Genomic DNA, 112184 nt, shown 5'->3' on the forward strand with positions numbered 1-112184 from the left:
CTCATGGATATTCATCACGTTGCGCAGGTGCCAGTAACATGCGGGACCAGTATCGTCGGTCTCGTTAGCCGAACCGAACTATTGGCAGCATTCATCCGCGCAGTCAGCGAGGATCAGATCTAGCGATCGATGAGCGCGGTGACGCCGGATACGCTCCCGTTAGACCATGCGGTCTGACTTATCTCGCGAGCTGACCTTGAATACATCGTAAAGCGGACAATAGGAGAGGGCTGCTGTGCCCACCAGCACCACTCCGAGCAGTCCGAGAAGTGGCCATCCTGGCATCAGCTGGCCATCCTTGACGACGTAAGCAAGCAGCGCCAAGCCAATAAAAATACGGATGAACTGATCGAGACGGCCGATATTGCGTTTCATTGTCCTTCTCCATGCGTTGTTATCGAAACGACAATGACTGCTTGGGCTGTGGCTTGCGTTGATCCTGCGCAAACCGTGTTCAACTCGTCTTCTAGCGCAGAGACGGAAAAGATCCTGTCCGGCAGAAAGCGCCAAACGCTTTGCGGCCTCCACTGCGATACATTTCTATCCAGAGTTCCGGGGGCGTTTCGGCAGGTACCGCGTGGCGATCAAGGCAATCAACCCGAGAGCCGACATGAATGCGACGGCGGTAGCCAAATACATCAGAATCGTAAGCGCGTACGCTCCTTGAAATCGCCAGGTCGATTGCGTTGCCTCGCCAGAGGCCAGCGGTAGTATGTCAGAAAAGTAGGTCTGGAATAGGATCAGCAGCAGCACAGCCAAGGCGGCGGATGCCACCGTTAACAGCGTCAGGCGAGGAATCATGGCCGTCTCCATCTTAGAGCCGATTATTCGCGATGGTCGGTGCTCCGTCTATTCAGGAGAAACACTTAGGTGGCTTCTCAAGAGAAGCGATCGAGCGCTTTGCGGGTCTTCCGCAACAGCTTGTTTCTGCGCTTCTTAAATGAGGGCATGCCGGTCGTGCCAATCTCGCGCCGAACCCGACGCATATCGCGCAGGTCGCCTAAGGCGCTTTGAATCTGGCGCGCAGCGTTAGCTTCTTTCTGGTATTTCCGGGAGTGGACGATGCCGAGGTCGGAAAGGGCCTCGATCATATACCGGAATCGCTTCGCCAAAATGCGGATGCGATGTTGGCGACCAGTCGCGGACACTTGTTTATTCCACCGCGCGAGCCGGTGGGACCACTGCTTCAGTCGATGCGAGGCATAACTTTCTAGCGAGGCCTGGCGCAATTTGCCGACGGCGGCCTCTTTGGAGGACCTCCATGGTCCACGACCGACCCAGTTCCTGAGTGCCGCGAGTAAACGTCGATAGCGCTTGGATACCAAGGCTCGCGCCACGCGGGCATGACCATCGGCTGCCTGTCTGGCGACATCGCGCTGCCTATCCTGATTGAGGGGAGTAGCGGACTGCATTCTGGCATAAGCGAGCGTTACGTCGCTGTTCCGTGCCGCGCCGAGGATTTTGTTGAGCCAGGAAATCTCCTGTTTGATATCGCTCCAGGCCTCATCCTCGACCATTGCCGAGAAAAAGTTTTGAGCGGCACGAAGTCTGGTGAGCGCCATACGCAGGCGGTGGATGCCTTCGGCATTACCTAAGCGTGCGGAATGGTGGTTTTTCCGGATGCTATCGAGGCATGCATACGCAATTCGTTGAAATCCGCGTTCGGAGTTCAGGGGGTGGCTCGCGTCTTGACCGGTCCCCATGGGTCAACCGTGCGGAGCGACGAGCGGAGTGAGATGAGGGGCCGCGTTCGCATGCGTTTCCTCGGGCGTACCACCCGCATCGATCAAGGGCCATTCGATGTGATCTGTGTCCAAATGCTCCTGCATGTGCGCAACAGCGGTTGACGCGTCGGAGGCGTCGTTGTGTCGCCCGGCGATACGGTTGAGGCGAACCGACAGGTCCGCGTGCAGGAACAGGCCGATATGGAGTACAGTCCGTGGTTCGGCCAGGGTGAACGCGCGCCGTTCCTCCTGCCGCAGGAACGCAGCGTCGAGCACGACGGCGTGGCCGTGCGAGGCAATGCGGCCGGCGGACGAGATCAGTTCATCATAAACCTGCTCAGTCACCTCCGCTGCATAGGCCGATCCGGGCAGGCGGCTATGTTCGTGGGCGCCGAACATCGCCTTGCGAATGACGTCGGAGCGAACAACCACGGCGCCCGGTGCAGGACCGAGGGACGGCGCAACCGCGCGTGCAAGAACGCTCTTGCCCGTGCCGGATAGTCCACCGATCGCGATCATTCCACCGGGCGGCGGCCTAATAAGCTGGATCGCCAGTTCGAAATACCGTTTGGCTTCTGCCGCAACCTGCTGATCCCCGCCGGATTGTTCCGCTCTTGTAAACAGCACGTGCGCCCTGATCGCGGCGCGAATGGATAGAAAAAGCGGGAATACGGCTAGTGCGGCAAGGTGCGAGGGATCGCCTTGTGTGAGATAGCGATTGAACAGGACGTTCGCGGCATTTCGTTGACCGTGGTGGATCAGATCCATGAGCACGAAGCCGAGATCGTACAATACATCGGTGGTTGCTATCGCAGGATCGAACTCTATGGCGTCGAACAGCACCGGTTTTCCGTCGATGAGCGTGATGTTTCCCAAATGCAGGTCGCCGTGGCAGCGTCGTACGAAGCCGGCATCGGCCCGGCGTTCCAGGTACGTTCTCTGGGCGTTGCTTGCAGCGTGGCTATCATGATTTGCACGGTTGTGCGCGTTTAGTATCGCGTCACTGATCTGTTCAGCCAGCTCGGGCGTGATGTCGGCCTTCGCCGCGATGCGATCCAAGCCTGCGGTCTCATCGAACCGCTTCATCTCCACCGCCCATTCCACGGGCGATCCCTCTCCGTCGATGGAGAACCCTTCCGAATGATGTGTGATAGGGATCACACGTCGGTAGAGGTCGGGCGCAAACGGCATATTGACTTCAAGTTCCGCCTGACAGGCGATCCGTCGCTTCGCAAGGGTTGAATAGTCGAGAAACGGTAGCCGAATGGCGCGCTTGATCTTCAGGACGCGTTCTTTACCGAGAAAAATGATTGATGCATGGGTGTCGACGCGTTTCATTCCGGCCTCGCTAAGACCAACAAATGCGAGTACCGCGTCCTGTTGGAAAGCCACCAGATCATTCTCCTTGGTTGGCACGGCAGCAGTCGGGAAACCGGAAAGCGGCCGTGGATCCAATTGCTCAGGTGCCGAAAACCGGCATTTCGAGCAAGTGGTCATTGACCAGAGTCACGCCGGGGTGCAGCTCTGCTGCAACGCGAATGGCATTGCGCTCCTCGTCAGATTCGACACCACCCCATATGTCGACGATGCCGTTGCTAACAGTGATGTTCAAGTGGTGCGGGTGAGCCCATGGCAGCGTCTTCAACTTGCCCATGAGTGCGTCTCGGATCGTTTCGTCGGTGAGCGTCACCTCGATCTCGGGCCGAGCGCCCGCGACCAGTTGGACGATATTCGAACGACTGACAATGCCGACGAGTGTACCCTCGGTATCCACGATCGGAACGCGCTTGATGTGGTTCTCCTCGAGCAGGCCGGCAATCTCGTAAACCTCGGTGTCCGGTGCTGCGGTTATGACATCGCGAGACATGATATCCTGAATCTTCACGCTGTGCGACTTGACGTAATCCCCTGCCACTGTGTGATTTCCAGCAAGCATATGGACCCACCACGAATAGTGGTTCTCGGTACCGGCTTCGACGCGGCGCAGCAGATCCCCTTCCGTCACGATTCCGGCCGGCTTGCCGGAACCGTCCACCACGGGTAACGAGCTGATCTGCTTTTCGACCAGAAGCTTCGCCACATCGCGAACCGTTGCTGTCAATCCGATCGTGATGACTGGAGAAATCATTAGATCGCGTGCCTTCATGGGACGTTCTCCTCTCGTGGAACTTCGCAAGATGATGACTGATGGGGTATTCGGGATCTCGGCATCCGCAAATGCATCGCTCATCTGGAACGCAGCCAGCATGGCAGTTCGCGGTGTACTATCTTTGATCTTCCTCAAAATCGTATTTGGGACGGAGGCAAGCTTATCCTTCGCGGTAAGGCATTGGCGTGAAGCCGGAACACCAAAAGGCAACGTAGGTCGCTTGTTTGACTTTGCGCAAAGTCGATCCTCGGAAGTTGGCTATGATCAGCACACCAGACAGACGCTGACAAAATTCAAACTGTTGATGGCGCGGTTCGATGCTCCATTCAGCAATGAACACGTGGGCTGCCCGGCGCGCTGCGGTGTCCCGTGTGACGCCAGACCAAACGCGGAGGAGCGAACAGATGTACGAGTTTCTGGAAGAGACAGTCGGGGCGGCCATGACAACGCCCTGCAAGCACGTTGCTCCGGAATTGACCGTCGGTGATCTGCACCGACTATTCGATGCAGATCACGTTGAGGCGTTTCCGGTCGTCCGGAATGGCCATGTCATCGGGATCGTGTCGAAGTTTGATGCTTTGCGACCGTTCGCTTTTGGTACGGCGGAGATTGTCCCGCATTATGACGACGTCATGGGAACAGTTGTGGAGGAGATCATGTCCCACAATGTGATCTCTGTGACCGCCGATGCGCGTCTCACGCGTGTCCTACAGACCATGGTGCAGCACAAGATCAAGAGTGTCCCGGTGCTCGATCACGAGAAAAGACTGGTTGGCATCGTCGCGCGAGAGGATGTTTTCCGCGCACTGCGAAGATGCACGAAGGGCGAGCAAGCATCGCAGCGCGCGGCGAGAGTAGTGGCATGTCAACATATCGACTGAACAAGCTGTTGGCCCCCGGGTCGATAGCGCTGGTCGGTGGCAGCACGCGCGCGAGTTCGTTGGGCACTGCCGTCATGCGTAACATTCGTGCGGCAGAGTTCGCTGGCGAATTTGCCGTCGTCAACCCCGTTCACCGTGAGATCGATGGCCATCAGACATACAATTCGATCGATGCGCTGCCGTTTATCCCGGATCTGGTCGTCGTCTCTGCGCCGGCCGCGGCAGTTCCCGGCATCATTGTCGAGGCTGCCGCGAGGGGTGTTGCGGGCGCGGTCATTCTCAGCGCGGGCCTCGGTCATGGTGAGCACTCCGTTGCCGCGGCAGCGCTTAGTGCTGCGCGGAAGGCGGGCTTGCGGTTGATCGGGCCGAACTGCTTCGGTCTGCTTTTGCCAGGCTGCCGCCTCAATGCGAGCTTCGCCGCCCATATGCCGCGGGACGGGTCATTGGCCCTCATTTCTCAGTCAGGCGCGATCGTAGCCGGAATGGTGGACTGGGCGGCGAAACGCTCCGTAGGATTCTCGGGTATTGTATCCGTCGGTGACCAGCTCGATGTCGATGTTGCCGATTGTCTCGATTTTTTCGCTGAGGATTCACAAACCCGCGCGATCCTGCTTTATTTAGAGGCCATCCCCGACGCACGAAAATTCATGTCAGCCGCACGCGCAGCTGCACGGGTGAAACCTGTCGTAGTGGTCAAGGCTGGCCGGATGGCACAGGGCGCAAAGGCGGCAGCGACGCATACTGGCGCGCTGGCCGGAGCGGATGCCGTTTATGACGCCGCCTTCCGCCGTGCGGGTCTGCTGCGCGTGTTCGACCTCCGGGAGCTTTTCGATTGCGCTGAGGTGCTTGCGGGGGGCAATGAGCCGCGCGGAAAGCGACTTGCCATTCTCACCAACGGAGGAGGGCTCGGTATTCTTGCCGTGGACCGGCTGGTGGAGCTCGGCGGCGTTGTTGCCGACGTAGGCAGTGCGGCCCTTGCTGCGCTAAATGATGGGCTACGCCGAGGGTGGTCGGGATCGAACCCGGTCGACATCGGCGGAGATGCGGATTCGGACGCCTATCGCGCCTCGCTAGGAGCGCTGCTCGATGATGCCGACAATGACGCCGTCCTGGTGATGAACGTCCAGACCGCGATAGCTGACCCCGTCGCCATCGCGAGGGCGGTTTCGGACGCAGTGGCCGTGCACCGCGAACGGTTCGAGCCGTCCTCCAAACCGGTGTTGGCCGCCTTCATCGGCGCCGATCCGAAGGTCACGGCACTTCTTGAGTCGGCAGCCATCCCCAATTTTTTGACCGAGGACGACGCAATACGCGCGTTTATGTATCGTGTGCATCATCATGACACGATGCAGGCATTGATGGCGACGCCACCCAGCGACATGGAGACCGTCAAGGCTGATCGTGTGACGGCGCAGCGCATTCTAGAAGATGCGATGAGGGACGGGCGGACATGGTTGGATCCATTGGAGATCGCGACTATCTTTGAGGCTTATACGATCCCGATTGTGCCGACCCGTAAAGCCTCGAACATGAATGAGGCCATCTCTCTAGCGGAAGGCTTCTTCCGACAGGGCTACGCAGTGGCCATGAAGATCCTGTCACCCGATATCGTGCACAAGTCAGATGTCGGCGGGGTGGCACTCGGTCTGCACGACGCAGACGCGGTGCGTCTCGCTTACGCGACGATGATGGAATCGGCGACAATCAAATGTCCACAGGCTCGGATCGCCGGCGTCATCCTGCAGCCGATGATCGTGCGCCCGCATGCGCGCGAGTTGATCGCGGGACTCGCTGACGATCCGACGTTCGGACCTGTGGTGGTCTTCGGACATGGTGGTACCGCGGTCGAAATCATCAACGACAAAGCATTGGCGCTGCCACCGCTGGATATGCAATTGGCGGAAGATCTGGTGCAACGCACCGCAATCGCTCGGCAATTAGCCGCTTATCGTGATGTTGCCGCTGTCAAGGTGGATGCCGTGCAACTGACGCTGGTCAAGCTTTCACAGATGGCTGTGGACCTGCCGCTTATCAGTGGGCTCGACATAAATCCGCTGCTCGCGGACGAGAATGGTGTGCTTGCGCTGGATGCCCGGATTGCCGTGGCGCCGCCGCACAGGATGTTTCCTGGTCAGACGCGTCTGGCCGTTCGGCCTTATCCCGCTGCATGGCAGCACGACGTCGTTCTTCGCGGCGGCGCGACGATCCTTTTACGTCCAGTGAAACCGGAGGACGAGGTCGGCATTCACCATCTCCTGACGCATACCGATGCCCGAGATCTTCATTCTCGGTTTCTCGGTACCATCAAGCAATTTCCGCACACCTTTGTCGCCCGCCTGACGCAACTCGACTACGCGCGAGCAATGGCCTTCGCAGCGGTCGCCCCCGAGAGCGGCGAAATTCTTGGAGTGGCTCGCCTACACTCCGATTCTATGTACAGGATGGCGGAGTATGCGGTTCTGGTGCGCTCCGATATGAAGGGACAGGGCCTCGGCTGGACCTTGATGACTGAACTGATCCGTTACGCCAGAAGCGAGGGCCTTATCGAATTGCACGGCGACGTACTGCAATCCAATGACGAGATGCTGCAAATGTGCCGGGCTTTGGGATTTCAAGTTTCGAGTGATCCGGAGGATCCAGCGATCGCTCTTGTCTCGCTGGATTTGAACGCGCCAACCGTTGCTTAGAGCGGCGTGACGGAAGCGACCCGGTAGGTGTGTGTCGCATTTGCTTCGCGCAACGACACGTATTCGCCCGGCCGGAAAGCTTCCGACTCAAAATGAAATCCGGCTTCGTCCGGTGCGGCTCCGGCGACATCGTAATGAAAGGCCCAGCTTCCACCCGGCCGATGCACGAGATGGCCGCGGATATCGTCTCCGCCTGGACGCAGGCGTGTGACGCGGCAGGCTTCGCGGTGCGACTTCCAAGCAGTGGCATCGATCCGTTCGCCGCTATCGAGAGGCGCGAGCAGCACATATCCGATCTCGGAACTTCCCTCCGGATGCTCGGTGTTACGGGCAAGTTCGAGGCGGATCCTGCGAAACATCGCAGGGAGATCGCTGTTGCGAATGGGTTGAAAAGTGCCGTTCTGCATGGCGTGTCCTTTGAATCCTGGTGATGTGAATGGTCAGAGTGGTTGGCGACGCATTTCGCTAGCCCTCGTGCGAGGCCTCGCGCGCAATGCCGCGCCGACAAGGATGCCGATCATGAGAGCGGAAACCAGTGTCGAGAATCCACGCTCGATCATCTCTCTTTCAAGAACGGAACGTTTGCGGGACAGCGCCCTGTCCAGCGCCGACCAACGATCTCCGATGCCTGAAGCGAGCCTGCAGCCTCCCGGCTTGAAATGGCGGTGCGTTCCAATGTGCTCCCACATCATGCTCTCCTAGAAGGGCAGATTATGCCGGCCCCACTCAAGCATCTTGATGCACATCAAAACCGGAAACGGATTCGAGAAGACGCCTCTTGAGATTGATCAAAGCAGACAGGTGTGGATCCTTCTACATGCGCATATGCGAAACGAGACGCACGCATCGGATCTGCTTCCGACTTTGACGACACAGGCACGTGACCCGCTTTCGCTTCGTGCGGGCGGTGCTTGGACCGTCGAGCATGCCGAGCTGATGGAACATCTCTGCCAAGACGTGACGCCGAATGTCCGCGGTGCGGTCGGCGCCGAACTCGATCTGGCTGCGGTCACTGCGCTGGATACGTCTGGCGCCTGGCTTCTCGAGAAGCTGTCGCGCGCGCCGATCCATGGCGACGGCATCAAGGTTCGTTATCCCTCGGACACGCTCGTTGGGCTGCTTACCCAAGCCCACAAGCTCAACAGGTGCGCATCGAGCCCCGAACCACGCAAGGCTTGGCCGCTCGCGCAGCTTGATCGAGCCACCGACTATATGGCGGGCGTATCCCATGATGCCGTCGCGTTCTTGCATCTGCTGGGGGCCGTCTGTACGAGCCTTGGACGCATCATTCTGCATCCTTCGCGACTGCGTTTGACCTCGACCGTGTACCAGCTGTTTCGCGTGGGTTGGCAGGCGATCCCGATCATGGTGCTCATCACGTTTTTGATCGGCGCGATCATCGCCCAGCAGGGCATCTTTCATTTCCGACGGTTTGGCGCTGAATCCTACGTGGTCGACATGGTCGGCATTCTGGTGATGCGCGAAATTGGCGTTCTGATCGTTGCCATCATGGTCGCTGGGCGTTCCGGGAGCGCCTATACAGCTGAAATCGGTGCCATGAAGATGCGGGAGGAAATCGACGCCCTAATCACGATGGAGCGCGATCCTATCGAGGTGCTGATCGTCCCGCGCGTGCTGGCGTTGGTATTGGCACTCCCGATCCTGGCGTTCCTTGGTTCACTGGCTGCGCTCTATGGCGGAGGCCTGATCGCCTGGCTGTATGGCGGCATGAGCCCCGCGATCTTCATCGCGCGTTTGCACGAAGCGGTTTCGGTGACCCATTTTGAGGTCGGCCTGATCAAGGCACCGTTCATGGCGCTTGTCATCGGAATTGTGGCCGCAATGGAAGGGCTGCGCGTGAAGGGAAGTGCCGAGTCGCTCGGCCGGCAAACCACAGCTTCGGTCGTAAAATCGATCTTTCTTGTCATCGTTATCGACGGTGTGTTTGCCGTGTTCTTCGCATCGATCGGGATGTAGGACATGGGCGAAAATAATGCGGCAATCCAGATCGACGATCTCGTTGTCGGCTTCGGCCGTCACGTCGTCATCGATCGGCTGTCGCTAACGGTGCGGCGCGGCGAGACGATGGGCCTCGTCGGCGCCTCGGGCGGCGGAAAATCGGTGCTGATGCGCGCGATGATAGGACTGCTGCCGAAGCGAGGCGGTGAGATACGCATCGATCCACAAATCGAGCGACGCGCGGTCAATCGCCTCGGCGTGCTGTTCCAGCAGGGCGCTCTGTTCTCATCCTTGAACGCGCGGCAAAATGTGCAGTTCCCGCTGCGCGAGAACATCAATATCTCGGATGAATTGCTGGACGAAATCGCCAACGCCAAACTGGAAATGGTGGGGTTGACGCCGGCAGATGGCGAGAAGTTTCCCTCGGAACTGTCGGGTGGAATGACTAAACGTGTCGCGCTGGCCCGCGCGCTGGCGCTGGACCCAGCCATTTTGTTTCTGGACGAACCGACCTCCGGGCTCGATCCGATTGCTGCCGGCGAATTCGATGCCCTTATCACTGTTTTGCAGAAGACGCTCGGCCTGACGGTGTTCATGGTTACGCATGACCTGAGCAGTCTCGCTTCGATCTGTAACCGCGTAGCCGCGCTTGCCGACGGAAAAATCGTTGCTCTCGGCTCCCTCGACGAAGTCCGCGCTTCGGATCATCCATGGGTCAGAAGTTACTTCCACGGCGTTCGCGCCAAGATGATCCACAGCCCCGGCCAGTAGGAGACGATTATGGAAACGCGCGCGCCCTTTGTAATCGTCGGAGCGTTTGTCCTTGCGGTGATCGTTGGCGTGTTCGGCTTCGTCTACTGGCTGAACAATGCGGGTGCCGTTGGCCGTCGCGCGACTTACCAGATCGCATTCGAGGGGTCTGTTCCAGGATTACTCACCGGGGCAGCGGTTCTTTTCAATGGAATCCGTGTCGGCGAGGTGACGTCCCTTCGTCTGGACTCCTCGCATCCCAAGGCGGTCGCTGCGACCGTTGCGGTCGCCATCGAGACACCCGTCCGGAAAGACACCAAGGTCGGGCTGGATTTCCAGGGGCTCACCGGAGTGCCGGTGGTCGCGCTCGAAGGCGGCAGCGGCACTGCGCTCGTGACTCCGGGTGATATCCTGCAGGCCGAACCGGGGGCAGGACAGAGCATGACGCAGGCCGCGCGCGACGCGCTTCGTCGGATGGATGCAGTCCTCTCGCAGAACGCAGATCCACTGCGAGACACCGTTGCAAACCTGAAGATATTTGCAGAAGGGCTTGCGCGCAATACGCCGCGCGTGGACAGCATCCTGGCTGGACTGGACCGGACCATGGGCGGCAGCCAGGCGCCGCAGGCCAAAGTGACCTATGACCTTGACGCCCCGTTATTTGAGCCCGGACAACCCAGGCTCAAGACACAGATCATTATCGGCGAACCCAGCGCGATTACGAGGTTGCAGACGCAGCGTTTTCTATTTCCGCCGGGAGAGGAGCGGCCCGGCTTTGCGGTCGCGCAATGGAGCGACAGCCTGCCGGCCCTGCTTCAGGCAAAGTTGCTGCAGAGCTTCGAGAATTACGACGTCGACCATCCGCCGCTGCGGCCCGACAATGCCGGGCAGTCCGGCGTCCGGGTGCTGCTGGATCTGCGAAGGTTCGAGATCGATCCCTCGGCCGATGCCAAGGCTGTGATTGTCATGTCAGCGAAAATCCTCGATGAGTCCAACAAGGTGATCGCCGCGCGGATATTCAGTGCGTCGCAACCGGTCAGCATTATGGATCCAGGCACCGCCGCTGCAGCCTCCAATACGGCGTTCCAGGCGCTCGCGCGTGAACTGGTGCAGTGGACCGCACAGCAATTATAGAGGAGCACTAAAGCGGCGCTGCAGCGCTAGAGTCCCGCGGTCAGCGCCAGCCGCATCAGCTCAGACATGCTCCGTGCACCTGTCTTCGCCATCAGGTTTGCCCGATAGACTTCGACCGTACGCGGGCTGATCCCAAGATCGTGCGCGATCACTTTGTTGATCTTGCCGGACACCAACCCCTGCAGCACGTCACGCTCGCGCGGCGACAATTCCGCAAGACGTTCATTCGCCTCAGCGCGACCTGCGTCCACCGCGTCAATCGACCTTGTTGCCAATGCCGACCGGATGGCGGAAAGCAGGACGTCGTCATCGAACGGCTTCTCGATGAAATCAGCTGCGCCCGCTTTCATGGCTTCGACGGCGAGTGCAACGTCACCATGACCAGTTATGGCGATAACGGGACAAGTGAGGCCGTCCGTCCTGAGCTTGCGCACCAGTTCGAGGCCACTCATGCCGGGCATGCGGATGTCGGAAATGACGCAATCCGGCGTCGCCTGTCGAATATGGTCCAGAAAGGCTTGTGCAGTTTCATGCGTTCGCACCTTGAATCCATTAACGTCCAGCAGGAACGCCAGCGAATCGCGCATGGCCGGATCGTCATCGACAATATCGATCTTAGGTCTATTGTTCATGTCGTGAGACCTGTTCCGCGAATGGTAAGGTAAACTGGAAGCGCGTACCGCCGTCAGTCATAGACTCGGCCCAGATGCGCCCGCCATGAGCCTCGATGATCGTTCGACAGATCGATAGGCCGACACCCATGCCGTCAGCTTTCGTGCCGACAAAAGGCTGAAAAAGACGATCTCGAACATCTTCTGCAATCCCGTGTCCGGTGTCCGATACCGCGAACAATGCGGTATCGTCGTTACGACGAACGGTGATGTTGAGCTCGCGTCGTTCCTGCGTCGACATTGATTCGATGGCATTGCGAATGAGATTCAGGGCAACTTGCTGGATTTGTATCTTATCGACGACGACGGAGGGCATGTCCGGTTCACTGCGCAAGATGACGTGGATGCCCAGATCCCGCGCACCGAACAATGCAAGTGCCGCAGCCTCCTCGAGCAATGTGCCGGGATTCTCCAACGTGGCCTGGGTCTCGCCTTTGGCGACAAACTCCCGCAAACGCGCAATGATATCACCGGCGCGCAGCGCTTGCTGGGCGGCACGGTTCAGCGCTTCCCCAATTCGCGTACGATCCGGCTCCGGTTGCTTCAGCAGAGTTGCGGCGCCTCGCATGTAACTCGTAATGGCAGACAACGGTTGATTAAGTTCGTGGGCGAGTGAGGATGCCATCTCGCCCATCGCGGTCAATCGCGAAACGTGAACGAGCTCGGACTGGAGCTCCTGCACGCGTCGCTCCTGCGTCCGCCGTTCGGTGAGGTCGCGGACGAAGCCGGTGAAGAAACGATCATCGCCGACCGTTGCTTCGCCAACGGCGAGCTCCATTGGAAACGTGGATCCATCCTTGCGCTCGCCGACGACGATTCGCCCGATCCCTATGATGCGGCGCTCGCCAGTCCGTTTGTAACGAGCAAGATAGCTGTCGTGCTCCGCGCGATACGGCGACGGCATGAGTGTGGACACGTTTTTCCCTACTGCCTCCTTGACGCTCCAGCCGAACAGCCTCACGGCCGCGGCGCTGAACGAGCGCATGATGCCCTGTTCATCAATGACGATCATGGCCTCGGGCACGGTATCGAGGATGGACTGGAGGTGAGCCTGCCGTTCGCGCGCGTGATCGGACTCCTGCAGCAGCCTGTCGCCCATGAGACCTAAGACCGGGCCGATGACTGAGAAGAAGGAAAGATCAATAAGGTTGGTAGGGTGCAACAGCGGCCCGATGCCGATGGTGGTCGCGCTGCCAATGATGCAAAGCGCAGTGGCAAAGATCGCAGGGCCGCGTCCGCCCACAAAAGCTGCGATGACCACGACGGGTACATAGATGAGCGTGAAAGTGCGATCCTCGAAATAATTGTCGAGTAGAATTCGTAGCAGAATAGCCGTCGCAGCCGCGAAAGCGGCCGTGCCGTAGGTGATCAGAATGCGCGCACGTGTGACCAAACGGTGATATCCTTCGTGGCGCATGCTCAACTGCGTCCGGCGCCGCCGTCAATGGGTATGTGGCAACATCGGATCTCGCAGCGGTGCCAAGGTCGAACTTTGCGCCCTTTCAGGGGAGCCGTCGTTGTGCAATGGTGGGTGCCATTCGCCGCAGGGAGATTGCGCCGTGGACAAGACCGTGGCCGACCTGAACATAGCTCACTTCAAGAGATTGCTGGAAGGCGAGAGCGACGCGGGCAAGAGAGAGATGCTGTTGCGTCTCCTCGCCGAGGAGGAGGCGAAACTGACGCTCCTGAAAGATATGCCGACGTTGGGCAAGCTCCCTGGAGACTAGTCGGGCTTTCGCCAGAAACGCCAATGGGTCGGGTCGACCCTGATGACGGCTTTCGTCTCGGCATGAATCCAGCCGCCAGATATTCTTTGGCACGGAAAGACGAGTGCATGCGGCATCGCGCCTTCAATGACCGCGAGCTCAAGATCGCAGTCTCCGGGAGCGGAATCGACGTTCTGCCATTGCTGTTCGATCGGCATCTGCGAGCTCCCGGTGGCGCCGCTTGAGTCGCTTGCGAAGCAAGATGACATCTGAAGACTAGACACCTTCGGTTGAGGCCGGCGGAGTAGGGACGTCGGTTTCCTTGGTATCGGCTGGTGTGAAGAACTTCATTTCAATCTGTCCCAACGCCCGTGCGCTCTCCAGAACATAGGTGGCGTCGTCCGCCGCCTTCTTCATCGCGCCTTCGATCCATTGCTCGCAGAGCTTGATCTTCTCGCCGACGGCGGGCGTTCCGCCAACCTTGAAGAGCATCTGCCAGGCGTCGTTGGAATCCTGCTGTATCCGTTGCAGCCAGTGCTGGTTGATCTCGCCCAGCTTTTTGCCGAGCGCAGACTGAACTGCCGTGGCCTGAATTGCGCCTTGTCTCAGCGCGGCTGCGATCGCAGGTGCACTCTGCGTAGCGCCATTCTGTTCAAGCATTGATGCCTCCATGATTGATCCAAAGGCGGATCGTCGATCAATGGGTCATCCTGCGGCAAGGGGCGGTGAATACTTTGACGTGCGTCAAAATAAACGGCAGTCATTGGAAAATTTGGCGAGTTCGTATCCGGGAGCGGTAGCAGCATGCTCAACTTGCCCCTGCATACAAGCGATGCCAATGGTGCGGAGGTATCCACACCGACCAGATCGTCTTTGTGTTAGCTCAAATGGGCCGCCGCGTTTCTTGGCTTCGTGAGAGTTATCGGCCTGTTCGGGTTGGTTAGAACCAAGCGGGGTTAGGAAGAAAAGTACGCTCTTAGCGGAGCGACGCCGTGCGCAGTACGAACGCTGTCGTCGCGAGTGATGCTGTAGCGGAACCGGTAAACCGGTCGCAAACCAGACCGAGTTGCGGATCATCCGAAAAACTCATCGCCACCACCGCCTGCGGCTTGACGAAGTGCGTGCGCAGGATGGTCATGTCGCCGTCGCCCATGACCGATGCAGACATGGATGTGGTTGCACTCGGCGCCAGGATCATCGCGCGCGTCCAGACATGGTTGTCGGGGATGGCTGCGGCGGTGAGGCGTGTCGCGACTGCAACGGTGCTGCTTTGGCCTTGAGCGCCCTTCGCAACCACGGTGGTGATATTGTTCACAGCCATCGGGTTCTTCGCTACAGAGGCCGGACGCACGCTGCGCGGGATCGGCGCACTAGCCGCAACGACATAGGCTCGATCGACCGGAGAGTTCGCTGGCGGCGCATAGGCCATCGCCTTGGCGAAGCTGGACTCGCTGCCGGCCGGCTGCGGATCGACCACATTGGCCAAGGCCTGCCGTGCGGTGATCGCGGCGACCTGCTGCGGCGTGGCCTGTTTCGGCGCCGGCATATCATCCCAGAAGCCGCGGGCATTGATAATATCGGCCGGCGTCTGCGGCCGGTTGTCGGTCTTGGCTGCGGGCGCCGGAATCGGTGCCTTCGGGCGCGGTACCGGAACGGTCTCGGTGTCAGCTGAGGCAAGCTGGTAGGTCGCGGCTGCGGCCGGTTTGGAGCGCGGCATCGGAACGGGGTCCGAAGACTTCGCCTCAGCCAGCTTCGTTTCAGCCTGCTTCGTATCGATCGGTTTAGCAGGCATCGCGGCGGCCATCATGCCGACAGGAGACGGCTTGGCGGGCGCGATCGCGGCTGCTGCGCTCTCGTCTTCGTCGTCATTCGACTTGCCACCACGGAACAGCGAGGCGAACAGGCCCGGCTTGCTCTTGGCAAAGGCTGCGCTGTCGCCGTCGCCGCGCTTCTCGATCTCAGCCATCGCCAGCTGATAGCCGGCCAACGGACGGCCATCGGTGGGGAGATGCACGGTGCGGCCGTCGGGGAAGACGCGTGCCAGCTGGTCATGCGTCATGCGCGGCCAGTGACGGATGCTGCCAGTGTCGAGATGCACGAACGGCGAGCCGGAGGTCGGATAGAAGCCGACGCCGCCGCGCTGCAGGCGCAAACCGGCAAAGCGGATCTTTTCCAGCGCCACCCCGGGAATGAAGAAGTCCATCGCGTGGCCGAGCATATGCTGGCTGGCGCGAGCGACGCCGGACGAGCGGCGGCGGAGCATGGCGTTGGTGGTGGGAGAGCGATAGGCGGAGATAATCTGGATCGGCGCCTTGCCGTCGACGTCGCGATAGACCTCCCAGAGGATGTCGAACAGGCGACGATCCATGTTGGTCTGGTCCTGGCTGCGCCAGTCGCGGAGGAAGTAGTTGATCTTCTTCATCGCGTCGTCGTCATAGCGGCCGTTGCGCTTGAACGTGACGGTGAGGTCTTCGCCTGAATGGGTGTGGTGGAACGAGAGGGTGCGGGTTTCGTCGAGAGCGGTGGCGTTATGGACAGAGCTGGCGCCTGCGATCAGCAGGACAGAAGCGAGGCCGGCATGAAAGCCAGCGCGCGATGTCCGCAATCTCGTTTTGCGTGCGAAACCGCTCAGCACGTATGAACCCACCCAAGTCGACAACTCTCTCGCTACCCCATGCGGCGACAGAGAGTGAACGTACTCTTAAAACGGGAGGGTTAACCGAGATTTACAACCCATCCCCCAAGCGGGCTTTTCAGCCAGCCATTAAACTTAACCCATTGAGTATGGCGAAAAATAGCCCACTGCCGTGTTCCAGATGGACGATGGTTAACCTGGACGAAGGGCGGAACATGAAAAAGGGCTCCACCGGAAGGTGAAGCCCTTGATAAGTCTTTCGAATTTTGAGGACTGGCGTCGCGCTTAGCGGGTCACCGTCCGGCGTGGTTTCTGACCGGGCGCAACTGGCTGTGGTGCCGGGGTACCGCCGCCAAACAGGCGCTCGAAGAAGGACAGGCCGCCGTTGCTGGCCATGCGCGAGCCGTTGTCGTTGAAGGCCACGCCCTGCGGGATATCCGCGCGCGGGCGCGAATAGCTCGGCTGGGCCCGCGCAACGACCTGTTCGAGATCCTTGTTCTTGCCGCTGCGCAGCAGCTGCATCATCTGCGCATCGCGTCCGTAGATGTCGTTGCGCAGCTGCAGCTTGCCCGCGTCATCGACGAAGGCGGTCTGGTAGGTGATGTTCACCGGGATCGGCGTCGGGAATTTCAGGTCGATTTCACTGCGGCCATACATGCCGCGGACCTTCTCCGGCGTGTAGTGGTCGTTCGGCATCGTGATGTTAAGCAGCGTCGCGGCGTACTGATCCGGATTCTGCACGCGCATACAGCCATGGCTGAAAGCACGCGCGTCACGCGAGAACAGGTTCTTGTCCGGCGTGTCGTGCTGATAGACGAGGAACTTGTTCGGGAAGTTGAAGCGGATGCGACCGAGCGCATTGGCTTCACCGGGCGGCTGCGCAATGTGAATGCTACCGTCGGCGTTGCGCGTCAGCTTGAGGCCCATGCGGTCAAGCACCGTCGGGTCCTGCTGCAGGGCGGGCAGGTATTCATTGTAGATGATCGATGGCGGCACGTTCCAGGTCGGATTGACCGTGATGTACTTCATCGTCTCGGTCATCAGCGGCGTAGCGTGATTGCCCGGCTTGCCGACGACGACGCGTGTGGTCCAGACCTGCGCGCCGTTCTGCATCACTTTCAGCGTATAGTCCGGGATGTTCAGGATCACATAGGCATTGCCGACTGCGGACGCGCCGAGCTGGCGTGGCAGCCAGCGCCAACGCTCCATGTTGACCAGCACCGTATCGATGTGACGATCGCGCTTCGGCGAATTCATCGCGCGCACGGTGGCCTCGTCCAGCACGCCAGTGGCCTTCAGATCGTTGCTGGCCTGATACTTGCGAACAGCGTCGGCGACAGCAGCGTCGTATTTGGTCTCGGCGGGGTTCTCGACATTGAGGCGCGCGCGCAGCGCGGGCACGCGCGGGTCGTCCATCACGCTCGGGCTCGGATTTTTCTTCGTGGCCTTGGCGAAACGCAGAGCCGGGCCCTCGCCGATCGGCTGTACCGGCATTGCGGTTTCGCCGCGCAGTTCAGCGAGCTTCTTCTTCAGCTCCTGATAGCCCTTGTGCGGCGGGTTATAGGCGTCGAGGGCTGCCGAAGCGTTTTTCGCCGTCGAGATATTGGCGAGCACTTCCGCCGGATCGGTCGGATGCTCCGGATACATGATGTCGCCAGTCACCTGCGACCAATGCATGCGTCCGCTCTGTGCCTGGCGGGCATAGTCGAGCATGCTGGCGGTGAGCTTCAGCTCCGCTTCGGCGAGTGCATCGGGCGTATTCGCCGCGGTGAAATCCGGCACCGGATAGTCGGCAGAGTCGAGGCCGTCAGAAGCGGCGTCCTTGAGGCGCGCAATGACGCCTTTGGCGGCAGGGGTGGTTGCGCCACCCTGGGTCCAGATAGGTGCGAAGTCACGGGCGGTGTAGAACTTCTCGACCGCGGCGCGCTCACCCTTGCGGTCGAAATAACGGGGGGCCTTGGCGCCGAACATATCGCGCAATTTCTCGGCGACGGGCTGATCGCTGGACGCAACGGTGGTCGCGGGCTTGGCGATGTCCTTGGCGACATCCTTCGGCGGCTCGGCTGCGGGCGCGGGAGGTGCGACGGCAGTCGCGGCCGGCGGTGTCGTAGCGGCGGGCGCGGTTACAGCCTCGCTCGGCTTCACATCCGCAGGCGCTTGCGCGGCCTCGGTTGCCTTTGGCGTATCGGTCGAGGTCGAGCCGATGGTCTTCTCGGACGTCTTGGTTGCATCGGGCACGGACGCGGTGGTCTCGGCCTTCGGCGCCTCGGCCTTGAAGTCGGCAGCGGTCGGCGGGGCAACATTGGCGGGTTCGGGGCGCGGCACCGCCGCATCGATGGCGAGTTCGGAGACACTGTCGCGGGGCGCTGCGCTCTGGGCAGCAGCTGCGGCGCCAGCGGAAACCGTCAGGAATGTCGCGGCCACGGCCATCAGCACGCGGTCGAATCCCGAGCGGCCCTTGGAATAGTCTCGCATTCTCGCACCTCGTTAGGTGAGCTGTTCCGGCATGGAACAGTTCTAGTCTGACATCATCAGCTTCGGTTGAAGCAGTCGCGCTGTTTTGCCTGCGCGCTCCGATTCAGAGCGCTTCCTGTGCAGACGATACACGCGCCCGGCACAAGCGCTAGCGCTTGTCGGACAAGTCACAACAAACTGACCTCAACCTCGCCGGTTTGCAACGCATACCGAGGTTTCACCGATGCTTTTGACTTTGTGTGTCACCAGACCGCAACGGTTCAAGTTCCATAGCGATCGCAACAACATGTTCAATCGCGTGGGAGGCGAGAAGTTCAGTTCGACGGTGCGGAATCCGCAATCGATGAATCTTTCTCCGCTGCCTCATCGAGCTTGCGGTAGAGCGTCGACCGGCCGATTTTGAGGCGCCGTGCGACTTCCGACATCTGGCCGCGATAGTGCGCAATGGCAAAACGGATGATCTCGGATTCGAGCTCTTCCAGTGCCCTTACCTCGTTCTCGGCTGTCAGCATGGACAGGCTTCCGGCGGCTGGTGATATCGGGGCTGCGTCGATGCCCGGTACCATGGTCGGCGCCATCGTGTGGAAGACGGGTTCTACAATCAGCGGCGCGGCCACCGATGCCACGATCGATGGGGCGTGCGCGGTCGTTTGCGGGAAGTCGACCAGTCCGAGTTGATCGCCTTCGCTCATCACCACGGCGCGGTAGACGGCATTTTCCAGCTGCCTGATATTGCCCGGCCAGTCGAGCTGTGTGAGCATCGTCATGGCGTCGCCAGCGATGCTGGTAATCGGTTTGTTCTCCTCGGCGCAGAAACGCGCCAGGAAATGTCGCAGCAGATACGGAATGTCCTCGCGGCGCGCCCGGAGCGGCGGCACCGTGAGCGGCAGCACATGCAGGCGATAGAACAGGTCTTCGCGGAATTGCCCGGCTTTGACGAGATCGAGCAGCTTGCGGTTGGTGGCCGAAATGATGCGGACGTCGACCTTGACCGGCTTGCGCCCGCCAACGGCCTCGACCGAACCTTCCTGAAGCGCGCGCAGCAGCTTTACTTGTGCCGATAGCGGCAGCTCGCCGACTTCGTCGAGAAACAGCGTGCCGCCGTGAGCCTCGACAAACTTGCCGAGGTGTCGGTCGGTGGCGCCGGTAAAGGCGCCCTTCTCGTGGCCGAACAGGATCGACTCCACGAGGTTGTCGGGAATAGCGCCGCAATTCACGGCCACGAACGGCTTGCTGCTGCGTTCGCCCGAGCCGTGGATGGCGCGCGCGATCAATTCCTTGCCGACACCGGACTCGCCTTCGATCAGCACGGGGATCGTAGATGTCGCCGCCTTGCGTGCAGTGCGTAGCACGGCGTCCATGCCGGCATTGCGTGTGACGATGTCGGCAAAAGTGAGCTTGCCTTCGCGGCTGTGCCTGATGCGCTGCAATTCGCCTTTCAACGCGCTGGTATTGAGCGCATTGCGCAGGCTCACCTGCAGACGTTCGACGCCGACAGGTTTGACGACGAAATCATGTGCGCCGGCACGCATGGCGGACACAACATTCTCGATACCGCCATGGGCGGTCTGGACGATGACGGGGATGCTGAGGCCGTTATCGCGGATCTTGTCGAGCACGCCCATGCCGTCGAGGCCGGGCATCATCAGGTCGAGGACCAGAGCATCGATGGCAGGCGCGTCTGGGTCGGTCAGCCGGGCCACGGCGGCATCGCCGCTCTCGACGGTGATGGCCTCATAGCCGCAGCGTTGCACCATGTTTTCGAGGAGGCGGCGCTGGACGGCGTCGTCATCTGCGATGAGGATTCGTTCGGCCATGGCAACTCCAAAGCGGGTGTGTCCCGATTTGAGCCACCATGGCGATCAAAGCCTTAATGCTTTCATAACACCGGGGCGAGGTATGCCGTCGCATAGGGCCAGACTTCGCGGGCACCGCGATAGATCATGTCACCCGCCACATAGAGAATGATGGCGAGACCGACATAGGCGATCCAGCGGTGCTTTTGCAGCAGTTTGGCGATGAAGGAGGCGGCGAGACCCATCAGTGCGATCGACAGCACGAGACCAAACACGAGGATGCTCGGATGCTCGCGCGCGGCGCCGGCAACCGCGAGCACATTGTCCAGCGACATGGAGACGTCAGCGACGGTGATCTGCCAGATCGCCTGACCCAGCGTTTTGCGCGGGCCGGTAGACGAGCCGTCGGCATTGAGCTTTTCGAGTTCGTCGAGATCGTGCTCATGTCCGGCGCGCAATTCGCGCCACATCTTCCAGCACACCCATAGCAGCAGGACGCCGCCAGCCAGAAGCAGGCCGATAATCTGCAGCAGTTGAACGGTGATGCTGGCGAAGCCGATGCGCAGAATGGTGGCGGCGACGATACCGATCAGGATGGCCTTGCCGCGCTGTTCCTTGGGAAGGCCGGCGGCCGCAAGGCCGATCACGATGGCATTGTCGCCGGCGAGAACCAGGTCGATCATCACGACCTGGAAAAGTGCAGTCATAGCTTCAGCGGTGAAGAATTCTGTCATGTGGGCCACTCCGTATGAACGTCCAGTCCGACATCACAGTTCGGGTGAACTGCCAGAGGGGCCCGGGCCAGGACGTGCTTGTTAAAAGTCGTGCTTTGCAAAAGCATGCGGGTTTGATCCCGCGATTGATCCGATCCGTTACTCGGGTTGATCCGAGAGGGTGACGAGCCGAACCATCTGGTCGGGCTCGATGAGAATGGTGATGCCGACCCCGATGAAGGTCAGGACGCCGGCGATATCGAACCAGGTCGCGCGTCGCGCGAAGTTCCGCGGAATCAGCGCGCCCCCGGCCATCAATGCTGCAAATGCGAATAGCAGGGTGGCGACCATCGGCGCCAGCGCGTCGAGCGAGACAAATGCGCGCAAGGCCAGTGCGGCGGTCAAAGCCAGCAGCAGGCTTGCGGCAAACAGCTCCTTGACCCGGTGAGGGGCAGGGGGCGCATATTTGCGGGCGATGAAGCTTCGACCCGTGAACGCCATGATCGTCTCTTGCTGTTCCGTCCCGTGCCGTCTTGAGCGCTGGCGACGTTCCTGCAGGCGGTTGGTTGTGCTACGGTAAAGTCGTCAGCTTGAGAAATTTGAAATGGATAGTTTCGTAAAAATGAAACTTGGTCAAGATCAAGATGTTTCTGTGGAGCGGCGGCAGGGAAAGCCAGTGCCGGAAGCCCGGCAATTGCGGAAACAGGCGGGGGACTGGCTGAAGGCGCGCCGCGCGGACGCTGGCCTGTCGCAGGTCGATCTCGCGGCCCGGCTCGGTCTCAAATATTACACGTTCATTTCGCAGGTTGAGAACGGCTTCAGCCGGGTGCCGACCGAGACCATGGAAGCCTGGGCTATCCAGCTCGGTCTCGAACCGGCGGCCTTCGCCAAATATTTGCTGGTCTATTACGAGCCGGAATTGCACCGGCTGCTGTTCGGAGCATCCAAATGAACGTCGTCGCATTCCGGCGTAAGCCGCTGCAGGGCGCGTGGAGCGAGACCGAGCTCGCTACGCTTGCCGACACAATCAATATCGGACGTCGCGGCGAGGAATGGGAGACCGGCATCACCGAGAACGGTGATGCGCAGCTCTATCTGCTGGGACCGCTGCCGGAGCGAGCTTGCACGTTGTGCATCTCGCGAGTGGATGGTCGTTACATTCTGGAAGACGGCACCGGGCGGCTGCTGTTCGAGCATGGTAGCCTGCCGCTGGTGGCGGCGCACGCCCGCACTGCGCTGCGCGGGACGCGATGGTGGCTTGTCGCACGGATTGTCATGGTGTGGTGTACGATTCGTCATACGATTCATGACGAGATCGAACCCTTGATGATCGAGGGCGAAGAACTGCTTGTCCATTTCGCTCCGCAGCTCGCTGCTTTCGTGTGACGACTGCATCCAACCGAAAGTATTCATGACGAAATCTGCGATTGCCCGGACCGCCAAGCCTTCTCGAAAGCCCGCTTCCCGCAAAACTGTTTCGCGCAAATCCGCCCCCGCCAAAAAGGCGGCGCGCAAGGTGGCGTCGAAATCATCGGCCAAATCGCCGGGGGGCAAGCTGCCGGAATGGAATCTCGCGGATCTCTATACGGCGATTGATGCGCCGGAGATTGCCAGGGATCTGGACAAGATCGATGCCGAATGCGCGGTCTTCGAAGCGGATTACAAGGGCAAGCTCGCGGAAGAGACGGCCCGACCCGGCGGCGGTGTGTGGCTCGCGGAAGCTGTTCGCCGTTATGAGGCGATCGACGATCTTGCCGGCCGGCTCGGTTCCTATGCCGGCCTCGTCCATGCCGGCGACAGCGTCGATCCCGCGATTTCGAAATTCTACGGTGACGTGTCCGAGCGCATCACTGCAGCGTCGGTGCATCTGCTGTTCTTCGGTCTCGAGCTCAACCGTATCGATGACGCTGTGATCGAGCAGGCGATGCAGGCGCCCGAGCTTGGCCACTACCGGCCGTGGATCGAAGACAGCCGCAAGGACAAGCCCTACCAGCTCGAAGACCGCGTCGAGCAGCTGTTTCACGAGAAGTCCCAGACGGGTTATGGCGCCTTCAACCGGCTGTTCGACCAGACTATCGCGGGGCTTCGCTTTAAGCTCGGTGGCAAGGAGCTGGCGATCGAGCCAACGTTGACCATGCTGCAGGACCGCGCGCCGGCCAAGCGCAAGGCGGCCGGGCAGGCGCTGGCGAAGACCTTCAAGGCCAATGAGCGTACCTTTGCACTGATCACCAACACGCTGGCCAAGGACAAGGAAATCTCCGACCGCTGGCGCGGTTTCCAGGACATTGCGGATTCCCGCCATCTCAATAACCGCGTTGAGCGCGAAGTGGTCGATGCACTGGTGTCGTCAGTGCGCGCTGCCTATCCGCGGCTGTCGCATCGCTATTATCAGTTGAAGGCGCGCTGGTTCGGCAAAAAGAAGCTCGCCCATTGGGATCGCAACGCGCCGCTACCATTCGCACCGACCGGCACGATTCCATGGTCGGATGCGCAGGACATGGTGCTGACCGCCTATGGCGCGTTTTCACCCGACATGGCCAATATTGCCAAGCGCTTCTTCACCGATCGCTGGATCGATGCGCCGGTGCGCCCGGGCAAGGCGCCCGGCGCCTTCTCGCATCCGACCACGCCGTCGGCGCACCCCTATGTGCTGATGAACTATCAGGGCAAGCCACGCGACGTGATGACGCTCGCCCACGAACTCGGCCACGGCGTGCATCAGGTGCTCGCTGCCCGCAACGGTGCGCTGATGGCGCCGACACCGCTGACGCTGGCCGAAACCGCCAGCGTGTTCGGTGAAATGCTGACCTTCAAGCGGCTGCTGTCGCAGACCAAGAGTGCCAAGCAGCGCCAGGCATTGCTCGCGGGCAAGGTCGAGGACATGATCAACACGGTGGTGCGGCAGATCGCGTTCTATTCATTCGAGCGCGCTGTTCACACCGAGCGTCGTCACGGCGAACTCACCGCGCAACGGCTCGGCGAACTTTGGCTCAGCGTGCAGACAGAAAGCCTCGGGCCGGCGATCGAGATCAAGCCGGGTTACGAGAACTTCTGGATGTACATCCCGCACTTCATCCATTCGCCGTTCTACGTCTATGCCTATGCCTTCGGCGATTGCCTCGTGAACTCGCTTTACGCTGTCTACGAGAACGCCCAGGAAGGTTTCGCGGAACGCTACCTCGCGATGCTCGCCGCCGGTGGAACCAAGCACTATTCCGAACTGCTGAAGCCGTTCGGACTGGATGCCAAAGATCCGACCTTCTGGGATGGCGGCCTGTCGGTCATCTCGGGGATGATCGATGAATTGGAGGCGATGGGGTAGGCGCCCCCTCGCTTCAATTCGATAGGGCGAAAAATTAGGCAAGTGCAGTCATCCACCGGCCTGACGCACTGCGGTATGCAAAGATTGCCGTGGTATGCCACGAACCGTTGCTCTCCATATCCAATTGCGCTAATTCCGTGGCAACATACGAAATGCGAGGCGGGAGACCCTGATGTCCGATCACAGCGAAGTCGCTTACACCACGGCCGATGGCAACGATTATCCGGCCCATGAGCAAACCTATGAGGGCTTTCTCATGCTGGTGAAGTGGGGCACCATCGGCGTCGTCGCTATCGTGGCCCTGATGGGCATCTTCCTCACCTGATCTATCGCTGATTGCGCCGCCCGGCTCGGTTGGCGTCCTGTCCTATTTGCTCACGCGCGTGCCTTGCGCCGCCGGAGGCCCCATGAAAATTGCCGTTGCCAAGGAAATCGATCCGTCTGAACCGCGCGTGGCGATCTCGCCCGACACGGTGAAGAAGTTTAAGGCGCTCGGCGTCGATGTCGCCATCGAGCCCGGCGCCGGCATCAAGTCCGGCCTGCCGGATTCGGAATACACCGCTGTCGGCGCGACCATCGCTGCCGATGCGGTGAAGGACGCCGACATCGTCATCAAGGTGAAGCGTCCCGAGGTGTCCGAACTCGCCGGTTACAAGCGCGGTGCGCTGGTGATCGCGATCATGGACCCCTATGGCAACGACGCGGCGCTGAAGGCGATGGCCGATGCCGGCGTGTCAGCCTTTGCGATGGAGCTGATGCCGCGCATCACCCGCGCGCAGGTGATGGACGTGCTGTCGTCGCAGGCCAATCTCGCCGGCTACCGCGCCGTGATCGAAGCCGCCGAGAGCTTCGGTCGCGCCTTCCCGATGATGATGACCGCGGCGGGCACCATCCCGGCTGCCAAGGTGTTCGTGATGGGTGTCGGCGTCGCCGGGCTGCAGGCGATCGCGACCGCGCGCCGCCTCGGTGCGGTCGTTACCGCGACCGACGTGCGGCCGGCTACGAAAGAGCAGGTCGAAAGCCTCGGCGCGAAATTCCTGGCCGTGGAAGACGACGAGTTCAAGAACGCGCAGACCGCCGGCGGCTACGCCAAGGAAATGTCCAAGGAATATCAGGTCAAGCAGGCCGCGCTTACTGCCGAGCACATCAAGAAGCAGGACATCATTATCACCACCGCGCTGATCCCGGGCCGGCCTGCGCCGCGTCTGGTCACCGCCGAGATGGTCGCGTCGATGAAGCCCGGTTCGGTGCTGATCGATCTCGCTGTCGAACGCGGTGGCAATGTCGAAGGCGCCAAGCCTGGCGAAGTTGCTGACGTCAACGGCATCAAGATCGTTGGCTATACCAATGTCGCCGGTCGCGTCGCCGCCTCGGCATCGAGCCTCTATGCGCGCAATCTGTTCTCGTTCATCGAAACGCTGGTCAACAAAGAGACCAAGGCGCTCGCGGTGAATTGGGACGACGAACTGGTCAAGGCGACGGCTTTGACCAAGGACGGCGCCGTCATTCATCCGAATTTCCAGCCGAAGACCGCGTAAGGAGCACCACCATGGATCATGCCTCGCTGGTCAGCCCGTTCGTCTTTCAGCTTTCGATCTTCGTGCTCGCGGTTTTCGTGGGTTACTTCGTGGTGTGGTCGGTGACCCCCGCGCTGCATACGCCGCTGATGTCGGTGACCAATGCGATCTCTTCGGTGATCGTGGTCGGCGCACTGCTTGCGGTCGGCGTCGGCATGGTCGGCAGTGGCGGCGCCTTGGCGCGCGGCTTCGGCTTCGTCGCGCTGATTTTTGCATGCGTCAATATTTTCGGCGGCTTCCTAGTCACGCAGCGCATGCTTGCGATGTACCAGAAGAAAAAGAAGTAAGGGCAGCCCGATGAACGCCAATCTCGCCGCACTGCTCTATCTCGTCGCGGGCATCCTCTTCATCCTGTCGCTGCGCGGGCTGTCCAGCCCGGCATCCAGCCGGCAGGGCAATTTCCTCGGCATGGCCGGCATGGTCATCGCCGTGGGTACCACGCTCGCCGCGCATCCGCCGGCCGATGCGCTTGGCTGGATCCTGGTGATCCTTGGCATCGCCATCGGTGGCGGCATCGGCGCTGTTATCGCCAAGCGCGTGCCGATGACCTCGATGCCCGAACTGGTCGCCGCCTTCCACTCGCTGGTCGGTATGGCCGCGGTGCTGGTCGCCGCCGGCGCGTTCTATGCGCCGGAAGCCTTCGGCATTCTCGATCCGGTGACCAAGAAGATCGTGGGCGCGAGCCTCGTCGAAATGTCGCTCGGTGTCGCCATCGGCGCGCTGACCTTCACGGGCTCCGTCATTGCCTTCGCCAAACTCTCGGGCCGCATGAGCGGCTCTCCGATCATTCTGCCGGCGCGTCACATCATTAACATCGTGCTCGCACTGGCGCTGGTGTTCTTCATCTATGGCCTGGTGCATTCCGGTAGCGCGGTCGACTTCTGGATGATCACCATCCTCGCGCTGGTGCTAGGCGCCTTGCTGATCATTCCGATCGGCGGTGCCGACATGCCGGTTGTGATCTCGATGCTGAATTCGTATTCGGGTTGGGCCGCCGCCGGTATCGGCTTCACGCTGGGCAACTCGGCGCTGATCATCACTGGTGCGCTGGTCGGCTCGTCCGGTGCAATCCTGTCCTACATCATGTGCCACGCGATGAATCGTTCGTTCATCTCGGTCATCCTCGGCGGCTTTGGAGGCGAGACCGCGGCAGCCGGTGGTGGCGCCGGCGGCGAAGTGCGCCCGGTCAAGCTCGGTTCGGCCGACGACGCAGCTTTTATTTTGAAGAACGCGCAAAAGGTCATCATCGTGCCCGGCTACGGCATGGCGGTGGCGCAGGCACAGCATGCGCTGCGCGAAATGGCCGATACGCTGAAGAAGGAAGGCGTCGAGGTGAAATATGCCATTCATCCGGTCGCTGGTCGTATGCCCGGCCACATGAACGTGCTGCTGGCGGAAGCCAACGTGCCTTACGATGAGGTGTTCGAACTCGAGGACATCAATTCGGAATTCGCGCAGGCCGACATCGCCTTCGTGATCGGCGCGAATGACGTCACGAATCCGGCGGCGGAAGACGACAAGACCTCGCCGATCTATGGCATGCCGGTGCTGCAGGTGTGGAAGGCCGGCACCGTGATGTTCATCAAGCGCTCGCTAGCCTCCGGCTATGCCGGCATCGACAACCCGTTGTTCTATCGCGATAACACCATGATGCTGCTGGGTGACGCGAAGAAGGTCACCGAGAATATCGTCAAGGCGATGTGAGAGATCCTGGAACCTGAAACGAAAAATGCCCGGCGATGCGCCGGGCATTTTTATTGCTGGGTGGCCTGGACGCTCCTTAAGACGCCATCCGATGCATCGCGCAAAGCTTGTTACCGACGGGGTCGCGCAGATAAGCGAGATAGAGCTTCATGCCGCCCATGTCGCGTACGCCCGGGGGATCCTCACAGGTGGTGGCGCCATTGGCGACACCCATCGCGTGCCAGGCATCGACTTCTTCGGTGGATTTGGCATTGAAGCCGATCGTACCGCCATTGGCCGGCGTGGCGAAATTGCCGTCGATCGGCTTGGACACCGAGAAAGTACCGGTTTTGGTGCGATAGAAGATCCGGTGACGGTCGACCACGGCGGGTTGGACGCTCAGCGTGCCGAGCAGCTTGTCATAGAAATTTTTCGCGGCGTCCAAGTCGTTGGTGCCGATCATAACATGTGAAAACATCTCGCTTCCTCTCCCACTTTCTTGCAATCTCACCTTCGGGTGATACGCAATTATACGCATCATCCGCCGCTTGGCGAGGCGGCATCACGCATCTGCGCAACCGATAGCGCGGCTACGCATTGGTTCTATGTAGCCTCGCCTTGAGTCCCTTCACACCGCAGGACGCCGATCAGATGTCAGTACAGCCCGTGCCCAAATCGTCCTGGATTTTCCCGGCGCTCGCTGTTGCGTTTGTTGCAGCGACAACTGCGCTCAGCCTGAGCTTCACGCCGTCCGTGTCCGGACTGATGTTCGCCGCGGTCCTGCTGGTGATCCTGTTCGGCACGGTCTTCGCCGCAGTCCATCATGCCGAGGTGATCGCCCACAAGATCGGTGAGCCCTATGGCACGCTGCTGTTGACGCTGTCGGTCATCATCATCGAAGTGGCGGTGATTGCTACGATCATGATCGGCGACAAGTCTGCTCCGACGCTAGCGCGGGATACGGTATTCGCTGTCGTTATGATCGTCTGCAACGGCCTTGTCGGTCTCTGTATCCTGGCCGGCGGCTTGCGCTACACCGAGCAGGAATTCCAGGTCAGTGGCGCCAAGGTCTATCTCAGTGTGCTGATCGTGTTGTCGACCATCACGTTGATCCTGCCGAATTACACACTGACGACACCCGGGCCATTATACTCCGCCCTGCAGCTCGCCTTCGTCAGCGTCGTGACCATGATCCTCTACGGCCTGTTCCTCTACACGCAGACGGTGCTGCATCGGGATTACTTCATCAACGATGGTGCGGAAGATGATGACGGCCACCCACCGGCGCATTCGATCACGATGAACGGTGTGCTTCTCGTGGTCTCGCTGGTCGCGGTGGTTCTGTTGGCGAAATCATTCTCCGTGGTTGTCGATGCCGGCGGCGCCGCGATCGGCGCGCCGCCGGCCTTTACCGGTATTGTCGTGGCGCTGCTGGTGCTGTTGCCCGAAAGCGTTGCCGCGATCTCTGCGGCGCGTCACAACAAGTTGCAGAAGAGCATCAACTTGTCGCTTGGCTCCGCGCTGGCGACGATCAGCCTCACCATCCCCGCCGTTGCGCTCGCCGCCTATCTGCTGGGCAAACCGTTGCTGCTCGGCCTGCCGCAAAGTGAAATGGTGCTGCTGATCATGACATTCGCCATCAGCATGCTGACCTTCGCCACAGGCGTGACAAACATCCTGTTCGGGATGGTGCACATGTTAGTCTTTGCTGTATTCCTCTTGACGGTATTCGCACCGTAACGACCAGAGGAAATCAAAATGTTCGCTGCCCAATCCGACGTTCAGCAGGACACGCCCGAAGTTCGCGTCACCGAATGGCGTCTCGCGCCTGGCGCGGCGACTGGTCACCACACCCACGGCATGGACTATGTGATCGTTCCGATCACCACGAGCGTGATGACAATCGTTGCGCCGGACGGCACCCGCTCGCAGGCGCCGATCACGACCGGCAAGTCCTATTTCCGTAAGGCAGGCGTCGAGCATGACGTGCTGAATGAAACCGACAAGGAAATCGTGTTTCTCGAGGTCGAGGTTAAGAAAGCTTAACCTTATCGGCCTCCAGCGGTTGCCGGTTCATTGTGTAGCCGGCTGAGGATCGCCTGAAACAATTCAATGCGACGGGTTGGAACTTTGCCTTCGATCCGTCGCGATTGATCCCTGAATCAGCCTCAAATTCCCAGCATGAAGCAGGTCGGGGAAGAGGCCGGTCCATGCTGCAGAAATATCTCTCTAAGTTCACCATCGATATCTTGCCATCAATTCTGGCAACGATCGTGGGTGCCTATATCGTCAATCACTACATCATCCCGAAGGCGAACCCGGATCGGCCCGCTGCGGCTGTTGCATCGACGCCTGCGGAGCCGAAGTCTGACACCAAGGCAGCGACGGCGAAGCCCTCCGAGAACTCTGCCGACCTCGCCAATTTGCCCGAATCTGCCCCGGCCAAGGTCGGCGACAGGCCGGTGGTCGAGAAGGCCAGCATTGAAAAGCCTGAGACCGCCAGCGCACCTGAGCCGCGCCGCCATCAGCCGGCATTGCGGGAGAAGGCCATCGCCAAACCTGCGCCGACTCCAGCCGCGCCTGCGCCCGTGCTTGCCACCGTGGGGACTGCACCGGTGGCGAATGCCAGTGCCGATGAACGCCGCGATGCCAACGATCTTGCCCGTGCCGCCATTGAGCGTCTGAACCGCAGCGAGCCGCGTCCCCAGGAAGCTGCCCGTACGCCTGAGACCCCACGTGCGCCAGAGGCGCCGCGCGTACAGGACGCCGCACGGACTGTTGCCCCTCCGTCGATGCAGCAGTTGCCTCCGCCGATCATGGTGGCGACACCAAGCGTCGAGAAGTTCGATCCTATGTCTTCGCCGCAGTCTGAGCGTTCCGAGGCGCGGCACATGCGTCCGCCCGGTGAAATCCCCGCAGCGCAGCCCATGGATCTGCAGGCGAATGCTGCTGCAACGCCGCGACCCGAGCGCACCAATGTGGCCGAAGACGTGCTGTCTGCGGCGAAGTCAGTGTTCAATTCGGTGATCCCGCACCCGTTCGAGCGGTAATTCAAAACAGTGCGCTAACCTGCGCGTCCACCTGTTCGGGCGAGGCCGTTGCGTGCCGTATCGTCCCTCGGGCGTAGCGCGACAGCACGGCTGTAGGAGTCCGCAGCCTTGGTCCTGTCACCAAGCTTCTCATAGGTCGCGCCGCGGGTCAGCCAGACCTGTGCATTGCCCGGTGCCACCTGCGATGCCTCGTCGAGGTCCGCCGCGGCTTCCTGGTTCTTGCCAAGTGCGAGATAGCATTGCGCACGGCCGAGCAGGGGATCGGCCTGCTGCGGCGTCAGGCCATTGGCTGACGTAAAATCCGCGATGGCGAATTCGTACTTCTTCTCGGACTGATAGAGCATGCCGCGCTGGTAAAAGGTCTGCGCGCTGTGTGGATCGAGGTCGAGTGCCTGATTATAGGCCAGCAGCGCGTCGTCCGGTTTGCCAGACTGTGCGAGGGCCTGCGCGCGTGCAGCGTGGATCTGCGCATCCTGCGGATTGGTCTTGCCGGTATTCGCGGGCGACGGCGGCACCACGGCCGTTGTCTTCGGTTCGTCCCTGTCGGACCCCGGCGTGAGTGATGACAGGTTGAACGAGCAGCCGCCGCACAGACTCCCCGCAACAAGGGCCACCGCGGTAAGGCCGTGGGCGCCGAAACGGGACGGGGACTTGCGGACCGTGAATTCCATGCAGGCAAATCTCACGCAGCGACCGGTGACCATTGGTAGCGCGACATTGAGTGAAATGCATCCGGTCAAAAAATGCCGCGTGCGGTGGATAGCCCGCGCAAAAAGCGATTGCGCAAAAAAATAACGCGGGCTTTTGGCCCGCGTTATGGAACTCGTATGAGTAATCGCTTTTAGCGCGGTGCGCGCGGAGCAGCGCCTGCGCCGGGACGGCCGCCACGCTCAGCGCCAGGACCCGCGCCGAACACCGGCTTCGGCTTCATCGGCAGCAGGCCTTCACGCTGCAGCTTCTTGCGAGCCAGCTTGCGTGCGCGACGCACAGCCTCAGCCTTCTCGCGAGCCTTCTTCTCAGAGGGCTTCTCGTAGTGACCGCGGAGCTTCATCTCGCGGAAAATACCCTCGCGCTGCATCTTCTTCTTCAGCGCCTTGAGAGCCTGATCGACATTATTATCGCGAACGAGAACCTGCACGCGGCATCCTCTTTTCAATTGGTCGGATTTGAATTTCGGTAAAGTGAAGGGCCGACAAAGGCCATGCCCTTAACCTCAAGGGCGCCGATGTACCAGATGAAATGGCAAATGTCCACCTTGCGGCGTTGCCATTTTAACCTCCTGGGCCGAGAAAATAACGTGTTTTTCCGAATTTCATCGGGTGGGGATAGGGCAGGTTCCCTGTCTCGACAGGTATTGGAGCACGGAAGCATAATTCCCGCGGCGACTCAGCCGGGACGCCGATTACGACCGGAGAGCATCATGAACGGGAAAAAATACGCGGCCGAGCTGATCGGCACCTTTTGGCTCACATTTGCGGGTTGCGGCAGCGCCGTGATCGCGGCGGCATTTCCGCAGGTGGGTATCGGTCTCGTCGGCGTCTCGCTGGCCTTCGGCCTCAGCGTCGTAACCATGGCCTATGCCATCGGCCACATTTCGGGCTGCCATCTTAATCCTGCGGTCACCGTAGGGCTTGCAGCGGGCGGACGGTTCCCCGCCGGCCAGATTCTCCCTTACGTTATTGCGCAGGTGATCGGCGCTGTGGCGGCTGCGGCCTTGTTGTATGTCATCGCCAGCGGCGCTGCCGGTTTCGACTTGGCCAAGGGTTTTGCTTCGAACGGCTACGGCGATCATTCGCCCGGCAAATACAGCATGGTGGCAGGCTTCATCATGGAAGTAGTGATGACCATGATGTTCCTGTTCATCATCATGGGATCCACCCACGGCAAGGCGCCAGCGGGCTTCGCGCCGCTGGCGATCGGGCTTGCGCTGGTGATGATCCACCTCGTCAGCATTCCAGTTACCAATACGTCGGTGAATCCGGCGCGCAGCACCGGACCGGCATTGTTTGTTGGCGGCTGGGCACTGCAGCAGCTGTGGATGTTCTGGGTGGCGCCGCTGGTTGGCGGTGTTCTTGGCGGCGCGATCTATCGCTGGCTGAGTGACGAGCCGACTGGTGTAGTGGAAGGTAAGGCGACCACCTGACGAATGAGGCGATGAAGCCGGCGTCGTTACGTCGCCGGCTTCACCTCAACCACATGTCCCATCTTGCGGCCGGGCTTTGGCGCGCCCTTGCCGTAGAGATGTACGGTGGCGCCTGGGACGGTGAGCCACTTGCCATAGTCGAGAATGTCGTCGCCAATCAGGTTGGTCATGGTGACCTGACCATGGCGCACGGCTTTGGCCAGCGGCCAGCCCGCGATGGCGCGGATGTGTTGTTCGAACTGCGATACCGAGGCGCCATCGAGCGTCCAGTGGCCGGAATTATGCACGCGTGGCGCGATTTCATTGACGACCAGCGTCGCGCCGTCAATTGCGTCCTTTTGGCCCGGCACGACAAACAGTTCGACGGCAAAGACGCCGATATAGCCCAGCGCAGTGCCGATCTTCTCGGCGATCTCGCGTGCCTTCGCAGCAAGCGCGTCGGAGATGCGCGCGGGCGCATAGGAGAATTTCAGGATGTGATCGCGATGCTCGTTTTCGGTGACGTCGAAACATTCGACATGGCCGTCGGCGCCGCGTGCAGCGATGACCGAGACCTCGCGTTCGAACGGGACGAAGGCTTCGAGAATCGCGGAGTTGGTACCGAGATCATTCCAGACCTGATCGAGATCGTCACCCTCCCGGATGATCGCCTGGCCCTTGCCATCATAGCCGAAGCGCCGCGTCTTGATGACAGCGGGCAGGCCGATGGTCTTGATTGCAGCGCGCAGCTCGCCGGCATTCGCGACACCTGCGTAACCGGCCGTGCCGATGCCCAGCGACGTCACAAAATCCTTCTCGGCCAGACGATCCTGCGTGGTCTGCAGGATTGTCTGCGCAGGCAGAACCGGGCGCCGCGCGTTAAGGATCATCGCGGTGGCGGCAGGCACGTTCTCGAATTCGTAGGTGATGACGTCGCAATCACTGGCGAACAGTTCGAGCGCCTCGACATCGGCATATTCCGCGCAGGTCGCGTTCTGCACCACGTCGAAAGCCGGCGAATCCGGATCCGGTGAAAAAACCTGACAGCGGAGGCCGAGGCGTGCTGCGGACATCGCCAACATGCGACCGAGCTGGCCGCCACCAAGAATGCCGATCGTGTCGCCGGGCTTGAGAGCCTTCGTCACTACAGCGCTCACGCCGCACCTTCCGGCTTTTCAGCCACGGCATCGGTCTGCGCCTTACGCCAGGCAGCGAGCTTTGTTGCCAATGCCGTGTCGTGCAGCGCCAGCACGCTCGCCGCGAGCAGTGCCGCGTTGATCGCGCCGGGCTTGCCAATGGCCAGCGTCCCGACAGGCACCCCGCCCGGCATCTGTACGATCGAATAAAGCGAGTCGACGCCGGACAGCGCCTTGGATTCCACGGGCACGCCGAACACCGGGAGCTCCGTCAATGCCGCGGCCATGCCGGGCAAATGCGCAGCGCCGCCGGCACCGGCGATGATGATCTGGAAGCCCGCTGCCTTGGCGCCCTTGGCGAATGCGAACAGCCGGTCCGGCGTACGGTGGGCCGAGACGATGCAGGCCTCATGGGATACGCCGAGTGCAGCCAGCGTTTCGGCGGCATGGCGCATGGTTTCCCAGTCCGATTGGCTTCCCATAATAATGGCGACGGGCGCGGTCATTCCGTATTTTCTTTCGCGAATCCAGAAAGATAGGCTGGAAATACAATGTCGTCCCCTTGCGTGGCAAGGAGGGTGGCAAAGGTGATCTCGTCTTGGTGAAGACTGGCAAGCCTTGTAACAAATCCCATGCAAAAGAAAACCCGAACGCCTGCTGCAAAGTCGGTCAAACGTTCCATGAAGCCGGCATTTCGGGGTTCCAGGGCGCTGGCGTCGCTGCCGAAAAGCCGCGCGCCGGCGGTCGCGCTGACGATCCGGCGGCGGAGGCGTAACTTACAGAGGTGCAGGCGAAGGTTGCCGAATTGCGTGCTTCGGCGGGAACCGATGTCCTGCTCGACATTCTCAACCGCCGTGGCTTAGCCCGCGAGCTGATCCGCGCCGTGGCCTTCCTCGCCCGCCATAGCGAACGGGTGCACCGATTGTGCTCGATGTCGACCGCCTCAAGCCGATCAACGACGCCTTCGGTCACGCGGCCAGCGCAAGACCGCGCAATGTGCGGAAGTGTAGCTAGTCGATCGTCGGCCTTGGCGCCTTTACAATGCGCTGAGGTCGCTTGGCACTTCGCCGAAGGCGCGGATCACCTGGGCGTCGCCGAACTCGCCGGTCATCGGATCGCCGGTGCGGCTGAAGGCCAGTGCGCCGATCGAGCCCGGCACGCGTGACAATAGTTCGGCGCGGCGAATGGCGCCGGACGCGCTCTGGCACTCCTCGGCAGCACCAGCCGCTAGCGAACCGGAGTCATCCTGCAAGAAGGGCAGTGCGACGTAATAGGTGATGTCGGCCATAACGCGCTCGCGAGTCGATTGATCCCGTACAAGTTTGTTCTTATTTTGTTCTTTTTGTCAAGACGAGAGCGCCTATTAGCGATCTTCCGTCGCGTCCTCTAGATCCGGCGCGGCCGGCTTATGCAGCGCGAGTATCGCCGCCCACCATAAGCGTTAGGCGTAAAGCCGTACTGGTCGAGCAAAACGGCAAGCCCTGCAAGGCCCATAACCATAAGAAGTGCAGCAGCGGTGCCATATACAGAGGGTCAGAGGCGAATGATCGGCGTCTTGCACATGACCAGCGCACCTTCGCTGATTGTCTGCGTCTTCAATGCAACGGCCGGTCAGTCTATCAAGGCAAAGACGTTAGTGAATGATGCAAACAACAGGCGTGGAACGATGCGCAGCGGCACGGGCAAAATTTGACCACGTCACAATGCGATGCTGGCCAGGATTAAGTCCGGCTGCCTTGCCTGCGGTGCCGCGCGAAAAAACGGCGGCCGTCGCGAAGCAGGATTTTGATGATGGGCCAGTTCAACGCCCAGCCTGCTCCAGTCACTGCAAGGCAAAGCAAGCCGATCCATTAGATCATCGCGCGTTGAGTTCGCGGCCATGGCCGTTTTAACTCACAGCCACGGTGTGACGCGTTGTCTCAGGCAATAATATCGGGAGTGATCTGATCTTCGATGAAGGAAATCCGATCCTTCAGCTGAAGCTTGCGCTTTTTCAACCGCTGCAGCCGCAACAGATCGGGTGCGGGTGAATGTTGCAGGGCATCGATAGCGGCGTCGAGGTCGCGATGTTCCTGCTGCAATCTAGCGAGTTCTAACGGAAGTTCGCGATCTTCGTCGTCGTTCATGTTTCTAACTGACTGGATTCGCAAATCATTTGCGAGGAATTTCTCACATGACTATCGCCGGTGCAGACGTGCCGCGCAAGCCGTCCGGTTCCGGGTTTTTGCGGCGCAATCAGGTCACGATTCGTTTTGCACAATACCCGAAATCCAAAATACACTTTTCAAGACCCATCGACAGATGTCCACTGTCATGTAGAATTCACCGTCCAACCGAACGAATCCTGAGGTTCAATCCTACCGAGGAGTTTTCGAATGGCACTACAGGCGCATCTCGTCGAACTGGAACGCAAGCACAAGGTTCTCGAAAGCGAATTGCACGACGCGCTCGTGCACCTGTCTACCGACGATCTTCGCATCGTCGAACTTAAACGTCGAAAACTGATGGTCAGGGACGAAATCCAGCGTCTCAAAAACGGTACCAGCGACACGCTGCACTGATCAGCGGCTGCACTGATTAGCGAACGATAAATCACAGCATCAACATCGCGTTTACGTCGCTGCTTTCACGCAGGTGCGATGGTGTCTTGCGCTGATCGCACGATAGGTTTGCGACGAAGCATCCAGTTATTCGGTTGGCCTGGGTCGCTTCGCCTGCAACCTTCGCATTCAGTGTCCCGCCATTTCGGCTACGTAGTCCGCGATGGCCAGGGATGATGTCAGCCCTGGGGACTCGATGCCGAACAGGTTGATGAGGCCCGGCACGCCATGAGTCTGGGCGCCTTGGATCATGAAGTCCTGCACCGCGACTGCGGGCGGTACGATCTTCGGCCGCATTCCGGAATAGCTCGGCGTCAATGCACCGTCCGGCAGACTGGGCCAGTAGCGCCTGATGGCCGGATAGAATCTCTCTCCACGTGCCGGATCGACTGTGTAGTCGATGTGATCCACCCACTCGACATCAGGGCCGAAACGCGCCTGGCCGGCCAGATCGAGTGTGAGATGCACACCGAGGCCGCCCGGTTCCGGCACAGGATAGATCAGCCGCGAGAACGGTGCTTTCGCATTGCAGCTGAAGTAGCAACCTTTGGCCAGATAGGCGGGCGGTATAAGGTCGAGCGGCATGCCGTCAAGCATGCGTGCGATCGCGGTTGCGGACAGGCCGGCCGAATTGATCAGCATGTCGCAGGCTAGTGTCATCGGAGCTTCGCCGCCGACATCCACTTCGAAACCGTTGGCTGTAACCCGACCACGTTCCAGCGGTGCGAGGAATGCGAAGGCCGCGCCGGCGGCTTCCGCTTCACCGCGCAGCGCCAACATATAGCTGTGGCTGTCGACGATTCCGGTGGAGGGCGACAACAGTGCGGCTTCGCAAGCCAGCGCCGGCTCAAGTGCCCGTGCTTCTGTCCCGGATAATTGCTCGAGATCAGCGACGCCATTAGCTTCGGCATGCGCTTTGATCGCCGCCAGTTTGGCCATCTCCTCCTGACGTGTGGCGACGATCAGTTTCCCGGAGTTGCGATGTGGAATGCCGCGATCCCGGCAATAATCATAGAGAGCCTGTTTTCCGGCGACGCAGAACCGCGCCATCAGGCTGCCGGCAGGATAATAGATGCCGGCATGGATGACCTCGCTGTTACGCGACGAAGTCACGGTACCAATCGCGTCTGCAGCCTCCAGTACGATGACCTCGCGTCCCGCTTCCGCCAGTCGCCGGGCGATCGCAAGTCCCACGACGCCGGCGCCCACCACCACGCATTCAACCTTGTCCATGTCCTGTCCGATAGTTTGTTGCGCGGGTCATCTGCCGCGGGCCGACCTTGCGCATCTGGTGCTTTAGTAAAACATTAAGCATCACAGCCAATTACCACTAATTTTCGCGGCATTCCGCGGTCGCGACGCTACACATTTACCTGATCCACATACCTGTAACCAAACACTCGCCCTGCGAATACGCGGGTGTGTAATGACTGGCAAGATCGGGCGATCAGACAGCAAGGCGGCAGTGTCCGTCATCGCGGTCGTTTGCCTTGTCGGCAGCATTACCGGGGCCCGTGCCGAATCTCCGGCGGTTCATTATATCAGTGAACTCGACCCACAAATGATCTGGCAGATTCTCATCGGTGGGTTTGTCACGCTGGCATTTCTTGCCGCCATAGTGCTGTGGGTCGCTTCGGCGCTGCGCAATGTGCGTCGCGAGCAGCAGCGTCGCAATGCGTTTGTCGGTTCTGCCCTCAATCATCTCGGCCAAGGCATCGTGATGCTCGACGACCAGAAGCGGGTCGTGTTTTGCAATGATCGCTATCTTGAGATCTACGACCTCACGCGCGCCGACATCACCAAGGATATTACCGGTCCAGGATTGCGTGAATTACGCCGCCAGCGTGGCAAGCTCGATCTGGCCACCCAGAGCTTCTACGAGCAGACTGTTGCCGCGGGCGAGTACATTGCCGAAATGCCCGGTGGGCAATCCGTTCACGTCAAGTTCAGCCGGCTTCCCAATGGCGGCGCCATTGGCATTCATGAGGACTGCACCGAGCAGCGTTTCCTGCAGCGCGAGCTTGCGACCACCAAGCAGTTCCTCGAATCTGTGCTTGATCACGTCCCGATCTGCGTTGCGGCTAAGACCATTGACGATGGCCGCTATATCTTCGCCAACCGGGCTTTCGAAACCTTCTCTCGGCTTTCGCGCGATCAGATCGTCGGCAAACGACCGGATCAGATATTCTCCCCACAGTCTGCGAAAGCGATTGCCGAAGCCGATGCCCTGGCAGTGGAGACACACGGCCAGTGCCGCCGCGAATTCAACGTCGAGCGCGGCTCGGATATCCGCACGCTGGATAGCAATCGTGTGATTGCCTTCAACGAGCGCAACGAACCTGCCTTCCTCATTGCGTTGTTCGAGGATGTGACTGACCGGAAGTCGCTGTCCAAGGAACTGGAAAGCACCAAGAAGTTCCTCGAAACGGTGCTAGACAATATTCCTGTTTCGCTGATGGTGCAGCAAATCAACACCGGCCGCTATCTGTTCGCCAATCGCGGCGCAGAAGTGATTCTGGGTCGCAAGCGTGAAGACGCGATCGGCTTGACTGTCCCCGAGATGCTTCGTCCGGAAGAAGCAAAGCTGATCGTGAGCCGGGATCAGGCAGCTATCAAGAGCCGAACGCCAATTGCAGAAGAGCATCCGATCAGCACGCGCGACGGATTGCGGCTTTTCCTGACCCGGCGGGTCACCGTGCTCGATGAAGCAGGCGAGCCGCAATATCTAATCAAGACCCATGAGGATGTCACCGACCGCCGCCAGACCGAGGCGCGGATGGCGCATATGGCCTATCACGACGGCCTGACCGATCTGCCGAACCGCCCGGCCTTCTTGCAGGCTCTGTCACAGATGATTGATGCCTGCGGCGAGACCTCCGAGGAATTCGCAGTGCTGTCGATCGATCTCGACGGCCTGAAGGAGGTCAACGATGTCTTCGGTCACGCCATCGGTGACAAGCTGCTGATCGAAGTGTCGCGTCGTGTCGATGCAGCCGTGGGCGGCGGAGTTGTGGCGCGGCTCGGCGGTGACGAGTTCGGCGTGATCATCGACGGCGCGCAGCCTGCGGCCGGGCTGTTGATCGCAGAGCGGATCTCCGCGGCCCTTGCGGAGGAATTCCCGATCGACGGCAAATCGGTGCGTACAGGCGTCACCACGGGCATCTCGCTGTTCCCGCGCGACGGCCATGACCCGGCCGCGTTGCTGGCGAATTCCGGCGCGGCGCTGTTCCGTGCGAAGTCGCAGTCGCGCGGTTCGATCAGCATCTTCGAGCCGCAAATGGACCAGCAACTGCGCGATCGCCGCGTGCTGCATCAGGACCTCTCGGCCGCGATCCGCAATGGCGAATTGTCGCTGCACTACCAGCCCCAGGCACGCGCTGGCCAGACCGTCGTCGATGCCGACATTACGGGCTTCGAGGCGTTGGCGCGGTGGATTCATCCGACGCGCGGTTTCGTGCCGCCCGGAGACTTCATTCCGCTGGCCGAAGAAAGTGGCCTGATCGTCGAGATGGGTGAGTGGATCCTGCGCCAGGCCTGCCTTGAGGCCGCATCGTGGCCGGTACCGCTGCAGATCGCGGTCAACCTGTCGCCCGCGCAGTTCATGCACGGCGATCTCGTCGGCCTCGTGCATTCGATCCTGCTCGAAACCGGCCTACAGCCCGGTCGCCTTGAGCTGGAAATCACCGAGGGCGTGCTGATCGAGGATTTCGATCGTGGCGTAGCGTTGCTGCGGCGGTTGAAGGCACTCGGTGTGCGCATCTCGATGGACGACTTTGGCTCCGGCTATTCCTCGCTGACCTATCTGCAAGCATTCCCGTTTGACAAGATCAAGATTGACCGCGCTTTCGTGATCAATCTGGGGCTCAATCCGCAGTCCGCCGCCATCGTGCGCGCGGTCATCGGGCTTGGCCATGGCCTCGACGTCGCGATCGTTGCGGAAGGCGTCGAGACCCACGAGCAACTCTGCTTCCTCGCCAGCGAAGGCTGCGACGGCGTACAAGGTTACTTCATCGGGCGTCCTGCCCCGATTGCGCAATATGCTGCGCTGGTCGGACGGATTGCCGCCGCTACGCCCGCGGCACGCATGGTCGGTTGAGCGACAGACCGTTGCGAAGTGCTGATGCTGTTGAGCCCGCGGCGTTCCGCGGCTAGCTTGCGGTTATGACGAATCTCACTGCGACAGTCGCGGATCCGGCGGCCAGCGATGCGCCGGTCATCGCTTATCCCACGCCCTTGCTGCGGATAAACGGCGTCACCAAGGTATTCGGCGCGCATAGCGCAGTGAATGATCTCTCTTTGGACATCAAGGCCGGTGAATTCTTCGCGCTGCTTGGCCCGAGCGGCTGTGGCAAGACCACGTTACTGCGCATGCTGGCTGGTTTCGAAGCGCCGGACACAGGCAAGATCGAGTTGAACGGCGAGGATATCGCCGCGGTCTTGCCGCATCAGCGGCCCGTCAACATGATGTTTCAGAACTACGCGCTGTTTCCGCATCTCAACGTGCGCGACAATATCGGTTTCGGTCTCAAGAGCGCTGGCTTGACGCGTCTCGGCATCGATACGCGGGTTGCCGAGATGGTGGCGCTGGTCAAGCTCCAGGGACTGGAGAAACGCCGACCGGATCAATTATCGGGCGGCCAGAAACAACGCGTGGCGCTCGCCCGGGCGCTGGCGCGGCATCCGCAACTGTTGCTGCTCGATGAGCCGCTGGCAGCTCTCGACAAGAAACTGCGTGAGGAAACCCAGGTCGAACTGATGGCGCTGCAGCGCCAGCTCGGCACCACCTTCGTGATCGTCACCCACGATCAGGAGGAGGCGATGACCATGGCCGACCGGATTGGCGTCATGAATAGCGGCCGCCTGCAACAGGTAGCCACGCCGCGGCAACTGTATGAGGCGCCCGCATCGCGCTGGGTCGCGGAGTTCGTTGGCGACGTCAACATCGTCGAGGGTGGTATCACGCACCGGGACAGTCATCGACTGACCATTGCAGGCCGCGATGTCGGAACCCTGTTTGCGATCGAGCCGCGACAGCCTGTCGGCGATGCCGTCATCTGCGTTGCGATCCGCCCGGAGAAGATACGGTTGTCGCGGCGAGGGCCGGCGACGGACCTCGTCAACAGCGGCGCCATGAACAGCCTTGAGGGGGTCATCTCCGACGTCGGCTATCTCGGCGGTCGCTCGCTCTACAAGGTGAAGCTCGACCGTGGAGCCACATTGCGGGTCGCTCTCGCCAATACCGCGCGGCTCGATGTCGATGCCTATTCGATAGGGGAGCGCGTCGCGGCATGGTTTGCTCCCGATGATTGCGTGGTGCTGGTTCAATGAGCGCGCGTCGCATCTTCACGGCGCCGGCGCGGCTTGCTGCGATCCCGCCTTATGTCTGGATGGTGCTGTTCTTTCTGGTGCCGTTTGGCTTCGTGCTGAAGATCAGTCTGTCGCAGACAGCGATTGCGCAGCCGCCTTATCTGCCGGTGTTCGGACTGTCCGAGGGGATCGATGGACTGAAGGCCTCGTTTGCCGCGCTGTCGCTGGATAATTTCCGGCTGCTCGTTTCGGACAATCTCTATCTCGCATCCTATCTGCGCAGCGTCCTCGTCGCCGTCGTATCGACCCTGATCCTGCTCGCGGTCGGTTATCCCATCGCCTATGGTATGGCGCGTCTGCCGCGACGCTGGCAGGGCATCGCGATGATGCTGGTCATAGTGCCGTTCTGGACCTCGTTCCTGATCCGCATCTATGCCTGGATCAACATCCTGCAGCATGATGGCTTGCTCAATAAGGTCCTTCTTGCGTTGCACGTCGTATCGAAGCCAGTCGTGTGGCTGTCCACCGACAGTGCGATGTATCTTGGCATCGTCTATTCCTATCTGCCTTTCATGATCCTGCCGCTCTATGCCACGCTGGCGAAGCAGGACCCTTCGCTGATCGAGGCCGCGGCCGATCTCGGCGTCTCGCGCATCGACGCATTCTGGCTGGTGACAGTTCCGTTGTCCCTGCGCGGCGTCGGCGCCGGTGCGTTGCTGTGCTTCATTCCGATCATGGGCGAATTCGTCACTCCCGATCTGCTCGCCGGGTCGAATTCGTTGATGATCGGCCAGACGCTGTGGCTCGAGTTCTTCACGAACAAGGATTGGCCGGTCGCCTCTGCCACTGCCATCGTGTTGCTCGGGCTGCTGTTGATCCCGTTGCTGGTCTACGACCGGCTGCAGCGCAGGCAGTTGGAGGCGCGCTGATGTCCGTGCATCCACTTCGTTTGTCGCGCTTTAACATCACGTCGCTGGTGCTTGGCCTGGCGTTTCTCTATCTGCCGATCGTCATTCTCGTGATCTATTCGTTCAACGCCTCGCGGCTGGTGACGGTTTGGGGTGGTTGGTCGACACGCTGGTATACGGAATTCTTCAATGACCGCGCGATGCTCGACGCCGCCTGGATGAGCCTTCGCGTAGGTGTCGTGTCCGCGACGCTGGCAACGGTTCTCGGCACGTTGGCGGCTATCGCTTTGACGCGCGGCGCAGGCTTCCGCGGCCGCACGCTGATGTCCGGGATGCTTTACGCGCCGCTGGTGATGCCCGAGGTGATTACCGGACTGTCGCTGTTGCTACTGTTCGTGGCGCTTGATGCCGGGCGCGGCCTTGTCACGGTGACCATTGCACACACGACACTCACCATGTGCTTCGTCACTGTCGTGGTGCAGTCGCGCCTCGCGGGGATCGATCGCAGTCTCGAGGAAGCGGCGATGGATCTCGGCCGCGATCCGCTCCGCGCATTTATGGCCGTTACGTTGCCGCTGATTTGGCCGGCCATTGCCGCCGGTTGGATGCTGGCCTTCACGCTCTCGCTGGACGATCTCGTCATCGCGAGTTTTACGACCGGGCCGGGCTCGGCAACGCTGCCGATCAGGATTTATTCGGAGGTGCGCCTCGGCGTGAAGCCGGAGATCAACGCCATCTGTACGCTGATCGTCGGTTTCATCGCCGTCGTGATCGTGCTGGCCTCGCTGGTGTCGAAACTGTCGAGCGCCCGCGGCGAAAGCGCCGCGCCGCTGTAAGGTAAAAGTTAGTTCGCCTTTGGTGCCGTATCTGCGGGCGCGGCAGCTGCCGGCGTGTCAGCGGGCTTATCCGGCTCTGCAGCGGGCGCCTGCTTCGACCCGCCGGTAAAGCGTTCGATCACCGAACGTACGGCGTCGCGGGTCTTGCGATCCTTCACGGCATCCAGCAAAGGCGCCGCGCCCGGCGATCGGCGGATCAGGCTTTCCGGATCGGGAAAGATCAGCGGATCGTCCCACGGGCCCTGGATCACGAAAGGCAGCTCGAAGCCGCCGGTGCCGTTGGTTGCAGGATTGAGACTGGCGATGCCCTTGAAGTCGTATTCACGTGAGGGCACCGACGCAGTGCCGGTCAGCGTCAGTTTCGCGGCGGGACCATCGATACGGATATCCTGTGCGGTGGCGATGCCGTCATTGAATTTCACGGACATGTTCAGCGTGTTGAACGGAGTCGAACCCGAGCGGAAATTGCCGGCGCCGGACAGCGGACGTCGCTCCAGCCTTTTCAAAAGCTGTTCGACGTTGAAGCCGCTGATCGCCCCGTCATGGCCAGTCAACGTTGCGGTGCCGTCAAGCGATTGCGCGAGACCGAACGGCGATGAGCCCGAGGCCTCCAGCATCATGCTGAGATTGCCGCGTCCAGTGAGCTTGTTGACGCCGAACAGATCGCTGGCACAGGCCTGCAGGTCGACATCGCTGAACTGGAACTGGGCCTTCACGTCGGCCACGGCATCGGAATGGGCAACATTGAACGAACCACGGACGATGCCGCCGTACATCTGCGCTTCACCCACCGACAGCGCCAGTGTACCGCCGCGCAGATTGGCGCCGAGTGCGGTGCGGCCGAGCACTGAGGAGCCGACGGTGACCTTGGCGGCCGACAGGCGCATATCGAGATCGGTGGTGGATAGCGCGTTCAGGTCGAACAATTGCCGGTTCCAGTCGCGCGCGCCGGAGGCCAGAAGTCGTACCGTCGAAACATAGGGTGTGAAGTCGAGCGCACCGGCAGCCAGCGTCGCCTGCAGTGTTTGGCGGCCGGTGTTGCTGTAGGTCATGACGCCTTCGGCACTGTTGCCGTCGAGTTCGACATTGACGTTGGTAAGTGCAATCGACGGACCGACCAGGCTGGCACGTGCCTTCAGGGCAAAGCGGCCGAAACCGCCGGAGCCGGGCGGTGCCTGGCCGACCCAGCGCAAGGCGTTGCGCAGCGACATGCTGTCGGCAGTCAGCGTGCCTTCCATGACCAGGCTGGCCTTGTTGGCAACGGTGCCATCGAAAGCAAGCTTGATCGGCGCACCGGCGATGCGGGCCTTTACGCCGGAGCGCTCACCGGACAATGCGGCAATGAAGTCGCTGACGCTGAGGCTGCCGTCGATGCGTTCGCCGCGCCAGTCGAACTGGCCGGTTGCCGCGAATGAGCGCGAGATCGATGGCCAGGCGAGCGACAGGTCGATGTCGCCGAGACGCTCGGTGTTATGCGGGTCCTGATAGTGCAGCACGCCGTCCTGGATCCGGATCTCGGAGAACGACAGCGGCTGCTCGGCGCCGGGCTTCATGGTGCGGGCGATGGACTCGATGAATGGCGTCCAGTTGCTTTCGCCGGAGGCCTCGCGGATCACGCGGATGCGCGGCCGCAGCATCATCATGTCGGCGATTTCGAAACGCTGCAACAGCAGCGGCAGCAACCGCAGATTGGCCGTCAGCACGTCGACGGTCAGCGCGGGATCGATCGAGCCGCCGCCCTTCAGGCCGACATCGTGAAACGACACATAGCTGCCAGGAAACACCGACACATCCACCGCGCCGTTGACGACGAAATCCAGCCCGGTCACGGCACGAATCTGTGCCTCCACGGCATGACGCAGCGTATCGCGGTTGAGCAACCACGACATGGCGAACAGCCCTATCAGCGCGACGCCCAGGAGAGCCGCAATTGGCATCCCCAGGCGTCTTATTCCTTGGGCACTCGTCAATGAACTATCCGGGTTGGTTGGTGGTCACACATAGCGGGGCGGCAGCCATGTGCGCCCACGTCCAAGGTGCTCAATTTGAAGGGTTTTCTTGACGCTTTCAAGGCCATAGCGGGTGTGATGGGGTCGCAGTCCCCTGCGATTGACCTGCCGCGGAGTTTCCGCCTAATAATCCACGACATAGCCGCCCGCGCCCGCTGGGTTCTCAGCGCATTCCTGCATCAGGTCGATTCCCATGAACAAAGTCTACCCCGACGCCAAATCGGCACTCGATGGCATTCTTAAGGATGGCATGATGATCATGTCGGGTGGCTTCGGCCTCTGCGGCATTGCCGAGGACCTGTCGGACGCCTTGCGCGATTCCGGGGTCAAGGACCTCACCGTGGTGTCAAATAACGCCGGCGTCGACGGCATCGGCCTCAGCCGCCTGCTGGAAACCCGCCAGATCAAGAAGATGATTTCGTCCTATGTGGGCGAGAACAAGCTGTTCGCCCAGCAGTATCTGGCCGGCGAACTGGAACTCGAATTCTCCCCGCAGGGCACGCTGGCCGAGCGCATCCGTGCCGGCGGCGCCGGCATCCCGGGCTTCTACACCAAGACCGGCGTCGGCACGCTGATCTCGGAAGGCAAGCCGACCATGGAATTCAACGGCGAGACCTACATGCTGGAACGTGGTCTGTTCGCCGATATTGCTATCGTGCACGCTTGGAAGGGCGATACCGCGGGCAACCTCGTTTATCGCAAGACCGCCCGGAACTTTAACCCGATGATGGCGACTGCCGCCAAGATCACCATTGCCGAAGTCGAGCATCTGGTGCCGGCCGGCGAGATCGACCCGGATCACATTCACACCCCCGGCATTTTCGTGAAGCGTATTGTCGAGGTCGGTACCGGCAAGAAGCGGATCGAAAAAGTCACCTCGCGTCAGCGTCCCGCGTAACCGCCAAAAGCAAAAACAGGAGAGAACGATGGCTTGGACCCGTGATCAAATGGCAGCGCGCGCGGCGAAAGAACTGCGCGACGGATATTACGTCAATCTCGGCATCGGTATTCCGACGCTGGTGTCGAACTACATTCCCGAAGGTGTGGATGTTCAACTGCAGAGCGAGAACGGTATGCTCGGCATGGGCCCTTTCCCCTATGAGGGCGAGGAAGATCCGGACCTGATCAATGCCGGCAAGCAGACCGTCACCGAGCTGCCGACCACCAGCTATTTCTCGTCGGCCGACTCGTTCGGCATGGTCCGTGGTGGCCATATCGACCTGTCGATCCTCGGCGCCATGCAGGTTGCCCAGAATGGTGATCTCGCCAACTGGATGATCCCCGGCAAGATGGTGAAGGGCATGGGCGGCGCGATGGATCTCGTCGCTGGCGTCAAGCGCGTCGTCGTCGTGATGGAGCATTCCGCCAAGGATGGCGCCAAGCTGCTGAAGAGCTGCAACCTGCCGCTGACTGGCGAGCGCGTCGTCGACATGGTCGTGACCGATCTGGCGGTGTTCACCATCGACAAGCACGGTAATGACGGCATGGCCTTGATCGAACTCGCCGATGGCGTAACGCTCGATGAGGTGAAGGCCAATACCGAAGCTGAATTCCGGGTCGCGCTGACCAACACCTGAACGATTGCGCGCTCCGAGCGTTGATATGATGCCCGGCCTCGTGCCGGGCATTCGTGTTAATATCAACCCCGATTAGGAAGCCAATATGCGCGCCAGTCTCGAAGATCGTTTCTTCCTGCTGCTCATCGTCTTGGTGACGATAGCCTTCGGCTGGATAATGAGTTCGTTCTACAGCGCGATCCTGTGGGGCATCGTGATCGCGATCATGTTCGCGCCGATGCATCGCCGGCTGGAACGGCGGATGCCGAAACATCCGAATTCGGCCGCCCTGCTCACCGTGGGATTGATCGTGCTGATCGTGATCCTGCCGCTGACATTGGTTGGCGCATCGCTGGCGCAGGAAGCGGCTGTCGTCGTAGGCAAGATGAAATCTGGCCAATTCAATCTCGGCACATTTCTGCAGCAGATACTCGATGCCGTCCCGCAATGGGCGAAGGGACTGCTGGATCGCTTCGGCATCGCCAATCTCGGCGGCATGCAGGACAAGCTGACTGAAGGCCTCGTCAAAGGCAGTCAGTACTTTGCATCGCAGGCGCTGAACATCGGTCAGAGCACGTTCGACTTCATCATCAATCTCGGCATCATGCTCTATCTGCTGTTCTTCCTGTTCAAGGATGGCGAGGCGTTGTCGCAGCGTGTGAAGAATGCGATTCCGCTACGGCCGGAGTTGCGTGATGATCTGATGGAGAAGTTCACGGTGGTGATCCGCGCCACGGTGAAGGGTGGCATTCTGGTCGCGCTGGCGCAGGGCGCGCTGGGCGGGCTGATCTTCTGGATCCTCGATATCAATGCCGCGCTGCTCTGGGCCGTGCTGATGGCGTTCCTGTCGCTGTTGCCGGCGGTGGGCGCAGGTCTGGTCTGGATGCCGGTCGCGCTTTATCTGCTTGCGACGGGCTCCGTCGTTCAGGGTGTGATCCTGATCGCCTATGGATTTCTCGTCATTGGTCTGGTCGACAACATCCTGCGCCCGATGCTGGTCGGCAAGGACACCAAGCTGCCGGATTATCTGGTGCTGATCGCGACGCTTGGCGGCATCGATGCGCTGGGCCTCAACGGCTTTGTGGTCGGTCCCGTGATTGCTGCGATGTTTGTCGCGGGTTGGGCGATTTTCGCGGAGTCGCGAAAGGACGTGCCCGGCATGACGGCGTGACTCATACAGGTCCCTTTGGCACGTCGGCGAAGCGGGTCAGCCACACGACGGGGCCGATACTCGCAGCGACGATCAGCAGGGCGGCGAGTGCGCCTTCTTCGAAACTGCCGCGACTGGCATATTGATAGATCGATGTCGCGAGCGTTTCGACATTGAGCGGCCGCAGCAGCAACGTGGCCGGCAGCTCCTTCAGACAATCGACAAAGACCACGATGACGGCGCCGAACAATGCCGGACGCAATAGCGGCAGTTGAATCACGCGCAGTGTGGTGATTGCCGGCGCGCCGGCAGCGCGGGCGCTGTCGTCGTAATCGACGGGGATGTGCTCGAAGCCGGCCTTGATGAAACCCGTCGGTACCGCCAGGAACCGGATTACATAGGCGATCACCACGGCGGCGCCAGAGCCGATCATGACCAGCCCGGGCGATGCGAGACTGAGCCATCCGGCGAGCTTGCTGAATCCATTGTCGATGAACAGCACCGGCGTCAGCAGACCCAGCGCCAGCACCGTTCCGGGCAGCGCATAGCCGGTCCGGGCGACAGCGACCGACAGGTTGGTCAGCCGCGAAGCACGCCAGCGCCGAGCGACGATCACCACAAGCCCGAGAAGCAGCGCGGCTCCCGTGGCAATTGCGGCCAGTGCAATGGTGTGGCCGGCATCGCGCCAAACCGTTGTTTCCATCGACAGCAGACCGCGGCGCAGGCTTTCACGCAGCAGATAGAGCAAGGGTACGGCGAAGCCGAGCAGGGCAGGGAGGACGCAGGCGGTGAAAGCAAGCCATCCGCGTACGCCTGTCAAAGGCGTGCGCGGTGCCAGTCGCGGGTTCTCCGAAGAGAATTCCACGCTGCCTTCGCGGCGGCCGAAGCGCTCGATGGCGATCAGCACGGCGACGATGGCGAGCATGAACAACGAGAGTTGCGCAGCACCTGCAAGACTGCCGCGATTGAGCCAGGTCGTGAAAACCGAGACGGTGAGCGTACGAATGCCCAAATATTCGCTGGCGCCGATGTCATTCAGCGTTTCCAGCGATACCAGTGCAAGGCCCACAGCGAGGGCGGGGCGCGCCATCGGTAGCGAGACACGGCGGAACGTCGTCCAGCGATCGGCACCGAGTATCTTCGCGGCTTCAGCAAAGTCGGCGCTGCGATGCTGGAACATCGCGCGGGCAGAGAGATAGACGTAAGGATACAACACGATGCCGATCACGAAGATGGCGCCGGGCAATGAACGCAGGCTAGGTAGCCACCCGATGGCGCCGGGCAACGACATTGCCGTTGCCAGTGCGCGATGGACGAGACCCAGTGGCTCGAACAGGTCCACATAGACGTAAGCGGCGAGATAGGTCGGAATCGCAAGCGGCAGCGGCAAGAGCCAGAGCATGAGCGCGCGGCCGGGGAAATCGTGCGCCGAGACCAGCCATGCGGTGCCGGCACCGACCGTGAGCGTGACGATGCCGACGCCGATCAGGAGGGCTGCGGTGTCGCGTAGCGCCTGCGGCAATACATAGGCGATCAGATGCTGCCAAAGCTCGGGCTCCGGCTGCAGCGCCAGTAGCGCGATGCTGATCACGGGCGCTGCCACGAGGAGTGCGGTGGCAGCGGCGATGATGGTCGCGGTGAGTTCGGTGCGGGAGAGGGTCACACCTCTTCCGTCCTTCTCCCCAGTGTGAAGCAGAGCCTCACCAGGTGGGGGAAGGTGGTGCGGGTGCAGTCCGCGACGCATGAGTGAGGCGGCTGGATTCGGAGTTTGCGGCTACCCCTCACCCGTCCGCGCTCCGCGCGGCCACCCTCTCCCACAAGGGGAGAGGGGAGGGCGGAGTACTTGGCGCAAATCACGTTCAATTATCAAACCCGACCTTGTCCACCAACGTCGACGCGGCTTTGCGGTTGGCGACAATCTTGGCGATGGGCATCGGATCGGCATTGAGCTTGCCATAGCCCGCGATCGTCGGATTCACAGTGATGCCGGCACGCACGGGATATTCGTAGTTGGCGTCGGCATAGACCTGCTGGGCATGCTCGCCGGCAAGCCATTCGATCAGCTTCCTGGCGTTGGCTTTGTTCGGCGCATGCTTGGCCAGCAAAACGCCGGACAGGTTCACATGGGTGCCGCCGCCTTCGAAGGTCGGCAGGATTACCTTGGTGGCTTCGGCCCATGGCTTCTTGTCGGGATCGGCATTCATCATCAGCGCCCAGTAATAGGTGTTGCCGATGCCGAGATCGCATTTGCCGGCCGCGACGTCGCGGGCGGTCTCGCGGTCGCCGCCGGAGGGCTTCTGGGCGAGGTTCGCCTTCACGCCGTGCAGCCATTCCTCGGCCTTGGCCTCGCCATGCTTGGCGACATAGGCGGCGAACAGGCCGTTATTGTAGATGTGCTGGCCGGAGCGGATGCAGATCTTGCCCTTCCACTTCGGATCGGCCAGTTCCTCATAGGTGATGGCGTCCTGCTTGACGCGATCCTTCGACGCATAGACCACGCGGGCGCGCATCGAGATGCCGGCCCAGTGGCCGTCGGGATCGCGATATTGCGCCGGCACGACCTTCTCGATCACCTCGGATTTCATCGGCTGCGTCACGCCCGCCTGCACGGCCTCGTCGATGCGGCCGATATCTACCGTCAGCAGTACGTCCGCCGGGCTGTTGGCGCCTTCGGCCTTCATGCGTTGCTCAAGGCCTGAGCTGGCGGAGATCACATTGACTTTGACGCCGGTGTCCTTGGTGAAGGCCTCAAAAATCGGCGCCACCAGCTTGGTCTCACGATAGGTGTAGACATTGACCTCTTCGGCCGCGTGCAACGCGGACGCGCCGAGCGCGGCGAAAACGACGGCGGTAGCATAAGCGTGATGCTTGATCATGAACGGCTCCGGCACGGGGGACGATAGCAATGTGAAATGGAGTATCGCAGCTGCAGTCTGAATGTCAGTGACTGAACGTCGCGCAGGAGCTCTTTAGATAGATTCCAGAAAACGTCGAGCCGCAGATAAGCAAGGCTTACCCGCGGCCCGATGGCGTATCGTCTTAGGAGTTGGCCGTCACCCATGCGCGGAAGGTGCGAGGAGATCCGGGCGGGATGTTGCTGGCCGCATCGGCCGTGGCGTAGTAGCTGGTGTTGAACAGGTTCTCGATATTCAGCGCCTTCGCGTGGGTCGTGGTCCTTATCGGCTTTGCGGTCTCATTCGGCCCGCTGCTGATCGGCTATCGCAAACCGCGCCGTCCTGGCGCCGCCATGGCGCTCCGTCACTGAAATCGGTGACGGCCACTCAGGCCTTCATCGCCGCATTCGAAAACGCCACCTCGATCAGCGTGCCCGAGCTCGGCGCGGTCTTGATCTGGAAGCGCGCGTTGTTGGCTTCGACCAGCGCCTTGGTCAGCGACAGGCTGACACCCGAGCTCTCCGAAGAATCAGCCGGCGTCGAGCTCCGGAACGGCTCCATCGCTGCGGCAAGTTCGTTGTCGTTGAGGCCATGACCGGTGTCGCGGACGCGCAGCACGATCTCACCGAAATCCGACAATGCAGTGGAGACGATCACCTGTCCGCCGGCATTGGCAAGGTGGATCGAATTGCCGATCAGGTTCAGCGTGATCTGCCGTAGCGCGCGGGCGTCGGCAACGACAGTCGGTAGCAGATGCGCCAGCGAAGTGCGGATGATGATCCGGCCGCGATTGGCCTGCGGCTGCATCACCGCCACGCACTGCTCGACCATCTCGTTGAGGTTCTGCGTAGTGAAAGCGAGATCAATCTTGCCTGTCTCGATGCGCGACAGATCGAGCAGATCATTGACGATGGCAATGACGCGCTCGCCGGAGGCGCGGATGTCCTTCATGTATTCGATATAGCGCTCGTTGCCGAGCGGACCGAAACGCTGGTCGACCATCACTTCCGCAAATCCGATAATTGCATTGAGCGGGGTCCGGACCTCGTGGCTGATCCGCGCAAGCACATCCGCTTTCGCGGTCGCCGCACGGTCGGCCTGACGCCGCGCATTCAGTAGTTCGGTTTCGGTCTTTTTTGTCTGCGTGAGGTCGCGGAACACGGCAAAGAAATTCCACCCGTCCGAGCGCGTGCAGCCCATGGTCATCGACAGCGGTACAAGGCCGCCAGCGCGCACCTGGCCCAACGCTTCGCGTCCGTGATCCATCAGGCTGGCTACGCCGGACTCCTTGACGCTTTCAAGATAGTCCTGCACCACGCGGCGGCTTTCTGCTGCGAACAGATCAGTCACATTCCGTTGTGTCAGTAATTCGCCGCTATAGCCGAACAGCGCCTCGGCGCTGCGGTTGCAGGAATTGATATTGCCTTCGGCGTCGAACATGATGACGCCCTCGGCCGTGGTATCGAGGATCGTGGCCAGGTCTTCGGCATCGATATGGCCGGCGGGCAATAGCGTGTCCGCAACGGGCGCAGCGATCGTAACAGGGGCGGCGACAGGCTCTGCCTTGGGCGGAGAGAAAATCAGCGCATGCGCTGGCTCGTTGTCCCATGAAATCGTGTACAGGCGGGCTTCGGCGGGCACTGCGTTGCCGGACTGGTCACCGCCCGTAATCGTGACGGCGGTGCCGTCATCGGAGGTGCTGGCCGCAGTAGAGACATCAGCTCCGACATAAAGCGCATCGAGGCCACCCGCTTCTTCCAGCGCGTTCAGGCTCGGATAGTTCATCCGGGCGAGGAAGGCGGGATTGGCGAACAGCAGGCGATCGAGCCGATAGATCAGGACGCCGACCGGCATGAGGTCGAGCAGCATCTTGTCGCGCATCATCTCGCCGCGCGGTGCAGCCGGTGGCGTTGTCAACCAGGCAGCCTGTGACGCCGCCTCAGTTGGCTGAGACAAGGTCTGGGCAGCCATCGGTGCATCGTCCGGCTCGCTGTCCGCTTCGGGTGTGTTCGTGCTCGTGATCAGTCCCGTTTCCGACTCAAGCCGCGCCGACAATTGCCGCGCAAGCTCGTTGAAGGCGCTGTTCTCGACAGGCGTCAGTGCCGGCGATCTGGGATCGCCTGGTCGAAATGGCACGACGTTCTCGGGTGGTTGCACGGTGCTGTCCGGTGTGGTTGGCGGTGATGTCTGTTCTGGTATCGGGTTGAGGGCAATCGGTTCATCGAGACTGTCGCCGACAGGGCCGGCCTGCGCGACGTCGGCGGATAATGGTCGGGGCGGTGGATCGCCGATGTGATCATGTCGACGCTGCTCGGCGAGCCGCGTCATTCCATCGAGATCGCGGCAAACGCCGAAACCGCGATAGCCGGTGAAATTGCGCTCGCGATCGAACAGCGGCAGGCCAGAGAGTTCGACAGGCAGGCGGCCACCGCCATCCACCGGCCAGAGCAGCGTGATGCCACTCCATGTCTGCTGCGTGGCCATCGCCTTGACGACGTGGCTGTCGGGATCGAGGTTGAATTCGGCTGTGAGATCGTTCCACTTGTGGCCGAAGCTTGCCGCTGTGCGCGGGCCGATCAGGTGGATGAACTCGTCAGAGTTCAGTGTGAAGCGCTTCTCCGCATCGATCTGCCATACGAAACGGAGCGGCGTCGTGCGCGGCTCGATCTCTGGCAGCGCAACGGACGCAGGTTGGTCGGCAACGGCTTCGACGGCGGGCGACTGCGCATCAGTCTCAGTCGGTGCGTCGGCATGTGCGATGGTTTCGGCGATCATCTCTTCGAGATGTACGTCGCGATCGATCTCGGCTTTTTCCGGCTCGATCGGAGCGTCGATGTCGATGGCGTTTTCGCTCGGGTCTTTTGCCCCGGGGGCTTGGTCGAATTCGACGAAGAGGTCGCTCGGCTCTGCAAGGGCGCTCTGTAGTTCAACGCTGGCTTCGGGTTTTGTGGGAGCCTCGAGTTCTTCTTCGCTCGGCGCCGGATGCACAGCGCCCGGCGCGATCAGCGCCACCAGTCCGACGTCGGCGCCACTGCCCACGCGCTGCAGTACCATGCGGCCAAAACCGATAGGCGTTTCGATACGGCCGTCCTTTAGCGCGCCGTCGCGCGCATGATCGAGGCCGGCATCGGAGAGATTGCGAAAACCAAGCAGCGCCCGAGCCATTTCGTTGGCGCCGACGAACAGGCCGTCGCGTGCAAAGGCGGCGATCGGGGTGTCGATTCCCTCGACGAGATTTTGCAGCCGTTCGACCAGCGGCATGCCGCGGCCACCGAGTGGCTCGGCTGCGACAACGAGAATGCCGCTGCCGCCATCGGGAAATTCAAGCTGCGAGCAGGCGCACGTCATCAAGCTCCCCAGCGCCGCGCCGAAGCCGCGCAGGCGCTCCAGCCGCATCGCGCCACTGGTCGGCAGCCGGGAGCCGAGCTGGGCTATCTGGCGGCGATGGGTATCCGCGGGTCCGAAAGTCCTGGCAAACAGGTCCGCTGCGTTACGGGCGCCGAACAGTCGCGCGCCGACCGGATTGGCCCACAGCACACGGGTGCCGTCGCGCGACCACAGCCAGACCGGCTGGTTGCTGGTGGCGTGTACGGCCAGCCGTGCATCGCCAACGCCCCGCAACTGAAAATCCGCATTGTTCATCGGCACTTCATGACTGACTCGTTGGGCGTCCGTCCGGTATCCGCGTCACAGATTGCGGGCCAAACGATGACATCCTTAATAATTCGTTAGTATCGCCCGCGCAGGCGCGCAGGTCCACGTCCCCCAGCCATTCCAGCAGGCCAAAGCAGCAATAACGTTAATCCGGTCCGAGCGTTCGCTATCCTGCCGAACCAATGGGGCGGGCCATGCGTTGGCAGTTGCAAAACAAAAACAAAGGTCCACGATGGGATCGGACGAGGACGGGACGCCGCGTCACATCGGCGATGCCAAGCTCGGCTAGATTGCAGTGGGCGACACGGGAGACGGGGCCGTGGGCGGCTTCGTCAATGCAAAATGGAGCGGGACATGACCGACCAATTCGAAATTCCGAAGGAGATGCGCGCAATGGCCGAAGCCAGCTTCGACCAGGCCAAGCAGGCATTCGAGAAGTTTCTGGCCAGCGCCCAGAGCACGGCGTCGTCGATCGAAAACCGCGGTGAGACCGTGCGCGCCGGCGCCAAGGATGTCAGCACCAAGGCCATCGCTTATGCCGAGAAGAACGTCGCCGCGTCGCTGGATTATGCCCAGCAATTGCTGCACGCCAAGGATCTCGGCGACGTCATGCGGCTCCACAGCGAATACGTGCAGTCGCAGATGAAGTCGCTGGCAGAGCAGGCCAGCGAAATGGGCCAGATCATGAGCCGCGCTGCCATGGACGCCGCCAAGCCCAAGAGCTGATCGGCTTCCCGCGCTCTCCGCCCTGCAACCAGTGATTGATTTTTCGCAAGTTCCATGATGTGGGCGCGCATTCGATCCGGGTCTCATGCGATTCTGCGGTGCAATATTCTGTTGCGCCGCACAATTCCGACATGATATTGCGGTAAGCACAATGACGCATCGCTGATGGCGATGCCGCTCTGTTTCCCGCCAGCTGATGAAAGGCACCGGTGCCTTTCGCAGCCTCCACGGGTTTACTGATTTCACCCCCACCACGAAGGATGCACGCTATGGCCGAATCGACCGATCCGTTCTCATCTTCCGTTATCCCGTTCCAGGTGCCGGAGCAGGTCCGCGCGTTCGCCGAAAAGGGCGTCTCGCAGGCGCGCGAGGGTTATGCCAAGTTCAAGGACGCTGCCGAGACCCATAACAGCACGGTTGAAGCTGTGTTCGGCACGGCCACCAAGGGCGCTGCCGAATATTCGGCCAAGCTGCTCGACATTGCCAAGACCAACACCAATGCGGGTTTCGACTTCGCCCAGTCGCTGATCGGCGTGAAGTCGCCTTCGCAGGCGATGGAGCTGTGGACCGCTTTTGCGCGCAGCCAGGTTGAAACCTTCACCGGTCAGACCAAACAGCTGGCCGAACTCGGCCAGAAGATCGCCACCGAGACCGCCGAACCGATCAAGACCGGAGCTTCGAAACTGTTCCAGCCGGCCGCCTGAGCCGATCGCACCGCCAAATAATCGCAAGCCCGGGCCGCAAGCCCGGGCTTTTGTTTGCGCCAAAAATCATCATCGCGGCCTTGCCAAAGTGATGCGTTGCACCTAGTTTCCCGCCTGTTCGGGACCACCTGATTTTGGGGCCGGTCAGGATGCAGTTGTAGCTCAGTTGGTTAGAGCGCCTGTTTGTGGAGCAGGAGGTCGGTGGTTCGAGACCACCCAACTGTACCATACAAATCAATTATTTAGCCGATTCGAGCGTGGCCGCTGCTTTGGGCTGGGCCAATGTCTGACCGCTCGGGTCGGGCCGATAATGCCGGCGCGACGGTCATGTCATTCAGCGTGCCCACGATCTGTTCGAGGCGATCGGGATTGGGTACGAACAGCCCGCCTTCGGGCAACTGGACATCGTAAATACCCGCGTGCTTCCGCCAGGCCGGTCATGGAACTGGATTGCCATCGTTCCGTTGGCTTCCGACAAGGAGGCAATCATGATCGACGCTGACATCAGCAATACCGCTATTGCGGTGATGTGCGACATCGCGCGAGCCTCCGGGCTCGATCTCAATGCCAATAAACGCGCAGTGCTTGACGGGTTGATTGCCCAAGGCCTTGTCGAAGTGATCGATCAAGCCAAGCCGGCAGCGGGGCCAAAATTTGCGATCACGTTGAAAGGCCAGCAGCTGCTCGACAAGCGCGGCGTTGGCGTCAACGAGGCCTGACGTGGTTTCCTGCGTTGATCGCTCTCGCTGCTACTTGCCTTTGCAGAGGATCTCACTAACCCCTTCAAGAAGCGCCTTGGTCCAGATTGCATAGCCGGCATCATTCAGGTGAATGCCATCGTTTGTGTATTTCGCCGGCATGGACGGGATAGTGACAAGGCTCGCGCCAGCATCGCCGACGATGGTTGGCAGCAACGCGTTGTAGCCGTCGATCGTCTCATTGTTGATGCGCGGGCTATCGGCTTTGCCAGCTTCAACAGGCGTCACGGTCGCGATGGCCATTCGTGGAGTCGTGGATTTCAGCGTCGCGAGCAAAGCGAAATAGTTGGTCCTGTATAGGTCGGTGTTCAAAGGGATTGCAGCATCGTTGAGTCCGAGGGAGATGACGACCATGGCGGCTTGCTTTCCGCCAAGCGCTTTTGTCAGCATGGCGTCGAGACCGCTCGACGTCGTGGATCCGTCGATCCCGGCATTAATGATAGGTCGACCGCAGACAGCGCGTGGGAAGCTTGCCCTGCGGACGATGCTGTCACCGAGGATGACCACGGGATCGTCGACCTGTTTTAGGGCGGCCCTGATCAGCAGCGGCCGCGGCGGGGTCGCGTCATTGCCCTTGGGCCATGCCGCCCAGACGCACAATCCAACGAAGCCGACAATGCCGATACGGGTCCAGTTCATGGTGGTGAACCGGCCGAGTGGGTTTGAAGCGCCGCTTTTGTCTCACTATTCATGTTAGACCGTCTCTCGCATGAGGCCGCGACGGCGCAAAAGCGCCGCGATGTCCGCGAGAAACTACAGGGCCGGTGCGAAGGCAAGTCCGATCCATGCGGCGTTCTGCCTTGCCAAGCCTGCGATCGTCCCCGACATTCCCGGGGATAACGAGCAACCAGGGGGACTTATGCCGGTACGTCCAGGAATCTTGAGCGAGGGGCTTGCGCTGTCAGTTGTGATCGGCCTGTCGTTTCTGGCGACGCCGTCACAGGCCTATACTCAGGACCAGCAACAGCTCTGCACCGGCGATGCCTTCCGGCTCTGTAGTGCAGTTATCCCCGACGTCGATCGCGTGACGGCCTGCATGATTCAGAAGCGGACGCAATTGAGCCCGGGTTGCGCGCAATTCTTCCGTGAACCGGCAGCCCGGGCGACGCCGGTTGGCGCGCGCAGACCCGCTGCCAAATCGCGAAAGGCGAAGAGGCCGGCCAGCGCGCGCTGATCAATCATCGCTTTCGCTTCTGTGGATGTTCAGCAAGCAGGTCGCGGCGCGTGTAGCGGCGCAATCTTGATTTGTCGGAGCGCAGCACCATCGCCAATCGTGGCAAAAAAGTGAACCCGGGACAAACTGACACGTTGGGTATCACGGCACGAAGCAACATCTCTGGACGACAAGGAGCGTCATTTTGAGCAGTGAAACCAATATCGACTACAAGGCCGAGCTTAATCGGCACCTTGCTTGGTTTGAAACCAAACTTCCGCCCGGACCGGCTCGATTTGTAGGTTGGTTGCGCAAGCCCTCGTCGAAACTCGTTCGATTCCCGCTTGGCATTTTGCTCATTATCGGCGGGATTTTCAGCATTCTTCCTGTGCTGGGCCTCTGGATGTTGCCGCTCGGACTCATTCTTATCGCGCAGGATATTCCGCCCCTGGAAAAACCGGTGGCGCAATTTCTCGGTTGGCTTGAGCGTAAATGGATAGAGCGTCAGCGTGCGAAAGGCATTGTTATCAGCGGCCCGGACACAACACGTTCTAAAGACGCTGATAGCAAGATTTGAGCGTCCGATTTGATACCAAGGTGCGACAAAGTGGCGACAAGCGTACTACACCTGACTCATTTCGGGTCTGTTGCGCCGCACTGTGTGACTCAAAAACCAACATTCCAAACAAATCAGGCACATATCCTTGAATTGCGCGTAAATATGACTTTAACGAATCAGCAGACTGATTCATTTTCGCCTCCTGGGGTCAATCTGGAGGCCAACATATGAACGTCATAGTTTTCGCATCGCGTAAAGGCGGCTCGGGGAAGAGTACCCTCGCTGCACATCTTGCTGCTCAAGTTCATAAATCAACGAAGCCCTGCTTGCTCATCGACGCGGATCCGCAGGGTTCGTTGACGCTGTGGCACAAGCTGCGGGGAACAAATGAACCACCGCTGAAGATCGCAAATCGCAGCGTGACCGAAATGGTTGCCGCCGCGAAGCGTGACGGTTTTGAATGGGTGTTCATCGACACACCGCCGAATACATCGGCTGTGGTCGACGATGCCATCAAGAACGCAACAATGGTGATCATTCCTGCGCGTCCCGGCGTGTTCGACGTCGACGCTGTGCAGGCTACGATCCAGAGCTGCCGCTCGGCTCGCAAGCCCTATGCGGTTGTCATCAACGGTGCTCCGGCACGCCGTGACGAGTCGGAAAGCCGTATCGTGACGATCGCCCGCGAAGCGCTCGCCAAGTTCAAGGCTCCGGTGTGGTCCGGTCAGATCACCAACCGTGCAGATCTCCTGCTCGCGCTTGGCAACGGCGAAGGCGCCCGCGAATATCAGGCAGAAGGCCGCGCAGCCAGCGAGATCGGGAAACTGTGGGCGGCGATCGAACGTTCGATCAAGGCTATTCGCGGTAACGGATCGGCGACCGGCGCGATGCACAAGCAGGCGGCCTGATCGCCGTTCTGGTCTTTTGACTCCAGAAAAGCGCGCGAGACTCTCGCGCGTTTTTGTCGTTTGCGGCTATGCGGAAGCGGCGAAGTCTTCAACGAGCGCTGCCGTAGCTGTCATCGTTTTCTTGCCTTGGGTGATATTCAGGAAGTGCTCGATGTGGGCGGGTCGTCCGAGCAGGTAGCCCTGGACCTCGTCGCAACTCTCATCGCGCAAAAACTGAAGTTCGGCTTCGGTCTCGACACCTTCGGCCAGCACGGGAAGTCCCAGTCCGCGACCGAGGCCGAGCACCGCCCGCACGATCGCAGCTGCTTGGCTGTTGGTGTTGACCGATTTGATGAATGAGCCGTCGATCTTGATCTTGTCGAATGGAAAGGCACGCAGGTTCGACAATGACGAATAGCCGGTGCCGAAATCATCCATCGCGATGTGGACGCCGAGCGCCTTGATCTTGCGCAGGGTGGAGAGTGCGCGATCGAAGTCACGAATCAGGGCGGTCTCCGTGATCTCCAGTTCAAGCCGGCGCGCGGGTAAGCCCGTTTCCAGCAAGATCTCATGGACGGTCGCAATAAAGCTCTCGTGATAGATCTGCACTGCAGATACGTTGACGGCGATGGTGAGCGGCTGCTTCCAGTTCGCGGCTTCCTGGCAGGCGGTGCGCAGCACCCATTCGCCGATGTCAAGAATCGCGCCGGTCTCCTCGGCAACGGGAATAAAAATATCAGGCGGCACGTTGCCTCGCACTGGATGTGTCCACCGCAGCAGTGCCTCAAAACCAACTACCGTTCCGTTCTGAATGTCTTCTTGCGGTTGATAGGCCAGCTTCATCTGGTTGCCGGCGATGGCGTGACGCAAATCGTGCTCAAGCATTCGCCGATCGCGAACCGCTTCGCCCATTTTGGCCTCGAAGAAACGATAGGTGGCGCGGCCCTCGGTTTTGGCCCGGTAAAGCGCGGTGTCCGCATGGTTGAGAAGCGTCTCCTGATCCGTGGCGTCGTCGGGGCACAGCGCGATGCCGATACTGCCCGAGATGCCGTCGCTATCCGCGGCGCCGTCCTTGGCGAGCAGCGTTTGGAGGATTTCTTCGGCGAGACGTCCTGCGGCATCGGCATTTGGCAGACCCGGCAAAAGAATGGCGAATTCATCGCCCCCGAGGCGGGCAATCATCTGCCCTTTCTTGAGCATCGCCGTGATACGCAATGCGGCAGTCTGCAGCACCTTGTCGCCGGCGGCATGGCCGAACAGGTCGTTGACTTCCTTGAACCGGTCGAGATCGAGGTAGAGCACGGCGAGTTTCTTGCCGTCTGTCAGCGCCGCGATGTCCTGATCGATTCGTTCGTTGAAATGACTGCGGTTAGGCAGCGACGTTAGCGTGTCGTGTTGGGCGAGATAGCGGATGTGCTGTTCCGCTTTCTTGCGCGCGCGCAGGTCGCGAACGGCGATCACCTGATGTGGCCGTCCAGCGAAATCGATCGGCCGCAGGATCACCTCGACGGGAATCACCGAGCCATCGCGATGGCGCAAGCCGGCCTCGATCGGCTGGTTCGGGTGATCGAGCAATCTCTTGCGCGAGATGTCATCTGGAAAACAGGCTTCCAGCCCGGTGCCGATCAGCCGCGCAGTGGGTGAGCCGGCCAGCGTGGCGAAGCTGGTGTTGACGGTGACGATATCGCTGCCGTCACAGACCAGCAGGCCCTCGACGGCGGCATTGGCAAGGCCGAGCATACGATCGGCCTCAAGCTCTGAGCGCCGGTGGTCGCGGATGTCGAGCACGACGCCGGCCAGCGCCATTGCGATGATGGCAAAGCTTGCGATCGCGACACCGGCTGCGAGCCATCCGGCGGGCACGGCCAGTTGGGAAACTTCCACGGTGGGATCGGGGATGATCGAAACCGCGCCCATCGCGGTGAAATGATGGCTGCAGATCGCAAGCGTCAACAGCACGGCGCCACCGATCTTCCATTTTTCTTCGGTGCCATGGAGAGCCACGGGAAGAGTTGTCGCGCCAATTAGCGCGCCAAGCGCGATTGATACGATGACGAGCACCGGATCCCACAGGATGACTCCGGGGATTTCGAGTGCTGCCATGCCGATGTAGTGCATCGCGGCGATGCCGCCGGCGACGATGGCGCCGCCAAGCCATGGTCCGGGCCGCCAGTTTGGCAGCAACGACACCGCAAGTCCGGCGCCGGTCAGCAGGATCGCCACGACCAGCGACAGGATGGTCAGAAGGATGTTGTAGCCGCTCGGAATTCCTGGTGAGAAGGCTAGCATCGCGACGAAATGCGTTGCCCAAATCCCGAAGCCGGTGGAGATCGCGGACACCATCAGCCATATGCCGCGCATCTGGCCGCTCGATCCGCGAGCGTGGCGCAACAGGTTGACCGCTGCGAAGGATGCAAGCGCGCAGATGATGGCTGCGAGCACCACGAGTTTCAGATCGTGGGCCGTCACAATGCAATTATAGACCTTGAACATGAACTGATACCGCAATGGTGGAAATACCAAGATTGCGGGAAGCTACGAGGAATTGCGTAAGGAGACGTAAATACCAGATTGCGGCGGTCATGCCGGTATTCGTCTCACTGTTGAACATGCTTACGAAACTGCAAACTCAACCGAGGGGGCCTTTTCGCGCATCTCTATCCAACCACACGGCAGGTTGGCCGCGCTATATCTTACGGCGCGAAACGATAACCAATGATCAACCCTGTCGTGAACCACATGCCGCATCATTGATGTGAGGGTCAACGATCGACGCGACTGACCACGTCCATCAGCTCGGCGATCTTACGTCGCTGATCGGCCTTGTCGCCTGACGAGATCGCGTGCTCGACGCAATGCGCGATGTGATCGCGCAGGATCTCTTCCTCGACGCGCCGCAGCGCCGCGCGGGCTGCCGCGATCTGCGTCACCACATCGATGCAATAGCGATCGGCCTCGACCATGCCGGCGAGGCCGCGGACCTGGCCCTCGATCCGTTTGAGGCGTTTTAAACAGGATGTCTTGATCTCGTTGCGCATCAGGTCCATATACCCCCATAGGGTATAAGTTTCAAGAGGCGAGGTCACGGTGGCAGAAACAACTCACACGCATACGGGGCACGATGCCCATGCCGGTCACACGCACGGTGCATGCTGTTCGCATGGTCACCATCACGAGGCTGCGCCGGCCAAAGTGCTCGATCCGGTCTGCGGCATGACGGTCGATCCCGCGACCGCCAAGAACCGCTTGATCTATCAGGGCCATGAATACTTCTTCTGTGGTGGCCGATGCCGCGAGCGCTTCAACGCTGATCCCGAGAGCTTTCTGAAGCCGAAGGAGCCCGCCGCGCCGGCGCCGGCCGGCACCATCTATACCTGCCCGATGCACCCGGAGATCCGTCAGGAAGGACCGGGGAGCTGTCCGATCTGCGGCATGGCGCTGGAGCCGGAGCAGGTCTCGCTCGACGACAAGCCAGATCCCGAACTGATCGACATGACCCGGCGCTTCTGGATCGCATTGGCGCTGACCCTGCCGGTATTCGTGCTGGAGATGGGATCACATCTCGGCCTGATGCAGCTGGTATCGCAGACCACATCGAACTGGATCTCATTGGTGCTGGCGACGCCCGTGGTGCTGTGGGCCGGCGCGCCGTTCTTCGAACGTGGATGGCGCTCGGTGGTAACGCGCAATCTCAATATGTTCACGCTGATTGCCATGGGTACAGGTGTTGCGTGGGTCTACAGCGTTGTGGCCACCTTCGCGCCCGGCCTGTTTCCCGACGCGTTCCGTGATCATCACGGTGCTGTGGCGGTCTACTTCGAAGCCGCTGCGGTGATCACCGTCCTCGTCCTGCTGGGACAAGTGCTTGAACTACGCGCACGCAATCAGACATCGGGCGCTATCCGCGCGCTGCTCGGTCTTGCGCCGAAGACCGCGCGACGCATAGGCAAGAACGGTGATGAGGACGTCGCCCTTGATGCCATTGCCATCGGCGATTTGTTGCGTGTGCGGCCGGGCGAGAAAATTCCGGTCGACGGCGTCATCACCGAAGGGCATTCGTCGGTGGATGAATCCATGGTGACCGGCGAGTCAATGCCGGTGAGCAAGGCTGAAGGCGCGCGCGTCATCGGCGGCACCGTCAACCAGAGCGGCGGCCTCGTGCTGCGGGCCGACAAGGTCGGCCGCGATACAATGCTGTCGCGGATCGTCGACATGGTCGCCAAGGCGCAACGCTCGCGGGCGCCGATCCAGCGCCTCGCGGATCGTGTCGCCGGCTGGTTCGTGCCGGCCGTGCTCGCTGCAGCCGTCATCGCATTCATCGCTTGGGCGACATTCGGGCCGGAGCCGCGGCTCTCGTTTGCGCTTGTCGCCGCGGTCACGGTGCTGATTATCGCGTGCCCCTGTGCGCTTGGTCTCGCAACGCCCATGTCGATAATGGTTGGCGTCGGCCGAGGTGCCCATGCCGGCATTCTCGTGCGTGATGCGCAGGCGCTGGAGCGACTGGAGAGCATCGATACGATCGTGATCGACAAGACAGGTACGCTGACGGAAGGCAGGCCGAAGCTGGTGAGCATCTCACCAGCGGAAGGTTTCAACGAAAGCGACATTCTGCGACTTGCTGCAAGTATTGAACGTTCCAGCGAACATCCGCTGGCGCAGGCCATTGTCAATGAAGCAAAGCAACGCAACGTGGTGCTGAGCGATGCCAGTGACTTCGCTTCGCCATCCGGCAAGGGCGCGTCGGGTATCGTCAATGGCAAGCGCGTTGCGCTCGGCAATGCGATGCTGATGGACGAATTGAAAGTGGATACGACGCGCTCCGACGGCGTCGCCGAGCTGGCGCGGCAGAACGGTGCGACTGCCATCTTCGTTGCCATTGATGGCAGCGTCGCCGGCGTGATGGCGATTGCTGATCCCGTGAAGCCATCGGCGCAGGACGCGTTGAAGAAGCTCCGCGCCGATGGCCTGCGTATCGTCATGCTCACCGGCGACAACGCGACGACCGCGAAGGCTGTCGCGAAGACGCTGGGTATCGATGAAGTCGAGGCGGGCGTATTGCCGGAGCGCAAGAGTGACGTGGTCGCGCGTTTGCGCGGCGAAGGCCGCCGCGTTGCGATGGTTGGCGATGGCGTCAACGATGCGCCTGCGCTGGCTGCCGCTGATGTCGGCATCGCCATGGGTACCGGCACAGATGTGGCGATCGAGAGCGCCGGCGTGACGTTGCTCACCGGTGATCTGATGGGACTCGTGCGAGCACGCGAACTATCAAGGGCCGTGATGAGCAATATCCGGCAGAATCTGACCTTTGCGTTTATCTATAACGCGGCTGGCGTACCGATTGCTGCCGGTGTGCTTTATCCGATCTTCGGCATCCTGCTGTCGCCGATGATCGGCGCTGCCGCAATGGCGCTGTCCTCGGTAAGCGTGATCGGGAACGCGCTGCGGTTGGCGAAGGTGAAGCTGGATAGATGAAAGTGTAGGATGGGTAGAGCGCGTTCGCGAAACCCATCAATCACACGCGCTGTCGAGATGGGTTTCGGGCCGGTGCGAAGCGCGCCTACGCTCTACCCATCCTACAAAAGCGCAAAAAAAAGCCGGACTCAAACGAGCCCGGCTCTGAGGTATTGGCCCCGAGAGGCCGACACAATCACCTTCCAAGAGGGATTACTGAGACTTCGCGCCACTGGAGGAGGGGGACAAATGCGCAGCGCGAAATCTCAGCGTCTGAGAAGTATGAGCCCTGCAGGTGGCATGCAGCAACGCATCACTTGGCATGTCTGACATGCTGGAAGCGTGGGCATGGCTGCCCATTAGAATTGCGGGTTAGGACGGCCAGCGTTGTGCCTTGCTGACGATGAAGTCACGGAACACCTGCACGCGGGCGACCGTCTTCAACTCTTCAGGATAGACAAAATAAGTATCGAGTTGGATCGAATCCGACTCGCTGAAGAGCTGAACCAGACGATCGTTTTCTTCGACCAGATAGTCCGGCAATGCTGCAATGCCCAAGCCCTGCTGGCAGGCACGCATCAGGCCCAGGATATTGTTGACCTTGAAGTAGGGGTCGCGCGGGCCGGAGCCGTTGCGGCCTGCATCGATCAGCCAGCTGCGGTTCTGCAGGTGCGGCGACACCTGTGCATCGCTCAGCATGATGATGCGGTGGCCGTCGAGTTCGTCCAGGGTGCGCGGCGTACCGAAATGCTTGATATATTCCGGCGAGCAATAGGCATGGAACCCCATCGCGAACAGCTTGCGTTGGATCAGGTCGGGTTGTGTCGGCTTGCGGGTGCGGATGGCCACATCGGCCTCGCGCATCGACAGATCGAGTTCCTCGTCGGTGACGATCAGCGAGATGCGAATTTCCGGGTAAAGCGCGGTGAATTCGCCAAGGCGCGGGATCAGCCAGTTGATGCCAACGCCAGGGGTCGTGGTGACCTTGAGGTCGCCGCTCGGCCGCTCGCGGCTGTCGGTCAGCTTCGCGCGTGCCGCCTGCAGCTGCATAAACACGTCATGGGCGGTGCGGAACAGCAGGTCGCCCTGTTCGGTGAGGATCAGGCCGCGGGCGTGGCGGTGGAACAGCGAGACCGCAAGTTCCTGCTCCAGCGCGCTCACCTGTCGCGAGACTGCCGATTGCGACAGGCCCAGTTGCTCGCCTGCATGCGTGAAGCTCCCCGCTTCCGCTGCCGCGTGAAACACCTTCAGCTTGTCCCAGTCCATATCCGTAAATCCGCCGCGGGTTCGTGCCATGATTATTCAGCTGCCGCGCGGTCGTGAGCATGCGCGGCGAGATAGCGTTCGGCTTCTAGGGCGGCCATGCAGCCCATGCCGGCGGCGGTGACCGCCTGCCGATAGGTTTCGTCCGCCACGTCGCCTGCGGCGAACACGCCGGGCATCGAGGTTGCGGTGGAATTCGAGGCCACTTCGACATAGCCCGAGGGCTTCAGCTTGATCTGGCCCTTGATGAGTTCGGTCGCAGGTGCGTGGCCGATGGCGATGAAGACGCCGTCGGCCGGCACTTCGATGGTGGCGCCGGTCCTGACATTCTTCAGGCGAACATGCGTGACCTTGGCCGGTCCTTCGGTGCCGCAGATCTCGTCGAGCGCCGAGTCCCAGATTACCTTGATCTTCGGGTGCTTGAACAATCGCTCCTGCAGGATGCGTTCGGCGCGGAAATGGTCGCGGCGATGCACGATGGTGACCTGGGAGGCGAAATTGGTCAGAAACAAAGCTTCCTCGACGGCCGTGTTGCCGCCGCCGACCACGATCACTTCCTTGTTGCGATAGAAGAATCCGTCGCAGGTGGCGCAGGCGGATACGCCGCCGCCCTGGAATTTCTCTTCCGACGGAATGCCGAGCCAGCGCGCCTGCGCGCCGGTGGCCAGGATCACGGTCTCGGCGAGATAGACGTCGCCGCTGTCGCAGGTCAGGCGAAATGGGCGCTGGCTCAGGTCCATATCACTGACCAGATCGGTGACAATCTTGGTACCGACGTGATGCGCCTGCTTCTCCATCTGCTCCATCAGCCAGGGACCCTGGATGACGTCGGCGAAGCCCGGATAGTTTTCGACATCCGTGGTGATAGTGAGCTGGCCGCCGGGCTGAATCCCCTGGATCAGGACAGGTTCAAGCATCGCGCGTGCGGCGTAGATAGCGGCGGTATAGCCAGCCGGGCCTGAGCCGATGATGACGACTTTGGCATGGATGGGGGCGGCCATGGTCGAGTCCCTTTCTGAAGGGAAATTGGTCATTGCTGAGGCGAAATGTGCCGGCGAACACGTCGCTGCGGCGTCGAAAGTGTTGTCTGTTAGTCTAGAATATCTGGCGAGCCATGCAAGAATTGCAATTCGTCCCGCCAATTTTTCCCCCGGAGACGCTTAATTTCTGCGATGCACGCGCAATAAAATTGCGCAAGTTGTGGCTCCTGCGCTAAGAGAGTTCAAATGGTCACTTTAAATACCAGCCAGGACCCGCGCCGCGTGCCGAAAAGCCTAGACGAGATCGATCTCAAAATTCTCAGTGAAATCCAGGCCGATGGCCGAATCACCAATGTGGAGCTCGCCAAGCGCGTGGGCATCTCGCCGCCGCCTTGCCTGCGGCGCGTCCGAACCCTGGAAGAGGCCGGTTACATCCAGGGATACCGTGGATTGCTGGATCCCCGATTGCTCGGATTCGATGTCACAGTTTTTGCCTCAGTCCACCTGTCGAGCCAGGCCGATGCCGACCTCAAGGCATTCGAGGACTTCGTCCGCAAGGAGCCTTTGGTTCGGGAATGCTGGATGCTGTCGGGCGAGATCGACTTCATTCTGAAATGCGTGGCGCCGGACATGGCGACGTTTCAGGAATTCGTCGGCCAGCTCACGGCCGCGCCGCATGTTCGCAACGTCCGCACGTCCCTGGTTCTGCAGAATTCGAAATACGCAGCCGCCGTGCCGCTCGAGTTGAAGACCGCCGACTAGCAGCGAGCGCCAAAAGCGAAGGGCGCCCACCTCGCAGTGAGCGCCCTTTTATATTGTTGTGATTTCGAGCTCAGCTCTTCTTGCGCAGTATCGTGTCGAGGCTGATCGGGCCCCCGCCCGAGGTCGACAAATACAGGCAGGAGAAGCAGAACAGGATGGCAGCGGTGCCGCCGTTCAGCAGCGGCAGGAAAACCGGATCCGCGCCCTTGAACATGTGGCCCATGAAATACGCGAAAGCCATTTCACCGGCGAGGATGAAGGCGACTGGGCGCGTAAAAAGGCCGAGCAGCAGTAGCGCGCCGCCGACGAGTTCAAGTGTACCGGCGACGGTGATCAGCGGCGGGATGTTCGCGAAATAGGGCAGAACCGGAAATTTGAAGATCTTGGCGATGCCGTATTGCAGCAGCAGCAGGCCGGTGATGAAGCGGAAAAGGCTTAGTGCAATCGGCTGAAACTTGGCTAGCGTTTGGTCCATGTCATTAGTCCCCCTGTGATGACCATCGCTTCTAGCATTACTGCAATGCAAAATGCTGGTCACTCTCGTGTGAAAAACACGTGAGCTGTGGAATTATCACAGAAGTTTCGGTGGGTAGCGATGGTCCGATAGCGCATTTAGAAAAACAATAAAAAAGCCGCGCATCATGCGCGGCTGTTTTATTCGCAGTGATCGCTGTCGATCAGCGCCACTCGACCTTGGCGATCTCATAGGCCTTGGCACCGCCAGGCGCGACGACCTCGACCGACGTTCCCTTGCTCTTGCCGATCAATGCACGCGCCAGCGGCGAGGTGATCGAGATGCGCCCCTTCTTGGCATCGGCTTCGGGCTCGCCGACGATCTGCCAGACGGTCTTCTTCTCGGTGTCCTCATCGATCAGGGTGACGGTGGCGCCGAACTTGATGGTGTCGCCTGAGAGCTTCGAGATATCGATGATGTCGGCGCGTGCGAGCTTGTCCTCGATGTCGCTGATGCGACCCTCGTTGTGGGACTGCTCTTCCTTGGCGGCGTGATACTCGGCATTTTCCGAAAGATCGCCATGAGCGCGTGCTTCGGCAATCTGCTCGATGATACGCGGGCGATGGACCGACTGACGTTCCTTTAGCTCGACCTCCAGCGCGGCAAATCCACCGGCTGTCATCGGGACTTTCTCAACCATTCTCTTCGTCCTTTAACGTCATGCGGCACGCCAGAGCGCGCGCACGAAACCATTCATTCTGCAAGATGTCGGCTTGGTCGCGCTCGCGGCCAGTTTTTAGATGCCGGCAAGTGCGGAAATAAAACAAAGACGAGACCGGTGAGTTCCGGTCACGTCCTGTTTATCACCCGATCCCGCCGGACCTGCAGTCCGCCCGAGCTCAAGTCTCCGAAAAGTAACTCTGCAGTGTGCGGACCTCAAGGTCCCCGCCCAGATAGGCCCGGACGCCTTGCGCGGCCGCAACGGCGCCAGAAAGAGTGGTGTAATATGGCACTTTATGCAAGAGGGCAGCCCGCCGCAGCGAGCGGCTGTCTGCCAGCGCCTGCGGCCCGTCGGTGGTGTTCAGCACCAGCTGGATTTCGCCGTTGGTGATGGCATCGACGATATGCGGCCGGCCTTCCAGCACCTTGTTGACCTTCTCGGCTGGCACGCCGTTGTCGACCAGAAAACGCTGAGTGCCAGAGGTCGCGAGCACCTTGAAGCCGCTCGACGACAGCAGCTTCACGGCCTCGAGAATGCGCGTCTTGTCGCTTTCGCGGACAGACACGAACACGGTGCCCTTGCGCGGCACGTGGGTGCCGCCGCCGAGTTGGCTCTTGGCAAAGGCGATTTCAAACGATGAGTCGATGCCCATGACTTCGCCGGTTGAGCGCATCTCAGGACCGAGCACCGTATCGACGCCTGGGAAGCGCGCGAACGGAAAGACCGATTCCTTGACGCCGACATGGTTGAGCTTGCGCTTCTTCAGATTGAAGTCGGCAAGCTTCTCGCCGGCCATGATGCGTGCGGCGATCTTGGCCACCGGCATGCCCATCACCTTGGCGACGAAGGGCACGGTGCGCGAGGCGCGCGGATTGACTTCGAGCACATAGATTTCGCCATCCTTAATGGCGAATTGCACGTTCATCAGCCCGACCACGTCGAGACCGAGCGCCATGTCGCGGGTCTGCTGCTCCAGCCGCTCGATCATTGCGGCATCCAGCGAATGCGGCGGCAGCGAGCAGGCCGAGTCGCCGGAGTGAATGCCGGCTTCCTCGATGTGCTCCATGATGCCGACGACGAAGGTATCCTTGCCGTCGCACAGGCAGTCCACATCGACTTCGATGGCGTCCGACAGGTAGCGATCGAACAGCAGCGGATTGGTGCCGAGCACCGTGTTGATCTGGCCGGTCTTGTCGTTCGGATAGCGCGCCTTGACGTCGCCGGGCACCAGCTCCGGCAGTGTGCCGAGCAGGTAGTCACCGAGCTGGCTTTCTTCGCGGATGATCTGCATCGCGCGACCGCCGAGTACGTAGGACGGGCGAACCACCAGCGGCAGGCCGAGATCTGCGGCGACGAGGCGCGCCTGTTCGACCGAATAGGCGATGCCGTTCTTCGGCTGCTTCAGCTTGAGCTTGTCGAGGATGCGCTTGAAGCGATCGCGGTCTTCGGCAAGATCGATGGCATCCGGCGAAGTACCGAGGATCGGCACGTCGGCGGCTTCCAGCGCGCGCGCGAGCTTCAGCGGGGTCTGGCCGCCGAACTGCACGATCACGCCATGCAGCGTGCCGTTCTGACGTTCGGTGTCGATGATCTCGAGAACGTCTTCAGCGGTCAGCGGTTCGAAGTACAGGCGGTCCGCCGTGTCGTAGTCGGTCGACACGGTTTCCGGGTTGCAGTTGACCATGATGGTCTCGTAGCCGGCATCCGCAAGCGCGAAACACGCGTGACAGCAGCAATAGTCGAACTCGATGCCCTGGCCGATACGGTTCGGACCGCCGCCGAGGATAATTACCTTGTTCTTGTCGGACGGCTGGCTTTCATCGGCGAAAGCACCGGCGAAGGACGACTCATAGGTCGAGTACATATAGGCGGTCGGCGAGGCGAATTCGGCGGCGCAAGTATCGATGCGCTTGAACACCGGGCGCACATCGAGCGAACGGCGCAGTGCTTTGACGTCAGCTTCGGTCTTGCCGGCGAGCACCGCGAGGCGCCCGTCTGAGAAGCCCATGGCTTTCAGCGTACGCATGCCGAAGGCATTGGCGGGCAGGCCGTTGGCCTTCACCTTGGCTTCCATCTCGACGATGCCGCGCATTTCGGCGAGGAACCACGGATCGATCTTGCAGGAGTTGAAGATCTCTTCGTCGGTCCAGCCTAGACGCATGGCCTGACCCACCTGCAACATGCGGTCCGGCGTCGGTGTCCCCAATGCAGCGCGGATCGCGTTCTTGTCGTCGCCGCGGCCGAGATCCTCGATTTCGATTTCGTCCAGACCGGTCAGGCCGGTCTCAAGACCACGCAGGGCCTTCTGCAGCGATTCCTGGAAGGTGCGGCCGATGGCCATCACTTCGCCGACCGACTTCATCGAGGTGGTCAGCGTGCGCGATGCGCCCGGGAATTTCTCGAAGGCAAAACGGGGAATCTTGGTGACGACATAGTCGATGGTCGGCTCGAACGACGCAGGGGTTGCGCCGCCGGTGATGTCGTTGGCGATTTCGTCCAGCGTATAACCAACGGCAAGCTTTGCCGCGACCTTGGCGATCGGGAAGCCGGTGGCCTTGGAGGCCAGCGCCGACGAGCGCGACACGCGCGGATTCATTTCGATCACGACCATGCGGCCGTCGGCGGGATTGACGCCGAACTGCACGTTGGAGCCGCCGGTCTCGACACCGATCTCGCGCAGCACCGCCAGCGAGGCGTCGCGCATGATCTGGTACTCTTTATCGGTCAGCGTCAGCGCTGGTGCGACGGTGATCGAGTCGCCGGTATGCACACCCATCGGATCGAGGTTCTCGATCGAGCAGATGATGATGCAGTTGTCCTTCTTGTCGCGGACGACTTCCATCTCGAACTCTTTCCAGCCGAGCACTGACTCTTCGATCAGCACTTCGTTGGTCGGAGACGCGTCGAGGCCGCGTTCGATGATGTCGAGGAATTCTTCGCGATTATAGGCAATGCCGCCGCCGGTGCCGCCCATGGTGAAGGACGGGCGGATGATCGCAGGCAGGCCGATCTCAGAGAGCGCCATCAGCGCCTGGCCGAGGGCGTGCTCCTGATAGCGTTTGCGGCGGTCGCCTTCGTGCAGGATCCATTGCCGCTCGTGCTCGGCAAGCGCGTCGCCGCTGAGCTTTTCTTTCTCGGCGTTGTGTTTGTCGCGATACTGCTTCTTCAGGTCCGACGCATTGGCGAGACGCGACTTCGGCGTTTCCAGTCCAATTTTTGTCATCGCCTCGCGGAATAGCTGGCGGTCTTCTGCCTTGTCGATGGCTTCGGCGGTGGCGCCGATCATCTCGACGTCGAATTTCTCCAGCGTGCCCTGCTTGCGCAGGCTGAGCGCGCAGTTCAGCGCGGTCTGGCCCCCCATGGTCGGCAGCAGCGCGAAGCCGCCCGGAATAACGTTGCGCTCTTTTTCGATGATCTTGGCGACGATCTCGGGCGTGATCGGCTCGATATAGGTCGCGTCCGCAAGTTCCGGATCCGTCATGATGGTGGCCGGATTGGAATTGACCAGAACGATCCGGTAGCCCTCTTCCTTGAGCGTCTTGACGGCTTGCGTGCCCGAATAGTCGAACTCGCAGGCTTGGCCGATCACGATAGGACCGGCGCCGATGATCAGGATGGTGGATATGTCGGTGCGTTTTGGCATTTAAACTCGCGGTGGTGACAAATCGGCACAAAAAAAGGGCGCGCATACGCGCGTCCCTCGGGCCCGGGCGCCAAACCAGCCATTGCCCCCTCAGGGAGGCCATGGGCCGATCCTCGCGCGCGGCTGTCTTTAGACCACTATAACGGGGCGGGGAAGGCTTTTGAAGGTGCCATCAACCGGCAATTTGGGCCGGTTTCGGACGCTTCAGAAGGTGTCCGGCGAGGACGAGCGCGAGGGCTGCCGCCTCGGCGCAGCCGCCGATCCAGCCGAGGTCGTTGGAGCTCAATGTCGACAGCACCACGCCGCCCAAGGCGCTGCCGGCGGCAAAGCCCATATACATGGCGGAGGCGTTCAGCGAGAGCGCGATGACCGAGGCTTCCGGCGTGACGCGCACGAGATGCGCGACCTGCCCGGGATAGAACATCCAGCCGGCAATGCCCTGAGTAAAAACGAAGACCAGAAACAGCACGCCCGCAGTGGCGGGCGGCGCGAATGTCAGGGCCACCGATTGCAGCGTCAGTGACAGCATCATGCCGATCAGGCCTAGCGTCGAGGTTCGGAGCGGCCCGATACGGTCGGACATCGTGCCGCCCGCGGTGTTGCCGATGGCCGCGGCCACGCCAAAGACCAGCAGTGCCAGGCTGATTCCGTTGGCGTCAAAGCCAAGTTGGTGCAGCGGCACAGCCAGATAGGTGAATGAGGTGAAGCCCCCGAGGCCCCAAATGCAGGTTACGGCAAGGGTTTTCAGCACTTCGGGATGGCGCGCTACGGCAAGTCTCTGACCGAGTGTGGCAGCAGTGCGTGGCAGACCGCGGGGCAATCCCAGCAGCAACCCGGCCAATGCGACGGCGCCGAGCGCGGCGACCATCACGAATGTCGCCCGCCAGCCAAAATGACTGCCGATCCAGGTTCCGAGCGGTACGCCCAGAACCGTCGCCACCGTCAGGCCGGAGATCACCAGCGACGCCGCGCGGCCACGGCGTTCCGGTGCAGCGATCGCGATTGCGACGGCCATGGCGGTCGGCATGCACAGTCCGGCGCCCACGGCCATCAGCATGCGTGACAGCAGGAGAGTGCCGAATGTGGCTGCAACGGCCGCCAAAAGATTTCCGACGATGAAGCAGACCAGCGCCAGCGAGACGACGGTGCGGCGGTCAAAATTGCTGAACAATACGGCCAGGATCGGCGAGCCGATGGCATAAGTGACGGCGTAAGCGGTGACCAATTGTCCCGTGGCTGCCAACGTGACATTCAGGTCCGTTGCCATGATCGGAAGAAGACCCGCAATCACAAAGGCTTCGGTGCCAATCGCAAATGCCGCCAAGGCCAGCCAGAAGATGCTCATCGCCAAATCCTTAGTTCAATGTTTCTTGAACATTGGATGGTGCGCTGCCAAATGTCAAATAGTTCAAGAAATATTGAACATTGCGGCCGCCGACCAGAAGCAGTATTCAGGAGCCATGAGCCGCATTCTCCCGCATCCGACCCGCGAACAGATCGAATTGCCTGCCGTGATGGATTGCCTGAGCGATCCGATCCGGCTGGAGATCGTCTACACTCTGGCCAAACGCGAGAAAGAGGTTGGTGAATTGCGCTGTGGCGATTTTTGCGGCCTCAGCGGCAAGTCCAATCTCACCTATCATTTTGCGAAACTGCGCGAGGCCGGCCTGATGGAAACGCGCGCGGTGGGAACGGCCAGATTGATGAAACTGCGCCGCGAAGATCTCGAGACCAGATTTCCGGGGTTGCTGGATGCGGTGCTGGCAGCGGCCGAGCGCGATGCCGAGCGCCTGCAGCTTCCGGTACTGGAATTTACCGAAGCCTGACAGCGCCGACGTACCGGCGGCCGACGTACTGGTGAACGTCTGAACGTCTGAAAGGTTGGAGGCCCAGCCTGGACTTGAACCAGGATAAAGGACGATGCGTCGCCCCCGCGTAGACATTTCCGCCACCGGGCCGAACACACTGTTACCGATTGCAGGTCGGTGATCTACCTCAAGTTTCACGAACCTTTTGTTAACCTTAACCTCCCAGATGCCAGGGTCCGAATGCAGTTAGAACGCGTGATGGGCGACGAAGGTCATGCGTGACGAATTGTGGCCAATATTGATCGGCGCCCGCGATGCCCGGAAACCGGCCGTAGTCAGCTTGGCCAGCATTTCCGTCTCGCTGTAGCGCTGCAGGCCGACCTTGGTGCGCAACTGGCGGTAGTCAGACAGGGCCGTTCGTACCAGACCGACGAGTGCATCCCACAGAAAGCCGTGCTCCCGGGCGAGCTTCAGCAGCGCCATCACATCGGTTGCCATGCCGACATCGGGCTGCAGGATGTCACCGACCACCAGCTTGCCGCCAGACGCCAGCAGTCGTTGGACGACCACAAAAGCATCGTCGAGTTCGGGGGGCGTCATGTACTGGGCTACGGAGTTCATGACCACGAGGTCAATCGATTGCGCCTCCATGTTGCGCAACTCTTCCAGCGAGCGGACCCGGATCTTGGTGATCGGAGCGAAGCGGGCGACCAGCCGGCCACGGACGCCGGGGGCAGGCTCCGCCAGGATCAGCTTGCTGCAGGCATTGGCCACCTTGGCGGCCGAGAGTGCCTCGCCGCAGGCATAGTCGAGCACGACAGCATCTTTGGAGGCGATGTAACCAATGATGTCGCGGGCGATGACCTCGAAATGCACCTCCCGATGCAGCTTGCTCGCGTAAATCGTATGCGTGGAATCGTAATAATCGATCCAATCTTCCATCGTCTGCCCGGCCCGATTGTTGTTCCCGTGTCGGGAACCCCTCTATTTGTAATGCGTTGAAACGGTCTAGAGCGTTTTCATGCGGGTGGGAAACCGCCTTTCCTTCAAGAACCGCAGTTTTCGGAAATTTGCAGTGCTTTCGGCCAAGACCACTCCCATTTTTCCTGAAATCTTCCGCCCTGACGACAATCCTCCAGCCATCAAGTCATTCGACACAGGAAGGTACGTATCGTGAGCACCAAGGCATCGAAAATCGCCGCAGAGATGAATACCCCGACCGACCTCTCAGCCGACGCCGTGGACAAGGTTGCCAAGGCGCTGAACGGGTTGCTCGCCGATGCCTTCGCGCTCTACCTGAAGACCAAGAATTTCCACTGGCATCTCAGCGGGCGCCACTTCCGCGATTACCACTTGATGCTCGATGAGCAGTCCGACCAGATTTTTGCGACGACAGATCCGTTGGCGGAACGCGTGCGCAAGATCGGTGGCCGCACGATCCGCTCGATCGGCGAGATCGCCAAACTGCAGACGATCAAGGACAACGACGAGACCTATGTGCCGCCGGTTGAGATGCTGCGCGAACTGATGAACGACAACAAGAAGATGGCAGCGGCGATGCGCAAGGCCCACGAGGTCTGCGACGATGCCAAGGACGTCGCCAGCGCCAGCCTGCTGGAAAACTACATCGACGATACCGAGCGCCGCACCTGGTTCCTGTTCGAAGCGTCCCGTCAGGAAGGCGGCAACGAGGCGTAAGCGTCGTCGCCGTCAACGCGCTCATTCCGAATGCGTCGAAACGCCCGCTTCACAGCAGGCGTTTTGATGTTTGAGATGCCGTCGTTTAACGATGGAGCCCGTAATGGTGCAGTCGATCAAGACCTTCTTGATGTTCGAAGGCCGCGCCGAAGAGGCGATGAATTTCTATGTCTCGCTGTTCGGCGATGCGGCCATTACCCAGGTGACGCGCTACGGCGCGGGTGAGCCCGGCCCCGAGGGCTCCATCCATCAGGCGCATTTCACCATCAAGGGGCAGTCCTTCATGTGCATCGACAGTCCGGCGAAGCACGGTTTCACCTTTACACCGTCGATGTCGTTGTTCGTGGATTGTGAAAATGCCGCGGAGGTCGATCGGTTGTTCGCCGGTCTGTCGGAGGGCGGCCAGGTGATGATGCCGCTTGATGCCTATCCGTTCAGCCCGAGGTTTGCCTGGGTGGCGGACAAATTCGGCGTGTCATGGCAGTTATATCTGCCTCAGAACTGAGCACGCAGCCGGGCGGATCTCTTGCAGGTGGAAAAACAGTGCGGGCATGAAAAAGGGCCTCGCGACGCATGCAAGGCCTTGGAAACATGTCTGCAAGATTTGGTAGCCAGAAAATTTGGTAGCGAGGAGTGGACTCGAACCACCGACCCCAGGATTATGATTCCCGTGCTCTAACCAACTGAGCTACCCCGCCACGGTATCCGGAGGGGACGAATTGTCCCCCGGCGAATGCGCGGCATATAAGAAGTCGAGGGACTCGATGTCAAGCAAGGCTGCGCCTGAAATCCGTGTCTGAAATCGATGTTCCTGCCACCCGGCCGCCGATTTTGAGGCCGGGTCGCTATTGCCGCCCGATCAGGTACTTATGACCGGCCTCTAGCCGCCGTCGAAGGCCTTTTTCAGGGCAGCCAGATCGAGTTTCACCATGCCCATCATCGCTGTCATGGCGCGCTTCGAGCCCTCGATATTGTCGCTGGCGACCATCTCCGTGAAGCCCTTGGGTACGATCTGCCACGGAACGCCCCAGCGGTCGTTGAGCCAGCCGCATTGCTGCGGCTTGCCGCCATTGGCGAGCAGGGCGTCCCAGAGCCGGTCGGTTTCAGCCTGATCGTCGCAATGGATGGTGAAGGACACGGCGTGACTGAACTGCGCTGGGCTGCCTCCGTTCAGGCCGATGAAGCTTTGACCGGCCAGTGTGAAGCCGACCACCAGTACGTCGCCGGCCTTACCGGACGGCGTGTCGATCGGGCTGCGCTGCACGGTGTCGACAGAGGAGTTCGGCAGTAGCGAACAGTAGAACTTCGCGGCCGCTTCGGCCTCGTTCACGAACCAGATGCAGGGGGAAATCTTCGACATCGGTGCTCTCCCTTTCTCTCGCTCAGCCCTGAGCCATCGCAGATTGCGCTGCGGCCATGTCCATCCACATCACTTCCCAGATGTGACCGTCGGGGTCCTCATAGCTGCGGCCATACATGAAGCCGAAATCCTGTGTCGGCGTCGGATCGGCACTGCCGCCGGCCGAGGTCGCCTTGCTCACCAGACCGTCAACTTCGGCGCGGCTGTCGGCGGAGAGGCAGATCAGCACTTCGCTCGACGTCTTCGCGTCGACGATCTTCTTCGAGGTGAACTGGCGATATTTATCGTGCGTCAGCAGCATTGCGTGAATGGTGTCGGAGAACACCATGCAGGCGGCGGTGTCGTCGGAGAATTGCGGGTTTTTGGTCGCGCCGACCGCTTCATAAAAGGCGACTGCGCGGGGCAGGTCGGTGACGGGCAGGTTGACGAAGATCATCTTGCTCATTGGACTAACTCCTGTGGGTGTATGCTCTGGGTACTTCGTTTTGGTGACTGTCCCGCAAAGGACGTGTGAGTTGGCCGTGATCCGACATCTCAGGTGAAATTCTTTCAGATATTTTCGCAGGCGGAATTTTTCTCCGCCGCGATCAATATTTTAGCCCGGCGATCTCCGCGTGCAGACGGAATGTCGCATGATCAATCCGCATTGCGAATTGCGGCGGCGGCCAAATCATCGTTGATTGCCAAAGACGCAAGACGCGTTCGCAGTGGGGTTCGACAACATGTCCTTTTCTTGGATGTGTTCCGGGCTAGACTGAACGACAACAATAAAAATACAGCCGGTCCGGGCATCACCCCCGGGATCGCAGAGGGAGAAACAAATGTTGCAATGCAATCGCTTTGCTGTGTCCGCTGCTGTCGCGCTCGTCGCGGCGGCCGCCGTGTTCGGCGGTGCATCCCAAGCGCAGGACTATCCCACTAAGCCGATCACGCTGATCGTGCCATGGCCCGCTGGCGGCTCCACCGATATCTCGATGCGCGCCATTGCGGATGCCGCCTCGAAACATCTCGGCCAGCCCATCGCCGTCGACAACAAGGGCGGCGGCGGCGGCACTGTCGGCCCCGCGACCATGGCGGCGGCGTCGAAGCCGGACGGCTACACCATCTCGCAGATTCCGATCACGGTGTTCCGGCTGCCCTTGATGCAGGAAGTCTCATGGAATCCGGACAAGGATTTCAGCTACATCATCCATCTCACCGGCTACACGTTCGGCATCACCACCAATGCGGAGTCGCAATTCAAGACCTGGAAGGACGTGGTCGATTTCGCCAAGGCCAATCCGGGCAAGGTGACCTATGCGACGCCGGGCACTGGCACCTCGCTGCATGTCGGCATGGAGCAGATCGCGGCACTGGCCGGCATCAAGCTCACGCAGGTGCCGTTCAAGGGCGGCGCTGAAACCAACGCCGCGGTGCTCGGCAATCACACCATGCTGCAGGCGGATTCCACCGGCTGGCGACCTTTGGTCGATGCCGGCAAGCTGCGTCTGTTGATGGTGTGGACCGACAAGCGGTCGCCGAATTTCCCGGACGCGCCGACACTGAAGGAAAGCGGCTATCCGATGGTCTATGACTCCCCGTTCGGCATCGCCGGGCCGAAGGGCATGGATCCGAAGATCGTCGCCAAGCTGCATGACGCCTTCAAGAAGGCCATCGAGGATCCCGCCGTCATCGCGACGCTGGCGAAATACGACATGGTGCCGAACTACAAGAACACCGAGGACTACAAGAAGTTCGTGGTCGAGGTCACCAATTCCGAGCGCAAGGTGATCGAGGGAATCGGGTTGGGCAAGAAGCCGAATTGATCGTCGAATAACGACGTCAGGCGCATGCGATGGGGTCCATCGCATGCGCCTTCATTTCATGTCGATGTTCCGGGATAGAAACGATGACTGACCAAACCCGCCCGCCATTCCGGCTCAACAATTCAGAACTCTGGACCGGCGTGCTCGGCATTGCGCTTGGCGTGTTCGTCATTCGCTCCGGCCTCAAGTTGAAGCTCGGCACCATCAACGATCCCGGCTCCGGCTTCATGCTGTTCTATATTGGCCTCCTGATGTGCGCTTTCGCCGTCACCATCATTCTCGCTTCGGTAACCGAAGGCGGACCGACCTTCGGCTCGCGATGGGAAGGTGCGAGCTGGGGCAAGCCGGGCGCGATCATCGTCATTCTCTCGGCTTACGCTTTCGCGCTCGAACCGCTCGGCTTCCTGATCTCGACCGTTCCGTTGATGCTGGTGCTGTTGCGCGTGATCGATCCCGTGCGCTGGACGCTGGCGATTCCGCTCGCGGTGCTGGCGCCTGTTAGTGTGTGGTGGGTGCTGAAACACGGCCTGCTGATCCAGTTGCCTTCGGGCATGTTCGAAATCGGCTGACGGGAAGCACAGATCATGGATGTTCTCGTCAATGTCATGCACGGCTTCGGCGTCGCGCTGCAGCCCGTCAATATTCTCTACTGCTTCATCGGTGTCTTCATCGGCACGCTGGTCGGTGTGCTGCCCGGCATCGGGCCGATTTCGGCGATGTCGCTGCTGCTGCCGGTCACACTGTCCGGCACGCCGGAGTCCGGTATCATCATGATGGCCGGCATCTATTACGGCTCGATGTATGGCGGCTCGACCACATCGATCCTGGTCAACATTCCCGGCGAAGCCGCCTCCGTCGTCACCTGTATCGACGGCCATCAGATGGCGAAGCAGGGCCGCGCCGGTCCGGCGCTCGGCATCTCTGCGCTCGGCTCCTTTATCGCCGGCACCTTCGCGCTGGTGATGCTGATGCTCGTAGCGCCATCGCTGGCCTCGGTCGCCATTGCCTTCGGCCCTGCTGAATATGCCAGCCTGATGGTGCTCGGCTTGGTGGTGCTGACCTTCCTCACGCAGGGGTCGATGGCCAAGGCCTTGTTGATGGCCTGTATCGGCATCGTGCTCGGTCTTGTCGGTCTCGACAGCATCACTGCACAGCCGCGGCTCACCTTCGGCCGGATCGAATTGATCGATGGCATCGGTCTCGTACCCGTCGTGATGGGGCTGTTTGGTCTGGGCGAGGTGCTGCTCAACACCGAGCAGGTCATCAAGCGCGACATCATCAATGCCAAGATCACGCAGCTCTTGCCCAACAAGGAAGACTGGAAGGCCAGCGCCGGGCCGATCGGGCGCGGTACCATTCTCGGCTTCTTTCTGGGCATTCTGCCGGGCGGCGGCGCGGTGGTCGCGTCGTTCGCGTCCTATGCGCTGGAGAAGCGGCTGTCGAAACATCCGGAGCGCTTCGGTCACGGCGCGATCGAAGGCGTTGCCGGACCTGAGGCTGCGAACAACGCGGCAGCAGGCGGCGCGTTCATTCCGCTGATGACGCTGGGCATTCCGCCGAATGTGGTGATGGCGCTGCTGCTCGGCGCTTTCGTCATTCACGGGCTACAGCCCGGCCCGCTGCTGATCACGCAGAACCCCGGCCTGTTCTGGGGCATCGTCGCCAGCATGTATATCGGCAACGTCATGCTGCTGGTGCTGAACCTGCCGCTGATCGGCATGTGGGTGAAGCTGCTGAAGCTGCCCTACAACGTGCTGTTCCCGCTGATCATCCTGTTCACCATCATCGGCGTCTATTGCAGTAGCAATAATGTGTTCGACGTCTATGTCATGGTCGGCTTCGGCGTCATTGGCTACTTCATGCGCAAGTTCGGCTATGAGCCGGCGCCGCTGGTGCTGGCCTTCGTGCTTGGTCCGCTGCTGGAGAACAATCTGCGCAAATCACTGATCCTGTCGCAGGGCGATCTGATGACCTTCGTCGAGCGGCCGATCTCGGCGGCCTGTCTTGTGCTGGCCGTCGTGCTGCTGATCGCACCCTTGCTGCCGGCACTACGCCGCAAGCGTGAGATGGTCGCGCTCGACGAGGGCGTGTAGCCGGAGAGCGTCATTATGGATACCGAGCTGGCCAGGACATTCCTTGCTGTCGTGAGCGCGGGGAATTTCGTGGCCGCGGCGGACAAGCTCCATGTCACGCAGTCGACGGTGAGCGCGCGGATCCAGACGCTGGAGCAGTTGCTGCGCGTGACGCTGTTCGTCCGCAACAAGGCCGGTGCGACGCTGACGCCCGCCGGCCGCCAGTTTCAGAAACACGCGTCCGCGCTGGTACGTACGGTCGAACATGCGCGGCAGGATGTCGGAATTGCAAAAGGCTTCAGTGGTACGCTGACCGTCGGCGGTCGTATCGGGCTGTGGGAGGAGCATCTGCTGCACTGGTTGCCGCTGATGCGCGCGAAACATCCGGATATCGCGATCCGCGCCGAGAGTGCCCTCGAGCCTGAATTGATGCAGGGCCTCGTCGAAGGCCGGATCGATATCGGCGTGATGTATACGCCGCAGAGCCGGCCCGGTCTCAAGGTCGAGCAGTTGTTCGATGAACAGCTCATACTGGTCTCGACCAGCGCGCACAGCGCGCCGGAGCCGCAGCCGGGTTACGTCTATATCGACTGGGGCCCGGAATTCTATGCGCGCCACATGGCGCTGTTTCCGGATTTCGCAGGACCATCGCTTACGGCCAATATCGGCTGGCTCGGGCTGCAGCATGTGCTGGAGAATGGCGGCTCCGGATATTTCCCGCGCCGCATCGTTGCACCCCAGCTGAAGGCCGGGCGGCTGCATGTCGTCGCCGATGCGCCGGAATTTTCGATGCCAGCCTATGTCGTCTATCCCGGCGATCGCGACGATGCGATTATCGCCGAAGCCGTCGCACTCATGCATCGCCTCGCGCGCGACGCGGCCAACAAAAAGCCCGCGCCTGCAGGGCAGGCGAAGGCGCTGAAACGTCCGGCAAGGAGGGAGTGATGCGAGGCATCGGTTCGGCTAGGCGCCGGACGGATGTCCCGATGTCGCAACGATGGCCGCGATCTGATCGGCGCTGTGCCGGGAACGCTTGGTGACTGTCAAGCGTGCGATGATCGCCGCAGCAAAGGCGAACAGTGCGAGAGCGACCGATACGTCGGGGTGGATGATCGTTTTCATGGTCGGCTCCTGCATCATCGAATTGAGGGGGGGCATCGCTCCTCGGGTTCCTTCGAGCGTAGGACTGCCATGAATTTTGACAAACGAATGTTATTGGTGATTGAAATCGGATTTTTCGATTTAAAATGAGTGCCTCGCACGGCCGCATGCGCCGGCATCGGCTGGAAAGGCTGCTCGATAGCACCCGCTCCCAGAACCGGCCGTCGTCGTGACCTGGCGGGTGCGGATGACCATGGCACGAGCTATCTGCCGAGCCGGCTTGCCTTGGGCGTTGAACCGGTTAGAAAGTCCGCAAGCTCGGGACAGCCATGTTTCTGAGCGCGATCTGATCCTTGAGGGAGTTTCCCTCGCACCCGCATTGCCTGCATCGCCGCAGCCGATCCCATATCGTGGTCAACGACGATCGCGCCCCGAAATTCTTCCTCGCGCGATCTCGGTCTACTTCAATGACAAAAATAGAAGGCCCCAAGGGCGCTTCTGCGCAGCCGCGTAGCGGCATCAGGCTGTTCGTGCCTATTCTGGCTGGCGCAAGCCTTGCCGAGCGGATGCTTGCATGCGTCGGTGCGCTGGTCGGCATCGCGCTGACGGCGCTGATCTGCCGTTTCGTTCTTGGCGATCACTCCAGTCTGCCGCTGATCGTGGCGCCGCTCGGCGCATCGGCTGTTCTGCTTTTTGCCGTGCCGGCCAGTCCGCTCGCCCAGCCGTGGTCGATCATCGGCGGCAATACGATCTCGGCGATGATCGGCGTGATCGTCGCGCATCTCGTCCACGACCAGATTCTGGCGATTGGCTTCGGCGTGTCGATTGCCATTGCGGCGATGTCGTTTGCGCGCTGCTTGCATCCGCCGGGCGGCGCGACGGCGCTGACAGCGATCATCGGCGGCCCTGCGGTGACGTCAGCAGGCTTCTTGTTTCCCTTCGTGCCTGTCGGCCTGAACTCGGTTCTGCTTGTCGGTCTCGGTTTCCTCTTTCACAAGCTGTCGCAGCATACTTACCCCCACCGCGCTGCCCTGCCGCTGAACGCGCATCAGACCGCCGACCTCAATCCCGAGCTCCGCGTCGGCTTCCGCTCGGAAGACATCGACAAGGCGTTGGAAGCGTTAAAGGAGACGTTCGACATCGGGCCGGACGATCTCGATAGTCTGCTGCGGCAAGTCGAACTTCAGGCCATGTTGCGCTCGCACGGCACGATCCTTTGCGAGGACATCATGTCGCGAGATGTCGTCACGGTGGGCGCGTGGGAGGACGTCGAACTCGCGCGTGTGCGACTGCTGAAGCACAATGTGCGTGCATTGCCGGTCATCGATCTGCAGGGCCGGCTCGTTGGAACCATCGGCCTTCGCGAAATCCTGGGCAAGACGGGCGACGTCGGCGCGCGTATGTCGCAGGCATCCACGGCTTCAGCGACTGCGTCGGCAGTCGCTTTGCTGCCGGCGCTGACCGATGGCCGTACACATGCAGTCATCATCGTCGACGGGGAGCGAATGATCGCGGGTGTGATCACGCAGACGGATCTGCTCAGCGCGATCGCCAAGCTCGTGCCCATCGCGGCTTAGGCCAGGTGCGCCAGAATCATCGAGTGCATCGCAGGCCATCATGTGTACAGCGACATGATATCGCGATGCACGATAAGGAATGAGCCATAGCAGGGTGGTCGTCGTGAGACCGCTGCGAGCGTCGTCTTACGCGGCCGTCGAAGCTCGCATCGTTGCGCCCGCCATCAACTGGAACGGCTGCTCGATGACGATGCTCGAGCAGCCCAGCGACGCCGCGACCTGGCTGGTCGAGGCAACCACGGCATGGTCGATCTGCGAGCCGGGAATCTGCGCGACGATCAGCTGCGCGATACAGAGCTGGTTGCAGCCGCGCAAGTCGATATCGACACGGTAAGCAAACAGTGCATGAACGATGTCGCGCCGGTCGCGGATCACGATCAGCCCGTTATTGTTGGAGTCGGCATCGGTTCGCCGCCGTACGAAATCCAGCCATGCATCCAGCGTAATGCTGGCATCGTGCAGGTAGACAAGCGGATAGGCGGTCCGGGCATCTGCCCAAGTCATTGGTTGCGCCCGATATTCCTCATTCATGACCGAATTCCCGCATGGCCTGCCAAATTGGCGGAGATGGGCCGGCCCAGCATTGATGTGGGTCAAAGCGTCCACGATTGATCCATGTCAAATGGTGTAACGTGATCCCTAGACCTGCCCCATAAGAGCAAACGAGAGATGGACAGTGCCATGACCTTCGCAGAGCCAGCGGCCGAGACCTGTGCCGGAGAGCGCGACTGCAAGCATGGTCGCGGCACCAATGGTTGCGACGATTGCAAGGTGCGCCTGTTCAGTGTCTGCGGCGCCCTCGAGCCGACCGAACTCGACGAGCTCGACCGCCTCAGCCAGGTCAAGAATTTCCCGGCCAAGACCATGCTGTTCGATCAGGGCGCATTGGCCGGCAGCGTGTTCAACGTCACGGAAGGCATCGTCCGGCTCTACAAGTCGCTGCCGGACGGCCGTCGCCAGATCGTTGGCTTTGCGCTGCCCGGTGATTTCCTGGGACTTGCGCTGATGGACCGCTACGGCGTCGCCGCCGAGGCCGTGACGCCGGTGCGCGTCTGCCGCTTCACCCGCGCGGCCTTTCTCAATTATGTGGATGGCAAGCCGCATCTGCTGCGCCGCCTGCATGAATTCGCCGGCCATGAACTCAGCCTCGCGCAGGACCAGATGCTGCTGCTCGGCCGCCGCACGGCCGACGAGAAGGTTGCCGCCTTCCTGCTGAACCTGCAGGCCCGCTATGGCCGCATCGGCGCGATGTCGGTCAACGTGCCGCTACCCATGAGCCGCCAGGACATCGCCGACTATCTCGGCCTGACCATTGAAACCGTCAGCCGCACCCTGACCAAGCTCGCCAAGGAAAAGACCGTGCTGGTGGTGCCCGATGGCGTGCGCTTGCTGTCCACCGACCGGCTGGATCAGCTCGCCGCGGCGTAATGCGGCGCTGCATTTTGATGCAGCTCAAGGAGAGCGTGTCCTGCCGCGCTCACACTCTTCTCCGTCACTCAAGGAGAAGAGATATGCCTTTCGACAGTATGCTGGTCGCCGCCGCCGTGGTCACGATGTTCGTCTGCTTCGCCCTGCCGCTGGCCTGGGTCTCGCGCCGGACCTTCGGGCAGTCCTGAGCCCTTCGGCGGCATGCCGGTGCCCCTCATAACCGGCTGATTTGTCCTCCAAAACATGCCATGAGTCCTGACCCCCGCGACGGTTGCGCCGCGTCTGGGCTCTTGGTGTGCGAAGGAGAACAAATGGCTGCTCATGTGAGTCCGCTGGCCGGCAAAACCATCGATCCATCCCTGCTGGTCAACGTGCCTCGGCTGGTGACTGCCTATTTCGCCGGCAAGCCGGATCCGTCCATCCCCGCCCAGCGCGTCGCTTTCGGCACGTCCGGCCATCGCGGTTCCGCGCTCCATAATTCCTTCAACGAGAACCACATCCTCGCCGTCAGCCAGGCGATCTGCGATTACCGCAAGGGTGCCGGCATCGACGGGCCCCTGTTTATCGGCATCGACACCCATGCGCTGGCCGAACCGGCGCTGGTCAGCGCGCTGGAAGTCTTCGCCGCCAATGGCGTGCATGTGATGGTCGACAAGGACGGCGGCTATACGCCGACGCCGGTGATTTCCCACGCGATCCTCACCTACAACAAGAGCCGCTCGTCTGGTCTCGCGGATGGCGTCGTGGTCACGCCGTCGCACAATCCCCCGGAAGATGGCGGCTTCAAATATAATCCGCCCAATGGCGGCCCGGCCGATACCGACATTACTGGAATGATGGAAAAGGCGGCCAACGACTATCTCCGGAACGGCATGGCCGGCGTCATGCGGATGCCGCTCGAACGCGCGCGTGCGTCGGAATTCGTCAAACCATATGACTACATCACGCCCTATGTGACCGACCTCGCCGATGTCGTCGACATGGAGGCGATCCGCGCATCAGGCGTCAAGATCGGCATCGATCCGCTCGGCGGCGCTGGCGTGCATTACTGGCAGCCGATCATCGAGCGGTACAAGCTGGACGCAACGATTGTGAATACCGCGATCGATCCGACCTTCCGCTTCATGACGCTGGACTGGGACGGCAAGATCCGCATGGACTGCTCGTCGCCCTATGCGATGGCCAAGCTCATCGGCATGCGCGACCGGTTCGACGTCGCTTTCGCCAACGACACCGATGCCGACCGTCATGGCATCGTCACCCGTACCGGCGGCTTGATGAATCCGAACCACTATCTCGCGGCGTCGATCGACTATCTGTTCGCGCACCGGCCGCACTGGCGCAAGGATGCGGCGGTCGGCAAGACCATCGTTTCCAGCGCTATCATCGACCGCGTGGTCAACAAGCTCGGCCGCAAGCTCGTCGAGACGCCGGTCGGCTTCAAATGGTTTGTGAACGGTCTCGTCGATGGTTCGTTCGGCTTCGGCGGCGAGGAGAGCGCCGGTGCGTCGTTCTTGCGCAAGGACGGCACGGTGTGGACCACCGACAAGGACGGACTTATTCTGGGCCTGCTCGCCGCCGAGATCACGGCGGTGACCAAGCAGAATCCGAGCCAGCGTTTCGAGAAGCTCACGCAGGAGTTCGGTGTGCCCTATTACGAGCGCATCGACGCCGCGGCCACGCCCGAGCAGAAGAACGTGCTGAAGAAAGTCACGCCGGAGCAGATCGGCATGACCGAGCTCGCCGGCGATGCAGTGACCAAGACCGAGAGCAAGGCGTCGGGCAACGATCAGTCGTTCGGCGGCATCAAGGTCTCGACAGCCAATGGCTGGTTCGCCGCGCGGCCGTCCGGCACCGAGGACGTCTACAAGATCTACGCGGAGAGCTTCCGCAGCGAGGATCACCTCAAGCAGATCCAGCGCGACGCGCAGGCGGCGATCGGGAAAGTGTTTGGAGTCTAACCTACGCTGTCATTCCGGGGCGCTCGCTCTTGCGAGCGAACCCGGAATCTCGACGTGTTCTTCACCTCTCTCCACCTGGGACCTAAGAGGGCGATGAACGCATCGGGATTCCGGGCTCCGTCCCGCCGCCTGCGGCGTCGATCCGTCCCCGGAATGACAAAGGTGTGGCCTAGTGCCCGCTCGTCCGCCACCGCAGCAGTCGCTGCTCGACCAGCGACATGGCCAGCGCGGTCACATAGCCGATCGCGCCGAGCAGGATGACACCCGCGAACAGATCCGGCGAACGAAACGCGCGCGCCGAGAGCAGCACCCAGTGGCCTAATCCGTCGAGGCCGGCGAGGATTTCGCAGACCACCGCCAGGATCAGCGACACGGTCAGGCTCAGTCGCATGCCGGAGATGATGTCGGGGCTGGCCGATGGCAGAGCTATCTTGAAGATCACCGCGAGGCGCGACATGTGCAGCGAGCGCGCGACCTCATAGAGACGCGGTTCTACCGCGCCGAAGCCGTGAACGGTGGCGAGCAGCATCGGCCAGATCGCGCCGAAAGCGATGACGAACAGTGCCATGCCCTGGGTCAGCCCGAACAGGGCGATGGCGACGGGAATGATCGCCGATACGGGCAGTGGCCGCAGGAACTCCAGCGACGGGGCGACATAGCTGCGCATCGCCCTGGACGAGCCGATCATCGCGCCGAGTGCAATGCCGACGACGGATGCGACCAGCCAGCCGTAGAACATGTGTTCTAGGGTGCCGATGGTCTTCTCCAGCAATGTGCCATTGCTGAAGCCGCGCATCAGCGCGGCCCAGGCGCGATCGGGGCCGGGCAGAAACACCGGTGAGGCCAGTTTCAGATTGGCGATCAACTGCCACAGCGCGATCAGGCCTGCAGCAACGGCGAAGCTGGCAAGGCGCCAGAGGGTGAGTGTCCAGTTCATCGGACCTCTCCAGCCAGCGCTGCGGGGCCAAACAGATGCTGTTGCGCTGCCAGTAATCCGGCATTGAGCGCATAACCGATGAGGCCGATCCACAGCAGATAAGCGAGCATCAGGTCCGGCCGCAATGCTTGCTGCGCAATCATGATTCCGGCGCCAAGCCCGATGGGATTGATCGCGATTTCCACGGTCACCGCGACGATCAGCGCAATGCCGGCCGCCAGGCGAAAGGCGAGAAAGATGCGCGGCAGTGCGGCGGGAATGATGATCTTGCTGATACGGTCGCCTGGCGACAGCCGCAGCGCGCGAGAGACTTCGATCAGTCGTGGCTCGATGCTGCGTACCGCAGCGCGGCTGAGAATGAGGATCGGCCACACACAGGCAAAGGCGACGATCACAATTTCCATGCGATAGCCGAAGCCGAGCGCGATCAGGGCGATCGGCAGCAGCGCGATGGAGGGGATCGGCCGCAGGGATTCGATGGTGACTTCCATCAGCCGATCCAGCGGCTGGAAGATACCGAGTGCAATTCCGAGGAACAATCCGATGGCGCCGCCGACCGCGAGGCCGGCAAAGGCCGAAGCCAGCGTGTCACGCGTCGCCGCCAGGATCGAGCCGTCGCCGAATGCCTGAAATAGCGCCAGCACCACGGCGCTTGGCGGCGCCAATGCATCGCTGTGGATATCGACGGAGCGCGCCCAGATTTCCAGCACGATGAGCAGGCTCATCGGAAGGATCGCCGCTTTCAGGCGCTCGGATCTCATGCTTCCGATGCCTTGATGAAGTCGAACAATTCGCGGCGCAACCGCAGGAATTCCGGGTTCTCGCGCGTGGTCAACTGATCGCGCGGGCGCGGCAGGTTGATCTTGAGATCAATGCCGATGCGGCCGGGATGCGGCAGCAGGCCGACCACGCGGTCGCCGAGATAAATGGCTTCTTCGAGATCGTGGGTGACGAAGATCACCGTGGCCTTGCTGGCATCAAGCAGCGACAGGACCTCGTCCTGCAGGCCCTGCCGAGTCATGGCATCGAGCGCGCCGAACGGCTCGTCCATCAGCAGCGCTTTCGGTTCCTGCGCCAGACATCGCGCGATCTGCAGGCGCTGCTGCATGCCGCCGGACATCTCGGCAGGATATTTCGCGGCGTGATGGGGCAGCCCGACTTTCTTCAGCAACTCGTCGATGCGCGCCGGGCGCTGGGCCTTGGGCATGCCGATGGTTTCCAGCGCCAGCGCGACATTTCCGGCGGCCGTGCGCCATGGCAGCAGCGCCTTGCCGTAATCCTGGAACACGATGGCGACGTCGCGCCGCGGCGCGCGCATCGGCTCGCCGTCGAAACTCACATTGCCCGAGGTCGGCTGATACAGGCCGGCGGCGAGGCGGAGCGCCGTCGTCTTGCCGCAGCCGGAGGCGCCGATGATGCAGAGAAACTCGCCGGGCTTCACGTCGAGGCTAACGTTTTCGATGATCGTCTTGCCGCCGAGATCCAGCGTGACATGGGAAAACGCGATCTGCGACTTTTCGAGTTGGGCCGACGGGGTGTCCTTGCGAAGGGCAATGGATGTCATCGCGCTCAATCTCCCTGTCCGGGCGGATAGACGAAAGCGAGCGTCGAGTGCAGATGCGACGTCAGCATGGCCTGTGCGGGACCGGTTTCGCGCGCAAGCACGCGATCGGCCAGAAGCTGATGGGCTGCAACAAAGCGGCTGCCGCTGTCGAAGCCGCGCATCATCACCCTGCGGTAGCGATAGGCCTGATCGTAAAGTTCCGAATGCGCCGCGAGCAGGCGCTTCGATCCGCAGGCCGCCAGTAATGCGGTGTGAAATCCCTTATGGAGCTTGTCGAAATCCGGCGCCCCTTCGCGGAATTCATCGCCGGTACGTTCGATATGCCTACGCATCTGGTGAAGCGCGCCGAGGATGCCAGCCTCCCAGGCATCGTCGCCATGTTCGATGGCCAGCCGCAGCGCCTCCGTCTCCACCACGCTACGCATCCGTGTGATGTCGGCCAGATCCTCCCGGCTGATGTCGGCAACGCGAAAACCGCGCTGGCCGATGCCGATAATCAGGCCGCGTGAGATCAGGCGTGACAGTCCTTCGCGCATCGGCGTGGCGCCGATGTCGTAACGCTGCACGAGATCGACGATGCCAAGTCGCGTTCCTGGCGCGAGATTGCCGGCAATGATGTCATGCTGAAGCAATGTCGCTGCACGCTCGCTCAGCGTATCCGAGCCGGATACATCGATTGTACTGCTAAGGGGCTGACCCGCCATTCAGTTCGACCTATTTCAGAATCAGTTTGTTGAGATCGAGCCTGGTCTCCAGCATCTTCTGCGAGGACATGACGTCGATCCACCATGCCAGTTGCTCGGGCTTCAGCACCGGCTCCGACTTGTTCGGCGGTGAGGCCTTCACCAGTTCGATGGTCTGTTTGGTGAATTTGGCAATTGCGGCCGAGGTCTTGTCTTTGTCGCTGTTCACGATCGCCGCACCTTCGGCGATGGCAGCGCGAAATTTCCTGACGATGTCGGGATTCTTCTCGGCCCATTCGCGTGAGGCTGCATAGAAGATGATCGGCTCTGTGCGCTCGAGCTCCGACGCGTAGCGTGCGCCGATACTGCCGCTGCCGGCCGCCAGCATGCGCGATACCGTTGGCTCCGCGGTCAGCACAGCATCGACACCGCCGGACTTGATGATGTCGGGCATGGTCGGGAAGGTCACTTCGACGAAATTGACCTTCCTGGGATCGACACCCTTGTCGACCAGCCATTTGACGAACAGCACGTGAAGAAACGCACCGAGGCCCGGTGCGCCGACCTTCTTGCCGACGAAATCCTTTGGCTCCTTGATCGTGATGCCGTTACGCACGAAGGCGGTGATATTGGCGTTCGATGTCGGGCTCATCACCGTTGCGCCGGCGACCGCGACAAGATCGAGGCCGCCGTCGGCAGCCTGCAGGAAGACGGTGGAGGTCGGGCCGCCGATTTGGATCGAGCCGGACAGAATGGCCGCCGGGATATTGGAGTTGATGCCGATGGGGATCATCTCGGCATCGAGCCCGTGCTTCTTGAAGATGCCTTCATCGACTGCGACCATCGCCGAGGCGCAGTCCGTTGTTGCAGTGCAACCGATCTGGATCCTGGTCTGGGCATGCGCGGTGCCCGTCACAGCGAGCGTCGCCAATAGGGCTGCCACCGTCCACCTGGTCATGGTCGTCTCCCTCGCCCGAGCATTTTTCGATCGTGAAGCAATCTTTGCGATAGCCTCTTGTTTATCGATATTTTTTTTGATCATATATTTTATCGAAGAACAAGCAAGTGGGAGACGCCAGTGAAGCTCGCGACATTTCGTGCCGGCGGTCAGCAGGATGGCCAAGCCAGGGTCGGTATCGTTCACGCCAATGACGGCAGGCTGTTCGATCTCGCCAGCGCCGCGGCCCGCGATGGCGGCAATCCGGCCTTCGACTCGATGCTGGCCCTGATCGATGCAGGTGAAGGTGCGCTCGATGCGGCGCGAAAGGTTTTCGAGAAACACGGCAGCGACGCCTCGTTGTCCGTGGATGTCGCCGGCACGGACGTTCTCGCGCCGCTGCCCGAGCCGCGGCAGATGCGTGATGGCATGTCGTTTCCGTTGCATATCCGGCAGTCGCCGCGTGGCCAGTTGAAGCTGGCTGCCCGTGCGAAGGGGGACATGGAAGAACTGGCGCGGCTGGAAGCCGAGCCGCTCGGCGAATTGCCCGAAGTCTATCGCCGCCAGCCGATCTACTACATCACCAACCGCTTCAGTGTGCGAGGCACTAACACCACGGTGAAATGGCCGCGCTATAGCAAGGTGATGGACTACGAACTCGAATTCGGCATCGTCACCAAGAACAAGGGCGCGAATATTTCCGCGGCCAAGGCGAAGGATCACATCTTCGGCTACACCATCTTCAACGATTTCTCGGCGCGCGATGCGCAGCGGCTGGAGATGGAAGGCCGGCTCGGCCCGGCCAAGGGCAAGAGCTTCGATGGCGGCAATGTGCTGGGGCCGTGGATCGTCACGCCGGATGAGATCGGCGATCCCTACAGACTGAAGATGGAATGCCGCGTCAACGGCAAGGTGCGTTCGTCATCGACCAGCGAGGGCATGCTGTTCTCCTTCGAGGAGATCATCGCCCATGTAACGCAGGATGAGACGCTGATGCCGGGCGAATTCATCGGCTCCGGCACCGTCGGCAACGGCTGCGGCCTCGAACTCGGCTGGTATCTCGAACACAATGACGAGATCGAGCTCGAGGTCGAGAAGATCGGCGTGTTGAAGAACAAGGTGGTGCGGCAGGACGCGTAGTCCATGGCCACCACATACTGTCATTCCGGGGCGCTCGCACTTTGCGAGCGAACCTCAGCCACTCCAACTGGAGTGGCGGGGAATCCCGCAGTGAGTCACACGACAAGATTCCGGGTTCGGTTCCGTCGCCTCCGGCGCCGGGCCGCCCCGGAATGACGAGCAAAGTCCAAACAAGAAAAGCTGAGGAAATCCCATGCCCCGTCGCCTCATCGATATTTCCGTTCCCCTGCAGAACGACGTTCCCGCCGATCCGCCGGGCAATCATCCCACCATCAATTATGTCGATCATCAGCAGGGCCTGCCGCGGATGCTGCAGTTCTTCGACGGGCTGAAGAAGGAAGACCTGCCGGATGGCGAGGGCTGGGCTGTGGAGCTGGTGCAGCTTTCGACCCACAACGGCACGCATCTCGACGCGCCCTATCACTTCCATCCCACCATGAATCGCGGCGAGCGTTCATGGACCATCGACGAAGTGCCGTTGGACTGGTGTTTGCAACCGGGCGTGAAGCTCGACTTCCGGCATTTGCCGGACGGCTATGTCGCAACGGCTGGGGATGTCGAGGACGAGCTCAAGCGCATCGGCCATACGTTGAGTCCGCTGGAGATCGTCGTCGTCAACACATCTGCCGGCGTCAAATACGGTCAGCAGGACTACGTCACCTCCGGCTGCGGCATGGGCTATGAGGCCACCATGTATCTGTTGGAGCGCGGCGTGCGCCTCACCGGCATTGATGGCTGGAGCTGGGACGCGCCGTTCGTCTACACCGCGAAGAAATATGCCGAGACAAAAGATGCCAGCCTGATCTGGGAAGGCCACAAGGCCGGCCGCCATATCGGTTATTGCCATCTCGAGAAGCTGCACAATCTCGAACAACTGCCGTCCACCGGCTTCATGGTGTCGTGCTTTCCGGTGAAGATCGAGAAGGCGTCGGCGGGCTGGACAAGGGCGGTAGCGATTATCGAGGATTGAGTCCCATCCTCGTCATTCCGGGGCGTGGGCGCCTCTTGGCGCACACGAACCCGGAATCCCGAGATGTTCAGGGTTGAACACATCGAGATTCCGGGTCTGCACTCCAGCCTGCTCCGCAGTCTTACGTGCATCCCGGAATGACGAGTGTGTGGAGCGCCGCGCTACACCGCCGCCGCTTCCTCATGCCCGAAATAGGCCCGCTCCAGCCGCTGCGGCAGGTTCGCTTCCGATGTGGCCGCCTCCAGTACGATCCGTCCCTGGGACAGCGCATAGACGCGGTTGGCCGCCGCCAGCGCTTTCTCCACCAGTTGCTCGACCAGCAGCACCGCGGTTCCCTGCTTCTGCAGTTGCGCGATCACCGTCAGCACGCGGTCGACCAGCACAGGCGACAGACCGGCCGAAGGCTCGTCCAGCATCAGTAGCCGCGGTCGTCGCACCAGTCCTTGCGCCACCACCAGCATCTGTTGCTGTCCGCCGGACAACGACGCGCCGCGTTCGTCACGCTTCTGCGCGATCTCAGGAAAGAATGACAGTGCCTCATCAACGCGCGCGTTGCGTTCGCCGCGCGGCAGGTCGTAAGCCGCGAGCAGCAGATTCTCGGTCACCGTCTGCTGCGTGAACACGCGATGGCCTTCGATCACATGTACCAGTCCGGCGCGCGCGGCCTCGCGTGGTGTGCCGTTGCTGATGTCGCGGCCGTCGAAACGCACGCTGGCAGCATTGACCGGCAACAGGCCGGAGATTGCGCGCAGCAAGGTCGACTTCCCGGCGCCGTTGGGGCCGAGCAATGTGACCACTTCGCCGGCGGCAATGTACAGGTCGATGCCATGGAGCACGCGGATCTTGCCGTAGCCGGATTCCAGCGCGGTAACCTTGAGCAGCGGTTCAGCCTCCGAGGTAAGCACTGACGACCTCCTTGTGAACGCGGATTTCGGCGGGGGTACCGGCGGCGAGGATCTTGCCGAGATTCAGCACCGTGACCTGATCGCAGATGTCGAAGATCAGGTCGGCGTGATGCTCGACCAGCAGCACGCCGGTGCCGCGGCGGCTGATCGCCTTGATCAGCACGCCCAACCTCGTGATCTCGTCGCTGGAGAGGCCTGCGGCGGGTTCGTCCAGCAGCAGGAAGTCCGGCTGCAGCATCAAGGCCCTGGCGATCTCGATGAAACGCAATTCGCTGTGCTGCAGGCGATCGGCGCGGACATCGGCGAGGGATTCGAGCCCGACCACGCCGAGCATCGCGCGCGCCTGTGCGGTGAGTTTGCGTTCGTCGCGATGATGCCGCGGCAGCGACAAAAGCGCTTCGGCAAATGTCGCTTCGCCTTCGATGGTGCCGCCAACCATCACATTCTCGAGCACAGAGGCTTCGCCGATCACGCGCGGGGTCTGGAAGGTGCGGGCGATGCCTTTGCCGGCGCGCAGCTCCGGCATGCCCGGCGGCAGTGCGTCGTCACCCAGCGTGATGGTGCCGCCCTTGGCGGCGTAGTAGCCGGAGATCACGTTCAGCGTCGTGGTCTTGCCGGAGCCGTTGGGGCCGATCAGGCCGTGGATCTGGCCGGGCTTCACGTCGAGGTCGAGCCCGTCGATGGCGCGGACGTTGCCGAACGTGAGCACCACATCGCGCAAGGTCAGTGTCTTGGTGGTCGCTGTCTTGCGCAGGACCTCGGCAAGTCCGGCGATACGCGGCACGATGGCGCGGTTGCTGGCGAGCGGACGGCGGCTCTTGAAATCCAGCAGCGCCGCGATGCCGCCGGGCATCACCAGCACGATCAGGAGCAGCAGCACCGCATAGAGGAAGGTCGACCACGCGGCCAGAGGTGCGGCGATCTCCGGCAGGATGGTGAGAATGATGGTGCCAAGCATCGGGCCGAGGATCGAGCCGCGGCCACCGATCAGGATGGCAATGAAGAACAGCACCGACAGATCGAAGGTGAAGGCATCCGGCGTGATGTAGGTCTGCAGGCTGGCGAACAGCCCGCCGGCAAAGGCCGCCATGGCGCCGGCGAGCAGGAAGATCGACACCAGCAGCTTCGGCTTGGAAATGCCGGTGGCTTCCGCCGCCACATCGGCGTCGCGGATCGCAATCAGCGCGCGGCCGAACCGGCTATAGGCAATATTGGCGCTGAGCCAGGTCGCGACCGCCGCGAAGCCGATGCACAGATAATAAAAGCCCCAGGGCGTGTTGAACGGCGCGGAGAATTCCGGCCCGACGATGCCGATGCCGCCGCCGGTCACGCTCTGCCAGGCCAGCGCGATCTGCGTGACGATGGTGGCGAAGCCGAGCGTGGTCATGGCGAAGTAGAAGGTGCGCAGCCGCATCGCGGGCAGGCCGACGATCACGCCGAACACCGCGCCGACGCAGCTTGCGATGACCAATGCGCCATAGATTGGCACCGGCGGCAGCACATTGCCGGCGGCAAGCACGCTGGTCGTGTAGGCGCCGAGCGTCAGCAGCGCGACGTAGCCGATGGCGAGATGGCCGGCGAAACCGACCACGAGATTGAGCCCGGCAACCAGCACCCAGTAGATCGCGGCGCGGGTGCCGATGAGCGCCCAGTAATCATTGCTGACAAAGGGCAGGATCATAGCCAGCATGAACACGCCGAGAAACGGCAGCAGTGCCGGCAGTACGGAATGTCTGGTCGTGGTCTCGCGCGAGGTCGGAATATCGGTGATCGCCGTCATCACACCCTCCGCGCCGTTGCGGAGCCGAACAGCCCTTGAGGCGCTGCCAGCAACACGATGATGAAGATCGCGAACACCGCGACGGATGAGAAGATGCCGCCGACCAGGAAATTGGCTGCCTGCTGGAACAGGCCGAGTGCGAGGCCGCCGATCAGCGCGCCGCGATTATTGCCGAGGCCGCCGAGCGCCACCGGCACGAAGCCGTAGAAATTCAGCAGCGCGCCATTGGCAAAGAAGGCCAGCATCAGCTCACCGCCGGCGAAGCCCGCCACGCCGCCGATCACGCCGGCGAGGGCATAGCTCGCCACGCGCAGGTTACGCTCGGGCAGGCCGAGCGCGCGCGCTGCGAAGTTATCCTCGGCGATGGCCATGAAGGCGTGGCCCACCAGTGTGCGGCGATAGAGATATTCGAGGCCGAGAATAGTGAGGCCGCAGGCCACCACCGGCAGCCAGAATTTCTCGTCCCAGACGCCGGTGCCGAGACCGACAATGCGCGGGAAGGGCTGCGGCTCGGTGCCCCATTTGATGGCGGTGACCTGCTGGATCATCAGCGCCAGTGCCAGCGTTGAGAGCACATAGAGATGCTGTTCGAGGCTTCTGAGCACCGGCCGCACCGCGACGAATTCGGTGATGACGCCGATGATTGCGCAGGCGATCAGTGTGAGAGCGAAGCCGACCAAAGTCGGCATCCCCATCTTGAGCATGAACAACGAGCCGAACACCCCGCCGAGCATCGCGAGCTGTCCGGCGGTGAAGCTCATCACCCGCGAGGTCGAGAACATCGTATTGTAGGTGATGCCGACGAGCGCATAGATCGCGCCCGCCGCGAGGCCTGAAGCTATGATCGAGCCGAGCATGTGTGTCCTCCTCGCGCCGGTCTATGAGTAGCCGGGGGCGAGGGCGAAGGTGCCGTTCTTGGCGGAACGCGCTTCCGACATCACGATCTCGTCGGTCGGGTAGCCGTTATGCTGGGTGGGTGAGAAAGAGTAGTTGCCGAAATAGCCGGGATATTTGGTCAGCGAGTTCCAGTATTTGACGATGCCCTCGCTGTCGGTCGATCCGCTGGCCTCGACAGCCCTGGCGATCAGTTCGACCGCATCGATGCCGCCCGCGATCCACCACAGCAGCGTGTCGTTGAGCGGCACCTTGGCCTTGTTGAGGCGATCGACGAGATCCTGACTCTTCGGCGGCAGTTTACCAGCGGAGTCATAACTGCAGCTCTTGTAGCCGATGGCGTAGACCTTCTCCCAGTTGGCGGGTTTCTCGATCAGGCTGGCGAGTTCGCCGGATGCCAGCGAGGGATGACCGACAAAGGCGACGTCCCAGTTCATCGACGCGCGGGTGTTGAACATGCGCGCCTCCATGCCGGTAGAGACGCTCCACACCACGATGACCTGCGCAGCGGCATTCTTGGCGCGCAGCATGTCCGGCGTCATGTCGGGCTGTGTCGCGTCGATATTGGCCTGATAGACTACATCCGCGCCGTCTTTCTTGAAGGCTTCGACAGAGGCCTTCACGGCGGTGACACCGTAGCCGGTGGTGTCGCCGATCACGGCGATCTTGCTGACTTTCAGCACCTTGAGACAGTAGTTGCGGACAGCGTCGTCCCACTGGCCGTTCGATGGCGCGATGCGAAACGCGGCGGGAAATTTCGCAGGGTCGATCAGCGTATCGACGACGCAAGGATGCAGGTCGGGCATCTTGGCACGCGCCATCAGTGGCGTCGTGGCGAGTGCCTCGCCGGAATTCACCGGCCCCCAGATCGCATGGACCTTGGCCTGGCTGATCAGTTCCTGGGTGGCGTTGACGGCCTTGGTCGGATCGCCCTGCGTATCCCGCGTGATGATCTCGATCTTGCGGCCCTTGACGCCGCCGGCAGCATTGATGGCGTCCGTGGCAAATGTGACGCCGCGGTTGAAGCCGACGGTCGGCGCCGAACTCGGTCCGGTCATGGCGGCGAGCCAGCCGATCTTGATCGGTTCGGACGATTGCGCAATGGCGGGACGTGAGAGTGGAAAACTTGCTGCGCCGAGTGCGCCGGCGCCGCCCAACAGAATTCCACGACGAGAAATGCTCATCTTGACTTCCTCCCTGTGTTTTCCCTTTGCGGTGCCTGTCATTGATGCAGGCATCCGTTTCGTCCGCCCGGTCGTTGCCGGATTAGATTATGTGTGTGGGTGATGTCGTTGGTCGGTCAGATACTCCGGATCGTCATGACATATGCCGATGTTGCGCGGTGGCAGAGCGCGACGCGCAGATCCCTCTCCATCGCCTCAGGCTGACCTGTCGCGGTGGCTTTGGCAATCGGCTTGTGATCTTTGACGATGGCAGGGACGTTGCCAAGGGCCTGGCCGTTGCAAGTCACACGGTGCTGCTCTGCAGTCCCGCTTGTCTGTTGCAACGCAATGATGTGTGTCCGTCGTCAGGTCGCGCTGAAGCCGCCATCTGCCGATAACACATGGCCGACAATGTAGCCGGCATCGTCGGACGCGAGCCACACCACCGCTTCCGCGACTTCATGTGGCTGGCCCATGCGTCGGATCGGCAGGCCTGCCGCGACGGCCGACATGTCGGCGATCCCCGAGGCCAGCATCATGTCGGTCACCACACGTCCCGGCGCCACCGCATTGATGCGGATGCCGCGCGGCCCGCATTCCATTGCTGCCGACCGCATCAGCGAGATCACCGCCGCTTTCGATGCGGAATACAACGCTAGGCCAGGATTGGGGTTGCGGATGCCGCTCACCGAAGCATTGACGACGATACGGCCGCCGCCATTCAGCTCCATGGCCTGGATCTGATGCTTCAGGCCGAGAAACACCGAGCGGACATTGGCGTCGAACACGGTGTCATAGACCGCCTCTGTCTGCTGCTCGATCGGCGCGCGCCGTTCCTGATAACCGGCATTGTTGAAGGCCACATCGAGCCGCCCGAAACGGGATATCACGGCTTGCACGAGACTGGCGACCTCGGTCTCCTCGGTCACATCGGTGCGCACGAACAGTGTCTTGGCACCGAACCGGCCGCAGTCTTCGGCGGCAGCCTGTCCCTCGGCCTCGCGACGGCCTGCAATTACCACTGCAGCTGCGCCTTCCTGCGCCATCAGCAACGCAGCCGCCCGACCGATGCCGGTGCCGCCGCCGGTCACGAGGCAGATGCGTCCGGCCATGCGGTCGCGGGGGCGGAACTGGGCAGCACTGGTTGTCATGGTCATTCCTTGCACGGATCGTGCTAACACGGTCGTTATTCGTCGTCAGCAATATAGTTGTATTATGCAACTATCGTCAAGGAGCCCAGGATTGTCCGATATTGACGCTGATTTGATTGATCACATCCGCGCCGCGTCGCGTCTGATGGTGCGCGAACTCGGCTTCATGCAGGCAACGGTTGCAGCGACCGATTATCCGCCGTCGGCGGTGCATACGCTGCTGGAGATCGGCGCGCGCGAGGCGATGACCGCGGTCGAATTATCGGCGTTTCTCGGGCTGGAGAAATCCAGCGTCAGCCGGATGATCCGCAAGCTGATCGACGCGGGCGAATTGAAGGAAGCCGCCAGTGCCGGCGACGGCCGCGTCAAGCGGCTGCTGCTGACCGCCAAGGGGCGGCGCACCCGCGAGGCGATCGAGGCTTACGGGCAGCGACAGGTCACCAATGCCCTGCAGCAGCTCGCCCCGATCCAGCGCAAGAAGGTGGCCGAAGGTCTCGCGCTCTATGCCGAGGCACTGGAAGCGCATCGGCTGGCAGATGCGGAGACGCCGGACCGGACATTGGCCAGGCGGCCTTGAATCGCTACAGTCGAATACGGCACACTCGACCGGCTTGACTGGTTCGCATCGTGCAAAAGTAAGTCGTGCCAAAGCAAAAAGAAACAGGGATGGAATTATGCCGGGCCACAAGAAGACTCCCGATCAACTCCGCAGCGCGCGCTGGTTTGCGCCGGATGACCTGCGTGCCTTCGGCCATCGCTCGCGCGCGATGCAGCAGGGCTATGCACCGGTCGAGTGGAAAGGGCGCCCCGTCATCGCGATTCTCAACACCTGGTCGGAAGCCCAGCCGTGCCACATGCATTTCAAGACCCGCGTCGATGACGTCAAACGTGGAATCCTGATGGCTGGCGGCTTCCCGATGGAGCTGCCGGCGCTGTCGCTGTCGGAGAGCTTCCTGAAGCCGACCACCATGCTCTATCGCAACATGCTGGCGATGGATGCCGAGGAATTGTTGCGCGGCCATCCCGTCGATGGCGTCGTGCTGATGGGCGGCTGCGACAAGACCACGCCGGGTCTCCTGCTCGGTGCCACCAGCGCCGGTTATCCCGCGATCTATCTGCCGGCTGGCCCGATGCTGCGCGGCAACTGGAAGGGCAAGACGCTGGGCTCCGGCTCCGATGCCTGGAAATACTGGGACGAGCGCCGTGCAGGGAAAATCTCCGACAAGGAATGGGTGGAGGTCGAGGGCGGCATCGCCAGAAGTTATGGCACCTGCATGACCATGGGTACGGCGTCGACCATGACGGCGATTGCCGAGTCCATCGGCATGACGCTGCCCGGTGCGTCGTCGATCCCTGCGGCTGATGCCGGTCATATCCGCATGGCCAGTGAATGCGGCCGTCGCATCGTCGAGATGGTGTGGGAAGATCTGACGCCGCAGAAGATCCAGACGCGCAAGGCCTTCGAGAATGCGATCACGGTAGCGATGGCGATGGGCTGCTCGACCAATGCGATCATCCATCTGATCGCACAGGCGCGCCGCGCCGGGCAGGATATCGGCCTCGACGATTTCGAGATCGCCAGCCGCAAGGTGCCCGTGATTGCCAATGTGCGCCCGTCCGGCGACACCTATCTGATGGAAGACTTCTTCTATGCCGGCGGTCTGCCGGGGCTGATGAGCCGCATCAAGGAACATCTGCATCTCGATGTGATGACCGTGACTGGCAAGACGCTGGGTGAGAACATCGGCGGCGCCGAAGTCTATAACGACGACGTCATCCGAACCGTGAAGGACCCGATCTATGCGGAGGGTGCGCTCGCGGTGCTGAAGGGCAACCTCGCGCCCGACGGCTGCGTCATCAAGCCGTCAGCTTGCGAGCCGCGCTTCCTCAAGCACACCGGCCCGGCGATGGTGTTCGACGACTATCCCAGCATGAAGAAGGCCATCGACGACGAGAGTCTCGACGTGACAGCCGACCACGTTCTGATCCTGCGCAATGCAGGGCCTCAAGGAGGGCCGGGCATGCCGGAATGGGGCATGTTGCCGATTCCGAAGAAGCTGGTGAAGCAGGGCGTGCGCGACATGGTCCGCCTGTCGGATGCACGCATGAGCGGCACCAGCTATGGCGCCTGCATCCTGCACGTCGCGCCGGAATCCTTCATCGGCGGCCCGCTGGCGCTGGTTGAGAATGGCGACATGATCAGCCTCGACGTCGACGCGCGCACGATCAATCTCGACATCTCCGATGCGGAGATGGAGAAGCGCCGCGCGGAGTGGAAAGCCCCCGAGCGCAATTACGAACGCGGCTATGGCTGGATGTTCACCAAACATATCCAGCAGGCCAATGAAGGCTGCGACTTCGACTTCCTGCGCACCGACTTCGGCGCGCCGGTCAAAGAACCCGTGATTTATTGAGTGAGTGATCCCATGACCAAGCTCAGCGACGCGACCCGCGCCAAACTCAAAACCATCTCCACCGCCACCGTGGCCACCGCGCTCTACAAGCGCGGTTTCCGCACGCAATGCATCCAGGATGTTCATCCGCTCGGACCCAACCAGCCGACGCTGGTGGGCGAGGCCTTCACGCTGCGCTACATGCCGGCGCGCGAGGATCTCAACAAGCTCGATGTGTTCAGGGATCGCGCGCATCCGCAGCGCAAGGCAGTGGAGGATTGCCCGCCCGGTGCCGTGCTGGTGATGGACAGCCGCAAGGATGCGCGCGCGGCGTCCGCTGGCGCCATCCTGATCAACCGCCTGGCGCAGCGCGGCGTTGCCGGTGTCATCACCGACGGCGGCTTTCGCGATTCGGCCGAAATCGCCAAGCTCGGTTTCCCCGCCTATCACCATCGCCCGAGCGCGCCGACCAACCTCACGCTACATCAGGCCATCGAGATCAACGGCCCGATCGGCTGCGGCGACGCGCCGGTATTTCCGGGCGATGTCATCCTCGGTGACAGCGACGGCGTGATCGTCATCCCCGCGCATCTGGCCGCCGAGATCGCCAACGAAGCCTTCGAGATGACGGCCTTCGAGGATTTCGTCACCGAGCAGGTCCAGAAGGGCAAGGGCATCTTCGGGCTCTATCCGGCGACCGATGAGCAGACGCTGGTGGATTTCGCGGCGTGGCGGAAGGAGAAGGGGCGGTAGGGCGAAGACCTCCACCGCCATTCCCCGACACGCCAATTGGAGTGGCTGAGGTTCGCGTCCGGCAAAAGCCAGCCACGCCCTCAGGCAAACCAATTAGTTTGCCGGGGAATGACGAGTATGGGGCGGGGATGGGTTCTGGCAGCACCCAAACATTTTTTCCTATTCTTATTGACAGAATCTCCGTCAGGTTTATATTCCCCGTCGTCCTGCCTCACCGAGAGGGGCGATCGCGATCGTCACGTTCGCGGGGTGGGATGCGGTGGGCGCCGGAGATGCGGCGTCACGCGGTCCATGGGGGACGTCTGTCTTCGGGCAGGACGGATCTGCGCCAGCACTGCCACTGGCAAGGAGACGGCTGGCCTTGAGATGGAAAGACCCTCTGGACAGTGTGACGGACGACTTCATCCGAGGCGTTCGGTTCTTGGCTGCGCTAATCCGACCTCATCGCAATGGGGTCTAATAATGGTGGGTCTGAGGATTCATCTGGAAAGCCGGGCACCCCGTCAAACACCGCGTGCGGAACGCTGGGCACTTGCCCTGCGCGTCCGAAAGTCCTGATGCATTCACTATTGCGGAAGACCGCATCGCATCAGGCCCAAGGGTGCAACGGGCACCCGGCGTTCCGCGCGCCCTCTCAACAGAGGGCGGGAATGCAGGAGACGACGGCGCCCCCGCGCCGCAAACAACAGGGGTGATGACGCATGTCTGAAGAGCAGTGGCTGTTTGAAATTCACATCCCACGATCTGTGCGGGGTGCTATCAGCGATAATCCCGCACCCGCTTCACCATCTGCTCGACATGGGCGATTGGCGTTTCCGGCTGGATTCCATGGCCGAGATTGAAGATGAAGCGGCCGCTGGCATAATTCGCCAGCACGTCATCGACAGCGCGGTCGAGCGCGGCGCCGCCGGCGATCAGCACCAGCGGATCGAGATTGCCTTGCACGGCGACGTGGCTCTGCACACGTTCACGAATGAAGGACGGCTCTGCGGCCCAGTCGATGCTGACGGCATCGACACCGGTCGCGCCAACATAGCTCGGCAGCAGCGCACCGGCCCCGCGCGGGAAGCCGATGATCTTCGCATCCGGCGCCTTTGCACGCACGCCGGCGATAATGCGCTTGGTAGGTTCGACCGACCAGCGATGGAATTCCGCGGCAGGCAGCACACCGGCCCAGGTGTCGAAGATTTGCAGTACGTCCGCGCCGGCCTTGAGCTGGCTCAGAAGATAAGTGATCGAGTTCTCGACGATGGTATCGATGATTTTCGCAAACGCTTCCGGATGCCGATAGGCCATCATCCGAGCCGGCCCCTGATCCGGCGTGCCCTTGCCGGCGACCATGTAGGTCGCAACCGTCCACGGCGCGCCGCAGAAGCCGATCAGCGTAATTTTCGGATCGAGTTCGGCGCGCACGCGGCGCAGTGCTTCGAACACCGGTTCGAGCTTGGTGAAGTCGGCCTCGTCAGACAGCGTCGCGACCTTTTCGGGCGTGTCCAATGGATCGAGCCGCGGGCCTTCGCCGACCTCGAAGCGCACGGAGCGACCGAGTGCATAGGGGATCACCAGAATATCCGAGAAGATGATCGCCGCATCGAACCCAAAACGGCGGATCGGCTGCAGCGTCACTTCGGTGGCGAAATCCGGATTGAAGCACAGATCGAGGAAACCGCCGGCCTGCGCGCGGACCTCGCGATATTCGGGCAGATAGCGCCCGGCCTGTCGCATCATCCAGAGCGGCGGCGCTGCCTGGCGCTGGCCGGCGAGGACATCGAGGAAAGGTTTGCGGGGCGCGGATTGGGTCAAGGGCTGGGTTCCGGAAGACGGCGTCAGAGCGCGTGATTTTGTCGTTTCTGATACACTGCCGCTGCGCTCTTGGCGAGGCGCGCGGGTCTTCGAGAACCGGCATGTGGCGGGTTCGTTTTTGATGCATCTCAAGACCTTGGCAGGCTAAAAGACCTTCTATGACCGACATGAACATCATGACCCCACAGCCCATCACGATCGCGGACCAGCAACGCGAGCAAGCCCGAATCTGGTTTGAATCCCTCCGTGACCGCATCTGTGCCGAGATCGAGGTGCTGGAGCGCGAGGCGCCGCAGGCGCTGTTCCCGGGTGCGCCGGCCACCTTCACCTACAAGCCGTGGACGCGCGCGACGGGCACCGGCGGCGGCGTCGGCGGCTTCCTCTCGGGCGGCCGGCTGTTCGAGAAGATCGGCATCCATACGTCATCCGCGAATGGCAAGCTGTCGCCTGAAATGGCGCGGCAAATGCCGGGCGGCGGATCGCAGCTCGATTACGTCTCCAGCAGCATCAGCCTGATCATGCATCCGCGCAGTCCGCGCGTGCCGACGGTGCACATGAACACGCGGTTCCTGTCGACGGCAGTGGGCTGGTTCGGCGGCGGCGCAGATCTGACACCGATGCTGCCGGAGCAGCGCAAGGCCGATGCGCCGGATACGATCACGTTCCACGATGCGATGCGCAGCGCCTGCGATGCGCATGACCCCGCTTATTACAAGAAGTTCAAGGCGTGGGCCGACGACTACTTCTTCCTGCCACATCGCGGCGTGGCGCGCGGCGTCGGCGGCATCTTCTACGATCAGCTCAACACCGGCGATTTCGACAAGGACTTCGCGTTCACGCGCGACGTCGGCTCTGCTTTCCTCGATGTCTATCCGCGCATCGTGCGTGCGCGGATGCAGGAAGCCTGGACCGAGGAAGAGCGCGCACAGCAGCTCGAAACGCGCGGACTCTATGTCGAGTTCAATCTCTTGTACGACAAGGGCACGATGTTCGGCCTGCAGATCGGCGGCAACGTCGAGAACATTCTGAGCTCGATGCCGCCGCTGGTCAGCTGGAAGTAAGGTCGATCAGGCTGCGCTCGGCGTCTGTTCAAGCGCAGCCTGGACGGCCCAGGACAGATCGGTGTTGAGCTGGAACGCCACCGAACCTTCGTCGATGATCGCCTGCGGATTTGTCGCGCGCTTGCCGGCTTCATCAAGCGCGTTGCGATAGTCCGACTTCAGGGACGCGAGATCGGCATAGGCCGGGAAATCGTAGAACGACAACTCTTCCGGCGCGAGGCCGGGCTTCTTGGCGAGCAGGCGCTTGAGGATCTGGCCGCCCGAGAGGTCGCCGAGATAGCGCGTATAGGCGTGGGCAATCAGCAGCTCACCGTCGCCCTTGGCGGCATCCGCGATCCGCTTGGCATAGGTTTCGCCGGCGGGCAGTATCGGCACATCAGAGAAATCGCCATCGCACATTGTGTTGAGGTCGGCTTCCATCGCGGACGAACGATCGAGCCGATACTGGGCGAGTGCGGCGAGCACAGGCGTGTCGCGATGGTTCTCAAGTCCGGCTTCCAGCGCCTGATAGGCCGCGAGCAGATTCCGCTGCAGCAGGACATAGCCCTTGCGGCTGACGTCACCGCGCAACATGTCCTTGATGATGCCGGAGCGCTCGGCTTCGGTGTGAAGCACCTTGGTGCCGAGATAAAGGGCGGTCACGACGCTGACAGGCGCAGTGCTTTCTGCCGAGGCAGCAGGCATTGAATTCTCCGATGATTGATAAAGGGGATGTGTTGGCGCTCGGGCTGACGACATCATATCACCCTCGCCGGATGCCACAAGCCGAGGGCAGGCCTGCCGCTATAGCATCGCGCGGCTGCGAGACTTGCGGCGCACCGGCGCAGATTTGCCGGCTTCCGTGCGTGGCAAAAACTGCGCGCCCCGTGCCGCCAGAAAATCGCGCATCGCCAGCGCCGGCGGCAGCAAGACCTTGTCCTTGCGGTTGAGCACGAACCATTGCCGGATGATAGGCAGGCCGGTGACGTCAAGCATCACCAGCCGCTTCTCCTCGAGTTCGGTGGCCACCGTATGTGCGGAGATGAAGGCGATGCCGAGCCCGGCCATCACAGCCTGTTTGATGGTCTCATTGCTGTCCATCTCCATGCCGATCGTGGCGCGCAAACCCGCGCTCTCGAACAATTGCTCCATCAATCCGCGCGTGCCTGAACCAGGCTCGCGCGTCAGGAAAGTCTCGCTTGCGAGATCGCTCATGGTCAGCCGCGCCTTGCCTGCGAGGCGATGATTGCTTGGTGCGATGATTACATGCGGATGATCGCCGATCAGGTTCACATCCATGTCGATCCCGGCCGGCGGCCGGCCCATGATCGCGATGTCGAGATCGTAGTTGCGCAAGGCCGCGATGGTCTCCTCGCGATTGCCGACCGTCAGCAAGATCTCGATCTTGGGATGGAGCTTCGCGAAGGCCGAGATTGCGAAGGGTACGAAGTATTTCGCGGTACTGACGGCGCCGATGGAGATGCGCCCGCCGGTCTTGCCGGCCATCATGTCCAGCGATGTCGCGCAGGCCGCCATCGCGGCCTCGATCCGTTCCGACAGCGCCAGCACCTCGCGGCCCGCATCGGTCAAAACCATCCCGTCGCCGGTGCGCTGGATCAGCGGCAGGCCGGCGAGACCTTGCAGGTTGCGCAGTTGCAAGGTGACAGCCGGCTGTGTCAGACGCAGCTTCAAAGCTGCCGCCGTAATGCTGCCGCTGGCGGCGACGGCGGCCAGCGCACGCAGCTGGCGGATCGAGATGTCGCGGAAGCGCTTCGTCATATAAGGAAAACTTTCGTCGCCAAACTTTTACGAAAGTTCCTTTATTTGGCCCCGAGGGTCAATATCTGTGGGCAAAATGGCCCATTTCTGTCATTCCCGGGCCTTCCGGACGCGGCCATGTGCCAGAAGGAGCCCAGTATTTTGCGGAGATTGCGATGACCGACCACATGCCCCTGTCCCGATATACGGCTGACTATGCCGGACAGGACCCGCTGCGGCTGGCCGTGGCTGCTGCGGTCGATGCCTTCGCCAAGGCGTCCATCGAAATCTCGGAGCTGATCGGCTGCGGTGCGCTGGCCGGGATCACCGGCGAGGCGCAGGGTGCGCAGAATGCCGATGGCGACGTGCAGAAGGATCTCGATGTTCGCGCTGATGAGATCGTTCGCGCGGCGCTGAAGCCGGTGTCCTGGGCAGCGCTGGCCTCCGAGGAAGCCGAAACGGCGGATATCAGTGACAACGGCGGATTGCTCGACATTGCCTATGACCCGCTCGATGGTTCGTCGAATATCGAAACCAACATGACGGTCGGAACGATCTTCTCGATCATGCCGACCTCGAAGAGCGCTGTGCCGTTCACGCAAAAAGGCAGTGTACAGATCGCCGCCGGCTTCGTGGTCTACGGCCCGCAGACCTCGCTGGTGCTCACGCTCGGCAACGGCGTCGACATCTTCACGCTCGATCGCTCTTCAGGGAGCTACAAGCGCATTCGGGCGCGTGTGCAAATCCCGGCTGAGTGCGCGGAATATGCCATTAATGCGTCCAACCATCGTCACTGGGAAGCGCCGGTGCGCGACTTCGTCGAAGAGTGCCTCGCCGGTGTCGATGGCCCACGTGGCAAGAATTTCAACATGCGCTGGATCGCAGCATTGGTCGCCGAAGCCTATCGCATCCTGATCCGCGGCGGCGTGTTTCTCTATCCGTCCGATGCGCGCAAGGGCTATGCCGATGGCCGGCTGCGTCTCGTCTATGAAGCGCATCCCATGGCCTTTATCGTCGAGCAGGCTGGCGGCGGCGCGACCACCGGCCGTGTCCGCATTCTCGATCTCGCGCCGACGGCGATCCATCAGCGCGTGCCGCTGATCATGGGCTCGATCAGCAAGGTGAGACGCATCGAGGCCATGCATCTCGATGCGGGCGCAGGACAGGCGCAAGCTGCCGCCGAGTAACGCAAGGCGCAGCCGAACACGAAACGTGCGCGCTGCACATCCTGTTTTGAGTCATTCAAACATGACAGGCTTGAGGGCTTCTAAGGCTAAGCAACTCGAAACGGGTTGAGCATGACGTGACCGCGGCCTAGACAATCGCAGGGGTCGCAAAGGATACGCGCATGCTTCCGCAGCAGGTCAAGGTCTCCGATATCACCGACGAGAATTCGGCGCAGACCTATCTCAACCAGGCCATCATGACGACCTTCTGCCGCGTGCTCGACAGTTCGCGTTTGTCGCCCGATGTGGTGATGCGTCTTCTGGCAACCGCGGTCGGCGCGACCTATCGCGAAGTCGCCACGGCCCATCAGGATGGCCAGTGCCCGTGTGGATGGCGCCCGGTCCCGGATGCCGATATCGAGGCATTGCGATCGTCACTTGAAGACGCCGCTGCGCCGAAGATTGCCGACGATCTGCACAGCATGGTGATCGCAGGACGGGCGTAGCCGCCGGCCAAACTGCCCTGAATTGAGGCTGTATCTGCGCGAAATCGGCCACTGCGGATCGTCGCAGATAGCATTTTTGCGCCTGTTCCGCTCTCCCGATCACGTAATTGGGCCAGCGCGATCGACATATGGCAATTCCTTTAGACCTAAATTACTTTGGCCCGATCCTTGAATGTCGAGGAGATCGCGATCGGTGCAAAGTGACCTCATGACATCCTCATCCGCTGCAGTTCCCGGCCACGCCCCGGCCAGTTCGACCGTCTGGCGCGAAGTCGCACGCGCAATCGCCGATATCGGCGCCAAGCGCTGTTTCGGTCTCGTGGGCGGCGCAAATTTCAAGGTGACGCTCGGCCTCACCGAGTTCGGCGTCGAATTTGTTGCTGCGCGCCATGAAGGCGGCGCGGTGAGCATGGCCGATGTCGCAGCGCGGCTGACGCGCGATCTGACGATTGTCAGCGTAACAGCGGGGCCGGGTCTCACCAATGCGATCACCGGCATCGGCGAAGCTGCCAAGAGCGACACGCCGCTACTTGTTCTTGCGGGTGACGTGGTGCTCGGCGACAAGCAGTCGGCATTTGCCTTCAATCAGTCCGAACTCGTTCACGCGGTCGGCGGCGAGTGGCGGCAGATTACCGATGCACAGAGCGCTTATGCCGACACCTGGCAGGCAGCCTCGGTCGCTCTGCGTGAGCGCAAGCCCGTCGTACTCAGCCTGCCGATTAATGTGCAGGAAATGCAGGTCGCGGCGACGATGGGCAAGAAGCATCCGCCGATCATGCCGCGGATCACGGTCAATCCTGCGAAGCTGGACGAACTCGTTGCAACGATCCGGACCTCGAAACGACCGTTGATCCTGGCAGGTCATGGCGCGGTGGTGGCGGATGCGCAGCCGCTGCTGGTGCAACTGGCCGACAGACTCGGCGCGCTGCTGGCAACATCATTGCAGGCGCACGGGATGTTTTCCGGTCATCCGTGGAATCTCGGTGTCGCCGGAGGTTTCTCCTCGAAAGCAACGGCCGAATTGATTGCGCAGAGCGACATGATCCTCGCTTTCGGCATGTCGTTGAATATGTGGACCACGAAGAAGGGCAAGCTGATCTCGGACTATGCCCAGCTCGTGCAGATCGATGTCGAGAAAGGCCGCATCGGCGTCCATCGTCCGGTCGATCTTGAGCTCGAAGGCGATGCCTCCGCTGTGGCCACTGCCGTGTTACAGGCATTCGACAAGACGCCGCCCAGCGAACCCGGTTGGCGCACGTCAGAGGTTGCCGCGGTGATGACTGCCAGGGGTAACCACAATCTGGCCTATGACGACACCAGCACTGCCGACCACATCGATCCGCGCACGCTGAGTAAGGCGATGGACGATATCCTGCCGAAGGATCGCACCGTTGTTGTCGACGGCGGGCATTTCGTCGGCTGGGTGACGCGTTATATTTCCGCGCCCGACCATAAAGGCTGGTGCATTCCCATCGCGTTCCAGTCCATCGGCCTCGGCCTCGCCGGCGCCATCGGCGCGGCGGTGACGCAGCCAGAGCGTCTGACCGTGTTGGCGGTCGGCGACGGCGGCTTCCTGATGTCGATCGCGGAGCTGGAAACCGCGGTGCGGCTGAAGAAGCGCATCTGCATCTTCATCTATAACGACAGCGCCTACAGCGCCGAGGTGCATCACTTCGGGCCGGAAGGCTACAATGCCGGCATGGCGCAATTTCCGGTCACCGACTTCGCCGCCATTGCGCGCGGCTACGGCGCCGATGGCGTGGTCGTGCGTACGCTCGCCGATCTCGATGCGGTGCAGAACTGGGTCGCCGATGGCGCGCAGGGCGTGTTTATCGTCGATGGCCGGATCAATCCGAAGCTAATCGCGGACTGGTATAGCGAAATGTTCAGCGGCGCGAATTTGTAGTTCTTGCTGTCCCCTCTCCCGCAAGGAGAGAGGGGGACAGCACCGTAGTCATTAGGCCGAGACGTTTTCAGATCGTGTCTTCGCCCCGATATTCCGCAACCATTCCTTCGCAATGGTCAGATCCGCCTGCGAAAGCTGATGCCCGACAGGCAGTGTGCGGTGCTGCACATCGGCCCCTGCTTCCGTCAGCATCACCGCTAACCGCTGCGAGTTGCTCGGCGGGATGATCGGATCGGACCGGCCCGACACGATCAGTACCGGCCTGCCGGCGAGATTTGCCACCGGCGGATCACGCAGCGGCACCATCGCCCGCAACAATATGCCGCCGGCCAGCGCCTCGGGTCGTAACAGCATCATCGCTGCGGCGATATTGGCGCCGTTGGAATAGCCGAGCGCGATAGGCGATGCGATGCCGTAGCGGTCGCGGGCTTCGACCACGAAGTCCGCGAGGTCGTTGGCGCGGCGCCGCACGTCGTCCTCGTCGAACACGCCTTCGGCGAGCCTCCGAAAGAAGCGCGGCATGCCGTGCTCAAGCACCTGACCGCGCGGTGAGAGCAAGGACGCGCCCGGCGCAATCGCCTCGCCGAGCGGCAGCAGATCGCTTTCATCGCCGCCTGTGCCATGCAGCAGCAGGAGCGGCGTTGCTTCGCGCCGGTTGCCCGGCGCGAAGCGGTGGATGTGGGACAGGTCGTTACTCATGACGTCACCTTTTCAGTATCGAGCACCGGCAACACGCGCTCGATCTCGCTGCGATGCTTTTCGAGGAACGCGGGCAGCTTC

At 61.3% G+C, this 112184-nt stretch carries 111 protein-coding genes and 2 tRNA genes (2 of these 113 only partly in view); 55 read left to right on the forward strand and 58 right to left on the reverse strand.

What is annotated here, in order from left to right; translation table 11 throughout:
- Positions 1–123, forward strand: partial view of a CBS domain-containing protein gene (locus tag CIW50_RS18755; RefSeq protein WP_246664347.1) — the 3' end only. The gene continues 336 nt to the left of window position 1, outside the view; 123 of the gene's 459 nt are visible here — the last part of the coding sequence; its start codon lies off the left edge, out of view; the stop codon is at positions 121–123.
- Between the two features lie 36 nt (positions 124–159).
- Here the strand turns inward: CIW50_RS18755 and CIW50_RS18760 are convergent, their stop codons facing one another.
- From CIW50_RS18760 to CIW50_RS18780, 5 genes are all read right to left on the reverse strand, one after another.
- Positions 160–375, reverse strand: a complete 216-nt coding sequence (locus CIW50_RS18760; RefSeq protein WP_149532716.1) for a YgaP family membrane protein — start codon at positions 373–375, stop codon at positions 160–162.
- 165 nt (positions 376–540) lie between these two features.
- Positions 541–801, reverse strand: coding sequence for a hypothetical protein (locus tag CIW50_RS18765; protein WP_149532717.1), 261 nt, complete (start codon positions 799–801; stop codon positions 541–543).
- A gap of 77 nt (positions 802–878) precedes the next feature.
- The gene (locus tag CIW50_RS18770) at positions 879–1703 is read right to left on the reverse strand and encodes a CHAD domain-containing protein (RefSeq protein ID WP_149532718.1); all 825 of its coding nucleotides are present in this window, start codon (positions 1701–1703) and stop codon (positions 879–881) included.
- 3 nt (positions 1704–1706) lie between these two features.
- Positions 1707–3062, reverse strand: a complete 1356-nt coding sequence (locus tag CIW50_RS18775; protein WP_149532719.1) for a bifunctional aminoglycoside phosphotransferase/ATP-binding protein — start codon at positions 3060–3062, stop codon at positions 1707–1709.
- Positions 3063–3183: 121 nt separating this feature from the next.
- Positions 3184–3870: a CBS domain-containing protein gene (locus tag CIW50_RS18780; RefSeq protein ID WP_149532720.1), complete on the reverse strand. Its 687-nt coding sequence runs from the start codon at positions 3868–3870 to the stop codon at positions 3184–3186.
- Positions 3871–4277: 407 nt separating this feature from the next.
- On the opposite strand from CIW50_RS18780, the gene CIW50_RS18785 reads away from it, so the two are divergent.
- Together CIW50_RS18785 and CIW50_RS18790 are read left to right on the forward strand one after the other, a co-directional pair.
- On the forward strand, positions 4278–4754 hold the full coding sequence (locus CIW50_RS18785; RefSeq protein WP_149532721.1) for a CBS domain-containing protein: 477 nt from the start codon (positions 4278–4280) through the stop codon (positions 4752–4754).
- Entirely contained in the window at positions 4736–7441 is a 2706-nt protein-coding gene (locus CIW50_RS18790) for a bifunctional acetate--CoA ligase family protein/GNAT family N-acetyltransferase (protein WP_149532722.1), read from the forward strand. Before CIW50_RS18785 ends, CIW50_RS18790 begins: the two co-directional genes overlap by 19 nt.
- On the opposite strand, the gene CIW50_RS18795 is transcribed toward CIW50_RS18790, so the two are convergent.
- On the reverse strand, positions 7438–7848 hold the full coding sequence (locus tag CIW50_RS18795; protein WP_149532723.1) for a hypothetical protein: 411 nt from the start codon (positions 7846–7848) through the stop codon (positions 7438–7440). The two genes, CIW50_RS18790 and CIW50_RS18795, sit on opposite strands and share 4 nt — an antisense overlap.
- A gap of 529 nt (positions 7849–8377) precedes the next feature.
- On the opposite strand from CIW50_RS18795, the gene CIW50_RS18800 reads away from it, so the two are divergent.
- The 3 genes from CIW50_RS18800 to CIW50_RS18810 are packed head-to-tail and all read left to right on the forward strand — an operon-like array spanning position 8378 to position 11284.
- The gene (locus tag CIW50_RS18800) at positions 8378–9418 is read left to right on the forward strand and encodes an MlaE family ABC transporter permease (protein WP_246664348.1); all 1041 of its coding nucleotides are present in this window, start codon (positions 8378–8380) and stop codon (positions 9416–9418) included.
- Between the two features lie 3 nt (positions 9419–9421).
- Positions 9422–10171 carry an ABC transporter ATP-binding protein gene (locus CIW50_RS18805; RefSeq protein ID WP_149532725.1) on the forward strand — a complete coding sequence of 250 codons (750 nt, stop codon included), beginning with the start codon at positions 9422–9424 and terminating at the stop codon, positions 10169–10171.
- A gap of 9 nt (positions 10172–10180) precedes the next feature.
- Positions 10181–11284, forward strand: coding sequence for an ABC-type transport auxiliary lipoprotein family protein (locus CIW50_RS18810; protein ID WP_149532726.1), 1104 nt, complete (start codon positions 10181–10183; stop codon positions 11282–11284).
- A gap of 26 nt (positions 11285–11310) precedes the next feature.
- Here CIW50_RS18810 and fixJ read toward each other — a convergent pair whose 3' ends face one another.
- Both fixJ and CIW50_RS18820 read right to left on the reverse strand, forming a co-directional pair.
- Positions 11311–11916: a response regulator FixJ gene (gene fixJ / locus CIW50_RS18815; RefSeq protein ID WP_149532727.1), complete on the reverse strand. Its 606-nt coding sequence runs from the start codon at positions 11914–11916 to the stop codon at positions 11311–11313.
- Complete coding sequence (locus tag CIW50_RS18820; RefSeq protein ID WP_246664349.1) at positions 11906–13348, reverse strand: PAS domain S-box protein; 1443 nt, start codon at positions 13346–13348, stop codon at positions 11906–11908. The genes fixJ and CIW50_RS18820 overlap by 11 nt, the downstream gene beginning before the upstream one ends.
- Positions 13349–13514: 166 nt before the next feature.
- Between CIW50_RS18820 and CIW50_RS29105 the strand changes: the two genes are divergently transcribed.
- Positions 13515–13682, forward strand: coding sequence for a hypothetical protein (locus tag CIW50_RS29105; protein ID WP_172980381.1), 168 nt, complete (start codon positions 13515–13517; stop codon positions 13680–13682).
- Here CIW50_RS29105 and CIW50_RS18825 read toward each other — a convergent pair.
- The 7 genes from CIW50_RS18825 to CIW50_RS18855 form a co-directional block, all read right to left on the reverse strand.
- Entirely contained in the window at positions 13679–13879 is a 201-nt protein-coding gene (locus tag CIW50_RS18825; RefSeq protein WP_149532729.1) for a hypothetical protein, read from the reverse strand. The genes CIW50_RS29105 and CIW50_RS18825 overlap by 4 nt on opposite strands.
- A gap of 58 nt (positions 13880–13937) precedes the next feature.
- Positions 13938–14321, reverse strand: coding sequence for a hypothetical protein (locus CIW50_RS18830; protein ID WP_149532730.1), 384 nt, complete (start codon positions 14319–14321; stop codon positions 13938–13940).
- Positions 14322–14637: 316 nt separating this feature from the next.
- Positions 14638–16296 carry a peptidoglycan L,D-endopeptidase MepK gene (locus tag CIW50_RS18835; protein ID WP_502707503.1) on the reverse strand — a complete coding sequence of 553 codons (1659 nt, stop codon included), beginning with the start codon at positions 16294–16296 and terminating at the stop codon, positions 14638–14640.
- Positions 16297–16581: 285 nt separating this feature from the next.
- Entirely contained in the window at positions 16582–18771 is a 2190-nt protein-coding gene (locus tag CIW50_RS18840; protein ID WP_149532732.1) for a L,D-transpeptidase family protein, read from the reverse strand.
- 314 nt (positions 18772–19085) lie between these two features.
- Positions 19086–20588, reverse strand: coding sequence for a sigma-54-dependent transcriptional regulator (locus CIW50_RS18845; protein ID WP_149532733.1), 1503 nt, complete (start codon positions 20586–20588; stop codon positions 19086–19088).
- A 62-nt stretch (positions 20589–20650) separates the two neighbouring features.
- Positions 20651–21301: a TerC family protein gene (locus CIW50_RS18850; protein WP_149532734.1), complete on the reverse strand. Its 651-nt coding sequence runs from the start codon at positions 21299–21301 to the stop codon at positions 20651–20653.
- Between the two features lie 138 nt (positions 21302–21439).
- Positions 21440–21781 (reverse strand): hypothetical protein, encoded by a 342-nt coding sequence (locus tag CIW50_RS18855; protein WP_149532735.1) that lies wholly within the window; start codon positions 21779–21781, stop codon positions 21440–21442.
- 121 nt (positions 21782–21902) lie between these two features.
- Between CIW50_RS18855 and CIW50_RS18860 the strand changes: the two genes are divergently transcribed.
- The 7 genes from CIW50_RS18860 to CIW50_RS18890 all read left to right on the forward strand — a co-directional run bounded on the left by CIW50_RS18860 (position 21903) and on the right by CIW50_RS18890 (position 27883).
- Complete coding sequence (locus tag CIW50_RS18860) at positions 21903–22232, forward strand: helix-turn-helix domain-containing protein (protein ID WP_149532736.1); 330 nt, start codon at positions 21903–21905, stop codon at positions 22230–22232.
- The gene (locus CIW50_RS18865) at positions 22229–22666 is read left to right on the forward strand and encodes a hypothetical protein (RefSeq protein ID WP_149532737.1); all 438 of its coding nucleotides are present in this window, start codon (positions 22229–22231) and stop codon (positions 22664–22666) included. Before CIW50_RS18860 ends, CIW50_RS18865 begins: the two co-directional genes overlap by 4 nt.
- 25 nt (positions 22667–22691) lie before the next feature.
- Complete coding sequence (locus tag CIW50_RS18870; RefSeq protein WP_149532738.1) at positions 22692–24602, forward strand: M3 family oligoendopeptidase; 1911 nt, start codon at positions 22692–22694, stop codon at positions 24600–24602.
- A 172-nt stretch (positions 24603–24774) separates the two neighbouring features.
- Complete coding sequence (locus CIW50_RS18875) at positions 24775–24927, forward strand: aa3-type cytochrome c oxidase subunit IV (protein ID WP_092145749.1); 153 nt, start codon at positions 24775–24777, stop codon at positions 24925–24927.
- 82 nt (positions 24928–25009) lie between these two features.
- On the forward strand, positions 25010–26140 hold the full coding sequence (locus CIW50_RS18880; protein ID WP_149532739.1) for a Re/Si-specific NAD(P)(+) transhydrogenase subunit alpha: 1131 nt from the start codon (positions 25010–25012) through the stop codon (positions 26138–26140).
- An 11-nt stretch (positions 26141–26151) separates the two neighbouring features.
- On the forward strand, positions 26152–26466 hold the full coding sequence (locus CIW50_RS18885; protein WP_149532740.1) for a proton-translocating transhydrogenase family protein: 315 nt from the start codon (positions 26152–26154) through the stop codon (positions 26464–26466).
- Positions 26467–26476: 10 nt separating this feature from the next.
- Entirely contained in the window at positions 26477–27883 is a 1407-nt protein-coding gene (locus tag CIW50_RS18890) for an NAD(P)(+) transhydrogenase (Re/Si-specific) subunit beta (RefSeq protein ID WP_149532741.1), read from the forward strand.
- Between the two features lie 76 nt (positions 27884–27959).
- On the opposite strand, the gene CIW50_RS18895 is transcribed toward CIW50_RS18890, so the two are convergent.
- Positions 27960–28340 (reverse strand): VOC family protein, encoded by a 381-nt coding sequence (locus tag CIW50_RS18895; RefSeq protein WP_149532742.1) that lies wholly within the window; start codon positions 28338–28340, stop codon positions 27960–27962.
- A gap of 173 nt (positions 28341–28513) precedes the next feature.
- On the opposite strand from CIW50_RS18895, the gene CIW50_RS18900 reads away from it, so the two are divergent.
- The 3 genes from CIW50_RS18900 (at position 28514) to CIW50_RS18910 (ending at position 30912) form a co-directional block, all read left to right on the forward strand.
- Entirely contained in the window at positions 28514–29602 is a 1089-nt protein-coding gene (locus tag CIW50_RS18900) for a calcium:cation antiporter (protein WP_149532743.1), read from the forward strand.
- 18 nt (positions 29603–29620) lie between these two features.
- Positions 29621–29908 carry a cupin domain-containing protein gene (locus CIW50_RS18905; protein WP_149532744.1) on the forward strand — a complete coding sequence of 96 codons (288 nt, stop codon included), beginning with the start codon at positions 29621–29623 and terminating at the stop codon, positions 29906–29908.
- A gap of 164 nt (positions 29909–30072) precedes the next feature.
- Positions 30073–30912, forward strand: coding sequence for a hypothetical protein (locus tag CIW50_RS18910; RefSeq protein ID WP_349636746.1), 840 nt, complete (start codon positions 30073–30075; stop codon positions 30910–30912).
- Positions 30913–30926: 14 nt separating this feature from the next.
- Here the strand turns inward: CIW50_RS18910 and CIW50_RS18915 are convergent, their stop codons facing one another.
- Positions 30927–31583 carry a tetratricopeptide repeat protein gene (locus tag CIW50_RS18915; RefSeq protein WP_149532745.1) on the reverse strand — a complete coding sequence of 219 codons (657 nt, stop codon included), beginning with the start codon at positions 31581–31583 and terminating at the stop codon, positions 30927–30929.
- A gap of 170 nt (positions 31584–31753) precedes the next feature.
- Positions 31754–32050, reverse strand: coding sequence for a 30S ribosomal protein S21 (rpsU, locus tag CIW50_RS18920; RefSeq protein WP_149532746.1), 297 nt, complete (start codon positions 32048–32050; stop codon positions 31754–31756).
- A gap of 282 nt (positions 32051–32332) precedes the next feature.
- Between rpsU and aqpZ the strand changes: the two genes are divergently transcribed.
- Positions 32333–33055, forward strand: coding sequence for an aquaporin Z (aqpZ, locus tag CIW50_RS18925; protein ID WP_149532747.1), 723 nt, complete (start codon positions 32333–32335; stop codon positions 33053–33055).
- Between the two features lie 26 nt (positions 33056–33081).
- On the opposite strand, the gene CIW50_RS18930 is transcribed toward aqpZ, so the two are convergent.
- The 5 genes from CIW50_RS18930 to CIW50_RS18955 form a co-directional block, all read right to left on the reverse strand.
- Positions 33082–34179 (reverse strand): 5-(carboxyamino)imidazole ribonucleotide synthase, encoded by a 1098-nt coding sequence (locus CIW50_RS18930; protein ID WP_283808850.1) that lies wholly within the window; start codon positions 34177–34179, stop codon positions 33082–33084.
- Between the two features lie 8 nt (positions 34180–34187).
- Complete coding sequence (purE, locus tag CIW50_RS18935; protein ID WP_149532749.1) at positions 34188–34676, reverse strand: 5-(carboxyamino)imidazole ribonucleotide mutase; 489 nt, start codon at positions 34674–34676, stop codon at positions 34188–34190.
- Positions 34673–34852, reverse strand: coding sequence for a hypothetical protein (locus CIW50_RS18940; RefSeq protein WP_149532750.1), 180 nt, complete (start codon positions 34850–34852; stop codon positions 34673–34675). Before CIW50_RS18940 ends, purE begins: the two co-directional genes overlap by 4 nt.
- 354 nt (positions 34853–35206) lie before the next feature.
- Positions 35207–35458, reverse strand: coding sequence for a hypothetical protein (locus tag CIW50_RS18950; protein ID WP_149532751.1), 252 nt, complete (start codon positions 35456–35458; stop codon positions 35207–35209).
- Positions 35459–36089: 631 nt separating this feature from the next.
- On the reverse strand, positions 36090–36296 hold the full coding sequence (locus CIW50_RS18955; protein WP_068728782.1) for a YdcH family protein: 207 nt from the start codon (positions 36294–36296) through the stop codon (positions 36090–36092).
- Between the two features lie 249 nt (positions 36297–36545).
- On the opposite strand from CIW50_RS18955, the gene CIW50_RS18960 reads away from it, so the two are divergent.
- The gene (locus tag CIW50_RS18960) at positions 36546–36731 is read left to right on the forward strand and encodes a YdcH family protein (RefSeq protein WP_149532752.1); all 186 of its coding nucleotides are present in this window, start codon (positions 36546–36548) and stop codon (positions 36729–36731) included.
- A 168-nt stretch (positions 36732–36899) separates the two neighbouring features.
- Here the strand turns inward: CIW50_RS18960 and CIW50_RS18965 are convergent, their stop codons facing one another.
- On the reverse strand, positions 36900–38003 hold the full coding sequence (locus tag CIW50_RS18965; protein WP_149532753.1) for an NAD(P)/FAD-dependent oxidoreductase: 1104 nt from the start codon (positions 38001–38003) through the stop codon (positions 36900–36902).
- A 193-nt stretch (positions 38004–38196) separates the two neighbouring features.
- Here CIW50_RS18965 and CIW50_RS18970 point away from each other — a divergent pair, with 193 nt between their 5' ends.
- The 4 genes from CIW50_RS18970 to CIW50_RS18985 all read left to right on the forward strand — a co-directional run bounded on the left by CIW50_RS18970 (position 38197) and on the right by CIW50_RS18985 (position 43821).
- The gene (locus CIW50_RS18970) at positions 38197–40866 is read left to right on the forward strand and encodes a sensor domain-containing protein (protein WP_149532754.1); all 2670 of its coding nucleotides are present in this window, start codon (positions 38197–38199) and stop codon (positions 40864–40866) included.
- Positions 40867–40931: 65 nt separating this feature from the next.
- The gene (locus CIW50_RS18975; protein WP_149532755.1) at positions 40932–42098 is read left to right on the forward strand and encodes an ABC transporter ATP-binding protein; all 1167 of its coding nucleotides are present in this window, start codon (positions 40932–40934) and stop codon (positions 42096–42098) included.
- Positions 42095–43006, forward strand: coding sequence for an ABC transporter permease (locus CIW50_RS18980; RefSeq protein WP_149532756.1), 912 nt, complete (start codon positions 42095–42097; stop codon positions 43004–43006). The genes CIW50_RS18975 and CIW50_RS18980 overlap by 4 nt, the downstream gene beginning before the upstream one ends.
- Positions 43006–43821: an ABC transporter permease gene (locus tag CIW50_RS18985; RefSeq protein ID WP_149532757.1), complete on the forward strand. Its 816-nt coding sequence runs from the start codon at positions 43006–43008 to the stop codon at positions 43819–43821. Before CIW50_RS18980 ends, CIW50_RS18985 begins: the two co-directional genes overlap by 1 nt.
- 8 nt (positions 43822–43829) lie before the next feature.
- Here the strand turns inward: CIW50_RS18985 and CIW50_RS18990 are convergent, their stop codons facing one another.
- On the reverse strand, positions 43830–45758 hold the full coding sequence (locus CIW50_RS18990; RefSeq protein WP_149532758.1) for an AsmA family protein: 1929 nt from the start codon (positions 45756–45758) through the stop codon (positions 43830–43832).
- Between the two features lie 265 nt (positions 45759–46023).
- Here CIW50_RS18990 and CIW50_RS18995 point away from each other — a divergent pair, with 265 nt between their 5' ends.
- From CIW50_RS18995 to CIW50_RS19005, 3 genes are all read left to right on the forward strand, one after another.
- Positions 46024–46728: a CoA transferase subunit A gene (locus CIW50_RS18995; protein WP_068728766.1), complete on the forward strand. Its 705-nt coding sequence runs from the start codon at positions 46024–46026 to the stop codon at positions 46726–46728.
- A 28-nt stretch (positions 46729–46756) separates the two neighbouring features.
- Entirely contained in the window at positions 46757–47407 is a 651-nt protein-coding gene (locus CIW50_RS19000) for a 3-oxoacid CoA-transferase subunit B (RefSeq protein WP_149532759.1), read from the forward strand.
- A gap of 85 nt (positions 47408–47492) precedes the next feature.
- Positions 47493–48557, forward strand: coding sequence for an AI-2E family transporter (locus CIW50_RS19005; RefSeq protein WP_149532760.1), 1065 nt, complete (start codon positions 47493–47495; stop codon positions 48555–48557).
- A gap of 1 nt (position 48558) precedes the next feature.
- On the opposite strand, the gene CIW50_RS19010 is transcribed toward CIW50_RS19005, so the two are convergent.
- Positions 48559–50199 (reverse strand): ABC transporter permease, encoded by a 1641-nt coding sequence (locus tag CIW50_RS19010; protein WP_246664351.1) that lies wholly within the window; start codon positions 50197–50199, stop codon positions 48559–48561.
- Positions 50200–50395: 196 nt separating this feature from the next.
- Positions 50396–51412, reverse strand: coding sequence for a Fe(3+) ABC transporter substrate-binding protein (locus CIW50_RS19015; RefSeq protein WP_149532762.1), 1017 nt, complete (start codon positions 51410–51412; stop codon positions 50396–50398).
- 251 nt (positions 51413–51663) lie between these two features.
- Here CIW50_RS19015 and CIW50_RS29110 point away from each other — a divergent pair, with 251 nt between their 5' ends.
- Positions 51664–51801, forward strand: coding sequence for a hypothetical protein (locus tag CIW50_RS29110; protein WP_172980382.1), 138 nt, complete (start codon positions 51664–51666; stop codon positions 51799–51801).
- 16 nt (positions 51802–51817) lie between these two features.
- Here CIW50_RS29110 and CIW50_RS19020 read toward each other — a convergent pair whose 3' ends face one another.
- A complete protein-coding gene (locus CIW50_RS19020) occupies positions 51818–55072 on the reverse strand; it encodes a PAS domain-containing protein (RefSeq protein ID WP_149532763.1) in 3255 nt (1084 codons plus the stop codon).
- Positions 55073–55438: 366 nt separating this feature from the next.
- Here CIW50_RS19020 and CIW50_RS19025 point away from each other — a divergent pair, with 366 nt between their 5' ends.
- From CIW50_RS19025 to CIW50_RS19040, 4 genes are all read left to right on the forward strand, one after another.
- On the forward strand, positions 55439–55810 hold the full coding sequence (locus CIW50_RS19025; protein ID WP_115033036.1) for a phasin: 372 nt from the start codon (positions 55439–55441) through the stop codon (positions 55808–55810).
- A gap of 269 nt (positions 55811–56079) precedes the next feature.
- Complete coding sequence (locus tag CIW50_RS19030; protein WP_068728746.1) at positions 56080–56514, forward strand: phasin; 435 nt, start codon at positions 56080–56082, stop codon at positions 56512–56514.
- Positions 56515–56665: 151 nt separating this feature from the next.
- Positions 56666–56742 (forward strand) — tRNA-His (locus tag CIW50_RS19035).
- Positions 56743–57002: 260 nt separating this feature from the next.
- Positions 57003–57233 carry a hypothetical protein gene (locus CIW50_RS19040; RefSeq protein ID WP_149532764.1) on the forward strand — a complete coding sequence of 77 codons (231 nt, stop codon included), beginning with the start codon at positions 57003–57005 and terminating at the stop codon, positions 57231–57233.
- A 30-nt stretch (positions 57234–57263) separates the two neighbouring features.
- Here the strand turns inward: CIW50_RS19040 and CIW50_RS19045 are convergent, their stop codons facing one another.
- Positions 57264–57911, reverse strand: a complete 648-nt coding sequence (locus CIW50_RS19045; RefSeq protein ID WP_149532765.1) for an SGNH/GDSL hydrolase family protein — start codon at positions 57909–57911, stop codon at positions 57264–57266.
- A gap of 220 nt (positions 57912–58131) precedes the next feature.
- On the opposite strand from CIW50_RS19045, the gene CIW50_RS19050 reads away from it, so the two are divergent.
- The 3 genes from CIW50_RS19050 to CIW50_RS19060 all read left to right on the forward strand — a co-directional run bounded on the left by CIW50_RS19050 (position 58132) and on the right by CIW50_RS19060 (position 59892).
- The gene (locus CIW50_RS19050) at positions 58132–58446 is read left to right on the forward strand and encodes a hypothetical protein (RefSeq protein WP_246664352.1); all 315 of its coding nucleotides are present in this window, start codon (positions 58132–58134) and stop codon (positions 58444–58446) included.
- A gap of 184 nt (positions 58447–58630) precedes the next feature.
- Positions 58631–59002, forward strand: a complete 372-nt coding sequence (locus CIW50_RS19055) for a hypothetical protein (protein WP_246664353.1) — start codon at positions 58631–58633, stop codon at positions 59000–59002.
- A 209-nt stretch (positions 59003–59211) separates the two neighbouring features.
- Complete coding sequence (locus CIW50_RS19060) at positions 59212–59892, forward strand: AAA family ATPase (RefSeq protein ID WP_149532767.1); 681 nt, start codon at positions 59212–59214, stop codon at positions 59890–59892.
- Positions 59893–59958: 66 nt separating this feature from the next.
- Here CIW50_RS19060 and CIW50_RS19065 read toward each other — a convergent pair whose 3' ends face one another.
- Both CIW50_RS19065 and CIW50_RS19070 read right to left on the reverse strand, forming a co-directional pair.
- Positions 59959–62364: an EAL domain-containing protein gene (locus tag CIW50_RS19065; protein WP_149532768.1), complete on the reverse strand. Its 2406-nt coding sequence runs from the start codon at positions 62362–62364 to the stop codon at positions 59959–59961.
- Positions 62365–62633: 269 nt separating this feature from the next.
- Positions 62634–62909, reverse strand: coding sequence for a metal-sensitive transcriptional regulator (locus CIW50_RS19070; protein WP_149532861.1), 276 nt, complete (start codon positions 62907–62909; stop codon positions 62634–62636).
- Positions 62910–62958: 49 nt separating this feature from the next.
- Between CIW50_RS19070 and CIW50_RS19075 the strand changes: the two genes are divergently transcribed.
- Positions 62959–65343: a heavy metal translocating P-type ATPase gene (locus CIW50_RS19075; protein WP_149532769.1), complete on the forward strand. Its 2385-nt coding sequence runs from the start codon at positions 62959–62961 to the stop codon at positions 65341–65343.
- A gap of 351 nt (positions 65344–65694) precedes the next feature.
- Here the strand turns inward: CIW50_RS19075 and CIW50_RS19080 are convergent, their stop codons facing one another.
- Positions 65695–66618 carry a LysR family transcriptional regulator gene (locus tag CIW50_RS19080; protein ID WP_172980383.1) on the reverse strand — a complete coding sequence of 308 codons (924 nt, stop codon included), beginning with the start codon at positions 66616–66618 and terminating at the stop codon, positions 65695–65697.
- Positions 66619–66620: 2 nt separating this feature from the next.
- On the reverse strand, positions 66621–67586 hold the full coding sequence (gene trxB / locus CIW50_RS19085; protein ID WP_149532770.1) for a thioredoxin-disulfide reductase: 966 nt from the start codon (positions 67584–67586) through the stop codon (positions 66621–66623).
- Between the two features lie 225 nt (positions 67587–67811).
- On the opposite strand from trxB, the gene CIW50_RS19090 reads away from it, so the two are divergent.
- Complete coding sequence (locus CIW50_RS19090) at positions 67812–68327, forward strand: Lrp/AsnC family transcriptional regulator (protein WP_502707504.1); 516 nt, start codon at positions 67812–67814, stop codon at positions 68325–68327.
- Between the two features lie 70 nt (positions 68328–68397).
- Here the strand turns inward: CIW50_RS19090 and CIW50_RS19095 are convergent, their stop codons facing one another.
- The 4 genes from CIW50_RS19095 to CIW50_RS19110 form a co-directional block, all read right to left on the reverse strand.
- Entirely contained in the window at positions 68398–68802 is a 405-nt protein-coding gene (locus CIW50_RS19095; protein WP_149532771.1) for a DoxX family protein, read from the reverse strand.
- A 202-nt stretch (positions 68803–69004) separates the two neighbouring features.
- Positions 69005–69481, reverse strand: a complete 477-nt coding sequence (greA, locus tag CIW50_RS19100) for a transcription elongation factor GreA (protein WP_116663255.1) — start codon at positions 69479–69481, stop codon at positions 69005–69007.
- Positions 69482–69680: 199 nt separating this feature from the next.
- On the reverse strand, positions 69681–73145 hold the full coding sequence (gene carB / locus CIW50_RS19105) for a carbamoyl-phosphate synthase large subunit (protein ID WP_149532772.1): 3465 nt from the start codon (positions 73143–73145) through the stop codon (positions 69681–69683).
- A gap of 172 nt (positions 73146–73317) precedes the next feature.
- A complete protein-coding gene (locus CIW50_RS19110; RefSeq protein ID WP_149532773.1) occupies positions 73318–74490 on the reverse strand; it encodes an MFS transporter in 1173 nt (390 codons plus the stop codon).
- Positions 74491–74605: 115 nt separating this feature from the next.
- Between CIW50_RS19110 and CIW50_RS19115 the strand changes: the two genes are divergently transcribed.
- Positions 74606–74971 (forward strand): ArsR/SmtB family transcription factor, encoded by a 366-nt coding sequence (locus CIW50_RS19115; protein WP_149532863.1) that lies wholly within the window; start codon positions 74606–74608, stop codon positions 74969–74971.
- Positions 74972–75199: 228 nt separating this feature from the next.
- Here the strand turns inward: CIW50_RS19115 and CIW50_RS19120 are convergent, their stop codons facing one another.
- Entirely contained in the window at positions 75200–75895 is a 696-nt protein-coding gene (locus CIW50_RS19120) for a class I SAM-dependent methyltransferase (RefSeq protein WP_149532774.1), read from the reverse strand.
- A gap of 264 nt (positions 75896–76159) precedes the next feature.
- On the opposite strand from CIW50_RS19120, the gene CIW50_RS19125 reads away from it, so the two are divergent.
- Positions 76160–76651 (forward strand): Dps family protein, encoded by a 492-nt coding sequence (locus CIW50_RS19125; RefSeq protein WP_149532864.1) that lies wholly within the window; start codon positions 76160–76162, stop codon positions 76649–76651.
- 103 nt (positions 76652–76754) lie between these two features.
- Positions 76755–77156: a VOC family protein gene (locus tag CIW50_RS19130; protein WP_197738381.1), complete on the forward strand. Its 402-nt coding sequence runs from the start codon at positions 76755–76757 to the stop codon at positions 77154–77156.
- Positions 77157–77272: 116 nt separating this feature from the next.
- On the opposite strand, the gene CIW50_RS19135 is transcribed toward CIW50_RS19130, so the two are convergent.
- From CIW50_RS19135 to CIW50_RS19145, 3 genes are all read right to left on the reverse strand, one after another.
- A tRNA-Met gene (locus CIW50_RS19135) sits at positions 77273–77349 on the reverse strand.
- Between the two features lie 182 nt (positions 77350–77531).
- On the reverse strand, positions 77532–78011 hold the full coding sequence (locus tag CIW50_RS19140) for a VOC family protein (protein WP_149532776.1): 480 nt from the start codon (positions 78009–78011) through the stop codon (positions 77532–77534).
- A 22-nt stretch (positions 78012–78033) separates the two neighbouring features.
- Positions 78034–78456, reverse strand: a complete 423-nt coding sequence (locus CIW50_RS19145) for a VOC family protein (protein ID WP_149532777.1) — start codon at positions 78454–78456, stop codon at positions 78034–78036.
- Positions 78457–78832: 376 nt separating this feature from the next.
- On the opposite strand from CIW50_RS19145, the gene CIW50_RS19150 reads away from it, so the two are divergent.
- The 4 genes from CIW50_RS19150 to CIW50_RS19165 all read left to right on the forward strand — a co-directional run bounded on the left by CIW50_RS19150 (position 78833) and on the right by CIW50_RS19165 (position 82833).
- On the forward strand, positions 78833–79816 hold the full coding sequence (locus CIW50_RS19150; protein ID WP_246664354.1) for a tripartite tricarboxylate transporter substrate binding protein: 984 nt from the start codon (positions 78833–78835) through the stop codon (positions 79814–79816).
- A gap of 83 nt (positions 79817–79899) precedes the next feature.
- The gene (locus tag CIW50_RS19155) at positions 79900–80385 is read left to right on the forward strand and encodes a tripartite tricarboxylate transporter TctB family protein (RefSeq protein ID WP_149532778.1); all 486 of its coding nucleotides are present in this window, start codon (positions 79900–79902) and stop codon (positions 80383–80385) included.
- Positions 80386–80400: 15 nt separating this feature from the next.
- Positions 80401–81909: a tripartite tricarboxylate transporter permease gene (locus CIW50_RS19160; protein WP_149532779.1), complete on the forward strand. Its 1509-nt coding sequence runs from the start codon at positions 80401–80403 to the stop codon at positions 81907–81909.
- A gap of 15 nt (positions 81910–81924) precedes the next feature.
- The gene (locus CIW50_RS19165; protein WP_149532780.1) at positions 81925–82833 is read left to right on the forward strand and encodes a LysR family transcriptional regulator; all 909 of its coding nucleotides are present in this window, start codon (positions 81925–81927) and stop codon (positions 82831–82833) included.
- An 18-nt stretch (positions 82834–82851) separates the two neighbouring features.
- Here the strand turns inward: CIW50_RS19165 and CIW50_RS29115 are convergent, their stop codons facing one another.
- On the reverse strand, positions 82852–83010 hold the full coding sequence (locus CIW50_RS29115; protein ID WP_172980384.1) for a hypothetical protein: 159 nt from the start codon (positions 83008–83010) through the stop codon (positions 82852–82854).
- 446 nt (positions 83011–83456) lie between these two features.
- Here CIW50_RS29115 and CIW50_RS19170 point away from each other — a divergent pair, with 446 nt between their 5' ends.
- Entirely contained in the window at positions 83457–84566 is a 1110-nt protein-coding gene (locus tag CIW50_RS19170) for an HPP family protein (protein ID WP_149532781.1), read from the forward strand.
- Between the two features lie 126 nt (positions 84567–84692).
- Here CIW50_RS19170 and CIW50_RS19175 read toward each other — a convergent pair whose 3' ends face one another.
- Positions 84693–85070, reverse strand: coding sequence for a hypothetical protein (locus CIW50_RS19175; RefSeq protein WP_149532782.1), 378 nt, complete (start codon positions 85068–85070; stop codon positions 84693–84695).
- A 177-nt stretch (positions 85071–85247) separates the two neighbouring features.
- On the opposite strand from CIW50_RS19175, the gene CIW50_RS19180 reads away from it, so the two are divergent.
- Positions 85248–85994 carry a Crp/Fnr family transcriptional regulator gene (locus CIW50_RS19180; RefSeq protein WP_149532783.1) on the forward strand — a complete coding sequence of 249 codons (747 nt, stop codon included), beginning with the start codon at positions 85248–85250 and terminating at the stop codon, positions 85992–85994.
- Between the two features lie 311 nt (positions 85995–86305).
- On the forward strand, positions 86306–87955 hold the full coding sequence (gene pgm / locus CIW50_RS19185) for a phosphoglucomutase (alpha-D-glucose-1,6-bisphosphate-dependent) (RefSeq protein WP_149532784.1): 1650 nt from the start codon (positions 86306–86308) through the stop codon (positions 87953–87955).
- A gap of 169 nt (positions 87956–88124) precedes the next feature.
- On the opposite strand, the gene CIW50_RS19190 is transcribed toward pgm, so the two are convergent.
- Genes CIW50_RS19190 through CIW50_RS19210 form a run of 5 tightly spaced genes read right to left on the reverse strand, consistent with a single transcriptional unit; the run spans position 88125 to position 92097 of the window.
- A complete protein-coding gene (locus tag CIW50_RS19190; protein ID WP_149532785.1) occupies positions 88125–88892 on the reverse strand; it encodes an ABC transporter permease in 768 nt (255 codons plus the stop codon).
- A complete protein-coding gene (locus CIW50_RS19195; RefSeq protein ID WP_149532786.1) occupies positions 88889–89653 on the reverse strand; it encodes an ABC transporter permease in 765 nt (254 codons plus the stop codon). Before CIW50_RS19195 ends, CIW50_RS19190 begins: the two co-directional genes overlap by 4 nt.
- A complete protein-coding gene (locus CIW50_RS19200; RefSeq protein ID WP_149532787.1) occupies positions 89650–90456 on the reverse strand; it encodes an ABC transporter ATP-binding protein in 807 nt (268 codons plus the stop codon). The genes CIW50_RS19195 and CIW50_RS19200 overlap by 4 nt, the downstream gene beginning before the upstream one ends.
- A 5-nt stretch (positions 90457–90461) precedes the next feature.
- Complete coding sequence (locus tag CIW50_RS19205; protein WP_149532788.1) at positions 90462–91160, reverse strand: GntR family transcriptional regulator; 699 nt, start codon at positions 91158–91160, stop codon at positions 90462–90464.
- Positions 91161–91170: 10 nt separating this feature from the next.
- Positions 91171–92097: an ABC transporter substrate-binding protein gene (locus tag CIW50_RS19210; RefSeq protein WP_149532789.1), complete on the reverse strand. Its 927-nt coding sequence runs from the start codon at positions 92095–92097 to the stop codon at positions 91171–91173.
- A gap of 120 nt (positions 92098–92217) precedes the next feature.
- On the opposite strand from CIW50_RS19210, the gene CIW50_RS19215 reads away from it, so the two are divergent.
- On the forward strand, positions 92218–93216 hold the full coding sequence (locus CIW50_RS19215; protein ID WP_149532790.1) for a fumarylacetoacetate hydrolase family protein: 999 nt from the start codon (positions 92218–92220) through the stop codon (positions 93214–93216).
- Positions 93217–93409: 193 nt separating this feature from the next.
- Positions 93410–94186 (forward strand): cyclase family protein, encoded by a 777-nt coding sequence (locus CIW50_RS19220; RefSeq protein ID WP_149532791.1) that lies wholly within the window; start codon positions 93410–93412, stop codon positions 94184–94186.
- 161 nt (positions 94187–94347) lie between these two features.
- Here CIW50_RS19220 and CIW50_RS19225 read toward each other — a convergent pair whose 3' ends face one another.
- The 5 genes from CIW50_RS19225 to CIW50_RS19245 all read right to left on the reverse strand — a co-directional run bounded on the left by CIW50_RS19225 (position 94348) and on the right by CIW50_RS19245 (position 100079).
- Complete coding sequence (locus tag CIW50_RS19225; protein WP_172980385.1) at positions 94348–95091, reverse strand: ABC transporter ATP-binding protein; 744 nt, start codon at positions 95089–95091, stop codon at positions 94348–94350.
- Complete coding sequence (locus tag CIW50_RS19230; protein ID WP_149532793.1) at positions 95072–96871, reverse strand: branched-chain amino acid ABC transporter ATP-binding protein/permease; 1800 nt, start codon at positions 96869–96871, stop codon at positions 95072–95074. The genes CIW50_RS19225 and CIW50_RS19230 overlap by 20 nt, the downstream gene beginning before the upstream one ends.
- The gene (locus CIW50_RS19235) at positions 96871–97728 is read right to left on the reverse strand and encodes a branched-chain amino acid ABC transporter permease (protein ID WP_149532794.1); all 858 of its coding nucleotides are present in this window, start codon (positions 97726–97728) and stop codon (positions 96871–96873) included. Before CIW50_RS19235 ends, CIW50_RS19230 begins: the two co-directional genes overlap by 1 nt.
- 21 nt (positions 97729–97749) lie before the next feature.
- Positions 97750–98949 carry an ABC transporter substrate-binding protein gene (locus CIW50_RS19240; RefSeq protein WP_149532795.1) on the reverse strand — a complete coding sequence of 400 codons (1200 nt, stop codon included), beginning with the start codon at positions 98947–98949 and terminating at the stop codon, positions 97750–97752.
- Between the two features lie 344 nt (positions 98950–99293).
- The gene (locus CIW50_RS19245) at positions 99294–100079 is read right to left on the reverse strand and encodes an SDR family NAD(P)-dependent oxidoreductase (protein ID WP_246664355.1); all 786 of its coding nucleotides are present in this window, start codon (positions 100077–100079) and stop codon (positions 99294–99296) included.
- Positions 100080–100170: 91 nt separating this feature from the next.
- Here CIW50_RS19245 and CIW50_RS19250 point away from each other — a divergent pair, with 91 nt between their 5' ends.
- The 3 genes from CIW50_RS19250 to CIW50_RS19260 all read left to right on the forward strand — a co-directional run bounded on the left by CIW50_RS19250 (position 100171) and on the right by CIW50_RS19260 (position 103225).
- Positions 100171–100656: a MarR family winged helix-turn-helix transcriptional regulator gene (locus tag CIW50_RS19250; RefSeq protein WP_246664356.1), complete on the forward strand. Its 486-nt coding sequence runs from the start codon at positions 100171–100173 to the stop codon at positions 100654–100656.
- 97 nt (positions 100657–100753) lie between these two features.
- Positions 100754–102493 (forward strand): L-arabinonate dehydratase, encoded by a 1740-nt coding sequence (gene araD, locus CIW50_RS19255; RefSeq protein WP_149532797.1) that lies wholly within the window; start codon positions 100754–100756, stop codon positions 102491–102493.
- Between the two features lie 12 nt (positions 102494–102505).
- Complete coding sequence (locus CIW50_RS19260; RefSeq protein WP_149532798.1) at positions 102506–103225, forward strand: ribonuclease activity regulator RraA; 720 nt, start codon at positions 102506–102508, stop codon at positions 103223–103225.
- Between the two features lie 759 nt (positions 103226–103984).
- On the opposite strand, the gene hemE is transcribed toward CIW50_RS19260, so the two are convergent.
- On the reverse strand, positions 103985–105028 hold the full coding sequence (gene hemE, locus CIW50_RS19265; protein ID WP_149532799.1) for a uroporphyrinogen decarboxylase: 1044 nt from the start codon (positions 105026–105028) through the stop codon (positions 103985–103987).
- A 167-nt stretch (positions 105029–105195) separates the two neighbouring features.
- Here hemE and hemF point away from each other — a divergent pair, with 167 nt between their 5' ends.
- Positions 105196–106089, forward strand: a complete 894-nt coding sequence (hemF, locus tag CIW50_RS19270) for an oxygen-dependent coproporphyrinogen oxidase (protein ID WP_502707508.1) — start codon at positions 105196–105198, stop codon at positions 106087–106089.
- A 6-nt stretch (positions 106090–106095) separates the two neighbouring features.
- Here hemF and CIW50_RS19275 read toward each other — a convergent pair whose 3' ends face one another.
- Complete coding sequence (locus CIW50_RS19275; protein ID WP_149532801.1) at positions 106096–106773, reverse strand: biliverdin-producing heme oxygenase; 678 nt, start codon at positions 106771–106773, stop codon at positions 106096–106098.
- 99 nt (positions 106774–106872) lie between these two features.
- The gene (locus tag CIW50_RS19280; protein WP_149532802.1) at positions 106873–107847 is read right to left on the reverse strand and encodes a LysR family transcriptional regulator; all 975 of its coding nucleotides are present in this window, start codon (positions 107845–107847) and stop codon (positions 106873–106875) included.
- A gap of 155 nt (positions 107848–108002) precedes the next feature.
- On the opposite strand from CIW50_RS19280, the gene CIW50_RS19285 reads away from it, so the two are divergent.
- The 3 genes from CIW50_RS19285 to CIW50_RS19295 all read left to right on the forward strand — a co-directional run bounded on the left by CIW50_RS19285 (position 108003) and on the right by CIW50_RS19295 (position 111404).
- Entirely contained in the window at positions 108003–109013 is a 1011-nt protein-coding gene (locus CIW50_RS19285) for a class 1 fructose-bisphosphatase (protein WP_149532803.1), read from the forward strand.
- Between the two features lie 161 nt (positions 109014–109174).
- On the forward strand, positions 109175–109498 hold the full coding sequence (locus CIW50_RS19290; protein ID WP_149532804.1) for a hypothetical protein: 324 nt from the start codon (positions 109175–109177) through the stop codon (positions 109496–109498).
- A 208-nt stretch (positions 109499–109706) separates the two neighbouring features.
- Positions 109707–111404, forward strand: a complete 1698-nt coding sequence (locus tag CIW50_RS19295) for a thiamine pyrophosphate-binding protein (RefSeq protein WP_172980386.1) — start codon at positions 109707–109709, stop codon at positions 111402–111404.
- Between the two features lie 51 nt (positions 111405–111455).
- On the opposite strand, the gene CIW50_RS19300 is transcribed toward CIW50_RS19295, so the two are convergent.
- Positions 111456–112103: an alpha/beta hydrolase gene (locus CIW50_RS19300; protein ID WP_149532806.1), complete on the reverse strand. Its 648-nt coding sequence runs from the start codon at positions 112101–112103 to the stop codon at positions 111456–111458.
- On the reverse strand, positions 112100–112184 hold the end of the coding sequence (locus CIW50_RS19305) for a ring-cleaving dioxygenase (protein ID WP_149532807.1). It continues 857 nt past the right edge of the window; 85 of the gene's 942 nt are visible here — the last part of the coding sequence; its start codon lies off the right edge, out of view; it ends in the stop codon at positions 112100–112102. Before CIW50_RS19305 ends, CIW50_RS19300 begins: the two co-directional genes overlap by 4 nt.

This window comes from Tardiphaga sp. P9-11 (assembly GCF_008329525.1).
In the GTDB taxonomy this organism is placed as follows: Bacteria; Pseudomonadota; Alphaproteobacteria; order Rhizobiales; family Xanthobacteraceae; genus Tardiphaga.

What these genes read in the sequence shown, in the direction of transcription:
- CIW50_RS18760 (WP_149532716.1), bottom strand. Translation starts at nt 375, where the DNA reads ATGAAACGCAATATCGGCCGTCTCGATCAGTTCATCCGTATTTTTATT.
- CIW50_RS18765 (WP_149532717.1), bottom strand. Translation starts at nt 801, where the DNA reads ATGATTCCTCGCCTGACGCTGTTAACGGTGGCATCCGCCGCCTTGGCT.
- CIW50_RS18770 (WP_149532718.1), bottom strand. Translation starts at nt 1,703, where the DNA reads ATGGGGACCGGTCAAGACGCGAGCCACCCCCTGAACTCCGAACGCGGA.
- CIW50_RS18775 (WP_149532719.1), bottom strand. Translation starts at nt 3,062, where the DNA reads ATGAAACGCGTCGACACCCATGCATCAATCATTTTTCTCGGTAAAGAA.
- CIW50_RS18780 (WP_149532720.1), bottom strand. Translation starts at nt 3,870, where the DNA reads ATGAAGGCACGCGATCTAATGATTTCTCCAGTCATCACGATCGGATTG.
- CIW50_RS18785 (WP_149532721.1), top strand. Translation starts at nt 4,278, where the DNA reads ATGTACGAGTTTCTGGAAGAGACAGTCGGGGCGGCCATGACAACGCCC.
- CIW50_RS18790 (WP_149532722.1), top strand. Translation starts at nt 4,736, where the DNA reads ATGTCAACATATCGACTGAACAAGCTGTTGGCCCCCGGGTCGATAGCG.
- CIW50_RS18795 (WP_149532723.1), bottom strand. Translation starts at nt 7,848, where the DNA reads ATGCAGAACGGCACTTTTCAACCCATTCGCAACAGCGATCTCCCTGCG.
- CIW50_RS18800 (WP_246664348.1), top strand. Translation starts at nt 8,378, where the DNA reads ATGGAACATCTCTGCCAAGACGTGACGCCGAATGTCCGCGGTGCGGTC.
- CIW50_RS18805 (WP_149532725.1), top strand. Translation starts at nt 9,422, where the DNA reads ATGGGCGAAAATAATGCGGCAATCCAGATCGACGATCTCGTTGTCGGC.
- CIW50_RS18810 (WP_149532726.1), top strand. Translation starts at nt 10,181, where the DNA reads ATGGAAACGCGCGCGCCCTTTGTAATCGTCGGAGCGTTTGTCCTTGCG.
- fixJ (WP_149532727.1), bottom strand. Translation starts at nt 11,916, where the DNA reads ATGAACAATAGACCTAAGATCGATATTGTCGATGACGATCCGGCCATG.
- CIW50_RS18825 (WP_149532729.1), bottom strand. Translation starts at nt 13,879, where the DNA reads ATGCCGATCGAACAGCAATGGCAGAACGTCGATTCCGCTCCCGGAGAC.
- CIW50_RS18830 (WP_149532730.1), bottom strand. Translation starts at nt 14,321, where the DNA reads ATGCTTGAACAGAATGGCGCTACGCAGAGTGCACCTGCGATCGCAGCC.
- CIW50_RS18840 (WP_149532732.1), bottom strand. Translation starts at nt 18,771, where the DNA reads ATGCGAGACTATTCCAAGGGCCGCTCGGGATTCGACCGCGTGCTGATG.
- CIW50_RS18845 (WP_149532733.1), bottom strand. Translation starts at nt 20,588, where the DNA reads ATGGCCGAACGAATCCTCATCGCAGATGACGACGCCGTCCAGCGCCGC.
- CIW50_RS18850 (WP_149532734.1), bottom strand. Translation starts at nt 21,301, where the DNA reads ATGACAGAATTCTTCACCGCTGAAGCTATGACTGCACTTTTCCAGGTC.
- CIW50_RS18855 (WP_149532735.1), bottom strand. Translation starts at nt 21,781, where the DNA reads ATGGCGTTCACGGGTCGAAGCTTCATCGCCCGCAAATATGCGCCCCCT.
- CIW50_RS18860 (WP_149532736.1), top strand. Translation starts at nt 21,903, where the DNA reads ATGAAACTTGGTCAAGATCAAGATGTTTCTGTGGAGCGGCGGCAGGGA.
- CIW50_RS18865 (WP_149532737.1), top strand. Translation starts at nt 22,229, where the DNA reads ATGAACGTCGTCGCATTCCGGCGTAAGCCGCTGCAGGGCGCGTGGAGC.
- CIW50_RS18870 (WP_149532738.1), top strand. Translation starts at nt 22,692, where the DNA reads ATGACGAAATCTGCGATTGCCCGGACCGCCAAGCCTTCTCGAAAGCCC.
- CIW50_RS18875 (WP_092145749.1), top strand. Translation starts at nt 24,775, where the DNA reads ATGTCCGATCACAGCGAAGTCGCTTACACCACGGCCGATGGCAACGAT.
- CIW50_RS18880 (WP_149532739.1), top strand. Translation starts at nt 25,010, where the DNA reads ATGAAAATTGCCGTTGCCAAGGAAATCGATCCGTCTGAACCGCGCGTG.
- CIW50_RS18885 (WP_149532740.1), top strand. Translation starts at nt 26,152, where the DNA reads ATGGATCATGCCTCGCTGGTCAGCCCGTTCGTCTTTCAGCTTTCGATC.
- CIW50_RS18890 (WP_149532741.1), top strand. Translation starts at nt 26,477, where the DNA reads ATGAACGCCAATCTCGCCGCACTGCTCTATCTCGTCGCGGGCATCCTC.
- CIW50_RS18895 (WP_149532742.1), bottom strand. Translation starts at nt 28,340, where the DNA reads ATGTTTTCACATGTTATGATCGGCACCAACGACTTGGACGCCGCGAAA.
- CIW50_RS18900 (WP_149532743.1), top strand. Translation starts at nt 28,514, where the DNA reads ATGTCAGTACAGCCCGTGCCCAAATCGTCCTGGATTTTCCCGGCGCTC.
- CIW50_RS18905 (WP_149532744.1), top strand. Translation starts at nt 29,621, where the DNA reads ATGTTCGCTGCCCAATCCGACGTTCAGCAGGACACGCCCGAAGTTCGC.
- CIW50_RS18910 (WP_349636746.1), top strand. Translation starts at nt 30,073, where the DNA reads ATGCTGCAGAAATATCTCTCTAAGTTCACCATCGATATCTTGCCATCA.
- CIW50_RS18915 (WP_149532745.1), bottom strand. Translation starts at nt 31,583, where the DNA reads ATGGAATTCACGGTCCGCAAGTCCCCGTCCCGTTTCGGCGCCCACGGC.
- aqpZ (WP_149532747.1), top strand. Translation starts at nt 32,333, where the DNA reads ATGAACGGGAAAAAATACGCGGCCGAGCTGATCGGCACCTTTTGGCTC.
- purE (WP_149532749.1), bottom strand. Translation starts at nt 34,676, where the DNA reads ATGACCGCGCCCGTCGCCATTATTATGGGAAGCCAATCGGACTGGGAA.
- CIW50_RS18940 (WP_149532750.1), bottom strand. Translation starts at nt 34,852, where the DNA reads ATGGAACGTTTGACCGACTTTGCAGCAGGCGTTCGGGTTTTCTTTTGC.
- CIW50_RS18950 (WP_149532751.1), bottom strand. Translation starts at nt 35,458, where the DNA reads ATGGCCGACATCACCTATTACGTCGCACTGCCCTTCTTGCAGGATGAC.
- CIW50_RS18955 (WP_068728782.1), bottom strand. Translation starts at nt 36,296, where the DNA reads ATGAACGACGACGAAGATCGCGAACTTCCGTTAGAACTCGCTAGATTG.
- CIW50_RS18960 (WP_149532752.1), top strand. Translation starts at nt 36,546, where the DNA reads ATGGCACTACAGGCGCATCTCGTCGAACTGGAACGCAAGCACAAGGTT.
- CIW50_RS18965 (WP_149532753.1), bottom strand. Translation starts at nt 38,003, where the DNA reads ATGGACAAGGTTGAATGCGTGGTGGTGGGCGCCGGCGTCGTGGGACTT.
- CIW50_RS18970 (WP_149532754.1), top strand. Translation starts at nt 38,197, where the DNA reads ATGACTGGCAAGATCGGGCGATCAGACAGCAAGGCGGCAGTGTCCGTC.
- CIW50_RS18975 (WP_149532755.1), top strand. Translation starts at nt 40,932, where the DNA reads ATGACGAATCTCACTGCGACAGTCGCGGATCCGGCGGCCAGCGATGCG.
- CIW50_RS18980 (WP_149532756.1), top strand. Translation starts at nt 42,095, where the DNA reads ATGAGCGCGCGTCGCATCTTCACGGCGCCGGCGCGGCTTGCTGCGATC.
- CIW50_RS18985 (WP_149532757.1), top strand. Translation starts at nt 43,006, where the DNA reads ATGTCCGTGCATCCACTTCGTTTGTCGCGCTTTAACATCACGTCGCTG.
- CIW50_RS18990 (WP_149532758.1), bottom strand. Translation starts at nt 45,758, where the DNA reads ATGCCAATTGCGGCTCTCCTGGGCGTCGCGCTGATAGGGCTGTTCGCC.
- CIW50_RS18995 (WP_068728766.1), top strand. Translation starts at nt 46,024, where the DNA reads ATGAACAAAGTCTACCCCGACGCCAAATCGGCACTCGATGGCATTCTT.
- CIW50_RS19000 (WP_149532759.1), top strand. Translation starts at nt 46,757, where the DNA reads ATGGCTTGGACCCGTGATCAAATGGCAGCGCGCGCGGCGAAAGAACTG.
- CIW50_RS19005 (WP_149532760.1), top strand. Translation starts at nt 47,493, where the DNA reads ATGCGCGCCAGTCTCGAAGATCGTTTCTTCCTGCTGCTCATCGTCTTG.
- CIW50_RS19015 (WP_149532762.1), bottom strand. Translation starts at nt 51,412, where the DNA reads ATGATCAAGCATCACGCTTATGCTACCGCCGTCGTTTTCGCCGCGCTC.
- CIW50_RS19020 (WP_149532763.1), bottom strand. Translation starts at nt 55,072, where the DNA reads ATGAACAATGCGGATTTTCAGTTGCGGGGCGTTGGCGATGCACGGCTG.
- CIW50_RS19025 (WP_115033036.1), top strand. Translation starts at nt 55,439, where the DNA reads ATGACCGACCAATTCGAAATTCCGAAGGAGATGCGCGCAATGGCCGAA.
- CIW50_RS19030 (WP_068728746.1), top strand. Translation starts at nt 56,080, where the DNA reads ATGGCCGAATCGACCGATCCGTTCTCATCTTCCGTTATCCCGTTCCAG.
- CIW50_RS19040 (WP_149532764.1), top strand. Translation starts at nt 57,003, where the DNA reads ATGATCGACGCTGACATCAGCAATACCGCTATTGCGGTGATGTGCGAC.
- CIW50_RS19045 (WP_149532765.1), bottom strand. Translation starts at nt 57,911, where the DNA reads ATGAACTGGACCCGTATCGGCATTGTCGGCTTCGTTGGATTGTGCGTC.
- CIW50_RS19050 (WP_246664352.1), top strand. Translation starts at nt 58,132, where the DNA reads ATGCCGGTACGTCCAGGAATCTTGAGCGAGGGGCTTGCGCTGTCAGTT.
- CIW50_RS19060 (WP_149532767.1), top strand. Translation starts at nt 59,212, where the DNA reads ATGAACGTCATAGTTTTCGCATCGCGTAAAGGCGGCTCGGGGAAGAGT.
- CIW50_RS19065 (WP_149532768.1), bottom strand. Translation starts at nt 62,364, where the DNA reads ATGTTCAAGGTCTATAATTGCATTGTGACGGCCCACGATCTGAAACTC.
- CIW50_RS19070 (WP_149532861.1), bottom strand. Translation starts at nt 62,909, where the DNA reads ATGCGCAACGAGATCAAGACATCCTGTTTAAAACGCCTCAAACGGATC.
- CIW50_RS19080 (WP_172980383.1), bottom strand. Translation starts at nt 66,618, where the DNA reads ATGGCACGAACCCGCGGCGGATTTACGGATATGGACTGGGACAAGCTG.
- trxB (WP_149532770.1), bottom strand. Translation starts at nt 67,586, where the DNA reads ATGGCCGCCCCCATCCATGCCAAAGTCGTCATCATCGGCTCAGGCCCG.
- CIW50_RS19090 (WP_502707504.1), top strand. Translation starts at nt 67,812, where the DNA reads ATGGTCACTTTAAATACCAGCCAGGACCCGCGCCGCGTGCCGAAAAGC.
- CIW50_RS19095 (WP_149532771.1), bottom strand. Translation starts at nt 68,802, where the DNA reads ATGGACCAAACGCTAGCCAAGTTTCAGCCGATTGCACTAAGCCTTTTC.
- greA (WP_116663255.1), bottom strand. Translation starts at nt 69,481, where the DNA reads ATGGTTGAGAAAGTCCCGATGACAGCCGGTGGATTTGCCGCGCTGGAG.
- carB (WP_149532772.1), bottom strand. Translation starts at nt 73,145, where the DNA reads ATGCCAAAACGCACCGACATATCCACCATCCTGATCATCGGCGCCGGT.
- CIW50_RS19110 (WP_149532773.1), bottom strand. Translation starts at nt 74,490, where the DNA reads ATGAGCATCTTCTGGCTGGCCTTGGCGGCATTTGCGATTGGCACCGAA.
- CIW50_RS19115 (WP_149532863.1), top strand. Translation starts at nt 74,606, where the DNA reads ATGAGCCGCATTCTCCCGCATCCGACCCGCGAACAGATCGAATTGCCT.
- CIW50_RS19120 (WP_149532774.1), bottom strand. Translation starts at nt 75,895, where the DNA reads ATGGAAGATTGGATCGATTATTACGATTCCACGCATACGATTTACGCG.
- CIW50_RS19125 (WP_149532864.1), top strand. Translation starts at nt 76,160, where the DNA reads ATGAATACCCCGACCGACCTCTCAGCCGACGCCGTGGACAAGGTTGCC.
- CIW50_RS19130 (WP_197738381.1), top strand. Translation starts at nt 76,755, where the DNA reads ATGGTGCAGTCGATCAAGACCTTCTTGATGTTCGAAGGCCGCGCCGAA.
- CIW50_RS19140 (WP_149532776.1), bottom strand. Translation starts at nt 78,011, where the DNA reads ATGTCGAAGATTTCCCCCTGCATCTGGTTCGTGAACGAGGCCGAAGCG.
- CIW50_RS19145 (WP_149532777.1), bottom strand. Translation starts at nt 78,456, where the DNA reads ATGAGCAAGATGATCTTCGTCAACCTGCCCGTCACCGACCTGCCCCGC.
- CIW50_RS19150 (WP_246664354.1), top strand. Translation starts at nt 78,833, where the DNA reads ATGTTGCAATGCAATCGCTTTGCTGTGTCCGCTGCTGTCGCGCTCGTC.
- CIW50_RS19155 (WP_149532778.1), top strand. Translation starts at nt 79,900, where the DNA reads ATGACTGACCAAACCCGCCCGCCATTCCGGCTCAACAATTCAGAACTC.
- CIW50_RS19160 (WP_149532779.1), top strand. Translation starts at nt 80,401, where the DNA reads ATGGATGTTCTCGTCAATGTCATGCACGGCTTCGGCGTCGCGCTGCAG.
- CIW50_RS19165 (WP_149532780.1), top strand. Translation starts at nt 81,925, where the DNA reads ATGGATACCGAGCTGGCCAGGACATTCCTTGCTGTCGTGAGCGCGGGG.
- CIW50_RS29115 (WP_172980384.1), bottom strand. Translation starts at nt 83,010, where the DNA reads ATGAAAACGATCATCCACCCCGACGTATCGGTCGCTCTCGCACTGTTC.
- CIW50_RS19170 (WP_149532781.1), top strand. Translation starts at nt 83,457, where the DNA reads ATGACAAAAATAGAAGGCCCCAAGGGCGCTTCTGCGCAGCCGCGTAGC.
- CIW50_RS19175 (WP_149532782.1), bottom strand. Translation starts at nt 85,070, where the DNA reads ATGACTTGGGCAGATGCCCGGACCGCCTATCCGCTTGTCTACCTGCAC.
- CIW50_RS19180 (WP_149532783.1), top strand. Translation starts at nt 85,248, where the DNA reads ATGACCTTCGCAGAGCCAGCGGCCGAGACCTGTGCCGGAGAGCGCGAC.
- pgm (WP_149532784.1), top strand. Translation starts at nt 86,306, where the DNA reads ATGGCTGCTCATGTGAGTCCGCTGGCCGGCAAAACCATCGATCCATCC.
- CIW50_RS19190 (WP_149532785.1), bottom strand. Translation starts at nt 88,892, where the DNA reads ATGAACTGGACACTCACCCTCTGGCGCCTTGCCAGCTTCGCCGTTGCT.
- CIW50_RS19195 (WP_149532786.1), bottom strand. Translation starts at nt 89,653, where the DNA reads ATGAGATCCGAGCGCCTGAAAGCGGCGATCCTTCCGATGAGCCTGCTC.
- CIW50_RS19200 (WP_149532787.1), bottom strand. Translation starts at nt 90,456, where the DNA reads ATGACATCCATTGCCCTTCGCAAGGACACCCCGTCGGCCCAACTCGAA.
- CIW50_RS19205 (WP_149532788.1), bottom strand. Translation starts at nt 91,160, where the DNA reads ATGGCGGGTCAGCCCCTTAGCAGTACAATCGATGTATCCGGCTCGGAT.
- CIW50_RS19210 (WP_149532789.1), bottom strand. Translation starts at nt 92,097, where the DNA reads ATGACCAGGTGGACGGTGGCAGCCCTATTGGCGACGCTCGCTGTGACG.
- CIW50_RS19220 (WP_149532791.1), top strand. Translation starts at nt 93,410, where the DNA reads ATGCCCCGTCGCCTCATCGATATTTCCGTTCCCCTGCAGAACGACGTT.
- CIW50_RS19230 (WP_149532793.1), bottom strand. Translation starts at nt 96,871, where the DNA reads ATGACGGCGATCACCGATATTCCGACCTCGCGCGAGACCACGACCAGA.
- CIW50_RS19235 (WP_149532794.1), bottom strand. Translation starts at nt 97,728, where the DNA reads ATGCTCGGCTCGATCATAGCTTCAGGCCTCGCGGCGGGCGCGATCTAT.
- CIW50_RS19240 (WP_149532795.1), bottom strand. Translation starts at nt 98,949, where the DNA reads ATGAGCATTTCTCGTCGTGGAATTCTGTTGGGCGGCGCCGGCGCACTC.
- CIW50_RS19245 (WP_246664355.1), bottom strand. Translation starts at nt 100,079, where the DNA reads ATGACAACCAGTGCTGCCCAGTTCCGCCCCCGCGACCGCATGGCCGGA.
- araD (WP_149532797.1), top strand. Translation starts at nt 100,754, where the DNA reads ATGCCGGGCCACAAGAAGACTCCCGATCAACTCCGCAGCGCGCGCTGG.
- CIW50_RS19260 (WP_149532798.1), top strand. Translation starts at nt 102,506, where the DNA reads ATGACCAAGCTCAGCGACGCGACCCGCGCCAAACTCAAAACCATCTCC.
- hemF (WP_502707508.1), top strand. Translation starts at nt 105,196, where the DNA reads ATGAACATCATGACCCCACAGCCCATCACGATCGCGGACCAGCAACGC.
- CIW50_RS19275 (WP_149532801.1), bottom strand. Translation starts at nt 106,773, where the DNA reads ATGCCTGCTGCCTCGGCAGAAAGCACTGCGCCTGTCAGCGTCGTGACC.
- CIW50_RS19280 (WP_149532802.1), bottom strand. Translation starts at nt 107,847, where the DNA reads ATGACGAAGCGCTTCCGCGACATCTCGATCCGCCAGCTGCGTGCGCTG.
- CIW50_RS19285 (WP_149532803.1), top strand. Translation starts at nt 108,003, where the DNA reads ATGACCGACCACATGCCCCTGTCCCGATATACGGCTGACTATGCCGGA.
- CIW50_RS19290 (WP_149532804.1), top strand. Translation starts at nt 109,175, where the DNA reads ATGCTTCCGCAGCAGGTCAAGGTCTCCGATATCACCGACGAGAATTCG.
- CIW50_RS19295 (WP_172980386.1), top strand. Translation starts at nt 109,707, where the DNA reads ATGACATCCTCATCCGCTGCAGTTCCCGGCCACGCCCCGGCCAGTTCG.
- CIW50_RS19300 (WP_149532806.1), bottom strand. Translation starts at nt 112,103, where the DNA reads ATGAGTAACGACCTGTCCCACATCCACCGCTTCGCGCCGGGCAACCGG.